The 115,343-nt window shown below is 59.4% G+C and carries 86 protein-coding genes and 2 pseudogenes (1 of these 88 cut by a window edge); 55 read left to right on the top strand and 33 right to left on the bottom strand.

Annotated elements, in window-relative coordinates; all coding sequences use genetic code 11:
* Window positions 1-293: 293 nt before the first annotated feature.
* Window positions 294-1,865 (bottom strand): acid phosphatase, encoded by a 1,572-nt coding sequence (locus NXC24_RS33750; RefSeq protein ID WP_104827593.1) that lies wholly within the window; start codon window positions 1,863-1,865, stop codon window positions 294-296.
* A gap of 224 nt (window positions 1,866-2,089) precedes the next feature.
* Here NXC24_RS33750 and NXC24_RS33745 point away from each other — a divergent pair, with 224 nt between their 5' ends.
* The gene (locus NXC24_RS33745; protein ID WP_245464212.1) at window positions 2,090-3,265 is read left to right on the top strand and encodes a cytochrome c peroxidase; all 1,176 of its coding nucleotides are present in this window, start codon (window positions 2,090-2,092) and stop codon (window positions 3,263-3,265) included.
* Here the strand turns inward: NXC24_RS33745 and NXC24_RS33740 are convergent.
* The 6 genes from NXC24_RS33740 to NXC24_RS33715 form a co-directional block, all read right to left on the bottom strand.
* On the bottom strand, window positions 3,247-3,495 hold the full coding sequence (locus NXC24_RS33740) for a hypothetical protein (RefSeq protein ID WP_104827983.1): 249 nt from the start codon (window positions 3,493-3,495) through the stop codon (window positions 3,247-3,249). The two genes, NXC24_RS33745 and NXC24_RS33740, sit on opposite strands and share 19 nt — an antisense overlap.
* 131 nt (window positions 3,496-3,626) lie before the next feature.
* Entirely contained in the window at window positions 3,627-3,962 is a 336-nt protein-coding gene (locus NXC24_RS33735; RefSeq protein ID WP_104827591.1) for a hypothetical protein, read from the bottom strand.
* Between the two features lie 115 nt (window positions 3,963-4,077).
* Window positions 4,078-5,127, bottom strand: a complete 1,050-nt coding sequence (locus tag NXC24_RS33730; RefSeq protein ID WP_104827590.1) for a 2-oxoglutarate and iron-dependent oxygenase domain-containing protein — start codon at window positions 5,125-5,127, stop codon at window positions 4,078-4,080.
* Between the two features lie 227 nt (window positions 5,128-5,354).
* Complete coding sequence (locus NXC24_RS33725) at window positions 5,355-6,359, bottom strand: hypothetical protein (protein ID WP_104827589.1); 1,005 nt, start codon at window positions 6,357-6,359, stop codon at window positions 5,355-5,357.
* Window positions 6,360-6,638: 279 nt separating this feature from the next.
* On the bottom strand, window positions 6,639-7,562 hold the full coding sequence (locus tag NXC24_RS33720) for a response regulator transcription factor (RefSeq protein ID WP_104827588.1): 924 nt from the start codon (window positions 7,560-7,562) through the stop codon (window positions 6,639-6,641).
* Window positions 7,555-10,944, bottom strand: coding sequence for an ATP-binding protein (locus NXC24_RS33715; RefSeq protein WP_104827587.1), 3,390 nt, complete (start codon window positions 10,942-10,944; stop codon window positions 7,555-7,557). Before NXC24_RS33715 ends, NXC24_RS33720 begins: the two co-directional genes overlap by 8 nt.
* A gap of 217 nt (window positions 10,945-11,161) precedes the next feature.
* On the opposite strand from NXC24_RS33715, the gene urtA reads away from it, so the two are divergent.
* From urtA to urtE, 5 genes and pseudogenes are all read left to right on the top strand, one after another.
* Entirely contained in the window at window positions 11,162-12,451 is a 1,290-nt protein-coding gene (gene urtA, locus NXC24_RS33710) for an urea ABC transporter substrate-binding protein (RefSeq protein WP_104827586.1), read from the top strand.
* Between the two features lie 150 nt (window positions 12,452-12,601).
* Complete coding sequence (urtB, locus tag NXC24_RS33705) at window positions 12,602-14,227, top strand: urea ABC transporter permease subunit UrtB (RefSeq protein WP_104827585.1); 1,626 nt, start codon at window positions 12,602-12,604, stop codon at window positions 14,225-14,227.
* Window positions 14,224-15,288 (top strand): annotated as a pseudogene (gene urtC / locus NXC24_RS33700) (urea ABC transporter permease subunit UrtC); the annotation flags it as partial. The gene urtB and the pseudogene urtC, both read left to right, overlap by 4 nt.
* 109 nt (window positions 15,289-15,397) lie before the next feature.
* Window positions 15,398-16,153, top strand: coding sequence for an urea ABC transporter ATP-binding protein UrtD (gene urtD, locus NXC24_RS33695; protein ID WP_104827583.1), 756 nt, complete (start codon window positions 15,398-15,400; stop codon window positions 16,151-16,153).
* A 1-nt stretch (window position 16,154) separates the two neighbouring features.
* A complete protein-coding gene (urtE, locus tag NXC24_RS33690; RefSeq protein WP_104827582.1) occupies window positions 16,155-16,850 on the top strand; it encodes an urea ABC transporter ATP-binding subunit UrtE in 696 nt (231 codons plus the stop codon).
* Window positions 16,851-16,899: 49 nt separating this feature from the next.
* Here urtE and NXC24_RS33685 read toward each other — a convergent pair whose 3' ends face one another.
* The 7 genes from NXC24_RS33685 to NXC24_RS33655 form a co-directional block, all read right to left on the bottom strand.
* Complete coding sequence (locus NXC24_RS33685) at window positions 16,900-17,727, bottom strand: shikimate dehydrogenase (RefSeq protein ID WP_104827982.1); 828 nt, start codon at window positions 17,725-17,727, stop codon at window positions 16,900-16,902.
* Entirely contained in the window at window positions 17,720-18,799 is a 1,080-nt protein-coding gene (locus tag NXC24_RS33680) for a Gfo/Idh/MocA family oxidoreductase (RefSeq protein ID WP_104827581.1), read from the bottom strand. The genes NXC24_RS33685 and NXC24_RS33680 overlap by 8 nt, the downstream gene beginning before the upstream one ends.
* A gap of 18 nt (window positions 18,800-18,817) precedes the next feature.
* Window positions 18,818-19,546: an amino acid ABC transporter ATP-binding protein gene (locus NXC24_RS33675; RefSeq protein WP_104827981.1), complete on the bottom strand. Its 729-nt coding sequence runs from the start codon at window positions 19,544-19,546 to the stop codon at window positions 18,818-18,820.
* A 79-nt stretch (window positions 19,547-19,625) separates the two neighbouring features.
* Window positions 19,626-20,270 (bottom strand): amino acid ABC transporter permease, encoded by a 645-nt coding sequence (locus tag NXC24_RS33670; protein ID WP_104827580.1) that lies wholly within the window; start codon window positions 20,268-20,270, stop codon window positions 19,626-19,628.
* Window positions 20,271-20,277: 7 nt separating this feature from the next.
* Window positions 20,278-20,946: an amino acid ABC transporter permease gene (locus NXC24_RS33665; RefSeq protein WP_104827579.1), complete on the bottom strand. Its 669-nt coding sequence runs from the start codon at window positions 20,944-20,946 to the stop codon at window positions 20,278-20,280.
* Window positions 20,943-21,392: a type II 3-dehydroquinate dehydratase gene (gene aroQ / locus NXC24_RS33660; protein WP_104827578.1), complete on the bottom strand. Its 450-nt coding sequence runs from the start codon at window positions 21,390-21,392 to the stop codon at window positions 20,943-20,945. The genes NXC24_RS33665 and aroQ overlap by 4 nt, the downstream gene beginning before the upstream one ends.
* Before the next feature lie 114 nt (window positions 21,393-21,506).
* Window positions 21,507-22,337, bottom strand: coding sequence for a transporter substrate-binding domain-containing protein (locus tag NXC24_RS33655; protein ID WP_104827577.1), 831 nt, complete (start codon window positions 22,335-22,337; stop codon window positions 21,507-21,509).
* Between the two features lie 232 nt (window positions 22,338-22,569).
* Here NXC24_RS33655 and NXC24_RS33650 point away from each other — a divergent pair, with 232 nt between their 5' ends.
* Window positions 22,570-24,459 carry a sugar phosphate isomerase/epimerase and 4-hydroxyphenylpyruvate domain-containing protein gene (locus tag NXC24_RS33650; protein ID WP_104827576.1) on the top strand — a complete coding sequence of 630 codons (1,890 nt, stop codon included), beginning with the start codon at window positions 22,570-22,572 and terminating at the stop codon, window positions 24,457-24,459.
* Window positions 24,460-24,461: 2 nt separating this feature from the next.
* Here NXC24_RS33650 and NXC24_RS33645 read toward each other — a convergent pair whose 3' ends face one another.
* Window positions 24,462-25,166, bottom strand: coding sequence for a GntR family transcriptional regulator (locus tag NXC24_RS33645; RefSeq protein WP_245464128.1), 705 nt, complete (start codon window positions 25,164-25,166; stop codon window positions 24,462-24,464).
* A gap of 2 nt (window positions 25,167-25,168) precedes the next feature.
* On the bottom strand, window positions 25,169-25,858 hold the full coding sequence (locus NXC24_RS33640) for a GntR family transcriptional regulator (protein WP_104827575.1): 690 nt from the start codon (window positions 25,856-25,858) through the stop codon (window positions 25,169-25,171).
* Window positions 25,859-26,123: 265 nt separating this feature from the next.
* On the opposite strand from NXC24_RS33640, the gene NXC24_RS36225 reads away from it, so the two are divergent.
* From NXC24_RS36225 to NXC24_RS33585, 11 genes and pseudogenes are all read left to right on the top strand, one after another.
* Window positions 26,124-26,258 (top strand): hypothetical protein, encoded by a 135-nt coding sequence (locus NXC24_RS36225; RefSeq protein WP_260304406.1) that lies wholly within the window; start codon window positions 26,124-26,126, stop codon window positions 26,256-26,258.
* A gap of 479 nt (window positions 26,259-26,737) precedes the next feature.
* On the top strand, window positions 26,738-29,200 hold the full coding sequence (locus NXC24_RS33630; RefSeq protein WP_104827573.1) for a phosphoketolase family protein: 2,463 nt from the start codon (window positions 26,738-26,740) through the stop codon (window positions 29,198-29,200).
* 123 nt (window positions 29,201-29,323) lie between these two features.
* Complete coding sequence (locus NXC24_RS33625) at window positions 29,324-30,643, top strand: glucoamylase family protein (protein WP_104827979.1); 1,320 nt, start codon at window positions 29,324-29,326, stop codon at window positions 30,641-30,643.
* Between the two features lie 228 nt (window positions 30,644-30,871).
* Complete coding sequence (locus NXC24_RS33620; protein ID WP_104827572.1) at window positions 30,872-31,531, top strand: CBS domain-containing protein; 660 nt, start codon at window positions 30,872-30,874, stop codon at window positions 31,529-31,531.
* Window positions 31,532-31,669: 138 nt separating this feature from the next.
* Window positions 31,670-34,180, top strand: a complete 2,511-nt coding sequence (locus NXC24_RS33615; RefSeq protein WP_104827571.1) for a glycogen/starch/alpha-glucan phosphorylase — start codon at window positions 31,670-31,672, stop codon at window positions 34,178-34,180.
* A gap of 49 nt (window positions 34,181-34,229) precedes the next feature.
* Window positions 34,230-35,402: an acetate/propionate family kinase gene (locus NXC24_RS33610; protein WP_104827570.1), complete on the top strand. Its 1,173-nt coding sequence runs from the start codon at window positions 34,230-34,232 to the stop codon at window positions 35,400-35,402.
* A gap of 149 nt (window positions 35,403-35,551) precedes the next feature.
* Window positions 35,552-37,240, top strand: coding sequence for an SbmA/BacA-like family transporter (locus NXC24_RS33605; protein WP_104827569.1), 1,689 nt, complete (start codon window positions 35,552-35,554; stop codon window positions 37,238-37,240).
* Window positions 37,241-37,860: 620 nt separating this feature from the next.
* Window positions 37,861-39,213, top strand: a complete 1,353-nt coding sequence (locus tag NXC24_RS33600; protein ID WP_245464127.1) for an MFS transporter — start codon at window positions 37,861-37,863, stop codon at window positions 39,211-39,213.
* Window positions 39,214-39,466: 253 nt separating this feature from the next.
* Window positions 39,467-40,447 carry a LysR substrate-binding domain-containing protein gene (locus tag NXC24_RS33595; protein ID WP_104827568.1) on the top strand — a complete coding sequence of 327 codons (981 nt, stop codon included), beginning with the start codon at window positions 39,467-39,469 and terminating at the stop codon, window positions 40,445-40,447.
* A gap of 14 nt (window positions 40,448-40,461) precedes the next feature.
* A pseudogene (locus tag NXC24_RS36090) lies at window positions 40,462-40,659 on the top strand (3-hydroxyacyl-CoA dehydrogenase family protein); the annotation flags it as partial.
* 55 nt (window positions 40,660-40,714) lie between these two features.
* The gene (locus tag NXC24_RS33585) at window positions 40,715-41,194 is read left to right on the top strand and encodes a LysR substrate-binding domain-containing protein (protein ID WP_104827567.1); all 480 of its coding nucleotides are present in this window, start codon (window positions 40,715-40,717) and stop codon (window positions 41,192-41,194) included.
* A gap of 22 nt (window positions 41,195-41,216) precedes the next feature.
* Here the strand turns inward: NXC24_RS33585 and NXC24_RS33580 are convergent, their stop codons facing one another.
* From NXC24_RS33580 to NXC24_RS33560, 5 genes are all read right to left on the bottom strand, one after another.
* Window positions 41,217-43,502, bottom strand: coding sequence for a transglycosylase domain-containing protein (locus NXC24_RS33580; RefSeq protein ID WP_245464126.1), 2,286 nt, complete (start codon window positions 43,500-43,502; stop codon window positions 41,217-41,219).
* A gap of 49 nt (window positions 43,503-43,551) precedes the next feature.
* A complete protein-coding gene (locus NXC24_RS33575) occupies window positions 43,552-49,530 on the bottom strand; it encodes an MG2 domain-containing protein (protein WP_104827566.1) in 5,979 nt (1,992 codons plus the stop codon).
* Between the two features lie 7 nt (window positions 49,531-49,537).
* Complete coding sequence (locus NXC24_RS33570; RefSeq protein ID WP_104827565.1) at window positions 49,538-55,183, bottom strand: lysozyme inhibitor LprI family protein; 5,646 nt, start codon at window positions 55,181-55,183, stop codon at window positions 49,538-49,540.
* 308 nt (window positions 55,184-55,491) lie between these two features.
* Window positions 55,492-56,382, bottom strand: coding sequence for a hypothetical protein (locus NXC24_RS33565; RefSeq protein WP_158704611.1), 891 nt, complete (start codon window positions 56,380-56,382; stop codon window positions 55,492-55,494).
* Window positions 56,379-58,058, bottom strand: coding sequence for a molecular chaperone HscC (locus NXC24_RS33560; protein WP_104827563.1), 1,680 nt, complete (start codon window positions 58,056-58,058; stop codon window positions 56,379-56,381). Before NXC24_RS33560 ends, NXC24_RS33565 begins: the two co-directional genes overlap by 4 nt.
* Window positions 58,059-58,580: 522 nt before the next feature.
* On the opposite strand from NXC24_RS33560, the gene NXC24_RS33555 reads away from it, so the two are divergent.
* Complete coding sequence (locus NXC24_RS33555; RefSeq protein WP_104827562.1) at window positions 58,581-60,743, top strand: adenylate/guanylate cyclase domain-containing protein; 2,163 nt, start codon at window positions 58,581-58,583, stop codon at window positions 60,741-60,743.
* Window positions 60,744-60,757: 14 nt separating this feature from the next.
* On the opposite strand, the gene NXC24_RS33550 is transcribed toward NXC24_RS33555, so the two are convergent.
* Window positions 60,758-61,216 carry a YHS domain-containing (seleno)protein gene (locus NXC24_RS33550; protein WP_199773670.1) on the bottom strand — a complete coding sequence of 153 codons (459 nt, stop codon included), beginning with the start codon at window positions 61,214-61,216 and terminating at the stop codon, window positions 60,758-60,760.
* Window positions 61,217-61,274: 58 nt separating this feature from the next.
* A complete protein-coding gene (locus tag NXC24_RS33545; protein WP_104827561.1) occupies window positions 61,275-61,868 on the bottom strand; it encodes an ankyrin repeat domain-containing protein in 594 nt (197 codons plus the stop codon).
* A gap of 411 nt (window positions 61,869-62,279) precedes the next feature.
* Between NXC24_RS33545 and NXC24_RS33540 the strand changes: the two genes are divergently transcribed.
* From NXC24_RS33540 to adh, 3 genes are all read left to right on the top strand, one after another.
* Window positions 62,280-64,451: a bifunctional diguanylate cyclase/phosphodiesterase gene (locus NXC24_RS33540; RefSeq protein WP_245464125.1), complete on the top strand. Its 2,172-nt coding sequence runs from the start codon at window positions 62,280-62,282 to the stop codon at window positions 64,449-64,451.
* 589 nt (window positions 64,452-65,040) lie between these two features.
* The gene (locus NXC24_RS33535) at window positions 65,041-65,994 is read left to right on the top strand and encodes a GAF domain-containing protein (RefSeq protein WP_104827559.1); all 954 of its coding nucleotides are present in this window, start codon (window positions 65,041-65,043) and stop codon (window positions 65,992-65,994) included.
* A gap of 135 nt (window positions 65,995-66,129) precedes the next feature.
* The gene (adh, locus tag NXC24_RS33530; protein ID WP_104827558.1) at window positions 66,130-67,638 is read left to right on the top strand and encodes an aldehyde dehydrogenase; all 1,509 of its coding nucleotides are present in this window, start codon (window positions 66,130-66,132) and stop codon (window positions 67,636-67,638) included.
* A gap of 115 nt (window positions 67,639-67,753) precedes the next feature.
* Here adh and NXC24_RS33525 read toward each other — a convergent pair whose 3' ends face one another.
* Window positions 67,754-68,500 (bottom strand): helix-turn-helix domain-containing protein, encoded by a 747-nt coding sequence (locus tag NXC24_RS33525; protein ID WP_245464124.1) that lies wholly within the window; start codon window positions 68,498-68,500, stop codon window positions 67,754-67,756.
* A gap of 220 nt (window positions 68,501-68,720) precedes the next feature.
* Between NXC24_RS33525 and NXC24_RS33520 the strand changes: the two genes are divergently transcribed.
* The 9 genes from NXC24_RS33520 to mog are packed head-to-tail and all read left to right on the top strand — an operon-like array spanning window position 68,721 to window position 80,947.
* Complete coding sequence (locus NXC24_RS33520; protein WP_158704610.1) at window positions 68,721-71,465, top strand: MFS transporter; 2,745 nt, start codon at window positions 68,721-68,723, stop codon at window positions 71,463-71,465.
* Window positions 71,466-71,478: 13 nt separating this feature from the next.
* On the top strand, window positions 71,479-75,225 hold the full coding sequence (locus NXC24_RS33515) for a nitrate reductase subunit alpha (protein WP_104827975.1): 3,747 nt from the start codon (window positions 71,479-71,481) through the stop codon (window positions 75,223-75,225).
* The gene (narH, locus tag NXC24_RS33510) at window positions 75,222-76,748 is read left to right on the top strand and encodes a nitrate reductase subunit beta (RefSeq protein ID WP_104827555.1); all 1,527 of its coding nucleotides are present in this window, start codon (window positions 75,222-75,224) and stop codon (window positions 76,746-76,748) included. The genes NXC24_RS33515 and narH overlap by 4 nt, the downstream gene beginning before the upstream one ends.
* Window positions 76,745-77,455 (top strand): nitrate reductase molybdenum cofactor assembly chaperone, encoded by a 711-nt coding sequence (gene narJ / locus NXC24_RS33505; protein WP_245464123.1) that lies wholly within the window; start codon window positions 76,745-76,747, stop codon window positions 77,453-77,455. The genes narH and narJ overlap by 4 nt, the downstream gene beginning before the upstream one ends.
* A gap of 13 nt (window positions 77,456-77,468) precedes the next feature.
* A complete protein-coding gene (narI, locus tag NXC24_RS33500; RefSeq protein ID WP_104827974.1) occupies window positions 77,469-78,200 on the top strand; it encodes a respiratory nitrate reductase subunit gamma in 732 nt (243 codons plus the stop codon).
* Between the two features lie 5 nt (window positions 78,201-78,205).
* Window positions 78,206-79,108, top strand: coding sequence for a peptidylprolyl isomerase (locus NXC24_RS33495; RefSeq protein WP_104827553.1), 903 nt, complete (start codon window positions 78,206-78,208; stop codon window positions 79,106-79,108).
* 9 nt (window positions 79,109-79,117) lie between these two features.
* Window positions 79,118-79,399, top strand: a complete 282-nt coding sequence (locus NXC24_RS33490; RefSeq protein WP_104827552.1) for a hypothetical protein — start codon at window positions 79,118-79,120, stop codon at window positions 79,397-79,399.
* On the top strand, window positions 79,396-80,421 hold the full coding sequence (gene moaA, locus NXC24_RS33485; RefSeq protein WP_104827551.1) for a GTP 3',8-cyclase MoaA: 1,026 nt from the start codon (window positions 79,396-79,398) through the stop codon (window positions 80,419-80,421). Before NXC24_RS33490 ends, moaA begins: the two co-directional genes overlap by 4 nt.
* A 4-nt stretch (window positions 80,422-80,425) precedes the next feature.
* Complete coding sequence (gene mog / locus NXC24_RS33480) at window positions 80,426-80,947, top strand: molybdopterin adenylyltransferase (protein WP_245464122.1); 522 nt, start codon at window positions 80,426-80,428, stop codon at window positions 80,945-80,947.
* A 26-nt stretch (window positions 80,948-80,973) separates the two neighbouring features.
* Here the strand turns inward: mog and NXC24_RS33475 are convergent, their stop codons facing one another.
* The gene (locus tag NXC24_RS33475; RefSeq protein WP_104827549.1) at window positions 80,974-81,651 is read right to left on the bottom strand and encodes an NnrU family protein; all 678 of its coding nucleotides are present in this window, start codon (window positions 81,649-81,651) and stop codon (window positions 80,974-80,976) included.
* Window positions 81,652-81,684: 33 nt separating this feature from the next.
* On the bottom strand, window positions 81,685-82,380 hold the full coding sequence (locus NXC24_RS33470) for a Crp/Fnr family transcriptional regulator (protein WP_199773632.1): 696 nt from the start codon (window positions 82,378-82,380) through the stop codon (window positions 81,685-81,687).
* A 330-nt stretch (window positions 82,381-82,710) separates the two neighbouring features.
* Here NXC24_RS33470 and NXC24_RS33465 point away from each other — a divergent pair, with 330 nt between their 5' ends.
* Window positions 82,711-83,919, top strand: coding sequence for an NnrS family protein (locus NXC24_RS33465; protein WP_104827548.1), 1,209 nt, complete (start codon window positions 82,711-82,713; stop codon window positions 83,917-83,919).
* A gap of 100 nt (window positions 83,920-84,019) precedes the next feature.
* On the opposite strand, the gene NXC24_RS33460 is transcribed toward NXC24_RS33465, so the two are convergent.
* Genes NXC24_RS33460 through NXC24_RS33445 form a run of 4 tightly spaced genes read right to left on the bottom strand, consistent with a single transcriptional unit; the run spans window position 84,020 to window position 86,533 of the window.
* Complete coding sequence (locus tag NXC24_RS33460; protein ID WP_104827547.1) at window positions 84,020-84,352, bottom strand: metal-sulfur cluster assembly factor; 333 nt, start codon at window positions 84,350-84,352, stop codon at window positions 84,020-84,022.
* Complete coding sequence (locus NXC24_RS33455) at window positions 84,349-84,873, bottom strand: DUF2249 domain-containing protein (protein ID WP_104827546.1); 525 nt, start codon at window positions 84,871-84,873, stop codon at window positions 84,349-84,351. The genes NXC24_RS33460 and NXC24_RS33455 overlap by 4 nt, the downstream gene beginning before the upstream one ends.
* Complete coding sequence (locus NXC24_RS33450) at window positions 84,857-86,197, bottom strand: hypothetical protein (RefSeq protein ID WP_245464121.1); 1,341 nt, start codon at window positions 86,195-86,197, stop codon at window positions 84,857-84,859. The genes NXC24_RS33455 and NXC24_RS33450 overlap by 17 nt, the downstream gene beginning before the upstream one ends.
* Window positions 86,198-86,248: 51 nt before the next feature.
* Entirely contained in the window at window positions 86,249-86,533 is a 285-nt protein-coding gene (locus NXC24_RS33445) for a DUF2249 domain-containing protein (protein ID WP_104827544.1), read from the bottom strand.
* 223 nt (window positions 86,534-86,756) lie between these two features.
* Between NXC24_RS33445 and hemN the strand changes: the two genes are divergently transcribed.
* Window positions 86,757-88,109, top strand: a complete 1,353-nt coding sequence (gene hemN, locus NXC24_RS33440; protein ID WP_104827543.1) for an oxygen-independent coproporphyrinogen III oxidase — start codon at window positions 86,757-86,759, stop codon at window positions 88,107-88,109.
* A 107-nt stretch (window positions 88,110-88,216) separates the two neighbouring features.
* On the opposite strand, the gene NXC24_RS33435 is transcribed toward hemN, so the two are convergent.
* Window positions 88,217-88,660: a pseudoazurin gene (locus tag NXC24_RS33435; protein WP_104827542.1), complete on the bottom strand. Its 444-nt coding sequence runs from the start codon at window positions 88,658-88,660 to the stop codon at window positions 88,217-88,219.
* A 285-nt stretch (window positions 88,661-88,945) separates the two neighbouring features.
* Between NXC24_RS33435 and ccoN the strand changes: the two genes are divergently transcribed.
* The 12 genes from ccoN (at window position 88,946) to NXC24_RS33370 (ending at window position 100,953) form a co-directional block, all read left to right on the top strand.
* The gene (gene ccoN, locus NXC24_RS33430) at window positions 88,946-90,562 is read left to right on the top strand and encodes a cytochrome-c oxidase, cbb3-type subunit I (protein WP_104827541.1); all 1,617 of its coding nucleotides are present in this window, start codon (window positions 88,946-88,948) and stop codon (window positions 90,560-90,562) included.
* A gap of 11 nt (window positions 90,563-90,573) precedes the next feature.
* The gene (gene ccoO / locus NXC24_RS33425) at window positions 90,574-91,305 is read left to right on the top strand and encodes a cytochrome-c oxidase, cbb3-type subunit II (protein ID WP_104827540.1); all 732 of its coding nucleotides are present in this window, start codon (window positions 90,574-90,576) and stop codon (window positions 91,303-91,305) included.
* Window positions 91,306-91,314: 9 nt separating this feature from the next.
* Window positions 91,315-91,467 carry a cbb3-type cytochrome c oxidase subunit 3 gene (locus tag NXC24_RS33420; protein ID WP_104827539.1) on the top strand — a complete coding sequence of 51 codons (153 nt, stop codon included), beginning with the start codon at window positions 91,315-91,317 and terminating at the stop codon, window positions 91,465-91,467.
* 1 nt (window position 91,468) lies between these two features.
* Window positions 91,469-92,332, top strand: coding sequence for a cytochrome-c oxidase, cbb3-type subunit III (ccoP, locus tag NXC24_RS33415; protein WP_104827538.1), 864 nt, complete (start codon window positions 91,469-91,471; stop codon window positions 92,330-92,332).
* Window positions 92,333-92,342: 10 nt separating this feature from the next.
* Window positions 92,343-92,528 carry a hypothetical protein gene (locus tag NXC24_RS33410; protein WP_104827537.1) on the top strand — a complete coding sequence of 62 codons (186 nt, stop codon included), beginning with the start codon at window positions 92,343-92,345 and terminating at the stop codon, window positions 92,526-92,528.
* 180 nt (window positions 92,529-92,708) lie between these two features.
* Window positions 92,709-94,283 (top strand): cytochrome c oxidase accessory protein CcoG, encoded by a 1,575-nt coding sequence (gene ccoG / locus NXC24_RS33405; protein ID WP_104827536.1) that lies wholly within the window; start codon window positions 92,709-92,711, stop codon window positions 94,281-94,283.
* Window positions 94,280-94,774: a FixH family protein gene (locus NXC24_RS33400; protein ID WP_104827535.1), complete on the top strand. Its 495-nt coding sequence runs from the start codon at window positions 94,280-94,282 to the stop codon at window positions 94,772-94,774. The genes ccoG and NXC24_RS33400 overlap by 4 nt, the downstream gene beginning before the upstream one ends.
* Entirely contained in the window at window positions 94,771-97,050 is a 2,280-nt protein-coding gene (locus NXC24_RS33395; RefSeq protein ID WP_104827534.1) for a cation-translocating P-type ATPase, read from the top strand. Before NXC24_RS33400 ends, NXC24_RS33395 begins: the two co-directional genes overlap by 4 nt.
* The gene (gene ccoS / locus NXC24_RS33390) at window positions 97,047-97,229 is read left to right on the top strand and encodes a cbb3-type cytochrome oxidase assembly protein CcoS (RefSeq protein WP_104827533.1); all 183 of its coding nucleotides are present in this window, start codon (window positions 97,047-97,049) and stop codon (window positions 97,227-97,229) included. Before NXC24_RS33395 ends, ccoS begins: the two co-directional genes overlap by 4 nt.
* Window positions 97,230-97,567: 338 nt before the next feature.
* On the top strand, window positions 97,568-98,092 hold the full coding sequence (locus NXC24_RS33380) for a hypothetical protein (RefSeq protein ID WP_245464120.1): 525 nt from the start codon (window positions 97,568-97,570) through the stop codon (window positions 98,090-98,092).
* Between the two features lie 164 nt (window positions 98,093-98,256).
* Window positions 98,257-99,009 (top strand): cyclic nucleotide-binding domain-containing protein, encoded by a 753-nt coding sequence (locus tag NXC24_RS33375; RefSeq protein WP_104827531.1) that lies wholly within the window; start codon window positions 98,257-98,259, stop codon window positions 99,007-99,009.
* A 21-nt stretch (window positions 99,010-99,030) separates the two neighbouring features.
* On the top strand, window positions 99,031-100,953 hold the full coding sequence (locus NXC24_RS33370) for a PAS domain-containing sensor histidine kinase (RefSeq protein ID WP_104827530.1): 1,923 nt from the start codon (window positions 99,031-99,033) through the stop codon (window positions 100,951-100,953).
* A gap of 90 nt (window positions 100,954-101,043) precedes the next feature.
* Here NXC24_RS33370 and NXC24_RS33365 read toward each other — a convergent pair whose 3' ends face one another.
* Entirely contained in the window at window positions 101,044-101,769 is a 726-nt protein-coding gene (locus NXC24_RS33365; RefSeq protein ID WP_104827529.1) for a response regulator, read from the bottom strand.
* A gap of 181 nt (window positions 101,770-101,950) precedes the next feature.
* Window positions 101,951-102,913 (bottom strand): class 1 fructose-bisphosphatase, encoded by a 963-nt coding sequence (locus NXC24_RS33360; RefSeq protein ID WP_104827528.1) that lies wholly within the window; start codon window positions 102,911-102,913, stop codon window positions 101,951-101,953.
* Window positions 102,914-103,591: 678 nt separating this feature from the next.
* Here NXC24_RS33360 and NXC24_RS33355 point away from each other — a divergent pair.
* From NXC24_RS33355 to NXC24_RS33310, 10 genes are all read left to right on the top strand, one after another.
* On the top strand, window positions 103,592-104,311 hold the full coding sequence (locus NXC24_RS33355; RefSeq protein WP_104827527.1) for a hypothetical protein: 720 nt from the start codon (window positions 103,592-103,594) through the stop codon (window positions 104,309-104,311).
* A gap of 747 nt (window positions 104,312-105,058) precedes the next feature.
* A complete protein-coding gene (locus NXC24_RS33350) occupies window positions 105,059-106,201 on the top strand; it encodes an ROK family transcriptional regulator (RefSeq protein ID WP_158704609.1) in 1,143 nt (380 codons plus the stop codon).
* Between the two features lie 31 nt (window positions 106,202-106,232).
* A complete protein-coding gene (locus tag NXC24_RS33345; protein ID WP_104827525.1) occupies window positions 106,233-107,798 on the top strand; it encodes an ABC transporter substrate-binding protein in 1,566 nt (521 codons plus the stop codon).
* Between the two features lie 136 nt (window positions 107,799-107,934).
* A complete protein-coding gene (locus NXC24_RS33340) occupies window positions 107,935-108,876 on the top strand; it encodes an ABC transporter permease (protein ID WP_104827524.1) in 942 nt (313 codons plus the stop codon).
* Complete coding sequence (locus NXC24_RS33335; protein WP_104827523.1) at window positions 108,876-109,769, top strand: ABC transporter permease; 894 nt, start codon at window positions 108,876-108,878, stop codon at window positions 109,767-109,769. The genes NXC24_RS33340 and NXC24_RS33335 overlap by 1 nt, the downstream gene beginning before the upstream one ends.
* Window positions 109,770-109,771: 2 nt before the next feature.
* Window positions 109,772-110,776 carry an ABC transporter ATP-binding protein gene (locus NXC24_RS33330; protein WP_104827522.1) on the top strand — a complete coding sequence of 335 codons (1,005 nt, stop codon included), beginning with the start codon at window positions 109,772-109,774 and terminating at the stop codon, window positions 110,774-110,776.
* Window positions 110,773-111,783, top strand: a complete 1,011-nt coding sequence (locus tag NXC24_RS33325; RefSeq protein WP_104827521.1) for a dipeptide ABC transporter ATP-binding protein — start codon at window positions 110,773-110,775, stop codon at window positions 111,781-111,783. The genes NXC24_RS33330 and NXC24_RS33325 overlap by 4 nt, the downstream gene beginning before the upstream one ends.
* Complete coding sequence (locus NXC24_RS33320; protein ID WP_104827520.1) at window positions 111,770-113,206, top strand: carboxylesterase family protein; 1,437 nt, start codon at window positions 111,770-111,772, stop codon at window positions 113,204-113,206. The genes NXC24_RS33325 and NXC24_RS33320 overlap by 14 nt, the downstream gene beginning before the upstream one ends.
* 56 nt (window positions 113,207-113,262) lie before the next feature.
* Window positions 113,263-114,684 (top strand): malonyl-CoA decarboxylase, encoded by a 1,422-nt coding sequence (locus NXC24_RS33315; protein WP_104827519.1) that lies wholly within the window; start codon window positions 113,263-113,265, stop codon window positions 114,682-114,684.
* Window positions 114,681-115,343 carry the 5' end (the start) of a malonyl-CoA synthase gene (locus NXC24_RS33310; protein ID WP_104827518.1) on the top strand. The gene runs 849 nt beyond the window's last position, so 663 of the gene's 1,512 nt are visible here — the first part of the coding sequence; it begins with the start codon at window positions 114,681-114,683; its stop codon lies off the right edge, out of view. Before NXC24_RS33315 ends, NXC24_RS33310 begins: the two co-directional genes overlap by 4 nt.

Raw genomic sequence — 115,343 nt, 5'->3', positions numbered from 1 at the left:
TAAAGGTAAAAAAGTGCCTTCAATCGGAGGTAATTCGGGCGCTTTTTCGTAAAATGGATAGTCATTGCGCGGATCAGACTGGTGATAGTCAAGTCGGGAGAAAACAGCGACTGACAAAGGCTGATGTCTCGCTTAAGGGAAGCGGGCCTTACCAGTGCATGAAGCTCGTCCAATGCCTCTTCAATATACAACGTCTGAGCCACGATCTTCACCGAAGAGGTACAGACAAACGTCGCACGAAAGCCACGGGCCGTCATTTCACTGAGCGATGGGACCAAAACTGCAGCTACATCTCACTTGTTCTTGAGCATGAGTGCGCTGGTCAAATCGCCGAGTGGCTTCTGCTTATGGGCGGCGATAGCAGCGTCGCGCACGGTGATGCCGTGCAGCGTCGGGAGCTCGAAGCGGCGCGTGACGAAACGCAGGATCGAGGTCGTGTCCATGGGCGTGTGATCAACATAGCCGTGCCGCGCGTAGGGCGAGACGATAATTGCTGGAATGCGCGAACCCGGTCCCCAACGGTCGCCCTTAGGCGGTGCCACGTGATCCCACAGGCCGCCATTTTCGTCATAGGTGACAACGACCAGCATATGCGGCCATTGCGGGCTCTTTTCAAGATGCCCAATCAGATCGGCGATATGGGCGTCGCCAGCCTCAATATCGGCATAGCCAGAATGCTCATTAAGGTTGCCTTGCGGCTTATAGAAAGAGACTTGCGGCAGCGTGCCGGCATCGATCGCTTTGATGAACTCAGCGCCGGCCAAGCCGCCATCCCTCAGATGCTCGGTCCTGGCTGCGGTGCCGGGAGCGAAATTGGCATAATAGTTGAAAGGTTGGTGGTGATATTGAAGATTCGGCACTGGCTCCTTGTTGCCGTGGTCGAGCACATCCTGCCAAGCCCCGCCATACCAAGCCCAGGTCACGTGCTTGAGACTGAGCATATCGCCGATGGTTGGCTCAGTCTGTGGCGGCAATGTCGTTGGCTTGTTCGGGTCTGCCAATGCTTTGTCGCCATCCGGCGCGGGACCGTTACCGCTCGGCTGATAGGGCGGCTGCATGGTGTTGACGGCGTAGAAATCGGGCGTGAGATTGCCGTCGCCGACGAATTTCGGAATGCCGTCGATCGCCGATTTTGGCGAATTGGCGGCGGCCTTAAGCGTCACCCCGTCCGGCTCGACCACTGCGATCGAAGGCTTGGCGGTACTGGTGTCGGCGTTGGCATAATAGGGTGCACAAGCGCAAATCAGCCATTGATGGTTGAAGAAGGAGCCGCCGAAAGCGCCCATGAAGAAATTATCGGCCAGCACATATTTCTGGGCCACCTTCCACATCGCCGTCTTCGAGCCGTCCCACGAGCTCATCGCCAGCGCGCCTGAATCGGCATAGGCGACGAATTTGTCGTTGCGTCCGCCGTCGATCTGCATCTGGTTCTGATAGTAACGGTGCCAGAGGTCGCGCGTGATCGTATTCGAGGTGAGGTTGAAGCCCTTGGGATCGTCCGCGCGGAATGGCCGATTGGGGAGATGCTCGGTCTCCGCTTGGGTCACTGGTGGTGTCACGCCTTTGGCGGTGAGACCCTCCCAGATCGGCGGCAGCTCACGGAAAGGCTTGCCGTTGCGATCGCGCTGGATGCGTGCGCTTGCCGGCGCCTTCGAAACCCCGTTAGCCCCTGGGAAGCTGCCATAGAGATTGTCGAAGCTGCGATTTTCCGCGTAGATCACGACCACGGTGTCGATCAGCTTCAGATCACTGGCGGAATTCCGCGCAGGTCCCGCCTTTGCGCCAGAGGCGCCGGCGACGGCAGGGGCAAAAGCCGTCACAGAAAGACTTAACGCGCAGACGGCCGCGGCAGTGATCGATTTCATTTGAACTGATCTCCCCTGGTTCGGGTGGGCGTGCCTCACCTGACGCGGCAGCTTATCCGGGGCAGAAGCTAACGCAAGTCCTAATTGAAATGATTCTAAAACCCAGCTATCGATTTTGAGGTGGAGACCTGAGATTGCAGTGAAGGGACGCGAGCACAGCGATGCAATCCAAACCGCGTACAAGACAGTGGGTGGGGATCTGTGCTGCCGCTTCATTGTTGCTCATGATGACCTCGGTCCACACAGGCCAAGCTTTGTCGCGGGCCGATGTGCGGCTGAAAACACAGGCCTTGTATGCACTCGGCAAAACCCTCTTCTTCGATCCCTCCCTGTCAGCGTCAAGCAAAATGGCCTGCTCCTCCTGCCACGACCCAAGCCACGCCTTTGGGCCGAATAATGACCTGGCGGTGCAGCTTGGCGGTGGCGACTTGCATCAGGCCGGGCTGCGGGCGGTGCCCTCGCTCAAATATCTGCAGGTGGTGCCGCCCTTCACCGAGCATTTTTTTGAATCCGAGGACGAAGCCGACGAAAGCATCGACAACGGGCCGACGGGTGGTCTGACCTGGGACGGCCGGGTCGATCGCGGCTGGGAGCAAGCCAGGATTCCCCTGCTTTCTGATTTCGAGATGGGCAATAAAGGCGAAGCGGAGGTCGCCGGCCGCGTGCTCGCGGCGGGCTACGCCAAGGCAATCACCGATATTGCCGGCTCAAAGGCCGTCGATGATCCGGCGATCGTCTTTCGCACCTCGGTTAAGGCACTGGAAGTCTTTCAGCAGGACTATCGGACCTTCTATCCCTATTCGAGCAAATATGACGCAGTACTGGCCGGCAAGGCTCAGCTCACGCCACAGGAGGCAAGGGGGCTGGACCTGTTCAATGCAGCCGAGAAGGGCAATTGTGCTTCCTGTCATGTCAGTCAGCGCGGAAATGATGGCACGCCGCCGCAGTTCACCGATTATGGGTTGATCGCCATCGGCGTGCCCCGTAATCGCGATATTCCTGCGAACAAGGATCCGGCGTTCTACGATCTTGGCCTATGCGGTCCCTTGCGCACCGATTTCATTGGACGCGAGGATTATTGCGGGCTCTTTCGCACACCAACGCTGCGCAACGTCGCTCTTCGCAAGACCTTCTTCCACAATGGCGACGTTCATTCTTTGCGGGACGCCGTACGCTTCTACGTGGAACGTGAGACCCATCCGGAGCGCTGGTATCCCCGCAAACCCGACGGGAGCGTCGATAAATACGATGATCTGCCGGAGGCGGCAAAAGCCAACATAAACACCGACCCACCTTTCGACCGCAAGGCAGGCGACGAGCCCGCGCTTTCGCCCGCCGAAATCGACGATGTCGTATCTTTCCTCGGAACACTCACCGACGGCTACGAACCGTTGGAGTGAGGACGTGAGCGGTCGTGTTTTGCTCGATGCCGCTTGCTGGGCAGATCGAGCAGACGGGCGACGGTCTCGGCGCCTTTGCCAGAAACCGCCATCTTGCCGGTATCGCTTATTTGGAGTTCAGTTCCGTTTGAGAAGCTGAGGGACCAGCCGTCATCGGTGGCTATGCGGCGCCTGTCCGTTAGTTCGATACCGGCCGCAGAGATCAGCGCGATCGCCTTTTCGACGTCCATGATCATCACTCACGCAAGAACATCCTGAACATTTGTACTAAGGGTCCTGACGGCTCGCAAGTGTCGAGCGCCGAACCCCACGACGATCGCAGGTAAGACCTGGAAGAACGACGGAATCTGAGGCGGGATCGCTAGTGAAAGGTTCCAGGAAGAGGGCGATCGTCTGCCAGCGTTTGCATTGCGCGGATCAGGCCAAAGGCACGGTCGATAATCTCGGCGCTTGACGGATTGTCGAACATCGCGAGTTCCTCGCGCATCACCGTGAGCATCCAGTTGATCTCAAGGAGCGTCAACACGGTGTTTGAATCGGTATCGGCCGCGACGGTGTAGATAAGATCCGTAATTGTCGTCGTCAGGAAGTCGATGCAATTCAGCCGCTCGGTCACATTCAACAGTGAAAATGGGATCGATGATGTCTTGTCGTCCGTCAGCATCAGCGGTTCCTCCAGAAGAAACACAAGGCGCATCACGCCTCATGGTCCTTCATGAGACGCAGTTCGGCTTCGCGCCAACCGAGCAATGACGTTAATAGATCAAACTGCGCTCCGTCGCGAGTGAAGCTTTTGTAAGATTACGATCAGCCTATTTGCCGGCAGCAAGCTGCTCCGTCGTCAGCAAATCGGCATGCTGGGCGAGGGCGACGTCGGGATGTGAACGCAAGCGGCTCTTCAACTGATTGATACCGACCTCCCGAAAAATGGGGTTGAGCGGATCGACCGAGACGCCTCGCTCGGCAAGCTTCAAATCATCTGGAAGATCGATGACCGGAATTGTCGCGTCGGGTCGCGAGCCGAGGAAGAATGCCACCGAGAAGCGTTCGACGCCCGCCGGCGGCGCAACGACGTCATGCACATCCGCGCGCACGAAACCGTTCGTCGCCAGTTCGAGCAGTTCCCCGGTGTTGATCACGAAGGTGCCGGGAACCGGTGGAGCATCGATCCAAAGATCGTCCTCCGTGCGCACGCGCAAGCCCGGAACCGTGTCCTGAAGCAATACGGTCACGAAGCCGCCGTCCTTGTGGGCGCCGACGCCCTGGTCCGTCTCGGCAGCGTCGCGACCGGGATAGCGGATGATTTTCAAAAGTTGTGAAGGCTGCGGTTGATAGATCTCCGCAAAGACGTTTTCAGATTGGCCGAGAGCCACCGCAATCGCCTTGAGAATATCGATACCGATCCGCGTGACCTCCGCCTGGTAGGCAAGCAACAACGGTTTGAGTTCCGGCAGCGCTTCCGGCCACTGGTTTGGCCCCTGCAAACGCCGCCAGGCTGGCGTGTCCGGACCGATCTCGAAGGGGCTGCTTTCAGTGTTGATGTCGAGCTGCTCTCGCCAATCCTGTTGGCCACGAGTGCGTTCCTGCCCAGCACGGTTATAGCCGCGGAAGTGCGGCGACTTCACCATTTCGATCTTGAGCTTTTCTTCCAGCGGCAGCGCGAAAAAACGTTTCGCGGTCGCCACCACATCGCGGATCAAGTCCGGATCGACGCCGTGGTTCTGCAGGTAGAAGAAGCCATGGTCGTGGAGGACGCCGCGCAGCTCCGCAACGAAAGCCTGGCGATCCTCCGAGGTGCCGTAGAAGCGGGAGAGATCGAGTGTCGGCAGTGCGGTCTCGTTTGGTAACTGTGCGACGGTCATGGTTTATCTTCACTATCCTCAAAGGCAGGGCAGGGCGGGCAAGCCAAAACGCGGCAAACTCAGCGGCCAGCACTAACGGGGACGCTAGAGGACGCAATCAGCCGCGGCAAACAAGATCATCTTAAAGATGGAACACTGCTTGGAACGATTTTGCTGTCCGCGTGCCAAGCCTCGGCAAACGCAAACTTCATCAATGGAGAGCCGTCCTGCCCGGAACGTGCGGCTTCTCAGTTGGACACAGCTTCGCAAAGGGGAATGGGGCGCGGTGGCGGCGCTGGATGATCTTGCTTGTATTGGGCGATGATTGGCTCGAGCTTCTCCTTCGGCCAGAACTGTGGCGCGCCGATCTCGCTGAGGCATGAGGCGTTCCAGTAAGAACCGTTTTTGGCCGGCGATTGGCCAGATGCTATGGCACGCGCAACGGCACTGATGTCACGGGCCTCCGGATAGATATAAAGGGTCGTCGGGTTATCCTTGACCATCGACAGCACTTGCGCGGCATCTTCCGGCGACCAACTGGTACAGCCATCGCTGCGGCCGCCCCCATAGGTGACCAGTTTGCCGAATGGGACGTACCCCTGACGATTTGCGTAGGGGCTTTCCGGCTTTTTCTGCATGCATATCCCCGAGACGAGCGCCGCGGCGTGTCCACCGATGGCACGCTGCCTGGCGTTTGCAGTGTCGCCGATGCCATCGAACTGCACGAACGAGCGCGTCAGAACTGCATCCTGATTGGGAGAGGCACGATAATAGCCTTTGAAGGTCGTCTTGATCTCATTTGTCAGATATGCGCCACCGGCCGTCAGATTGGAATCCATTGCGTTGCCGAAGTTTTTTGCACACTCCCGCCCATTGGAAAAGTTGGCGACCCCTTGCAGATTGCGGCCACCACCATGCCCTGACGATATCACGCGGAATGACCGGGATGCTTCGCAGATCATGTAGAACCGGCCGCCTGTCGTTCCGCCGGTACGATCGTTAGGACGCGTGGCGTCCATCGCGAAATAGCATGTGTTTCTCACACGTCCCTCTGCAACCTTTTCCAGATAAAGTGCCCGAGCCCGTTCCAGCACGACTGGTGCAATCTGCCCGCTCCCTTCGCCAACATATCCCGCCAGCCAGCCTGGAATGGCCGATGCATTGCTCGAGGCAAATGCCGGGCCCGCACCGCAGAGCGATGCCACCACGGCAGCGAAGCCGAGGCGCTTGAAAATGCTAAATCTTGGGAGCATGCGGGTGTCTCCCCGAGACGTCGAGACGATCATCTGTGTGATGTCGCTCGCGGTTTCGGAATCAAAGTGGCGAAAGGTTCTAATAGCTTACCATTGTGCTTGAGCAATCGTTAACACTGCATTTCCAATTTCGTCGCTGCTGCGGTGAGCGAAACCACTTGCCGGATAGCCGCGCAACTCGGGCGAATACTGTGGACGATGGACCTGGTATTCTGGCCGGCCCACCCGGCGGTGAGCACATGGGAGCACGAGCGTTCCATCAGCTCAAAAGTTGACATTTCAATTTTCGTGAAACGCGGATGCCGCCATCACCGCTGCTGAAGAGCGATTTTCCACGCCGAGCTTAATATAGATTTGTTCCAGATGCTTGTTCACGGTTCTGGCGGAAAGACCCAGTATCTCTCCGATATCCTTGTTGGCTTTTCCTTTGGCAATCCAAAGCAACACTTCAGATTCTCGTTGCGTGAGCTTGAAACGTTGCCGCAGGATCTCGTTGTCAGGCACTTGTTTCGTAGCGGTCAATCGAAATAGGTACTCGTCGGTTCCGATCGTGCCCAAAAACGAAAGTTGCAGCGCCGCTTCTCCTTTGATTTTCACGGCGAATGTCGTGTCGTAAACAGCTCCGGCATTTTCACGTGCCACGATGAAATCGGCAATCGGTGCGGCTAGGCTGTTCAAGCCTTCATCGGTGCCGGACGCGGCATTGACAAGACGAGTTGCCTGCGGGGTCGACCAAAGAACGGAGCCATCGCGGCGAACCGCCATCAAATGTCTTCCAGCGACGTCCAGTGCCACCCGAGAACTCTGGGCGGAGCGTGCATTGCGCAGGTGTACGCGGATGCGGGCGCGCAGTTCATCGACATTGATCGGCTTGGTGAGATAGTCGACACCGCCGGATTCCAGCGCATGCACAACATGCTCGGTTTCGGTCAATCCGGTCATGAAGACGACGGGAATCTGGGCGATGCCCGCATTGGCCTTCAGCCGGCGGCAGGTCTCGAAACCATCCATCGACGGCATGACGGCATCCAGAAGGATGAGATCGGGTGTGATGCGCTCGACGATATTGAGCGCCGCCGATCCGGAGGTGGCGATCAGCACGGAGAAGCCGGATTGCTCGAGCGCATCTGTCAGGAAACCGAGAGCTTCCGGCGAATCGTCCACCAGCAAGACTATGTCGCGGGGAAGTGCGGGCTCAGTCAATCTGTTCTACCTTTTCAGTGTCGAAGGTGCGCAGCACATTCAGGAAGCCGTCAAGATCGAAAGCCTGGACATGAATGCGCATGGCGTCGGTAAAGGGTTTGTTTTCATCAAGCTTGGCGAGATCGGCAAGCTTTGCCTCGATGCCCCTGATATAGCCTATTTCGCCGAGCCGCATCAGTTCGCGTACATGCTCCAGCCCCGGGCTTATCAAGGGCGCTGGCGGCCTCAGTGCGACCGGGGCGGAGGCGTCGGCATAAATCCATTTCAAGCCGAGATGGAGCGCCAGCTTGTCGCGAAGCTGGCGGATATCGACCGGCTTGCCGATGGCATCATTATGGCTGTCGTCGCTGTCCTTGGCAGCGGCGCGGTCGCCGATATTGGCCGACAGCATCAGGATCGGCGCCATCTGGCCGTTCTCCCTCAGCCGCGAGACCAGTTGCCAGCCGTTCATGCCGGGCATGGAGATGTCGACCAGGAAAAGATCCGGTTTGATGCCCTCGATCAAGGTCAGGCAGTCCGGCCCGCCGGTGGCCGTCAGCACGATGAAATCGAGCGGCGACAACACTTCGCGCATCAGCTCGCGATGATCCTCATTGTCGTCGACGACGACGATGGTACGGCGCGGCCCTTCGTAACTGACGATCCGCTGTTCCTGCGCCGGCGGCTTCATCGGCCGGATCACCGCCGACAGCATCAGGCGCACCTTGAAAGCCGAACCCTTGTCCTTTTCGCTGGAAACGGAGATTTCGCCGCCGAGCGTATTGGTGAGCAGCCGGGTAATGGTCAGTCCAAGGCCGAGGCCCGGCATGGGGCGGACGCTGTCGGCCTCGCCACGCTGGAAGGGCTCGTAAATGCGGGTGAGATCCTTCTCGGCGATGCCGCGCCCGGTGTCGGCGATCGTGAAACTCGCGACCTGGCTGCGATAGCCGACCTCGAAGCGCACACTGCCCGCATCGGTGAACTTGATGGCGTTGGAGAGCAGGTTGACGAGAATCTGCCGCAGCCGCTTTTCGTCGGTGCGGACATAATCGGGCAGGGCGGCGGAACGTTCATGGATGAAGACAAGACCCTTGGCCTGCGCCTGCGGGCGGAACATGTCGACGATCTGGTCGAGAAAGTCCTGGATGTTGATCTCGTTGGAATAAACCTGCAGCCGGCCGGCCTCGATCTTGGAAATGTCGAGTAGCCCGTCGATCAGACCGGAGAGATGCTCCGCGCTGCGGCGGATGACCTTCAACGAGGATTGCCGGGGCGCGGGAATGGTCTCGTCATGCTCGAGGATCTGGGCATAGCCCAGTACCGCGTTGAGCGGCGTGCGCAATTCGTGGCTCAAGCCGACGACGTAGCGGCTCTTGGCGCGGTTGGCGGCTTCGGCCGCCTCCTTGGCGCTCTGCAAAGCCGCATCCGTCTTCTTGTGCGCGGCGATTTCCTTGAGCAGCAACGTATTTTGGCGCGAGGATTCCTCCTCGGCGACGACGCGGCTGTCGTGGGCGAGCACATAGAACCAGCAGACGACGCCAGCAATGACGGCAAAGACGAAGAAGACGATCAGGATGGTGCGGTCGACCACTTGCGCCGTCTCGGGCGAGGCGGAGCCGACCTGATGCGCGATCATTGCCAGGATGGCGCCCACGGCCGTCAACGCCACCGCGACTGCAATGCCGTAGCGGCCGAGACGGGTGGCGAGCTTGGCGACGACGGTCTCCGGCAACAGGGTCTTGGCGACCGTGCCGATCTGCGTGTTAAGCCGCGCCTTCGGTTTGCACATGTCGTGGCAGCGGCTGTCCAGCGAGCAACAGAGCGAGCAGATCGGCGCGGCATAGGCCGGGCACCAGGCCATGTCCTCCGGCTCGAAAGGATGTTCGCAGACCGAGCAGGTGATGGTGGCGAGGTTCTTCCAGCTTTGGCGCGGCTTGCGGGCGAGATAGAATTTTCCCTTGGTCGCCCAGGCGAGTGTGGGCGAGGCGATGAGGGCAATGACCAAGGTGATATAGGGGGCGAGCGAGGCGGCGATAGTGCCAAGCGCGCCAAAATGGGCGATGAGGGCAATCGCCGCCGAGAGCGCCATGGCCCCCAGGCCGACGGGATTGATGTCGTAGAGATGGGCGCGCTTGAACTCGATGCCGGGAGGGGCAAGACCGAGCGGCTTGTTGATGAAGAGATCGGCGGAGATCGTGCAGAGCCACGCCATGGCGATGATGGAGAAGATGCCGAGGGTTTCCTCCAGCAGCCTGTAGATCCCAAGTTCCATCAGCAGCAGGGCAATGGCAACGTTGAAGACCAACCAGATGACGCGGCCGGGATGGCTATGGGTCAGCCGCGAAAAGAAATTCGACCAGGCAAGCGAGCCGGCATAGGCATTCATCACATTGATCTTGAGCTGCGAGACCACGACAAAAGCGGCCATCAACAGCAGTGCGGCGTTGTGCCAGGGAATCATGTAGCCGAAGGCGGTGAGATACATCTGCGCCGGATCGGCGGCGCGATCGGCCGGCACGCCGGAACTTAGCGTCAGCACGACGAGGAAGGAGCCGGCCAGCAGCTTCAGCGCGCCGATGAGTACCCAGCCGGGACCGGCGAGAAAGATCACCAGATGATGCCGCCATTTGCGGCGGCCTTCCGGCGGCAGGAAGCGCAGAAAGTCGGCCTGTTCGCCGATCTGTGACATCAGCGCCAGGATGACGGCGGAAGCAGCGCCGAATTCCACCAGATCGAAGGGAGCGGCCGTTCCCGATGCCTCGGACGCGTGATGTATACCGGCGAACGCCCGCCAGAGGTCGAATTTCCCCCAATCGGAGAAGGCGATGAAGACGAAGGGCAGGATGTTGAGGACGATCCAGAACGGCTGGGTCAGGAGCTGGAACCGGCTGATCAGACGGACGCCGTGCGTCACCAGCGGGATCACCATGACGGCGCTGACGATATAGCCGACCCACAGGGGTATGCCGAGTGTCAGCTCCAGCGCCCCCGACATGATGGATGCCTCGATGGCGAACAGCATGAAGGTGAAGCCGGCATAGATCAGCGAGGTGATCGTCGAGCCGATATAGCCGAAGCTCGCGCCGCGGGTCAGGAGATCGATATCGACCCCGTGTCGGATGGCATAGCGGCTGATCGGCAGGCCGATCGCCAGCATGACGATACTAGCGACGATGATGGCATAGAAGGCGTTGGTCGTGCCGTAGGAGAGTGTTGTGGCGCCGCCGATTGCCTCCAGCGCCAGGAAGGAGATGGCGCCGATTGCCGTCTGCGAAATGCGCTGCGAGGAAAATTGCCTGGCGCTTTTGGCGGTGAAGCGCAGCGCATAGTCTTCCAACGTCTGGTTTGCCACCCAGCGGTTATATTCGCGTCTCACCGGAATGATGCGTTGCCGCGCCGCCATGCCCACCCTTCAGCAGTCTTCAAATCTAACCGACGTCGTAACACGGAATGCAGCGGCCCTTAAGTGCGTGGACTGCGGATATACTGCACATTTCGCCCCGTCTCCTACGTCATATTACGTATGTGGAATCCCCTGGCGCTGCCGGATAGTCGCGGCAGGCAACGGTTAATCTTTGTTTACGAACTGTTGCGGGCAGACAAAAAGAGGGGAACTACGCATGAAACTGAAGACTCTTGTCTCCGGCGCGCTTCTGGGCGCCATCATGTCGACGACCGCATTCCACGGAGCTTTTGCCGCCGACGACACCATTAAGGTCGGCGTTCTCCATTCGCTTTCGGGCACCATGGCGATTTCGGAAACGACGCTGAAGGATGCCATGCTGATGCTCATCGACGAGCAGAACAAGAAGGGCGGCGTTCTCGGCAAGAAGCTGGAGCCGGTCGTCGTCGATCCGGCATCCGACTGGCCGCTGTTTGCCGAAAAGGCACGCGAGTTGATCCAGAAGGACAAGGTCTCGGCCGTGTTCGGCTGCTGGACCTCGGTGTCGCGCAAGTCGGTCCTGCCGGTCTTCAAGGAACTGGATTCGATCCTGTTCTACCCCGTGCAGTTCGAGGGTGAAGAGTCCGAGCGCAACGTGTTCTACACCGGCGCAGCGCCGAACCAGCAGGCGATCCCCGCTGTCGATTATCTGATGCAGAATGAAGGCGTGCAGCGCTGGGTTCTGGAAGGCACCGACTACGTCTATCCGCGCACGACCAACAAAATCCTTGAAGCCTATCTGAAGTCCAAGGGCGTCAACGCCGAAGACATCATCATCAACTACACGCCGTTCGGCTTCTCCGACTGGCAGACGGAAGTCTCCAAGATCAAGGCCTTCGGTTCGGCCGGCAAGAAGACCGCCGTCGTCTCCACCATCAATGGCGACGCCAATGTTCCCTTCTACAAGGAGCTCGGCAACCAGGGCGTCAAGGCGGAAGACATTCCGGTCGTCGCTTTCTCCGTCGGCGAAGAGGAACTTGCCGGCGTCGACACCAAGCCGCTGGTTGGCCATCTCGCCGCCTGGAACTATTTCCAGTCCGTCGACACGCCCGCCAATGCCGAATTCATCAAGGAATGGCATGCCTATACCAAGAACGACAAGCGCGTCACCAACGACCCGATGGAAGCCGCCTATATCGGCTTCAACATGTGGGTGAAGGCCGTCGAAAAGGCCGGTACGACCGATCCGGACAAGGTGATCGACGCACTCGTCGGCGTTTCCGTTCCAAACCTTACCGGCGGCTACGCCACCATGATGCCGAACCATTACATCACCAAGCCCGTGCTGATCGGCGAAGTGCAGGAAAACGGCCAGTTCGACGTCGTTTCGCAAACCCCCGCAGTGGTCGGCAAGGAATGGTCGGATTACCTGCCTGACAGCAAGGACCTGATCTCGGATTGGCGCATGCCGATGAACTGCGGCAACTTCAACGTTTCCACCGGCAAGTGCGGCGGCAAGGGTTCCTGAGTTCCGCCCGATATCGAGGCGGCGATAAGCCGCCTCGAATAATTCCTTGACGTCGCATGATCCCGAAAACCGCTTCGCACTTTTCGGGATCATGCGCGCAGATCGTCGCGGGCAGGCTCCTCTGCCCGCGACAGCATGAGGGGACGTGCGATGTTCGACAAATTCATTTACCGCAAGGCTTTGGCGTTTGCCGCCGGCTTTTGCCTGATGCTGGTGCTGGCGGCGACCGCGCTGCGCGCCGAGGAGGATGCGCATAGCCTCATCAATGCGCTAGGTCCGGCAAACTTCCAGCAGGCCGACGAGATCGTGAAGAACCTGGCCAAGACCGGCGATCCCAAGGTAGTCCCGGCGCTGCAAGCCTTTTCGGACGGCGATCTCTATGTCCGCAAATCCGACAATCAAGTCTTCATCGCCAAATCTTTCGGTGATGGCATGGCCTTGGTCGATCCGTTGACCGGGCAGGCGGCCGGCCAGGAAGCCAAGGGCAATCTCAGCAAGATCAAGATCAACAACAATCTTCGTCGCTCGGTCCGTGCGGCGCTCGGCGGCCTGACGCTGATGAGCCCGGATCGCGGCGTCAGATTGGAGGCGGCTCAATCTGTGCTGAAATCGCCGAGCGCGGATTCGCTGGACGCGTTGGAAGCAGCGTTGCAGGGCGAAAAGGATGGCGAAATCCGCGGCGTGCTCGAGAGGGCGCGCGCGGTTGCCGTGCTAAGCTCCGATCGTTCGCCGGAGCAGAAGAAGGCAGCGATCGAGACGATCAGGAACGAAGGCGGCCGCGATGCGATCGGGGTTCTCTCCTCGGTTTCCGTGGACGACAGCCTGAGGCCCGATATCGCGGCTGCTATAGCCAGCATCCAAAGCCAATTGGCGATCTGGGATGCGGTGCAGAACGTCTGGTACGGCCTGTCGCTCGGCTCGGTGCTTCTGCTTGCCGCCATCGGGCTTGCCATCACCTTCGGCGTCATGGGCATCATCAACATGGCACATGGCGAGATGGTGATGCTGGGCGCCTATTCCACCTTCATGGTGCAGAGCGTTATCCGCAGCTCTTATCCGGAACTCTTCGACTGGTCGCTGGCGATCGCCTTGCCGGTCGCGTTCCTGGTCACCGGCGCCGTCGGCCTCGTCATCGAGCGCGGCGTCATTCGTTTCCTCTATGGCCGGCCGCTGGAAACGCTGCTCGCCACCTGGGGCATCTCGCTGATCCTGCAACAGGCGGTGCGTTCGATCTTCGGGCCGACCAATCAGGAAGTCGGCAATCCCTCCTGGATGTCTGGTTCCTTCGATCTCGGTTATCTCTCGATCACCTGGAACCGCCTCTGGATCATCGTTTTCGCGCTTGGCGCCTTCGTCGCCCTGCTGTTGCTGCTGAAGCGCTCGGCCTTCGGCTTGCAGATGCGGGCGGTGACGCAGAATCGGCGCATGGCGTCCTCCATGGGCATTCGGACGCCCTGGGTCGATGCATTCACCTTTGCCCTGGGGTCGGGCATTGCGGGGATGGCAGGCGTTGCGCTCTCGCAGATCGACAACGTCTCGCCAAACCTTGGCCAGAGCTACATCATCGACAGTTTCATGGTTGTCGTTTTCGGCGGCGTCGGCAATCTCTGGGGAACGCTGGTCGGTGCCTTCTCGCTCGGCATCCTCAACAAATTCCTCGAACCCTATGCGGGGGCGGTGCTCGGCAAGATCCTGGTTCTTGTCCTCATCATTCTTTTTATCCAGAAACGTCCGCGCGGGCTCTTCGCCCTCAAGGGAAGGGCGGTGGAAGCATGATCACGGCCTTTATCCTTCGTTCGCTCGATCGGCGTATCAGCATCGCCATCGCGATCCTGCTGGCCGTCGCGGTGCTCGTGCCGCTGTCGAACCTGGCTCTGCCGGAAAGCAGTCCGCTGCATGTGCCGACCTACCTGATGTCGCTGTTCGGCAAATATCTGACCTACGCGCTGCTCGCCTTGGCGCTCGACCTCGTCTGGGGCTATTGCGGCATTCTCTCGCTCGGTCACGGCGCCTTCTTTGCGCTCGGCGGCTACGCGATGGGCATGTATCTGATGCGGCAGATCGGCTCGCGCGGCACCTATGGCAATCCCATCCTGCCGGATTTCATGGTTTTCCTGAATTGGAAGGAATTGCCCTGGTTCTGGTACGGCTTCGATCATTTCTGGTTTGCGATGATCATGGTGCTGGCGGCCCCTGGTCTGCTCGCCTTCGTCTTCGGCTGGTTCGCCTTCCGCTCCCGCGTCAACGGGGTCTATCTGTCGATCATCACGCAGGCGATGACCTATGCGCTGCTGCTCGCCTTCTTCCGAAACGACATGGGTTTCGGTGGCAATAACGGCCTGACCGATTTCAAGGATATTCTCGGTTTCAACATCCAGGCCGACGGCACCCGCGCCGTGCTCTTTGCCGCCACCGCGTTGTTTCTGGCGCTGGCGCTGATGCTGTCATCGGCCATCGTGCGCTCGAAGTTCGGCAAGGTACTGGTCGGCGTGCGCGATGCGGAAAGCCGGACGCGCTTCTTGGGTTACCGCGTTGAGCACATGAAGCTTTTCGTCTTTGTGGTATCGGCGATGATGGCCGGCGTTGCCGGCGCACTCTATGTGCCGCAGATCGGCATCATCAACCCCGGCGAATTCGCGCCTGCCAATTCGATCGAAGTGGTCATCTGGACGGCGGTCGGCGGCCGGGCGACGCTGATCGGCCCGATTATCGGCGCCATCCTCGTCAATGGCGGCAAGACGGTTTTCACCGGTCTGTTTCCCGATTTCTGGCTCTTTGCTCTCGGTGGCCTCTTCGTCGCGGTGACGCTGTTCCTGCCCAAGGGCATCGTCGGCACGATAGCGCAGCATATCGGTAGTGGTCGCAAACCGGTGAGCCCGAAGCCTGAAGCAGACGAAGATGAAGCCGAAGCCGGCAAGACGACGATCCAGGCGGCGGAGTGAGACCATGATCCCGGACATCAAGCCCAACAGCATGCTTTATCTCAACAACGTCTCGGTCGCCTTCGACGGCTTCAAGGCGCTTAATTCCCTGTCGATCGTCATCGAGCCAGGAGAGCTTCGCGCCATCATCGGCCCGAACGGCGCCGGCAAGACGACGATGATGGACATCATCACCGGCAAGACGCGGCCCGACCAGGGCGAGGTGTTCTTCAACGGCCAGATCGATCTGACCAAGAAGGACGAGGCCGATATCGCCCAGCTCGGCATCGGCCGCAAATTCCAGAAGCCGACCGTCTTCGAAAGCCATACCGTTTGGGACAATCTCGAACTGGCGCTCAACCGCAAGCGTGGCGTTTTCTCGACGCTCTTCTACCGCTTGACGCCTGAAGACCGCGCCCGCATCCACGAAATCCTCGACACGGTGCGCCTCTCCCACCGGCGCGACGAGTTGGCCGCCAATCTTTCGCATGGGCAGAAGCAGTGGCTGGAGATCGGCATGCTGCTCGCCCAGGACCCGAAGCTGCTTTTGGTCGACGAACCTGTGGCCGGCATGACCGACGCTGAGACGGCCGAGACGGCCGTGCTGCTAAAGGAGATCGCCAAGACACGTTCGGTCGTGGTGGTCGAGCATGACATGGGCTTCATCCGCGATCTTGGCGTCAAGGTGACGTGCCTGGCGGAAGGTTCGGTGCTGGCCGAAGGCTCGATCGATTTCGTCAGCAACGATCCGAAGGTGATCGAAAATTATTTGGGGCGATGAGATGCTGACAGTCGAAAACGCAAATCTGCATTATGGCGCCGCTCAGGCGCTGCGCGGCATCTCGATCAAGGCGGAGATGGGCAAGATCACCTGTGTGCTCGGGCGCAACGGCGTCGGCAAGAGTTCGCTGCTGCGCGCCGTCACAGGGCAACACTCCTTGAGCGGGGGCACGATTAATTTCAATGACATTACGCTGAACGGTATGGCCCCTTTCGCTCGCGCCAAGCTCGGTATCGGCTATGTGCCGCAGGGGCGGGAAATCTTTCCGCTACTGACGGTCAAGGAAAATCTGGAAACAGGTTATGCGCCGATCGCCCGCAAGGACCGCTTCGTTCCTGAAGAGATTTTTACGCTCTTTCCGGTGTTAAAATCGATGCTTTCCAGGCGCGGCGGCGATCTCTCCGGCGGCCAGCAACAGCAGCTAGCGATCGGCCGAGCGTTGGTGACGCGGCCTAAGATCCTCGTCCTTGACGAGCCGACGGAAGGAATCCAGCCCTCAATCATCAAGGATATTGGCCGAGCGATCAAATATCTGCGCGACTCGACCGGGATGGCAATTCTGCTAGTCGAGCAATATCTTGATTTCTGTCGGGAGCTTGCGGATTACGTTTATATCATGAACCGTGGCGAAATTGTCCACGAGGGGCAGGCGGAAACGCTTGAGACGCCGGAAGCCCGACGCCATCTGACCGTTTGACGAGCTGGAAGGAGCAACACGCTCCCAATTGGCATCATCGTCATGGCTCTCAAAGCCGAGCAATTCGTCTCAGTTCGTCTGCCGTCGTTGTAGGAAAGCCGAAGAATTCAAGATAGGCCGGTATCTGCTCAAACAACATGTCCGTCCCGACCTGATACCGGCATCCTTTCTCGCGTGCCGCGGCCAGAAACGGCGTGATCTCCTCCTTCATCACCACTTCGCCGACGAATGTGGAGGGGGCTAGCCGCGTCACATCCAGCGGCAGAGGGTCGTCCTTGCGCATCCCCAGCGGTGTGGCGTTGATGACGATATCGAAGCCATCAGGTTTGTTTGAGCCTGTCGTGACTTGGGTTGCCGGGTAGTAGGTGTTGAGGCGGGTTTTCAGGCCATCAAGGGACTCCTTGTTGTCGTCGTGGAGGGCGAGGTGGGCGAGGTCGGCGCTGGCGAGCGACGCCGCGATGGCAGAACCGACGCCGCCGGCGCCGATAATGAGGGCTTTGGCGCCTGATATCGTCTGGCCCTTGCGTTTTAGCCCGCGCACGAAGCCCTCGCCATCGAACATGTCGCCGATCAGTTTGCCGTTGGAGCCGAGTTTCACGGCGTTGCAGGAGCCGGCCACGCGGGCGTTGGTGGAGATTTCGTCCAGGAGCGCCATGGTAGCAATCTTATGGGGCATGGTGATGAGGGCGCCTTGGACGTTTGACAGGCGGAAGATCAGCTTCAGGAAATCGGGGTAATCCGCCGGCTTGCAGCCCATGGGCACGACGACGGCGTCGATGCCCTGTTCCTCGAAAAAGGGATTATAGATCAGCGGCGCCTTGAAGCTTTCCGTCGGGTAGCCGAGATGAGCGATCAGCCGCGTGGTTCCGCTAATCATGGGCATGACTTCTCGTTTGACCAGGGAACACAGTCTTTCCGGAGCGGGCGGATTGCTTGATAGCCTCGACGACGCGCAGTGTCGCAAGCCCCTCATGGCCGCTGACGAGCGGCGTGGCGCTGTCTTCAATGATATCGCAGAAATGCTGGAGCTGCAGGGTCAGGGGGTCGGCCGGCATCACGGCAAGACGCTCTTCGCCAAGCGGCTCGCGCCAGTCGGGACGCAGCGCGTTGCGCCAGAGTGCAAGCTGCGGGATCGAAAGCGAGGCCTCCGTGCCGCCGATTTGGTAGCAGAACTGGTCCTGCTGCGGAAAGCCGGAGTTTTCGCCCGCCGTCATCTCCCAGCTCCAGGGTGAGACGACGGCATCGGAGGCGGTAAGTGTTGCGAGAACGCCGCTCTCAAAACGCAGGAGCACGACGACGGTGTCTTCCACCGAATGACCCCTTGCGGCATTGGATTCCACCGCATGCACGCTTTCCACTTCGCCGAAGAGATAGCGGAAGAGATCGACGTCATGGATGAGGTTGATGAAGGTCGGCCCGGCGCCTAGCTCTCGGCGCCATTTCACATTGAAGTAATCGTCGGGTTTGGCGACCCAGAAGCTGCCGTGAACAGCGCGGATCTGCCCGAGTCGGCCACTGTCGATGATGCGTTTGGCTTGCCTAATCAAAGGGTTATGACGGCGGTGATGGCCGACGAGAATGGGTACGCCGGCCCGCTCGGCGAGGCTGACGAGGCCGGCGGCCGCCTCGCTATCGTCAGCGATTGGCTTTTCGATGAGAACAGGAATGCCCGAGGTAATCACCTCAGTGGCGTTTGCGACGTGAAGTTGGTTCGGCGTTGCGACGATGACGCCATCGGGGCGACGCCCTTTTTCCAGCGCTTCGGCAAGGCTTGCAAACCAGGTGATGCCGTTGGTCCGCGCCTCGTCACGGGCGGCGGGCGAGGGGTCGATGACGGCGGCGAGTGCCGTGCGCGGCTCTGACAACACGCCCTCGATATGGCGCCGGCCAATCAGCCCGGCGCCAACTACGGCAATTTCGAGCGGGCGTGTGCACGACGAATCTAGCATGAAAGCTTCCTTTCGACCCTAGTTGCGCAGGATTTCGCCGAGGAATTTGCGGGTGCGCTCATGGTGGGGATTGGTGAAGAATTCGGCGGGGGAGGCCTCCTCGACGATCGCGCCGCTCGCCATGAAGATCACCCGGTTGGCAACCTGGCGGGCAAAGCCCATTTCATGCGTCACGCAAATCATCGTCATGCCTTCTTCGGCGAGGCTGATCATCGTATCGAGCACTTCCTTGACCATCTCGGGATCGAGTGCCGAGGTCGGCTCGTCGAAGAGCATCACCTTGGGCCGCATGCAGAGCGCGCGCGCAATTGCCACGCGCTGCTGCTGTCCGCCTGACAGCTGCATGGGATATTTGGCTGCCTGTTCGGAGATTTTGACGCGGGCCAGCAGGCTGCGCGCCCGCTCTTCCGCCTCAGACTTCGAAACGCCAAGCGCGCGCATCGGCGCCAGCATGCAGTTTTGCAGAACCGTCAGATGCGGGAAGAGGTTGAACTGCTGGAAGACCATGCCGACCTCGCGCCTGATCGCATCGATCGCCTTCGCCTGATTGCCGAGCAGGATGCCGCCGACATGGATCTCGCCCTTCTCATAGGTCTCGAGATGGTTGATGCAGCGGATCAGGGTCGATTTTCCACTGCCGGAGGGGCCGCAGAGCACGATGCGCTCGCTCCTGCGCACCTCGATGTTGATATCGTGGAGAGCCTGGAAGGCGCCGTACCATTTTTCCACATGGCGCATGGTGATCATGGTTTCGCCGGTGATTGTGTTCGGGACGGGGGCTGTTGCTGTCGTCATGGTCTGGTTTCCATCGATCTCTGTGGCCGTGTCATCGCGCGTGGGCGGCGTTGAAGCGCCGCTCCAGGCGCGCGCCGAGGATCGTCAGCGGACAGCACATCAGGAAATAAAGGGCGCCGACGATGCCGAAGACGGTCAGCGGCTGGAAGATCTGGTTGGAGATGATGTTGCCGGCGCGCGTCAGTTCCGTGAAGCCGACGATGGAGGCGAGCGACGTGCCCTTGATGAGCTGCACCAGGAAGCCGATCGTCGCCGGCAGCGAGATGCGGATTGCCTGCGGCAGAATCACATCCTTCATGCGCGAGACATATTTCAGGCTGAGCGCCTTTGCCGCTTCCGTCTGGCCGCGCGGCACGGCCGCGATCGAGCCGCGCCAGATCTCACCGAGATAGGCACTGGCATGCAGCGTCAGGCCGATTGCCACCGCTTCCCAGGCATCGAGCTTGAGGCCGATGAGCGCCAGCCCGTAATAGGTGACGAAGAGTTGCATCAGGAGCGGAGTGCCCTGAAAGACAGCAATGTAGGTCGCCGTCGCCCGCTCCAAAAGCGGTATGCCCGAGGTGCGCGCCAGTGCCACGCCGAGGCCCGCGATGCAGCCGCAGACGAAGCCGACGGCCGAGAGAAGCACGGTCCATTTCAGGCCGATCAGAAGGAAGATGAATTCTTCGCTGCCCATGGTGCCCTCAATTGACCGGATAGGTGAAATAGCGGGCTGAGAAAAGCGCAAAGAGGCGCATCATCAGCCAGGAAATGACGAGGTAGAAGACCGTGATGGTGAAATAGACCTCGAAGCTGCGGAAGCTGTCGGATTCGATGCGCTGTGCCACCGAAGTGAGCTCATAAGCCGAGATCGCCGAGACGATGCTGGTCGATAGCGTCAGGAGCACGAACTGACTGGTCAGCGAGGGGTAGATCGCCCTCAGCGCCGGCTTCAGGATGACCAGTCGGAAGACCTGGACCTTGTGCAGGCCGAGCGCCAGGCCCGCTTCCATCTGCCCCTTGGGAATGGATTGCACGCCGCCTCTGATGATCTCGATTGCATAGGCGCCGCCATTGATGCCGAGCGCGATGATCGCCGTCGGCGTCGGGTCGAGGCGGATGCCGATCAGCGGCAGGGCGAAAAACAGGAAGAAGATCTGCACCAGGAAGGGCGTGTTGCGGATAAGCTCCACGAAGCCGATCACCAGCCAGCGCACCGGTTTGATCGGCGAATCCCTCAGCGCCACGCCGCCGATACCGATGATGACGGCGAGAATCATGCCGCAGATGGCAAGCAGGAATGTGCCGAGACAGCCGAGCAGCAGGCTCGGCAGGCCATCGATGACGGGCGTGAAATCCAGGTGATAGTTCATGTTTTCGCTGCCCCCACCATGCCGGCCATCGCCTCTATGGCAAGCTCGTAACCACGGGCGCCAAAGCCGATCATGATGGCGGTGGCGATGCGCGAGACGAGGGATTTATGGTAGATCTCCTCCCGGGCATGGACATTGGAAATATGCAGCTCGATCTTCGGCGGCTCGAAGGTTTTCAGCGCATCGAGCAGCGCGATCGAGGTGAACGTATAGGCAGCGGGATTGATGATGATGCCGCAGGCCTCTTTCCGGGCCTGATGCACGCTTTCTACCAGCTCGCCTTCGAAATTCGTTTGGCGGAAATCGATCGTAAAGCCGAGGCTGTCGGCTTTGGCGAGACACATCTGCTTGATGTCTGCGAGTGTCGTCGAGCCATAGATATGCGGCTCGCGCTCGCCCAGCAGGTTGAGGTTCGGTCCGTTGAGGACGAAGATGGTTCTGGTCATATGCACCTCACCCCGGGATAGGCTAGTTTCTTGGTCTTGGTCTTGGGCAAAAAGGTGGTGTGGACGGGCATAGCAATGCCCGCCTTGTTGCTTGGATTGCCAGGAGCGTGTTGCTCAGTTCGCCGCGAACGGAATACCGTCGAGGCTTTTCGGGAATTCCGGAACCGGCACCTTCATCCACTTGTCGTAGATCTTCTTCAATTCGCCATCGGCCTTGATCTTGTCGATGAATGTATTGAGCGCGGCGTTGATTTCCTTTTCGCCCAGACGCGTGCAGGCACCGTTATAGAGCTTCTGGAACTCCAGCTTGTTTTCGAATTCGCCAGGGCGGGCCTTTTCCACCCGGTCCATGTAGAAGATGTTGCCGCCGAGGGCATCGACTTGGCCGGAAACAAGTGCCTGGACGCTGGCCGCATCGCCGTCAAAGCGGCGGATGGTAGCGGAAGTCGGCGCATTCTTGGTGACCTGCGTGTCCTGCGCCGCACCCTTGGCAACGGATATGGTCAGGTTCGCCATGTCTTCGTTGGTCTTGATCGACTTGTTCTTCGGGCCGATCAGAACGATGGCATTGGCATTGTAAGGCTGGCTGAACTGGACGGCCTTGGCGCGGTCCGGCAGCATGGCCATGGTCGCAAACAGCACATCGACGCGGCCGCTTGTCAGCGCCGGGATGCGGTTATTGACTTCGAGCGGAACGAATTCGACTTCAACGCCGAGTTCCTTGGCGAAGAGCGCACCCATATCGGCATCAAACCCATCCTGCTTTCCGGCGCTGGTGACGAAGCCCCATGGCGGGTTATCGCCCTGGATGCCGACGATCAGCTTGCCACGGGCCTTGATTTCTTCGGGCGTGACGGCGGCAGCGGGGTTTGCAAGCCCGATGGCGGCCACGAGAGCGGCGGCGCCCAGCATGGCGCCACGCCGCGTCAGCAAAGACTTCAGCATAAAATCCTCCCTCTTAGACGGTCGTAGAAAGCGACCTCACAGTCATCCTCTCCCGACTGTTCCCAATAATGTTTGCCAGAGAAGAACTCATAAATCAACATAGTTTTTTAAAATCATATGAGACTTTTGATTTGGTCAATTGAATTGAAATCCTCACGACATTCACCATAATGCCCATCATAAGGGTCGATGATTTTGTCCGTTGCGGCCCAACGAGGAGGATTTGAGAGCCATGAAGACCTCGATTGCGACTGTCACGATCTCAGGCGAGTTGCCGGAAAAACTAGAAGCGATTGCACGCGCCGGCTTCGACGGCGTGGAGATTTTCGAAAATGATTTCCTGGCCTTTGACGGCAGTCCCGCCGATGTCGGCAGGATGGCGCGGGATCTCGGCCTGACGATTACGCTCTTTCAGCCCTTCCGCGATTTCGAGGGCATGCCGGATACCTTGCGCGGGCGCACGTTCGACCGTGCCGAGCGCAAGTTCGACATCATGCAGGAGCTCGGCACCGACATGGTGCTCGTCTGTTCCAATGTCTCGCAGGCAGCCCTTGGCGGCATCGACCGGGCCGCCGCCGACTTTCATGAGCTGGGAGAGCGGGCGGCAAAACGTGGGCTGAAAGTGGGCTACGAGGCGCTCGCCTGGGGGCGCTTTGTCAACGACCACCGCGATGCCTGGGAGATCGTGCGCCGCGCCAACCACCAGAATGTCGGGCTGATTCTCGACAGTTTCCACTCGCTGTCGCGCAGGATCGACATCAACTCCATCCGCTCGATCCCCAAGGAAAAGATCTTCATCGTGCAGCTTGCCGATGCACCGCTGATCGATATGGAACTGCTCTACTGGAGCAGGCATTTCCGCAACATGCCGGGCGAGGGTGATCTTCCCGTTACCGAATTCACCGAGGCGGTGGCCTCCACCGGCTATGACGGCTTCTTCTCGCTGGAGATCTTCAACGACCAGTTCCGCGGCGGCTCGACGCGGGCGATCGCCGCCGATGGCCATCGCTCACTGATCTACCTGGCCGACCAAATCCGCCGGAAGGTGGAGACGCCTGTCGGCATCGAGATGCCTGCGCGTGCGGCTGTCAAAGGCATCGGCTTCATCGAGTTTGCGACCGATGACGAGGAGGCCGTGGAGCTCGTCGGCATCCTCGAGGCGCTCGGCTTCCGCAAGGTGGCGGTGCATCGTTCCAAGAAGGTGACGCTCTTCCAGCAGGGCGAGATCCGTATCCTCGTCAATGTCGATCCCGCCGGATTTGCCAATGCCGCCTATGCCGTTCATGGCACGTTTGCCTACGCGATGGCGCTTATCGTCGATGATGCCGGGCAGGCCGATGCCCGCGCCTTGGCGCTCGATGCCGAACCCTTCGCCCAGGCCGTCGCAGAGGGCGAGCTGCAACTGCCGGCGATCCGCGGTGTCGGCGGTGGACTTATCTATCTCATCGATGAGAAGAGCCCGCTCGGGCGATTCTCGGAGATCGATTTTGAATCTGTGAATGAAGAAGGGACCACCACGGACGCCGGCCTGCGGCAGATCGATCATATCGCCCAGACCGTCGCCTATGACGAGATGCTGACCTGGCTGCTCTTCTACACCTCGATTTTCGAGACCCGCAAAACCCCCATGGTCGATATCATCGATCCCTCCGGCGTGGTGCGCAGCCAGGCAATCGAAAACCAGTCGGGCAGCTTGCGCATAACCATGAACGGCGCTGAAAACCGCCGCACACTCGCCGGCCACTTCATTGCCGAAAAATTCGGCTCCGGGATCCAGCATCTGGCTTTCTCGACGGATGATATCTTTTCAACCGCCGAACGCCTGCGCGCCAATGGCTTTAAGCCCCTGCCGATCTCGCCCAATTACTACGACGACGTCGAAGCCCGCTTCGGGCTGGAGCCGGAGCTCACCGAACGGCTAAAGGAAGAAAACATTCTCTATGACCGCGATGATGAGGGGGAGTATTTCCAGCTCTACAGCGGCACTTATGGCGAGGGATTCTTCTTCGAGGTCGTGCAGCGCCGTGCCTATCGCGGTTATGGGGCACCGAATGCGATTTTCAGGATTGCGGCGCTGAAGAAGCAGATGCGGCCCGAGGGGGTTCCGAAGGATGCGATGTGACCTCAGCCGATCCGGCCGCTGGTCAGCACGTGCTCTACACCACTCTGGATATGCCTGCGAATGACCGCTCTTGCGCCCTCGACATCACGCTTCAGTGCAAGCTCGAATAGCAGTTTGTGATCGTCGACCACCGCCTTGCCGCGAAAGCTCTGCGCCAGCATGTGATACCGCTGGAAGCGGTCGAAGACGGACGAAAGTGTGGCCATCAATGTTGCCGAATTGCAGGCCGAGACGATCGCCTGATGGAATTCCCAGTCGTAGCGCACCCAGTCGATGGTGCGCGAAGCGTCACCCGCCAGCAGCTTGCGTTCGGCCGCCGCGAGCTTGTGATGGGCGGCGACGATGCGACCTTCCCATTCCAATGTGCCGGACGCGAAGGATAGCCCGATCGCATGTGTCTCGAGCACGGTGCGGAGATCGGCAAGCTCCTCCAGCTCTTTGCGCGACGCCTGGCTCACCTCGAAGCCACGCTGGCCCTCGGCAAGTACGAGATTCTCCATGGCAAGGCGGCTGAGAATCTCGCGCAATGAGGAGACGCTGATCGAATAATGCTCCTTGGCTTGTTCCAGCTTGATCTTGGTCCCAGGCGCCAACGCCCCGGAAATGATGTCCTGCCGGATCTGCCGGAAGACAACATCGCTGATGGTCTCCCAGGCTTCGGCCGTGGCCTTGAGCATCGGTTTGTCTATGTTGCGCGGCGCAGCCATTGTTATTTCGTCAGTCTGGCAGATGAGGAGAGCAGGCCCTTGCCGAGCGCATGCTCGACGCCCGCTTGGATATGGCGCTGAAGGATCGTCTTGGCCGTCTTGCTGTCGCGCCTGAGTGCTGCGTCCAATAGCTGTTTGTGCTCCTCTTCGGCAACGCCGCCGCGATAGGAGAGCGCAACCATCTGATAGCGCAGATATTTGTCGAAGACGGAGGAATGCGTTTCCATCAACAGTCGCGAGCCGCAAGCGGCTATCAGCGCCTGGTGGAATTCCCAGTCATAACGTTTCCAGTCTTCGGCTCGGGCCGTATCGCCAGAGGCCATCATCGCTTCCATGCGTGCCAGCTTGTAGTGCGCTGACACGAGCTGCGCCTCCCATTCCACATCGCCCTGTTCGAAGGATTGCTCCAGCGCATGTTCCTCGAGCAAAAGCCGAAGTGCGGCAATCTCCCTGAGATCGGCAACGGAGACCCCCGCCACCTCGAAGCCCCGCTGACCCTCCGCGACGACGAGGCCCTCCGAGGTCAACCGGTTGAGGATTTCGCGGAGCGTGCTGACGCTGGTCCCATAAGCACCTCTGAGATTTTCTAGTTTCAGCTTCTGCCCCGGCGAAAGCCGTCCGAAGATGATATCGGCACGAATCTGCCTGTAACTGCTCTCGGCGACGGTTTCCTCGATATCTTCTTGCCGCATGAGTCTCTCCGAGATTTTAGAGTTCGTCCTATATAAGGAGAAGACTATGGCGAATTCAATCGCAAAAAGATTGCGGCGAGGGGTCGGCCGGCCGCTCTCGATCCATAGTGCGGGCCGGGCAGATCGGCCGGAAGCGGCCCCCAACACGAAAAAAGCCGGCATGGAAGCAGTTGCGGAATGGTTCCAGCAGGTTTACTTTAGATTTCACTAATGGCGCAACGTGGGGTATGTGTTGGCTTGGACTAGCATGCTCTCCTAAGATGTGATGACGATCGAGGTTTTCAAACCGCTTCCTGACATCGGCGTCAGACAGGCGGCCAAGCTCAAGTTCGATCATCACGAAGGCGGCGTTCCAGTCATTAACGCTGAAGAGCAGGGCTCGTCAGTGAGGGCGATCTGATCCGAAGGTGGAATTTTTTCAATCGAGCGTTGGGTTAACGGCCAGCATGGCACTTGGCTCCGACGATACAGGCGACGCCTTCATCTCATCCTCTGTAGCGCCCCGCTTACGCTTGGTAACTTGCAGAAATATCTCTGAAATCAAACGGGATGGGGGCAATCGAAATGGCATGGGTGATCGAGGCGATTGTCGTTCGGCAGTTCCCTGCCCATTCGCCAGGGAAGATCCAATTCCTTAAGCCGGCTAAGAGTCGTGGGAAATGAGGTGACGGGTATGCTCTAACGGCATGTACGCGGCGAACAATGATTGGCCGCTAAGCTGACACCGGCCGCTATTCCACGGAGAGGCTGGAGAGCATCAACGACATTTTCCACGTATGGGAAGCGGCGAGATCGATGATCGTAGAGTAGTGAGACTGCATTCGCTTGCGTGACAGTAACTGGAGAGAATCTGCATTGCCATTTTGATCGGAGGCTCAGATGACTTCACTTGAAACCGCAGTGAGAAACGAGAAACTTTCAGGCAAGTCCCACGCAGAAAGCGTGCTATCGGCCGAGGAACTCCGCCTGATGGACGCCTACTGGCGGGCGTCGAACTATCTGTCTGTCGGGCAGATTTATTTGCTCGACAATCCGTTGCTCAAAGAGCCGCTGAAGCGGGAGCATATCAAGCCGCGTCTGCTCGGCCATTGGGGCACGTCGCCCGGCCTGAACATGCTCTACGTGCATCTGAACCGTGTGATCAAGCGCGACGACCTCAATATGATCTATGTGATCGGGCCTGGCCATGGCGGACCGTCGCTCGTCGCACATGCCTATCTGGAAGGGACTTACAGCGAAGTCTATCCGAATATCGGGCAGGACGCGGAGGGCATGCAGCGGCTGTTCAAGCAGTTCAGTTTTCCTGGCGGCATTCCGAGCCACGTCGCTCCGGAAACGCCTGGAAGCATTCATGAAGGGGGTGAGCTGGGCTATGCCCTGAGCCACGCCTACGGCGCAGCCTTTGACAATCCGGATCTTATCGTCACTTGCGTCGTCGGGGATGGAGAGGCGGAGACAGGGCCGCTCGCCACGGGATGGCATGGCAACAAGTTCCTCAATCCCGCGCGTGACGGATGCGTGCTGCCGATCCTGCATCTCAACGGCTACAAAATCGCCAATCCGTGCTTCCTCGCCCGCATTCCAGAGCAGGAACTGCGGAAATTCTTCGAGGGGATGGGTTATGCCCCCCTCTTCGTTGAAGGGCATGAGCCCGACCAGGTCCAGCAGCAACTGGCCGCAGCCATGGACACGGCAGTCGCGGAGATCAAGAGGATCTGGGCGGACGCTAGAGGGAAAGGGAATGTCAGCCGTCCGGCTTGGCCCATGATCGTCTTCCGCACCCCCAAGGGGTGGACTTGCCCAAGCGAAATCGACGGCAAGAAATGCGAAGACTATTGGCGGTCGCACCAGGTTCCGATGGGCGACATGAACAAGCCGGAGCACATCCAGATCCTTCAACACTGGATGAAAACCTACAAGCCTGAAGAACTCTTCGATGAGAATGGCAAGTTGCGCACCGAATTTGCCTCCTTGGCACCATCGGGTCATCGCCGGATGAGCGACAACCCGCATGCAAACGGCGGTCTGCTGCTGCGCGATTTGAAGATGCCGGACTTCCGCAGCTACGCCGTCTCGGTGCCCAGCCCCGGATCGGTAACGACTGAATCCGCTCGCGTCATGGGTAAGTTTCTGCGGGATATCATGAAGCTGAATATGGACAGCAAGAACTTCCGGCTGTTCAGCCCTGACGAGAACAACTCCAACCGCTGGCAGGACGTGCTGGAGGTCACCGACCGCTGCTACATGGCGGAGATTTATCCGGAGGACGATCACCTGTCGCCCGATGGCCGTGTGATGGAGGTGTTGAGCGAACATCAGTGCCAAGGCTGGCTGGAAGGTTATCTGCTGACGGGACGCCACGGCTTCTTCTCTTGCTACGAGGCCTTCATCCACATCATCGACTCGATGTTCAATCAGCATGCCAAGTGGCTGAAGGTGTGCAACCACATTCCCTGGCGACGGCCAATCGGCTCGCTGAACTACTTCCTGAGTTCGCACGTCTGGCGGCAGGACCACAACGGCTTCAGCCACCAGGATCCCGGTTTCATCGATCACGTTGTCAACAAGAAGGCCGAGGTCATCCGCGTCTATCTGCCGCCGGATGCAAACACGCTGCTTTCCGTCACCGATCATTGCCTGCGCAGCCGCAACTACGTGAACGTCGTCGTGGCTGGCAAGCAACCGGCTCCGCAATGGCTGACAATGGATCAGGCGATCAAGCACTGCGCCGAAGGTGTCGGTATTTGGGAGTGGGCCAGCAACGATCGGGGATCGGAGCCCGACGTCGTGATGGCATGCTGCGGCGACGTGCCGACGCTGGAGACGCTTGCGGCAGTCCAACTCATCCGTGAGCATATCCCCGAATTGAAGGTGCGCGTCGTCAACGTTGTCAACCTCATGAAGCTGCAGCCTTCGAACGAGCACCCGCATGGGCTTCCCGATCGCGATTTCGATGCGCTTTTCACCAAGAATAAGCCGATCATTTTCGCGTTCCATGGATATCCCTGGCTGATTCATCGCCTGACCTACCGGCGCACCAACCACGACAATCTGCATGTTCGAGGATACAAAGAGGAGGGAACAACGACGACGCCGTTCGATATGGTCGTTCTTAACCAGCTCGATCGCTTCCACCTTGTCGAAGATGTCATCGATCGACTGCCGCAACTCGGCGCTCGCGCGGCCTACTTCAAGCAGGCGATCCGCGAGAAGCTGATTGAGCACCGGCAGTACATCGAGGAGCATGGCGATGACATGCCTCAGATCAGCGGCTGGAAATGGGGCGTCAAGAGTATGGAGCAGGTGAAGGGAACGACGTCCACGGAAGGCGACAATACTTAAATGGCGATAAGCCGATGACCGTTAAACAAGGAGGCGGACATATGTTGCGGTCGACCGCAATTGAAACATCTGGAGGCCAACCAGCCGTCCGCCTTCCGATTGCGTTTTGGTGATGGGTCGGTCATGTCGGAACTACAGTCGACCGATCCCGATCTGAACCGAATGCCAACCGAAGAGGATCTCGGTCGCCTTCAGTTCACGACGTTGCTTTACTATCTCCAATGCACCAACCCAGACAACGGGCTAGTGCGCGACAAGACACAAGCGGGCGCACCGGCAAGCATCGCCGCTGTCGGCATGGGGCTTGCCACTATCCCGGTCGTGGTTGAGCGCGGCGTCGTCATTCGCGAGTTTGCCGCCAAGATCGCTCGGCGGCGACTGGAATTTCTGATGCATTGCCACCAGGGGCCGGAACCTGATGCCTCGGGCTACAAGGGCTTCTTCTATCATTTCCTCGACATCGAGACAGGGCGGCGGGTGTGGCAATGCGAATTGTCGACGATCGACTCGACCTTTCTGTTTGCCGGTGCTTTGACCGTCGCCACCTATTTCGATGGGGACTCGGAAGATGAGGTGAAGGTCAGGCAACTCGCCACGGCGCTTTACGAGCGGGCGGATTGGAACTGGGCGTGCGACCACGGCGCGACGCTGACCCATGGCTGGCGACCGGAAAACGGTTTCATTCCCTATCGTTGGCGCGGCTATGACGAAGGCTTGCTTCTCTACATACTCGGACTTGGCTCGCCGACCCATCCGCTACCGCCGGAAAGTTATGCAGCTTACACGGAAAGCTACGAGTGGCGAAACATCTTCGGGCGCGAATTGCTTTATTCCGGTCCTCTCTTCACGCATCAGCTTTCGCATATGTGGATCGATTTCCGAGACATTCGCGATGAATTCATGCGGGAGCATGACAGCGATTATTTCCAAAACAGTCGGCAAGCCACCTTCGTACAGCAGGAATATGCGATCCGGAATCCCTTGGGGTTCGAGGGATATGGCGAGCACTGCTGGGGATTCACCGCAAGCGACGGCCCCGGCTGGCTGACCAGGGATATTGGCGGTCAGCGCCGCGAATTCTTCGACTATGTCGCGCGTGGCGCACCCTTCGGACCGGACGATGGTACCGTCTCGCCCTGGGTCGTCGTTGCGTCCCTGCCGTTTGCGCCTGAGATCGTCATTCCAACCGTCCGCAATTTCGCTGCCCTGAAGCTGGGGATGACGCGGCTCTATGGTTTCAAGCCATCTTTCAATCAGACGTTCAAGGATGAGAACAGCCCAACGGGGTGGTGGACCAGCCCTTACCATTTTGGGATCGATCAGGGTCCGGTGGCGCTGATGATCGAGAACTATAGAACCGGTTTCCTCTGGAAACTGACGCGCAATTGCGAGCCAGTCGTCCGCGGACTGAGGAGGGCGGGATTTGCCGGCGCGTGGCTGTGATGGAGAGCCTGCGAAGAGAGCACTGACGGTTACCGTTGCGGCGCCAAACCTGTTGCGGGGATGTACGGCCAGGCGACTATCTTAGACCCAATCATTGATAGTCGGAGCCCCATTTTTCGCTTCCGCGGGCCTTGCTCAGTACTGTCCCTGAGTTGTCTCAGCCTTTGTGCGGAGCTATATTAGAAACGGCGAATTTGTGGCTTGGATTTCTACGTCGGAGGCGGAGTGATGCTGGTCAGAGACGTGATGAAGGTAAGAATTATCAAGGTCTCGCCGGACAATAGCGTCAAGCAGGCCGCAGAGCTGATGCTCGCCAATCGTGTCAGCGGCATCCCGGTTATCGACGATGAGGGCCAATTGGTTGGCCTCATCACAGAGGGCGATCTGTTGCGGAGATCCGAGCTAGGTCATCGAACCATGGCCGACGAGTCGTTGTCCCCAGAGGAAAAGGCCAGGACATACATCAAGAGCAATGCCTGGAAAGTTGCCGATGTGATGAGCCGCAATCCGGTGTCCATCGGGGAGGACACGCCGCTTGCACGCGTCGCTAACTTGATGGAGGAGCACGGCATAAAGCGCCTTCCAGTGACGAGAGCGGGCGCCGTCGTCGGCATTGTGAGCCGCGCCGATCTTCTCCAGGCGATTATCTTCGCCAAGCCCGATGAAACGGCGCCTGGTGATGAAGCGATCCGTCGCAGCATCCTGATCCGCCTCAATGAGAATACCGGTCTCGAAGGACAGGATCTGACGGTGACCGTGGCAAACGGCGTGGTGCATTTGTGGGGAAATGTCTCGACGGAGGAATGCCGGAAGGCGGCGCGCGTCGCTGCCGAGAGTGTCCGCGGCGTCGCTGGCGTTGTGGATCATTTTCCGAAGCGCGAGACCTAGAGAACCAGAAGAGGGCCCTGGACCTTCGGAGACTTGGCAACCAGAGTGCCGGAGCCGCCCACACAAGCGGGCCCTCGTGAATGCGGGAACCAATTACAACTGTTGGAGTGTCTGCCAGGGCACGGCAAGGGGGGTAGCATGAGCAGCGAGAAGGCGGCTGTTCAGCCGCAGGATTTCAAGTCACTTTCCTCTCTGCATCTTCCAGAACAATATGGTTGCGGGCCGATCCAATTCAGGGGAAGCCATGACGGGCTCTATGAGCGTCATTTGTTGTTCGACAATGTTATCGCTCCCGAGAATGCGGGAAACCGTGAGCGATATGAGGCGATTGCCCGATCCGTCAGGGATGTGCTGTCGCAGCGCTGGCAACGGACGGAACAGACCTACAGCATGGAGAACCCGAAGCGGGTCTATTATCTGTCGATGGAGTTCCTGATCGGGCGATCTCTCAGCAACAATATCCTCAATCTCCGCCTTGATCCGCTCGCCAGACGTTTTTTCGATCACGAGCACATAGACGAACTGGCCATTCTTGCCGAGGAGCCCGATGCGGGGCTGGGCAACGGCGGGCTGGGGCGGCTCGCCGCCTGCTTCCTGGATTCGATGGCAACGATGCAACTGCCGGCGATGGGATATGGGCTGCGCTACGAGTACGGGATTTTCAAACAGACGATCGTCGATGGCTGGCAACGCGAGCAGCCGGACAACTGGTTGCGCCGGCCGGATCCCTGGGAGGTCGCTCGCCCGCAGGAAGCCGTGGAAATCAAACTCGGCTGCTCCTTCGAGGTCCGCGGCGGGAATTTGCGGGTCGCGGTCGGTAGACCGTCCCACCTGATCGGCATGCCCTACGACCGCCCGATCATCGGCTACGGCGGCAGGACCATAAATACGCTCCGGCTTTGGGCGGCTGCAACACCGGAAAGCTTCGATTTCCAGACCTTCGGCGCCGGTGAGTTCGTCAGCGCGCTGGCACAGCGACTAACGGCCGAGACAGTCACCCGGGTTCTTTACCCCGACGATTCGACGAGCATGGGACAGGGCCTGCGGTTCGTTCAGGAATATTTCCTGGTCGCATGTTCCCTTGCCGACCTCGTCCGGCGATTTCGCTCAAATAATACCGATTGGCATTTTCTGCCCGACAAGGTGGCGATCCAGCTCAACGACACGCATCCGAGCATGGCAGTTGCGGAACTGATGCGCATCCTGCTCGATGACGCGGATCTCAGTTGGGATGACGCATGGGATCTGACCAGGGCTTGCCTTGCCTACACCAATCACACGCTTCTGCCCGAGGCGCTGGAGAAATGGCCGCTGCGGTGGTTCGAATTGATGTTGCCGCGTCACCTTGAGATCATTCTGGAGATTGATCGTCGCTTCCGGGAGGAGATCCTCACCCTCTTTCGGGATGATCAGGGCCGGGTCGAGCGGGCGAGCCTGATCGAGCATGGTGGCGAGCGTCTGGTGCGCATGGCCCATCTTGCCATCGTCGGCTCGCACAGCACCAATGGGGTAGCCGAGATCCATTCAAGATTGCTGCGCGAAACCACCGTCAAGGACCTCGCGGAGATATTCCCGCGCCGGTTCAACAATAAGACGAATGGCGTGACACCCCGACGCTGGCTGCTCATGTCCAACCCGGAGCTTGCCGGTTGCATAAGCGATGCCATCGGCGAGGGATGGATCACCAACCTCAGCGAGCTGGAAAGGTTAAAACCGCTTGTCGCTGATGACAGCTTTGTCGATCAGGTCCGGGAAGCCAAGCGTATGGTAAAACACCGCTTTGCCGGATGGCTGAAGTCAAGCGCCGGCATCGTCGTCGATCCCAGCGCGATCTTTGACAGCCAGGTCAAACGCATTCACGAATACAAGCGGCAATTATTGAACGCATTGAGAATCGTCGCGCTCTACAACCGGATCCGCGAAGATCCCGGCCTGGATATGGCGCCGCGTACCTTCTTCTTTTCCGGCAAAGCCGCGCCCGCCTACAACGTGGCGAAGCTGATAATCAAATTTCTCAATAACCTCGCCGGCACGATAGATGTTGATCCTCAAGTGCGCGGGCGCCTTAAGGTCGTTTTCCTGCCCGACTACTGCGTCTCGGTGGCAGAGCGCCTCATCCCCGCCAGTGACGTCTCCAACCAGATCTCGACAGCCGGATACGAAGCGAGCGGTACCAGCAACATGAAGTTCATGATGAATGGCGCGCTGACGATCGGCACTCGTGATGGCGCCACGATCGAAATGGCCGAAGCAGCCGGCGAGGAAAACTTTTTCCTGTTCGGCCTGACGGCTGACGAAGTCGCGGGGAGCCGCGGCTGGTACAGCCCACATTGGCATTACGACAACGAACCCGAAACCCGTGCGGTGCTGGACCTGATCCTATCAGGTCATTTCTGCCGTCATGAACCTGGGGTCGTGGATGCGCTACGCAATATCCTCCTGACGAGCGGCGATGTCTTCAGACATCTGGCGGACCTCACCTCATATCTGGAAGCGGACCAGAGTTTGCAATCTCTCTACGGCGATCCTCGTGCATGGACTCGTAGAGCGCTGCTCAACATCGCAAGCTCCGGAAAGTTCTCAAGCGACCGCACGATCGCCGAGTATGCGGCCGAAATCTGGGACGCGAGACCCTGTCCCGTTCCTTGACTTGTGGTGGGTGGCGACTTCGAACAGCCTATGCGGAGCGGTTGATGCCATGGACACTATCCTCGTCGTGAATGCCGGTTCCTCCAGCCTGAAGTTCGAGGTCTTCGCCGCGGCGGATACGCTTGCACGGCGGATCAAGGGGAGGATGGAAGGGATCGGCACCGCGCCGCGCCTGACCATCAAGGGCGCCGGCGGCGATCGGCTGGCGGACGAAGATTACCCACGCGATACCGTTCCCGACTTGCCGGCGGCGATGCGTCTGGTGGGGGAATGGCTGCGGGAGCATCATGAGGGGCGGCTGATCACCGTCGGTCACCGTGTCGTCCATGGCGGTCCAGACCACATGCGTCCAGCGCGCATCGACGAAAACCTGTTGCGGGAACTGGAGCGGTACACGTCGCTTGCGCCGCTGCATCAGCCAAACAATCTTGCGCCCATCCGCATCCTGCTGGAGCACCAACCGCAGCTAGCTCAAGTCGCTTGTTTCGATACCGCCTTCCATCGCGGCCATGATCCGATGGCCGACCACTATGCCATTCCGGCGCATTATTTCGACGAGGGTGTCCGGCGCTACGGTTTTCACGGGCTGTCCTACGAATATGTGGCTGGAAGGCTGGCCGAAGTCGCGCCGGACATTAGCGGCAGACGGGTCATCGTTGCCCATCTCGGAAGCGGCGCCTCCATGTGCGCGCTCAACCGCGGGCGAAGCGTCGAGTGCACATTCGGGTTCACGGCCCTCGATGGATTGCCGATGGGTACGCGATGCGGGCAGATCGATCCCGGCGTACTCCTTTATCTGCTCCAGCAACACGGCATGACCGTAGAGCAATTGCAGGACCTTCTCTATAAGGAATCCGGCCTCAAGGGACTTTCCGGCATCAGCAACGACGTGCGCGATCTGCTTGCCAGCAGCGACGCCGGTGCGACGCTGGCACTCGACCATTTCGTGCATCGCATCGGCCTTAACGCCGGCTTGCTGGCGGCGGCGTTGGGTGGGCTGGACGCCTTCGTCTTCACGGCTGGCGTCGGGGAAAATTCGCCAGTGATGCGCGCGCGGATTGCCGAAAAGCTAGGCTGGCTTGGAGCGTTGCTCGACCCTGAGCGAAACGATGCCGGCGAGTTGCTGGTATCAAGTGAGGACAGCAAGGTCGCAGTCTATGTCGTGCCGACCGACGAGGAATTGATGATTGCACGGCACACGTTGGCGCTGATCAAGGCTTGATAGGCGGGCTGTTCGCCGAGACCTGTAATGCTTCCGGAAGTCTCAGCCACTGGCGGACTTCGCGCGTACTCCCCGGATCGCGAGCGCCGTTCTCCGTCAAGACGCTTTCGCAGGCCATAAATTCTCTCCAGCGCAAAACGGGGGCGAACATGAATAACCAGCATATTCCGCTCAAGGTGACGGCAACAAGGTTCGTCCGTGCGGTCAAAATCTTCATGACATCGGATGTGGGCGGAAGAGCCAAGTTTCTTCTTTTCGCTCTCGTCGCTCTCTTCGGCGGCATCAGTGCTTTGAACGTCGTCAATAGCTTCGTCGGTCGGCATTTCATGACCGCCATCGCCGAAAGGCAGACGGCCGAATTCATTCGCCAGGCCATCCTGTATACCATGGCTTTCGCGGCATCGACCATCGTCTCGGTGATCGCCAGGTTCTCGGAAGAGCGGCTGGCCTTGCTCTGGCGGGAATTCCTGACGCGCCGCGCTGTTGGTATTTATATGAGCGGAGGGACGTTTTACCGCGTCGGGATTCGGGGCAAGCTCGCCCATCCTGACCAGCGGATTGCCGATGACATCAACGCCTTCACGATCACGACCCTTTCTTTCGTATTGATGCTACTGAACAGCCTTTTGACCGTCCTGACCTTCTCAGGCGTACTTTGGCTCATCAGTCCGCTGCTATTCATCGCGGCTGTCGTATACGCAGCCACAGGATCTTACCTGACGATTCTACTAGGCCGCCCGCTGATCAGTCTGAGCTACGATCAGCTCGATCGCGAGGCTGCGTTCCGGTCCAGCTTAATCCGCGTGCGCGAAAACGCGGAATCGATCATGCTTGGCGGAGGAGAGCAAAGGCACGCCAATCTCTTGCTGAGGCGTTTCGATGAACTTGCCATGAACTTCAGGCGCATAATCGTCATCAACCGCAATGTCGGTTTCTTCACGACGGGCTACAACTGGATGACTCAGATCATTCCGATTCTCATCATAGCCCCGGTATTTATCCGCGGAGACATGGAGTTCGGCGTCATTACCCAGTCTGCCGCCGCCTTTGCGATGCTTGTCGGTGCGTTTTCATTTATCGTCAGCCAATTCAAATCGATTTCCAATTTCGCGGTAGTCGTGGCGCGCATCAGCTCCCTCATTGAGGCGATCGAAGATGCTAGTCAGCCAACGAAAACCAACCTGGAAATCGTTGAGCACGATGGTCATCTTGCCTATGACCACGTTACGCTCACCTCGGCGACGGGCCATGCGCTACTCAAGGATCTTTCGGCGACCTTCCCTGCGGACGCCCGTGTGGTCGTAGTGGGAGACGACAATGCGGCGGCCACCGCGCTGTTTCGCGCAACTGCCGGGATTGGCATATCCGGAGAGGGGCGCATCATTCGTCCCGCACGCGATCAGTTGCGTTTTCTCGCCCAACGCACTCATCTTGCTCTCGGAACTCTGCGGCAGATACTTGTGCCATCGGGGCGGTCGAGCGACGTGACGGATGAGCAGATCCTTTCTCTCCTCAAACGGTTGGGATTTGCACCCGTTCTGGAAACCGACGATCTCGATAAGGAGGACGACTGGTCGACCCGGTTGTCGCCACGCGACCAACAGATTGTGGCAATTGCGGGGGTCCTTATCGCAGCCCCCTCCCATGTCTTTTTTGAAAATGCAGACGTGATCTTCGGTCACGACCAGCTGCGCGACATCCTTGCACTCCTTGCCGAGCGAAAGATTGCCTGCGTAAACTTGGCGGAAGCGGATACCCAGCGGGAGGCATATGATGCTGTGCTAGAGTGTCATGCAGACGGATCCTGGAATTGGATCGACCAACGAGGACGCTCGTGACCGCAAAGCGGCTGTCGCTTGGCACGTAAACGGGTCTTCCTTAAACATTCCCACTAATATCAACATTGGCCCTGAGCCGACAGGATAACGCGCACCTTATGCTGCGCTCATGAAGATCCTCGTTTGCCATAACCGGTCCCAATACCCAAAATGCAACATTGTCGGACCGTCGCTCATCAGGAATTTTACCACTCGGAGGAGTGCCAATGATCAGGCATCACATTGCGACGGGCCTTGCCATCAACATCATACCCATGGCCGTAATCCGCAATTCCATTCTCATTGCCGAGATCTGAACGACATCGTCGTGTCCGGAGATTGACCGCATACCGTGCCGATCGGCGACGTTTCCTTGCCTGGACGAAGGGGCGGCACCGATGTCCAGCAGGCATCACGGACATATTCCTCGATTGTCGGGATATTGCCGCGGCAGCCATCGACCTATGCGCACCGATGGCTTCGACGTAGCCGCTGTCCACGAAGTTACCGCGGCCTTTGAGAAATCAGTGCATTTGGGAAGAGCCCCTCTGGCGATCACTGGATCGGCCGGTGTGGCATCCCCATCCCTGAGACAAGCCGCAGCAATAGGAAATGTTTATCGCTAGCCAAAGGAGGAGACAATGTTACTGGAGAGGGAAGCAGCCGTTGCAGGCGTGACCATCGGGGAGGACACATCCACCGCGTTCAAAAGACGCTTCATGATAAGGATGATAGCCGTTCTCACGGGCGGAATGCTGCTCGATGGTTACATCCTCGGGGTCATCGGCCCTGTAACCACCGTGATGAAGCAAGATATGGGTATGTCGACGGCCGACATGGGGCTGATCGCGTCCGCTGCGCTGTTCGGGATATTGATCGGCTCGCCGCTCGGCGGATGGGCTGGCGACAAGTTCGGCCGAAAGCCGCTCTTCATGATCGACATGGCGCTGTTCGTGATCGCATCGGCGATGCAGTTCTTCATCAATTCGGTTGAGATGTTGTTTGTGGTGCGGCTGCTGATGGGCGTTGCCATAGGTGCGGAGTACTCGGTCGGCTGGCCGCTGATGTCGGAGTTTGCGCCCGCCCGTTTGCGGGGGCGCCTGATGGGCGTCACGATCCTCGCCTGGTATGGCGGATTCATGATCGGGTACACGGCGGGTTACATTCTGAACCTGCCGACACCGCTGCCGTGGCGTTTCATCATCGGCACGAGCACGCTTATCGCGGTCGTCTTGTTCGTCGCCCGGCTCGGCCTGCCGGAGTCGCCGCGCTGGCTGTGGAGCAAGGGGCGCAAGAACGAGGCCCGCGCCATCGCACGCAAATATCTGGAGAGCGCCGGGGATATGGCGGACATGGAGAACGAAGAGGTTCGTCATGGCCAGTTCTCGGAACTCTTCTCTGCGAAGTACTGGCGAATGACTGCTTTCGTTTCGTGGTTCTGGTTCTGCAACGTCCTGCCGTATTTCGCGATCGCGACCTTCGCAGACAATGTGTTGGAGCACTACGGCCTCAATGGCGGGCTCGCCGGTGGCGTGGGACTGTCGATGGTTGCTGTGATCGGGGTCGCCGTCACGGTGGCGTTGATCGACAAGGCCGGTCGCCGGTTGTTCACGGTTCCGCCGCAGTGGATCACCATGGTCGTCTTCCTCGTCATTGGCTTGTGGTCGAGCGCGCCTCCAGCCGTGGTATTGGGTCTCTTCCTCGTCTTCTCGTTCTTGAATGCGATGAATGGGACGCTGACGAGTATCTATCCCGGCGAGGTGTTCCCCACCGAGGTTCGTGGCGTCGGCACCGGTTTTGCAGCCGCTGTCAGCCGGATCGGCGCGGGTATGGGCACCTTCCTGTTGCCGATAGGCGTGGAGAAATTCGGAGTTTCGGCGGCCATGCTGGTCGCGGCGGGTGTCGTCTTCAGCGGCGCGCTGGTGTCTCAATTGTGGGCGCCTGAGACAAGAGGGAAGAGCCTTAGTGAAACGGCCGCGGGGTATTCGCACTAGCTGGCAGATTGTTTTGGCAAGTGTCCAAAGCCGTTAGTGGCTATTGCGTGATAGGCTTCTGTGTGAGGTGGAGTGTCGCATCCCACTCTCACACAGAAAGTCTCAATAGCCCAAGATCGGTGCTGAATCGCAATTCGGATGCCTCGCGACATAGTTCTTCAGTCGCGACTATGAAATGTCGCAGCGGCCTTTGCGTGTCGGAAAAGACATGCGACTTTGTTATCGACGATCCCTCTGACGACGATGTTATTGGATGCTAATCAAACGCCGTTACCTTCCCTCCCTCGGTTCGTTCGCCACTTTCGAAGTTGCGGCGAAGCATCTCAGCTTTACCCTCGCCGGGAACGAGCTCAACGTGACCCAGGCCGCTATTAGCCAGCAGATCCGTGGCCTCGAAAAATCGCTGGGTGTTACCTTGTTCATCCGCAAGCACAACAGCCTCGAACTGACATTCGATGGCCAACGACTCTTGACTGCCGTCAGCGGCGGCCTGGACAAGATTTGCGATGCGATCAACGATATTAATGCTCCGTCTGATCTTCCCATGATCACCTGTTCGGGTACCAATGCGGCGATCGCCTTCTGGCTGAAATCCCTTGTGGACAGGTTCCGTTCCGAGCGGCCTGACGTGAGGTTCGTGCTTCTGGCCTCAGACGAGGACGACACATTGAGGAACTTCGACGAGGTCGATCTTTCCCTGATTTGTGGAAACGAACGCTGCGAGGTCGGGGAAAATCTCCGCTACCTCTTTCCGGATATTGTTCAACCGGTATGCAGTCCGGATTATCTCGAACGCCACGGGCCATTTCCGGACCCCCTAAGCCTGGGGCAAGCGGATTTGCTCGACCTGCATCGCAAGCACTGGACCTCCGACGCCATCGGATGGCACCCAGTCACTTGGGACGATTGGTTCCGGGCGAACGGTCTCGATGTGCCGCACTTATCGCCCATCATGATCAGCAACAATTATCCGCTTCTCGTGAACGCAGCGATCAAGGGCGAGGGAATCGTTCTGGGGTGGCATCATCTCGTACGATCGCTGCTGGACGCAGGCGCGCTCCGCACATTGTTCGATGCCCCTCTTCGCGTCGATCGGGGATATTATTTGAAGGTGAACCGAGCATCCCTGGACAAGCCGCATGTGCAGGAATTCATCGATTTCGTTCTGACGGATCTTGCTGCTTCGGAACAAGGACACCAGCCTCGCGGAGTGGCGATGGGAGATATCCTCTGAGCTGGTTTGTCAACGCGATCCACCTCATCAAGACGGGCGTCGCGTCCGTCGAGGATTTCGATAAGGCGATGTGGCTGGACCTGGATTGCGGTGGGTAGCGAAGGGGCCGACGATGTTGTTCCACCTTGGAGCCGGTGAAGGGGGCTATCTTTTGCGAAAGGTACACCGAACGCTTTAATCGCAGGTGGGACGATCTCGGCGTCCTTCATCTTGGCCCGCCGCAGCGGGCATTTAGGAATGGAAGCGACGATTTAGGCGGCCGCAGATATGGCCATCGAACGCTCTCTGAATGAATGGCCTGTTCCGCCGTCCCGCTGGTTTGTCTCTGACGAGGTGGTGTTCCCTGTATGCTCGCCCGCCTATCTGTCGAACCATGCTCCCGTTACCGCTGTGGCGGATTTGTCCGATCACCACCTCCTTCATTCCTTCGATCCGCATCGCAAGCGGCTCAGTTGGGGAGAATGGTTCAACCTCGTGGGGGCGGGATCGGTAGATGCAGCACCAAACATGGTGCTGAATGACTATCAATTGGTCATGCAGGGAGCCCTATCGGGGGAGGGGATTGCCCTTGGATGGAATTTCTCCGCCCAGCTCTTGCTTCAAAACAAGCTTCTGGTGAGGCCGTTAGACGTTTCGGTGAAGACGGGAGGCGCCTTCTTTCTGGTGGCCAACGAGCGTCGAACCGAACAGGATAAGCTCAACATCCTGGTGGAATGGTTTCTCTCGCAGACGGCGGACCTGCGCTAAGGCGATTGGTTTTCAACCGGTCTCATTGCACATATACCGGTACGACTGCAGAGGTTTCGTCGCGGTAGGGCAGGCGGATTTGGAAGCGGTGTTCGCCGCTCTGGATGGGCCAGAAGACAGGCCGGTCGGGGTCGGTGACGGCGAAGGGCTGGCCGTCGACATACCAGACGATTTGCGGCACATGCGGCTGGACATCGGCCTTCAGAGGCAGACGGTCGAAGGCGGCGGGCTGTTCCGGATTGCGCCAAATCTGACTGTTGCGCGCAGGTGTTGATATGGCGAGATGGATCTGCGGGTTGGAGGCATCGGCACCGGCGAGTGAATGGCTCCTCCCGGCTGCTGCACTGATCGGCAAAGATTTGAGGTTGGCGTCCGGACGAAACGATAGCGCAGCCACCTTTGGCATCTCATCAGGCTTAAGCCATTCCACCAGCGTCTGGCTGCAGGTGTTGTCATTTGACTGTCCATTGACGACGCAAACCTCCATCGGTTTGCGGTCCGGCGGCGTCGGAAAGCGCGCATCGGCGATGTCTCCGGGCTTGTTGCCATGAACCCGGTCGATGATCGCGTGCACGAGGCGGGCGGCACTTCCGGCGCCGGTCATCCTGCTCATGGTGCCGGCATCACCGCGGCCGATCCAGACGCCGACGATGACTTTTTCGGAATAGGCCATCGCCCAGGCATCCCGGTAGCCTTGGGAGGTGCCGGTCTTGATCGCGACGGGGAAAGGATATTCCAGCGTGCCATAGCGGTGGAAGCTCGGCAGCCGGGCCTGCGGATCGGAGAGGAAGGACGTGATCAACCGGGCCGTATCGAGCGAAATGATCCGCACGGATTGGGATTGCGGCTGCTCGCGCGCCCAGCGCAGATCCTGCAATTGGCCGTCATTGGCCAGCGCGCCATAGGCCCGCATCAGCCTGTCCAGGCGTGTCGGCAGCGAGCCGATCGCCATCGAGAGGCCGAAATGATCGGCTGGGGTTTCAAGGTCGTGCAGGCCGAGATCGCGCAAAAAGCGGAATGTCGTCTCAAGACCGATGCTGCGCAGCAGATTAGTGGCGGGCACGTTGCGCGAATTGGCCAGTGCCTGGCGCGGCAGCATTGGCCCAAGGAATTCGCGGTCTGCATCGCCGATGCCCGACGCGCCTTCCGGCAAATCGAGCAACATGTCGGTCGGCTTCAGCACGCCGCGTTCGAAGGCCAGCGCATAAATGAACGGCTTGAGTGTCGACCCGGGCGAGCGCTGTGTCCGGGTGTAGTCGAACGCGCCGGCATGCCTGCCGTAATAATTGCTCGAACCCACCTGGGCGAGGACCTCGCCCGTTTGACGCGACACCACCATGACGCCGACCTGCTGTGCGCCTGCGGAGCGCCAGCCATCGAGATATTGGCGTGCGAGAGCGGTAACGTCTGTCTGCAGCGCAAGGTCGATGGTCGTGTGGATCAGCGGCGTATTTGCGGAGGCTGGTGCTATCTGGCCGTTCTCGATGAGGTCGTGATAGCGCAATATGAGATGCAGAGCATCCGGGCGGCGCGGCAGGTCGGGCATGCGCATGTCGGCGAGCTGGCGATGGGCGATTTCTGCCTCGTCGGCATTGATGATCTTCTGCTGCGCCAGCGTGTTCAGCATTTGGTGGCCGCGCTGAATCGCCCGGCGCAAGCCTTCCGGCCGCAGCGGGTTCATCCGGGTCGGTGATTGCGGGATGGCTGATAGCAGTGCGATCTCAGCCCAGGAAAGATCGGCCACCGGCTTGTCGAAATAGAGCCGTGCCGCATGGGCGATGCCGTGGCTGCCATTGCCGTAGGGTGCCAGCCGTAAGTATTGCGCCAGCATCGCCTCGCGGCCGTAGCGCAGGGTCAGCAACACACCGGTGCCGGCCTCGAGGATCTTGTGCATGAAGGTGCGCGATTCCGGCCGCTGCATCCGCGCCACTTGCATGGCAATGGTCGAGGCGCCCGAGCGGCGTCCCATGCCCTCAAGATTTTGCCAGGCGGCGCGGCCGATGGCATAGGGATCGACGCCAGCATGCCCGTAGAACCGCCTGTCCTCGAGTGCAAGCGTTGCCTTCACGACGCGGTCAGGCAGTTGCTCCAACGGCCAATAGCCATAATCGATGCGCCCGCTCTCCTTGTCGGCATGGCCGATCTGGGCGAGGAACGCGCCGCCGCGATCATAAAGTATCGGTGTCGGGGCGGGTGCATCCAGGCGAGCGCGCTGATTGATGAGACAGGCAAAAACCAAGGCACCGGCTGCGAGGATCAGCAGGGGGAAAAGAACGAGCTTCGATCGGCGGCTTCCCAAAAATGTCATTGCCTGGTTGCCTGGCTCCTCGCTTGATATCCGTCCTACTTGGGGCGGCTTACTTCGCCACCACGATCTGCACGGCTGCGCTCATCCCCTGCACACCCTTCTGGTACATGGTTTCGGCGAAGGCCTGCGGCTGCGTATACGAGCCTGCGATCAAGGCGCGCGTCCGGTAGGCAAAGGTATAGTTGCCTTTTGGAAGCCTGTCGGAAGCGCAGAATACTTGGTCGTCGCCATAGGAAACCCAATCGGTCGGCAAGGTCGACGCTATTGCCGGCGTGGCTTCTGCCGGGGCGGTGGCGATATTGGGGTTCAGAGGATCGAGCCCCGCCGCTAGCGGCAGAGTGAGAGCCACATGGGTCCGATCTTCAGATACGACCAGTTCGACCCTCTCTTCCAGGACATCGCCGACCTTGAGCTGGATGGCACCGTTGGCATCGGGGGCCAGCTTTTCCAGCGGTGCGTTGCCTGCGGGGACGCGGTAGAGCGTGCGCGTAAGGGCAAAGCCCTGGCTCTGGGCCTGCGCCTTATAGCCGGCTTCGGCCGACAGATAACTGGTTTCCACCAGCGCGAGGGCAGATGTAGACCCGGTGTTGCTGATGGTGATTGCGCCCGGATCCAGCGTGACCTGACGCAGCACGGGTGTATTGGCGTCCAGCGTCAGCGTTTGGACGCTGCCGTTCTGACTAAGCGTCAACGGCAACGGCGTCGTCGGCCGTTGCCAAGCGGCTGAAAGTGCTCGGATTGCCGCCGAAGTGGCGTTGGTCGAGCCCCAGCCGTCACCTTCGCCCAATCGCAACAGGGCGGTTTTCAAGGCGGGATAGCGCGGATCCGTTTCCGAGGTCAAAGCCGCCGCGCGCACCATTTCGGCCAGGCTGCGGGTTTCCGAAGGCAGGATAATGGGATTGCCCCCATCCTGGGCCTGCCCATTGTAAACCAACTGGCCATCGCGAGAGAGGATGCGTACGCGCGACCACATGGCGTCGGCAAAACCGCCGACAAGGCGTGGGTCGGCATCCGGCGCGGCGGCGGCCGCCGCCGTCATTCGGGCAACGCTGACATTCGGCATCAGGGCAGCCGAACGGGCCAGTTCCGCCGTATAGGCAGGGTCGAGCTTGCCGCCTTCGGCGAGCGCCGTCAGAGCCTCGACCCGTTCGCGAATCTCGTCGCCGGTGAGCAGATGCGGATAATCCGAGCGCAGCGATAGCTTCAGCACGCTCGCGAGGCGGTCGGTCAGCGCCTTGTCGGTGGGCTCGCCTGCCTTCTCGGCTGCGACCAGGAACGAATAGGCCCAGGCTGTCAGCGAGACATTGCCCTTGCTGTGCGGCCAGAAGCCGACAAGGCCATCGGCATCGACCGCCTGGCTGATGGCCAGCACGGTGTTGTGCACGTCGCTGTCGATACGCTTGTCAAGCTTCGCCGCTGCCAGAATGGGTTCGAAACTTTTGAAGGCCACGCTGGAGGAGGCCAAGGATATCCGTTGTTCGGTGGAGCCGTAGGGAGATTCCACCAGAGTGTTGAGCCCGGCAACCAGCTTCACCAATGCCGGATCGGAAGCGAGCGTGATCACGCGCTGAAACGATCCGGGGCGGACGTTTTCCTGCGGCGTCGACAGCGTCTTCGAACCGCCGGCCGGGATTTCGACGATCTCGTAATGCTTGATCGGCACGCGGTCGAATTTCAACGGCAGCGCAATTTCGACTGAATCCCGGGCATGATCGGCCACGCGCTCGACTCCGAAACGCAGCCGCACGTCGTCCTTGCCGGGCTTTGGCTCCGGCACCGATGCGAGAACGCCGATATGAGCGGGCTTGTTCTGTTCCCAGTTAAATGAGAAATCCTTGTTGCCCTCAAATGTCAGTCCATCGGAAACGATGGATGCCGCGCCGGCGCCGCCACCGCCCTCGACGATACGGGCAATGACGCCTGCTTCGAATTGGTCTCCATACCGGAGGAAGCGGGGCAGTGCGGGTTGGGCCACTATTTCCTGCCGGATCAGCATTTCGCCCGTACCGTAGCCGAAGCGGTCGGGACCGCTGACGGCCTTGGCGCGCAGCTTGAAGACAGTCAGCGAGTCCGGCAGCTTCACCTTGATCTTGGCGGTGCCACCCGGACCGACTTTTACGTCGGGAAGATAGATCGGCACCGGCGTAAAATTCTTGCGGACGGAAATATTGTTGTCCGTGCCCCAGTCTTCGCGCTCGTCGCCGCCCGGCACCTCATCCAGGGGGATGATGCCAAAGGCCATATTGCGGGTATCGCGCAGCGCCATGGTGGATTGGCGCTTGACGATGAAATTCGGCAGCGGGTCCAGCGGTTGTTCGGTTGCAAGCGATAGCACGGCTTGGTCGACCATCCAGAAGGTGGCATCGCCCGCGATCGGCTGGCCGGTATCATCGGCCAGATGCAGCGTGACCTCCACTTCATCGCCGGGGCGGGCCTTCTTTGGATAATCCATGGTAACGGTTACGGTGTTCTTCACGGGCTTCACCGTCACCGTCTTCGTCGCGGCGATTGTCACAGGCTTGCCCTGGTCGAAGGGTGCGTTCGGCGAGGGGATGCTGGTCTCCAGCCGGCCCCGCATGATGAGAAAGTGCACGGGAATTTCCGGCATATATTCCTTGCGGACGGGCAGCGCATAATGGCCGTATCCATCGGCGATATCGACCCAGTCATAGCGGAACTTTCCCTCGGGCTCTTCAACGACGGCCAGGGCGCGCGCTGTCTGGAAAGGGGACTGGATCAGCAGGTTGGCGGTTTCCCCGGGAATGTAGCTGTCCTTGTCCGTAGTGACGACCGCGGTGCGGGCGGGCGCCTGTGCCCAGGTGACCGGCGTGGTGCCGCCGACGAAGAAGTCGACGCTGACCTGCTGGCGGCGGCCAATGCGGTCGCTGGCTTCGAGTTGGATGATATAGACGCCCGCATCATTCGCCTCGAGCGCCAGGGTCTGGATGTCCTTCGTGCTGGTGATCTTGCGCTCCAGGACGGTCTCGTCCATTTCCTGCGTGACGTATTTCGCCGAGCCCTGGCTGAAGTCGCTCGCCTGCAGCGTCGACGTCCAGTTGCGATGGATCAGGCGCGCCGTCATCTCCAGCCCGGCGACGGGATGGCCATTGCCATCGACGGCCAGGATCTCGGGCTCGATGGCACCGAGCTTTGGCACATAGCGCGGCACCTTGAGACCAAGCACGAAGGGCGGGACGGCATAGACGTTGGTGATGCTGCGGACCTGCAGATCGTCGTCGCCGGTAACGGTCGCCTCTATCATGTAGCGGCGGGGTTGCGCCGTAGGCTCGATCGTCGTGTCGAAGCTTATGCGCGAGGCACCGCCGGCATCCGTGCTGCCATCTCGCTCAAGCGCCGGCGAGGATTTGAATTCATCGCTGCCGGAATAGCGGGAATCCGTCGAAAACAGAAAGCCCTCATGACCCGGCGGCGTCCAATTGTAAGGATACTGCACGGCCCGCCAGCGAATGGGGCGATCTGCCAGCAGACCGCCGGCAAAATAGCGCGCGATCAGGTCAACGTTGAAGGAGGAATCGAGCGGCACCGTTTGCGGATTGTTGAGCACGACTTCAAACGTCGGCAGGCGATAGGCTTCCTTCTTGAAGGAGATGCTGCCGCATTGGGTCGTGTTGTCGGCCGCGTCATCGGTGCTATCGGCACTATCGGCGGTCTGCGCAGAATCGGCTTGAGCGTCGTCTGCCTGCCCATCATCTGCGTTGCTGTCGCTTGGTTGATCGTCTGCATTTTCGTCGTCATTACCGGATTTTTGCTCCGGTTGCGCCTGGTCCGTGGCCTGCGCCGTGTCACCCGGTTCGAAGTGCACTTTGTAGTCACCGGTCGCCGGCGTCTCGGCGTCGAATTTGTGGTAGAAGTCACCGAAGGCGTCCAGCTTTACGGGTACGCGCCATTCCTGCTTGTCGGGGCCGGTGATCACGATCTGCCCGCCTTGTGTCGGCAGCGTCAGGTGGCCGCCGAGATAGCTGCGGACATATCCCTTGATATGAACCGGTTCCTCTGGTCGGTAGATCGGCCGCTCTGTGAAGACGTGGCATAGGGTGCGGGCCTGCTCGGCGCGATTTTCCTCTGGATTGGTGGTCCAATCCAGCCAGGAGGTCGACGGCTTGGTCCAATTATCCTGGGCATATTGGGCTGGCGCGTTATCGGGGTCGATGACGAGAGTATCGAGCCCCTTCGTCACGATGACACGCCGGATCTTAGCCTCGGCGCGCTGCTGCAGCTCCCAGGAGAAGAAGCCTTGCGCGTCCGTCGTGCCGGTTGCGAGTGTGACGAACTTGCCGTCTCTCAAGCCGTCGAGCCGAATTTGTGCGCCGTCGATCGGATTGCCCTTGGCAAGAGAGGTGACGGCAAAGCGAACCCGGTCCTGCTCCTCGACCGCACTCAAGGTCAGGTCGGTGACCTGCACGCGAAGCCAATGGCGGGTCTGACTGTCTACCGCGCGCAGGCCGACGAGATAAGTCCCGGGTTGGTCCGCTCCGGCAATCCTGGCAAAAGAGGATTTCAGATCCAGGCCGAATTTGGTGTCGACGCCGCCTCTGTGAATCGGCAAGTCCATGAATTGGGAAATAGCGGGCGAACCCAGGGCCTTGACGCGTGCCTGGATCGCGTCGGCTGAGATCTCATCGCTTTCAGCCCATTTCTGCGGCTCCTTGCCAGGCAAGGGTGGTGCTTCGTCGTCGTTCGTATCGAGGCCGGCTTGCGGGAAAGGCCAAAAATCGCGGGATAGCGGATCAATCGCATGGATGCGCACATCGGCCCTGTCATAGCCGCGCCCGCGCAACGGCACGAGTTGCGGGCCAAAGCGCTCGACCACGCCCTGCGACGCGTCCCAGACAAGCGAGGCCTGTTCCGGCGCGAAGGCGAATTTCCGGCTGAAGCCGGTAGCCAGCGGTCTGCCACGGTCGTCGGTCAGGGCACCGGCGGCTACATCGAGGGTATAGATCTTGTCTGTAAGAAAGCGGCCATGGATATAAAGACGCCCGTTGCTTGCATCTGCCGTCAGATCGTCCACGGGCGGAGAAATGCGCAGCGAGTCCCGCACAGACAATTGTTCGCCAGCCACTGGATTGCTGGAAAATCGGAAGATCAACCCACGAGCTTCGCCCGATCGCGTGGCCGGTGCCGCATCGGCATCGTCGACGGGGTTGCCATTATCATCGACTGCACCGCCGGAATCGCTGACGGTGGCGTTGGACGTGCAGCGCATGATGCCATCGCTTGTGGTGGCGTCGAAGCCTCGCCCGCAATCGGAGCTGATCATGGTGAAGGGCACGGCGGTGCGCACACGCAGCTCAAAGGTCTGATCGCTGAAATCTGGCGTATCGGCAAGCTTCAGCCGCAGAATGGCGACGCGGCCATCGGGCACGCTCGCATGCAGCTTCACCATGTAGGATTGCTGGTCGCTGCGGCTGTTGCGTTCAAGCGGCTGGATATCGAAATCCTGCGCTCCCAGCATCAAACCGCCTTCGTCGCCAATGCCTGGCGCCGGCCGCAGTTCTATCGACAGAAGGCGGCTCAGCGCCGCCACATCGACGGGTTCGGCAAAGGTCAACGTGATCTGGTCAAGCTCGTTGACGGGATCACCGGCCGCGGCCGGGACAGTGGATACCGGTACCGGCAGCAGCGGTATCAATTCCGTCTCGGTACCAGCGTCCTTCTCGTGACCCAGCATTTTGATCTTGACGCGTGCGAGAGGCTGCCATTTGTCGGCGGGCCTGAATTGCAGGGCGCGCGGGCCGAGCCATTGCCAGGCACCGGCGGCCGCCGGTTCCATCGTCACAAAACGCTCGGGCGAGTCTTCCGGGCCACCGGTTGCGGGGCCGGTGTCCGTGGGAAAGAAGATCGTTACCGGATCATAGGCGCGAAGGAACTTCTCCGGCACAATCTTGACGCCGTCGGCGCGTTGCAGAACATCCAGCGTCGGCGAATTAGCGCTTTGCTGCGCGTGGCTGCTTGAGATCAGCGTTGAAGACGCAAGGGCAAGGGCAATGAGAAATACAATCTTTTTCATTGGTTTTTCACTTCAATCCCGTGGGCTTCAAACCGGCGCGCTGCAGATAATCATTGATAATTTCAGGCGGCGGACCTGCTGGCGGTGGTGACAATCCAACCACCGAGGGCCTGACGACGAGAGTCGGTGCGTCGGCCGGTGCACGCGCTTCCAGGAGGTAATAGCCTGCCGCTAGCTGCTTGAGCTGATTGACGCCTTCGCCGAGCACCTGGCCTTTGGCATCCAGCAGGTGGCCGATGGCAAGGTCCGGATCGGAACGCAGGCCGACGCCGATATTGCCGCTATTCTTGACCTCGAAGCCAAACAAGGCCGTCGCGCCCGGCGCTAACACCACCGGGGCTCCGACACCGTCATTCACCGGGACGACCGGTGTTGCCGTCATATCCAGACTGCCCGACAAGGGGCCTTCGTGCGTGGAATAGAGCGTCAGGACCGCCTCGCCCGCCGCGAGATAGCGGTGGAATTCGGCGCCCGTCGGAAAAAGCTGCAAGTCTCGGTGACCATTTTGCTCCAATCCGACAATGACAGGGGCGTCGGTGCTGACATCAAGCACGATCGGCGGATCCGGATCGAGGCGGAAGGCCATGGCCTCGCCTTCAAGCGTTACGCTCTGCGGCAGGGTCGTCGTTTTCGGCTCGGGCTTCGGCCAGGGCGACTCGCCGCCACGCTCCAGCCAAAGGGCCACAAGTCCGGCATTGTGATCGACGATCAACTGGCCGGGACCGGACACCGGGATGTGGTCGCCACGTAAGACCCGACCGTCGGCCCCGACGAAGGTGGCCGCGCCGCCGGAGACGTTCAGGACATCTCCCTTCATGGCATCAACCGCGATTTCTTCCGATCCGACCGTGCCGAAGAAGCGGCGCTTGATCTGATCGTTGCCGAGGGTAACGGCCTGTCCCGGCGACAGGCTGACGCGCGCGGAGGCTGCATCATTCGTCAGGTTGACCAGCCAGATTTCTTCGACTGACGTCGCGATGCTGCGCGACAGGGGCGCCGCACCGGACCAGACGTTCAACAACTGAGTGGTTGAAGGGGCAGAAACGACGGCGATCCCGGGCGCCAGGTCGAGCGTGAGCCGTTTCACCCCATTCGTCAGCTTCACCGGCCGCGCGCTAAGGGCTGGAATGGTCGCCGTATAGGTGCCATTTAGCTGCACCACCTCGAGTTCCGCCGCATCGATTGGCCTGAGCCGCATCTGCAGGCTTTCGTCGCTTGCCGCGTTCCAGACACGCAGATCCCTGTTATCGGCGAGGGCGACTGCGCTGTTGAGGCTGACACCCATGCCGCGTCCGGCCGTCAGTCCCGGCTGTCCAAAGGCCGAATCCGCGCGCCACAATCTTACTTTGCCTGGCAGCGGAGGTGTGGCGGGAACAACCGCCTGATCTCCCGGTGCAAGTGTCAGCGCGATCTCGGCATCGGTCTGTGCAGGGCTGACCTGCACATGTCCTGCTGCGCGCGAGACTAGCCACAGATGATCCGATTGCGGAGCAAAGAGTCCTGACGTGGCCGCCGTAAGCGGGCGATCGGCGCTTGCGCCCACAAGCAAATCCGCAGTGGCGCCGAGGTCTAGAAGGCCTGCCGATGGTGCATGCGCGAGTCCGACGTTCAGCGAAAGCCCAAGGCCGTCGATGGTGGTGGGCTCCAGAGAGACATCGCCGGGCTCATGCATATCGCGGGCGATACTGCGCGCGGCGATCTTGATGGGTGCGGTTCCGCCATCAAGGGTCCAGACCGATGCGCGCCATTGTGCTTCTTTCTCGGATCTAGGCCAGGCGATAACGGGCGAGCGGCCACGGGCAAAGGCTTGTGGCTTCCAATTGCCGTCGCCGTCCCGCTTTTCGACGGAGAGAACAAGGTCGCTGGTGGATTGCGCCGCCACCAGCGCCAGTTGGTCTTTTCCATTGGCCGGCAGGGGGAACATGAAGACAGAAGCGCCGTTGACTTCGGCTGTGCCATTCTCGGCAAGCGCCGGCTGCGGCTGCTCCTGCGGCAGGGCGAATTGAACCTCGATGTCCGAGGCATTGCCCTGATCGTCACCTGCTGCCTCTTGGCCGTCGCCATTGGAGTCTGCTTCCGAATTGTCGGAATTGTCATCCGATTGGCTGCTGCCCGTGCCCGAGGTTGCTGCTTGATCGAGGGCGAGTGTATAGGATCCGGCCGGTAGACGGGTTGACAGTGCGATGTTCCAGTCATCACTGCGCCCAGTCAGCCGCTCCAGGACGGTGCCATGTTCATCCTTCAGCACGCCCTTGATTTCGCTGCGGCCGAACGTACCGAGGCTGACGACACGGTCTGTCCCGACATTGAAGGAAAGCTCGGCGGGAAGGTTGACGAAGCGCGCCTCGCCGGGCTGGAGGTCCTTGGTGTTTAGGGTAATCTGGTAATCCAATCGGTCATCGTGAGCGAGGCTCATGAGATCGATCCGATAATGTCCGGCCTTCAACTTGCCGGTGAACCGCGGAGCGGCGACAAAGCGAGCGATCTGCTCCTTATCGTCGCGAAACAGGGTGCCGATCATGCCTTCGGTCAGATCGATGCTGATATCCGCGTCGGCAAGGAGATCGAAAGTCCAGCTATCGGGAACCCGCGCGTCGCTCTTGCCCTGGGGCTCGCGCCATTGAAGTGCCTGGGGCTGATTGAAGGCTAGCGGGTGTGGTCCGTGGCCCTGTAGCTGCGGCGGGTCGATCACGGGCCTCAGCCGCGCGACAAACCGCGTGTCGACGTCGCGCGGCAAGATCACGAGGCGGTAGTGCCCGGGCGTAAAATCCTGGCTAAGGCTGGAGAGCGGGCCTGGCGGGGTGAGTGGCCAGCCCTCCTCATCCTCCAGGCGAGCGGTAAGATCGCCGCCAAGGGAATAGAGATCAAGCTGATACGATCCCGCGTTCGCGATCTCGATCGGCACGATAGCGCCGCGCCCGCCGGAGAGGATTCCGCGGCTGGTGCCGTCGGCGACCAGGGTTGCGGCCGTCAAAAGCGAAGCCGGGGTAACGGCAATGCCAAGATGCCCGGAAGAATTCTGTGCGGAAACATCGACCTGATAGGTTCCTGCGCGCAGATAGGTTTGCAGTAGCGCGTTGTGGCCATCGCCATTATCGGACGCTTCCCCCAGCCCCGGCAGGAATGACGTGCCGAGACGCAGTGACGTCTGCAAACGGCCGAGGGTTTCGACGCGATAAAGTCCCCCTTCCGTAACATCCAGCCGGTAGGTTTTCTGCGCGTTTTCGGCGAGATCGAGAAACAGGCGTTGACCGGCAATCAGCGGAGATGCGGGTGCTGGCTGCACGCTCTTCCGCGCCGCAGAGGCATCAGCCTGCCAGGTGACGACTATGGACCGGGCAGCGGCCGGAGCAGGGAAGCGCAGCGTCAACGTCCGGCCTTTTGCATCTACCCGTTGGTTGCTGGTAGCAAAAGCGACCGGCGCATTGTGCATGTCGACGGCGGCGATAGTCCCCCCGGCGGGCACATGGACGTCGATGCGCAAATCTGCTGGTGATGCCGGTCGCGACAGGGCATTCGCATCATCGGAGGCGCTGCCTTTCACCTGCGGCACGGGCGCTGGGATATTCGAATTGGGCTGGTTCTGCAGGGGCTGCGGCTGAGCAGAAGCATCTGTGGGCTGCCAAAGCGCCAGTGGCCGCGCCTGCAGGTCTGCGGGCAGGGCAACGGCACGAGGCCCGGTCAGCAGGCCGGGCGCGGCATTGGTGATGATCTCATAGCGCGTGGCCTTTTCGGCTTCCCGGATGCCAAACGAAATAGTCGTGCGAGCCGGGGCGGCGGGTTGTGGCGGCGGCGCAAGGCCCGGTGTGCCGAAGGTGAGGTCGACGATGCCGATTGCATCATTGTCGGGCAGCAGGCGCAGCAGATAGTAGCCGGCGTTTAGATCGAAACGATCGGGATTGCGGCCATCGGCGCGCGGGGCATTGCCAACCAGAATCGGGCTGATGTCGGCATGCACGGCAACGCCCGAGGTGCGGATCCCGATCTGGCCTGCTTGTGTCATCTCGAATAGCAGCGAGGTCGGCCCGCGCAAATTGAAGCGCCGCCGCCAAGCCTGGCCTGGACCCAGATGAGGCGTGTCAGAGGCCACGATGGTGGCTTTGCCGCTGGCATCCTGGCGCAAGAGCAGAGCCGTGGCCGGAATTTCATCGCCGCCTTCGCCAGCAACGTCGAGACTAATGAGATTGGGCACCGAGCCGTCGAATTGTGTCTGGTTGCTGAACCGAAGTCCCCGGACCTGGAAATGCTGGCCTTCATAACCGGAGACTTCGACAATGCTCGGCTGGCCGTCCGTCGATAGCGAAAGCGTGGCGGTCGGTTCGCGATTCGATTTGCCGATTGCAGCACTTTGAAAGCTAGTCGCCGTGCTGGAAATCCGACCGGCCCGGAGCACCGCCGGCGCCGATTGCGGTAGCTCGAGACGGAAGGTATCGAGATCCGCCGGAGCGTCAAAGCGTATCGACCCAAAGGGCCCGATGTCGCCTTCGGCAATCCCTCCGGCCAGCGACCTCTGCGTGCCGGTGCGGATATGGAATGGCTCAGCCATGTCCGAGTTGGTCCAGACAAGCTTCTGGCCGCCATAGGCCGTCACGAGGTAATGGCCGGGCTCGACCGTTCCCGTCAGCGTTGCCCGGGTCATGGGGAGACCCGGCTTCAGTTCAAAGATCGACATTTTCGGCGAGAGATCGACAATGTCGGTGCCGTTTCGCCACAAGCGCAGATCCTGAAGCGAGCGTCCGACCGCTTCTATATCGACGCGCCCGGATTCGGGAATGTCGATCCAGTAGGATCTTTGTTGCAGGTCGCTTAGATCGGCATGGATGGGGGTGACGGAGGTCAAAGCGGCGTCAGGCTGTTCAAGCTCCTGGTAGGCTTGTGCGGTAAGCTTGGCTTCGCCAGCGGCTCCCTTGGCTCCGAACACACGAATCTTATAGATGCCTTTGTCGAGCAGCGCATCGATCCGGCCGTCGCTGACGCCAGGTGCGCCCATACGGTCCCCTGGTCCTGCGATCATATCGACAAGCTGGAGTGCCACACCGGAGGTGCTCTGTGTGCGGATGGTGATATGGCCGGGCGTGTCGACGGTCAGCAAGGTGCTGCCATCGTGATCGGCAGGCAATTGATCCAACGCCAAATGCGGCTGCGACACTGGCCGGGGCAGGGCTTTGGGGGACGCTGGTTGAGATGCCGCGGCAACCGATGGCGCGGGTGTATCTTGTGCCGCCGCCGACTGTGTCGCCGGTGCTGTTGATGCCGCAGGTTCGACGCCCTGGGCAGCTTCGGGAGGCTGCTGGCTTGGAGGAGCGCTCGTAGCTTTCAGCGCCGCAAGACGTGTCTGATAGCTTGTTGCCAAGCATGTCGACAGCCGGACCGGGTCGGTGTCCACACAGGATTTATTACGGTCCGCCAACCAGCGGCGTTGTTGCTGGCGCAGGTCGTTGAGTTTTGTCGGGTCTCCGCTTAGATCCGTCAACGCCTGACGATAGGCGGCCGCCAAGGCGGTATCCTGAGCAATTAGGGCTGGAGAAGTACAAATCGCTTTTTCGATAACGGTCTGTGCCTTGCTGCAATCAAAAGATTGCGCGTGGCAGACCGTCGAAAAAAGACCACAACCGAGACCAACAAGCACACGAAGGCGGGAGACGAAAGTCATGAACAACTCGTTTCTTAGGTGGCCAGCACGTTAGTCAATATGAACTATCGTTGATCAAGACAAGAGCGCCATAGCGGATGCATCAAGCTGAGAACCGCCAACGAACTAAATGTTTGATGGCGGGACTGCGATACCCTTTCCGGCTGCCCCGAAGGCGGATAATGCAAGTGGATCCGTGCGCGCTGCGGACCGGCATTCATGGCCAAAGTTGATCAATTCAACCTCTTGGCCCCTGACCGGTTTCCGGTCCCCCTGGCATCTCCGGAGTTACTGAGAAAGCGAGGGGCGCAAAGGCTTCCGGTCTCCATTCATCCAAGCTTTTGGATTAGGTACATCGCAAGGAGGGCGATGAACGGCATAAAGGGCCTGAAGTTAAATTCTCCCTTTGGCGGTGCGGCTTTCCTGATCGCCGCCGCCTGTTCAGCGCGCCGTGCCAGTTGTTCAGCCCGTCGTGCCAGACCTCGTTTACCGAGTTCATGCTGAGGACGCTGTTCCGCCCATATTTGCGAAAGACGCCATTTGAACCCATCCGCCCGCTCGCGCCCAATAACCGCATAGACCTTGCGATCGTTGGCACTCCAACCGAATTCTTCATCATATGCGAGGATCAATTCTCGATCCCGCCGATGGACGGGTACATGGGGGAACCATAAGGTGCGTTCGCAATACTGTGTAATGTTGCAAAAGCTCTCGATGATCGCTGGCTCCAATAGCTCGCGCATCTGCGTCGGAAGCTCGCCGATCCGCAAAAGGAAATTGTTCCAGCCATCGAGATCGACATAGACGCTGGACATATTGTGCAGTTTTCCCAATTGGGTCTTGAGCGCCGCAAGATCGACCGTAGATGACGGCCCGCCGGGGAGGGCTTGTTCCGCCTCGATGTCATCCGTACGCTCGTCGAGCGGGGGCGGCAAAATTTTGGCAGTAACCGGCGGTCTGTCAGGCGTCGAAGCCGCAAGTATTGCTGTCGGATATGGGAGCGGTTCGACAGGTGCGAACTCGTCATGCTTCGTTCGATGCTGAGCTGTTTCGGCAAGGACAAGCGCACGGTCTCGGGCTTCGACGAGAGTCTGGAACCCGGTGGGATCCTCATCTGGTCTGATTGTCTTCAGCTTCTTGGCGTAGGCTCGACGGATAGCGGACATGTCCGCCCCCGGTTCGAGCTCAAGAACTGACCAGGGATAGCCTGTCATGGTCATTGGAATCCGCGCCCTTCAAAAGCGTCCAAGCGTTGGGAAAAGCTTTTGCGCTCCGCGTCGCCTCGCGTCCGGCTCTGGTCGAGGTCGTGTACGAACTGCAGAAGAAGCTGACGGATGAGTTCACGCGTCTCTCCGAGATGCTCGGCATACAAGCGCTCCGCTCGTGAAATCAGTGCTTGATTTGGAAGTTGGTCGCGCGGGTGAAGCTTGATCTCGGCAAGAGCGGCAAAACGCCGATCGAGCTCTGCTTCCGAAAGGCCCACATCATTGTGGAAGACCGCTCTGGCGGTCGCGCCGGTGCTGATAACCTTTGCCTCTACCTCCAAAGCACCGTTAACGTCGTAGGTGAAACGAGTTTCAATTCCCTCTGCGCCGGCCTTGTTTGGGGGCACGGTGACCTCGACCTCGCCCAAGTAGACGTTTTCGTTTGGCCGGAGGTTTTCGCCCTGATAAACTTTCAGACTGACTTGGGTCTGGTTATCGTTGACGGTCGAAAAGAAGCCAGCGCGCGACACCGGAACGACCGAGTTTCGCTGAATCAAGGGCTGCATCATCCCACGGGATCTGTCGGACAGGTCGACAACCGCAACGCCCAGAGTGTGAGGCGACACATCGGTCATAACGACGTCTTCGAGCGCAGTCGCCCGGCTTACCAAGCCTGCCTGAATCGCGCTTCCCAGCGCGACTGTCTTGTCTGGATCGATATTGACGAGGGGAAGCCGCCCAAACAGGCGAGCCACAAGCGAACGCACCATCGGCATGCGTGTCGCCCCACCAACGAGAATGACGGCATCGAGCTCTGAAACCGAAACACGTGCGTCCGCGATTGCACGCTCCAATGGAGTGCGCAATCGCCGCAAAAGTGGGGCGGCCGACAGCTCGAATTCATCGCGGCCTATGCTGCCTTCGACTAGTTCGCCGTGGATCTTGAGAGAATAAGTGCCGGCAAGAGCGGATCCGAGGTCGATTTTTAGCTGCTCGCAGCTTCGTTTCAACGAGCTTCTTTCAATGGCGCTTAGCCGATCCATGTCCAAGGAATGAATACGAAGAATTTCTCTTTGGAGGACTTCCGTAAAGTCGTCACCGCCAAGTGCGGTATCGCCGGTTGTCGCCCGAACCTCCATCACCCCATCATATTTGTCGAGGACGGAGACGTCGAAGGTTCCGCCACCGAGATCGAAGACTAGAAACTTCCCTTCCGAAACCTCTGAGAAACCATAGGCAAGGGCTGCAGCCGTCGGTTCGTTGATGATCCGGCGCACCTTAAGACCGGCCAATCTGCCGGCAGCGATCGTCGCTTTGCGCTGATGTTCGTTGAAATAAGCTGGAACGGAAATGACCACCTCGGAAACTTCTTCTTTGAAGAAGGCTTCCGCATCCGCCTTCAATGACCTGAGCACGAAGGCGGACACTTCCTCTGGCCGCAAGGACAGATCGCCGAGCATGATGGCGTGGTTTGTGCCCATGAATCGCTTGAAGGAGGATATTGTCCGTTCTGGGTGGGTGATCAGGCGATCTTTCGCGGCCTTTCCGACCAACACAGCGCCATCTTCGCCCAAACCAACGACCGAAGGTGTCAGCATTTCCCCATGGATATTTGGAGCTAGTTTCGGTTCATCGCTGTCGAAGGCTGCGATAAGGGAGTTGGTCGTGCCGAGATCAATACCGTAGATCATGTGTGGTTCATTTCAAGGAAGGCGTGGTTTCGGGCCGCCGATTTTCCGACCACTTCGACCGTGGCAGCCGCATGGCACCTCTACTAAAGATCAGAAGAATATGCCAGAAATAGTTGCATTCGTGTTGAATGGTTTGTTAGTTGCTACAACTTTCGCTAAGCGGCGCGACTGCTCTCATCGCTGCCGGTTTTCATCCTGATCGCCATGACTGCAACAGCGCCCATGGATGTCCGAGTTCGGCTCTGGCAGGGGTGAAAGTCATTTCTTAATCTCCTGTCGGCCGCCACTCCTTTGTAGCGCCAAAACTTTTCTGCGAGCGCTTTCAGCTCTGCGGTCGCCAGGTCGCCGATTCATCGGCGGGAAATTGGAGCCTGGGTCATCTTCATCGCGAAGCATCGTGTCGTCTCGGAATAGAAGAAGCGGGGGGCCAAGTTATGCCGTAAACGACCGTGCTCCGGTGCCAGCGCGCCTAAGACCGTGGTAAGATGCTTAGCTCTCTGTATCGAAGGGGTGGGCAGAGAAATGGAGAGGCGTCTCGCCGCGATACTTTCCGCTGACGTCGTTGGCTATAGTCGCCTCATGGGAGTGGATGAGGGCGGTACGCTTGAGCGGTTGAAGGCATGCCGTCGGGACCTCATCGATTCCGCCATCAAAGAGCACCATGGCCGGATCATCAAGCTGATGGGCGACGGCGCGCTGGTCGAATTTGCTAGTGTTGTGGACGCGGTTCAATGCGCGGCCGTAATCCAGCGGAGTATGTCCAGCAGAGACCAGGGAGTTTCCGAGGAACAGCGCATTCGGTTTCGCATCGGGGTCAATCTCGGCGACATCATTGTTGAAGGCGATGACATCTATGGCGACGGCGTCAACATAGCCGCCCGCCTGCAAGGCATTGCCGAACCTGGCGGAATTTTCATATCCGGCGCCGCATTCGACCAAGTCGCACACAAGGTCGATGTCGGCTTTTCGGCGCTCGGCGAGCATCGGCTGAAGAACATAGCGGATCGGGTTCGCGTCTACCGCGTTCTGCTTGACCCAGTCCACACTGGCAAGGTCGTCTTTGCCCCTCGGGCAAAGTCGCGGGGTATGGCGCTGTTGGCGCTCGCAGCGCTATTGATCGCAACCACTGCGGCTGTCGTCGCATGGCAATGGCTTTACAAGCAACGCCCATCGATCGCAGTGCTACCTTTTGCCAACTTGAGTGACCAAACCCAGGATTATTTCGCCGATGGTATTACCGACAACCTGATTACCGATCTAACCAGGCTGTCGAAACTTGACGTCATCTCCCAGAATTCCGTCTTTGCCTACAAGGGTAAGCCCCACGTTCTGGCAGACATACGCCGTGATCTCGGCGTGCGCTTTGTCGTGGAGGGCAGCGTGCAGCGAATTGGCGACCTGATGCGCGTCAACGCACAACTGATCGATACTAACAGCGGCGACCATCTGTGGGCCAATCGGTTTGACCGCAGCGGGGCGGACGTGTTTGCCGTGCAGGACTCGATGAGCCGCCAGATCGCCAATGCACTCGGTCTGAAGCTGACGTCGTCCGAGGCAGAGCGAATTGCGCGTCCGCCGACCGCCAATCTCGAGGCATATGATTATTATCTGCGTGCCGAGCAGGCGGCCCGTACCGGACGTCGTTCCCTGATGCTGGAGGCATTGGCGCTGTTTGACAAGGCTGAGGCACTGGACAGCGGCTTTGCCGAAGCCTTCGCGTCCGATGCGCACGCGACGGCCTATGTCTGGCGAAGCGCGTATGATGACGTCCTCCAGAGCGCCCTGGCGCGAAAAAGGGCCTATGACAAGGCAAGTCGCGCTCTTGCCCTCGATCCTGAACTACCGTCGCCTTATGCGGTCCTCGCCATCATGCAGGTCGTGGACCGACGTTACGAGCAGGCTATCGCGTCGGCGCAGAAGGCCGTGTCGCTCGGCCCCGCCGATGCCGAAGCCCATATGGCGGTCGCATATGTTCAAATGATCTCGGGCAATCACGCCGACGCCGCTGCGGCCGTCGAGAAGGCGCTCAGGTTCGATCCGAACCTCTCCGCCATCGATCGATACACGGCTGGCATGATTTTTTATCTGCAGCGCGATTACGAGAGGGCGATAGACAATTTCAAACGCGCGGGCTACGGCTCTCAAGGCAACGGCGAGTTCGTTACCCCACTCGCCATGGCCTATGTCCGTGTCGGTCGCATTGATGAGGCTCGAGCGACTGTCGCCGAAGCCGAACGTCTTCTCGGGGGGCGCGACAGCATCGCGGCCTGGCGGCTCGGCAATGCCCATTTCAGGGAAGAGGATTTGGCATTTATCCTAGACGCGCTGCGCGAGGCCGGGCTGCCGGAATGGCCGTTCGGCTTCCAGGGCGACGAGCAATACCGGTTGAAGGGTCCCGAGATCGCGGCCGCCGTCATGGGCAAACTTCTGCGGGGAAAGACCGAGCCGTCCGAAAGCCCTGCGCTCATGCAAGTCCAACTGGACGGCAAGGCCGCATTCCGCTCCGCATCCCAGATGATGACCGAGAAGGTTTCTGTCAAAGGGGACCTGCTTTGCGAGCAAAGTGAAAACGCGTTTGGCCGACCCGATTGTGGCCCGGTCTATAGACACGCAAACCCGGCCGACGAAACCAGCTATGCTTACGTGAATTCGACCAAGGTCTTCTATTTTTCGCCTGCCCAATAGAGCCTTTTTAGTGGTCAGTGATACTGATCCAGTTCGAGATCGGCCGCGACCTTCGGCCATTTGGCATCGGCCTTGGTCACAGTGTCCGCCGGATGCGCGGCAAACTCCTCCGCATACGCCTGGTCATACATCAGGTAAAGCTTGCCTTCGACAATCTTGAAGGCTTCTGGATCGATGTTGACCGTGACGGACCCGCTGCTTACCTCGCCCGCGCAATAGCCGCCGTATTGAGGCGCGTATTTAAGCGGTTCGCTCATAAACATCTCGCGATGTTTGGCACTGGCGAAATGCCACGGCGTCCCCATCCATTCGTAGGAGATTTTTTCCGAGCCTTTCGTCGCTTTGCCTTCGGTAAAGTAGGCGACCGTGTCGTATCCCATGATGGCGACACCGCCGAAGTACCCCGTGTTTACCGAGTCGTCGGCCATGGCTGGCGATCCACCGACAATGTCTGCGACAGCCAGACCGATCATTGCCAAAGAGCGACCAATGCATTGTGCCCCGTTTCCAAAGTGCATCTGCGCCTCCTGTTTATTCATGGATTTCCATGCACTTAGCGTAATTCTCCTCGCCGAGAACGCTGGCCGGAGGACATGCCACGCCATGCCGCTTGAACAGACGGACGATATCGACATTGCCTTTCCACATGGCCCTCGTGATCGGCGCGTAGCCGTGAACCTCGGCGTGGGTGACGTCAGCCCCCTTCGCAAGCAAAAACTCCGCGAGGAGGACGTGGTTCTCTTCGCCCGCAACCATGAGCGGCGTAACACCCGCTTTGTTGGACGCATCGTCGAGAATTGCTCCGTGCTCCAGGAGCAGCTTGCTGATGGGTACGTTACCCGAAAATGCCGCGGCATGAAGGGGTGTAAAGCCGCCTGCATTCCTTGCCATGACATCGGCATTTCTGCCTATCAACAGCTCGGCTACGGCAAGCTGATTTTCGAGCGCGGCGTTGATGAGTGGTGTCGCCTGGTCGTGAGTGCGGCTGTTGACATCGGCGCCCGAAGCCAGAAACTGTTCCACGGCAACGGTGTTTCCCGCTGAAACGGCATCGAACAAGGGATCGCCCGCGGCCCCCATTGTCGCTGCAAAAAACAACGCTACCGATGTAAGAAACCGGCGCATAGCTTTCACCCTAAAGTTTCTGACAGAATAGCACGCCGTTGGGGCTTAGGCTACCTTGCAGCGCTGTCGGCTGTAGCAGCGAGCGCACAGACGACGTTTCTTCAGGGAGCAATAGAAGAAGGAATTTCCGCCAAGCGCGCACTTGTGCATGGTTGCGGTTGCCTGCGCAAGGCTGTCCATTTTACGATCTGCAGTCCAAATTGCGCAACAAGTTGTGTTTGCCGCAATCGGCGATGTACTTTGTTAAGGACTCTGTACTCAAACTGCATTGCGCCTATTCATCTTCTTTCTTGATCGATGAATTCGCTGAGCCTTCAACTCCGCTCGAATGAATTGTGCGGTTCTTCCCGATGAAAGTTCGACCGGATGTATGACACCTCCTGTCCCTTTGCCGGCAGGAGGATCCATGTGATGCTGCTATCTCTCTCCCATAACTGGCAGGCGGATGGTTCGTTTGCGGATAGCGCTTCAGTTGCTCAGCCCGGCGCGATTGCCCGCGTGGACGAGTCTAGCCGGCACGAGAAGCAGAGGCTTGAAGATGCGCTTGAATTCGCGGAAACGATCATCGCCGCCATCCCTGATATTCTGTTTGAGATGGACCGAAACGGACGGTATCTCCAGATATGGACAAAGCATCCGGAACTTCTGGCTGCGACCAAACAACAACTGCTGGGCAAAACGGTAAACGACGTCCTCCCGCCTGAAGACGCGGCGGCTGCGTTGCGCGCCATCCGCGAGGCCGACGAGAAAGGCGCCAGCGATTGTCACGTCATTCGCATCGTCCAACAGAACGGCGAGTCCCGATGGTTCGAGCATCATGTTGCAAAGAAAGCGGGCAGTGAAACATCCTCCCAAACGTTTCTTGTTCTGTCACGGGATGTTACCGAACGGAAGCTGGGAGAGCATATTCTAGATGAAGCGCGAACACGCCTCCTCACGGTACTTCAGACTATACCCGACATGGTATGGTTGAAGGATATCGAGGGCGCCTATCTCCTTTGCAATCACGCCTATGAGCGTCTGATCGGCAAGTCGGAGTCCGAAATTGTTGGCAAAACGGATCTAGACCTGTTTGACGCCGACGTCGCACGCCTTTTCCGCGAAAGGGAGCTGGAAGCGATCCGTGCCGGAGGCGTCGTGATCAATGAGAAATGGGTCACACACCACGACAGTGGACAACGCATACTTCTGGAAACACGAAAGGTCCCAATCGTTGGCGCCGAGGGAAAGACAACGGGTGTTCTCGGCGTGGCCCGCGACATTACCGAGTTGAACGCCTCCCGCGAAAAAATTCATCGGATGGCCTTCTACGATTCGCTTACGGACTTGCCCAACCGGGAACTGTTCTTTGGGCGGTTGCGGCAAGCGATGGCAGATGCTGAGTCCCATCGCCAAGTTGTAGGCGTCATGATGATGGACATCGACCATTTCAAAGCCGTAAACGACACGATGGGACATCCCGTCGGCGACGAACTGCTTTGTCAGGCGGCCAGACGCTTCCAGGCAAGCGTGCGCAGCGCCGACACCGTGGCCCGTCTCAGCGGCGATGAATTCGCCATCCTCTTGCCAGACATCCGGCACGCGGACGATTTGCGCGATATCGCCACCAAGATGCTCAAAACATTCGACGAACCCTTCCTGCTCGACGGCAGGGAAGTCTTCGTCTCATGCAGCATCGGGATCGCGCTCCATCCAGAGCATAGCACTGATGCAAACGATCTCGTCAAATATGCCGATTCCGCAATGTATTTGGCAAAGCGTCTTGGGCGGGGAGGCTTCCAATTTTATTCGAGGCAACTGACAGCAGACGCGCAACACCGCCTGATGCTGGAATCGGAATTGCGCCGGGCCATCGAGCGCTGCGAACTGGAAGTGTACTACCAACCCAAGGTACTCGTCGAAAACGGCAGGATAGTCGGCTCGGAGGCTCTCCTGCGATGGCATCACGGAAAGATGGGCATGGTTCCTCCGGCTGAGTTCATTCCGATTGCCGAGGACACTGGATTAATCGCGGATTTGGGCCGATGGGTATTTCGCGAAGCCTGTCGAACCGCGGCAGAATTGAACGCCGACACCCCAGCGTCTCACAAAATGGCGATCAATGTCTCATCCAGGCAGTTCCAGCGATCTGATCTGCTGGAGATGGTAACCCAGATTCTCGATGAAACCGCCTGCCGCCCTGAGTGGATCGAGATTGAGATCACGGAAAGCCTTCTGCTGGATCAACAATACGAGACACTGGCCACTCTTTGTGCCCTTCGGACGATGGGAATCTCAATTGCCATCGATGATTTCGGTACCGGCTATTCGGCGTTGAATTACTTGGCTCGCTTTCCCATCGACACCCTGAAAATCGATCGATCATTCATCAGCAGTGGCGACAAGCGCAGCGCAGAGCTAGTCAAGGCCATTCTCTCGATCGCCCGTTGCCTTGGGCAAAACGTCGTGGCGGAAGGTGTCGAGACGGTCGAACAGGCGGCGTTCCTAAGGGCTAACGGATGCGACGCGGCACAAGGGTTCTTGTACAGCAAGCCCGTGCCAAAAGCCGAATTCGTGAAGCTGCCGCAGTTCTTGAAGGTCTGATCGGGATTGATGCCAAATGGACGTCGTTCGGTCTGAAGGGCGCGTTTCATGCGCGCTATTGTTTAGTGCCGGCTTCGAAATTTCGTCATCGCGGCCATGGTAGGACGAGATGATGGAGCATCGCTGAGACGTCCCCATTTCAACGGCTTGAAGCTGATTGCCGTCGCCGTGGCCGCGTAGGATCCGGAGACGCGGCATCGATTCCCGCTCCTGACAGTCATTCCCAAATCGAACCGCCGCTTTCCCATTTGCCCCCAACGTGGTGAAAGCGGCGGCTCGACTGCCCCATTGGAACTATGCCTCTGGGGCTTCTCTACCAAATCAGATTTGATCAAGGGCACATTGATGAGGATCAAGGTATTCGCTATCGCCTGATCTACATTTTGGAAAATTGTGCATAAGCGGACGTGCCAAGGAATACGGCTGACATGACGTGCTCTGTGCTTGTCTGCCGCTCGAGATGTTTGGCGGATCTCTGGGACACAGCGATCCATTGGGCCGGAAACTGGTCTTGGCGGCAGCATGCTCAGGATTGCCACGTCGCCCTTTTTTAGCAAGAATTGATCTGACGTTCGGTGGGAGGAGCCCAATGTACGAGCATTCTGCGCATGCGGATCAGGTTTATGCATCCGCGCAGTCTGTTGCTGCAAGTTCTACGATCGTCGCCTCCTGGCGGCGCTGCATGACCATGCATCGATTGGCACCGGAGGAAAAGAGGTTGCCTGTTCGTCTGAGCGACCAGGAATTTCGAACGGCATGTCAACAGTCGGAAAGGCTGCTGGTGGAAGCGGCTGATGAACTCGGTCGGCTCTTCTCGACAGTCGGAAAGGCTGGCTGCTGCCTGCTTCTGACCGATCGTGACGGCATTGCGCTGGAGCGACGCGGCACGGCAGGCGACGATAAGGAGTTCCAGAATCTCGGCCTTTGGACCGGCTCGGTGTGGACCGAGGCGAGCATCGGCACGAACGGCATCGGCACCGCGCTTGCTGACGATCGGGCGGTGGCGATCGTTCGGGATCAGCACTTTTTCTGCTCCAATATCAATCTGAGCTGTACCACGGCGCCGATCCGCGACCATCGCGGCCAGATGGCCGGTGCGCTGGACGTTTCAACATGCCGCGAGGATGTCAACGAGGTGACGCTGGCGATCATCTCCCAAACGGTTCGCGAGGCGGCCATGCGTATCGAACTCGGTCTTTTCCGCAGCGCCTTTGCTGGAGCTCGTTTTGTTTTGGTTCCGACCGATAGTGGTTCGACCTCGGCGCTTCTCGCCGTCGATCGGAACGATATGGTGCTTGGTGCGACGAGAGCCGCACGCGTGGCGTTGAAACTCGACGACCAACGCATTTCCGCTGGCGTCCCAGCCACCGATGCATTGCGGGAAAAGCATCTGGACGATGGAAAAGCTCTTCAGGAGGCTGAACGTGCCGCTCTTCTCAGGGCACTGTCACGCGCCAATGGCAATGTGACGCAAGCCGCACTCTCCCTTGGCATGAACCGTGCCACTCTTCATCGCAAGATGAGGAAGCTGGATCTGCATTGACAGATCGAAAGTGTCGCAGAGTTGCGACACTGTGCACTGCGGTATGGACCACGCACCCTGTCGTCCGGCGATAAAGACGCGCAGATTTCTCCCATCGGGTTTGCAGCCCGGAATTGTCGACCAAGGGAGGATGACATGCTGCATCAGAAAATCGTCGAATCTCCGTTCAAGCTCAAATATGGGAATTACATCGGCGGCGAATGGCGAGAGCCGATCGGCGGCAGATATTTCGACAACATCACGCCGGTGACCGGCGGCAAGATCTGCGAGATTCCACGCTCGGACGAGAACGACATCAACGCGGCGCTGGATGCCGCCCATACGGCCAAGGACAATTGGGCCAAGACATCAGCCGCTGAGCGCTCGAACATTCTGATGAAGATCGCCCAGCGGATGGAAGACAAACTCGAAACGCTTGCCGAGGCGGAGACGTGGGACAACGGCAAGCCCATTCGCGAAACAATGGCCGCCGATATTCCACTCGCGATCGACCATTTCCGCTATTTCGCCTCTTGCATTCGCGCTCAGGAAGGCTCGATCGGCGAGATCGACCAAGATACCGTCGCCTATCATTTTCATGAGCCGCTCGGCGTCGTCGGCCAGATTATCCCGTGGAACTTCCCGATCCTCATGGCCGCATGGAAGCTGGCGCCTGCCCTTGCTGCCGGCAATTGCGTCGTTATCAAGCCCGCCGAACAGACGCCCGCTTCGCTGCTCGTCTGGGCGGAAATCGTCGGGGATTTGCTGCCGCCCGGCGTGCTTAATATCGTCAACGGCTTTGGCCTCGAGGCCGGCAAGCCGCTCGCGACCAGCCCGCGTATCGCCAAGATTGCTTTCACCGGCGAAACGTCGACCGGTCGGCTGATCATGCAATATGCCAGCCAGAACCTGATACCCGTCACGCTCGAGCTCGGTGGCAAGTCGCCGAACATCTTCTTTGCGGATGTGATGGCGGAAGACGACGACTTCCTGGACAAGGCGCTCGAAGGGTTCGCCATGTTCGCGTTGAACCAGGGTGAAGTTTGCACTTGCCCCAGCAGGGCGTTGGTCCAGGAATCCATCTACGATCGTTTCATGGAAAAGGCCGTGAAGCGGGTCGAGCAGATCAAGCAGGGCAACCCGCTCGATTCCGCTACGATGATCGGTGCCCAGGCTTCCAGCGAGCAGATGGAGAAGATCCTTTCCTATCTCGATATCGGGAGGCAGGAAGGAGCCGAAGTGCTGACGGGCGGCGGCCGCAATGATCTCGGTGGTGAGCTTTCAAGCGGCTACTACATCAAGCCGACGATCTTCAAGGGTCATAACAAGATGCGCATCTTCCAGGAGGAGATCTTCGGCCCAGTGGTGTCCGTGACCACCTTCAAGGACGAGAAGGAGGCGCTGGAAATCGCCAATGACACGCTCTACGGCCTCGGTGCCGGCGTGTGGACCCGCGATGGCAACCGCGCCTATCGCTTCGGGCGGGAGATCCGGGCCGGCCGCGTCTGGACGAATTGCTATCATGCCTATCCGGCCCATGCGGCCTTCGGCGGGTACAAGCAGTCCGGCATCGGTCGCGAGACACATAAGATGATGCTCGATCACTACCAGCAGACCAAGAACATGCTGGTGAGCTACAGCCCGAAGGCGCTTGGCTTCTTCTGATCTCCTCTCAAGCGCTATGCAAAGGCTTCCGGCTGTTGGCTGGAAGCCTTTAGCGCGCTTGAGGGAAAGTCTTGGGCGACGAGAAGGGTCAAGCCTCGGTCGCGTTTCCTACCGGCTAAAGTGGATAGGGAAGTTGGGTCAGGTCAAATTCGTCGCTGCCGTCGATATAGGAATCAAAGCCGCATTCGGCGGCAAGCCTGGCAGAATCAAGGATAGCGATCGTCTGACCATCGACCCTGATCCCCGCCTTTTCGAGACCGGACAGAGCACGGGAAAAGGATTCGCGGGTAACGCCGAGTTCGGAGGCGATCAGGGTCTTCTCATAAGGAAGGACGGCCTTGTCGGGCGTTCCCTGCCGTGCCGATAAGGCGAGTAGGTAGCAGCCAATGCGTTGGGTGGAAGACCTCAGCTTTAGATTCTTGATCTGCCGCACCATTCGGCGGAACTGATGAGCAAGGCTTCCGATCACGGCATGCGCAAGCAACGGTTCACGCGCCACGGCTATGCGGAATGTTCCTGCATGGATTAGCAGAAAACGCGAGAGTTCCGGCACACGCGCCTGCATGAGGTAGGGCGCGCCTGTCACGACGGCAGCGGGAATGAGGAGCCCCGGCTCGCGCACCGCTTCGATCAATACCTCGCGTCCCTCCCGCGACTGGCCAAACAACTGGACCGACCCCGAAAGAAGTGCGATCTGGAAGTTTGGTATGTCACCCTGCTCAAAAAGCACGGTGCCTGGCGCCACGCTATGCTGTACCGAATTGCCAAGCAGCTCCTTTCGTGTTGCGTCGGGCAGCGACTGAAACAATGGCAGTTCTTCCAGCATGTCCCGGATTGATGCGCCATACTCTCCTTTTCTCATCGATCTCCGTCCCACCGGCAACGGTCCGCGATTCTTAGAACAGAACGGGACCCGTGCGCTCACCTTCGGCGGCCGCCCAACGCGGCTCACATCAAAACAGTATGTGATAAAAATCACGCCGATGCTTGATGTGGATCAATGAGTGCATCTGACTGTGTTGCCATCCTGCTGTCGATAGCTCCCAACCGCGCCAGGCGCGAACTTTCATCGAGGGCAGCCCATGACACAGGAAACGGCACGACCCAAGGCCGGTCAAATTTTGGGAATGAGCACAGCGGCGTTCACGGCCTGCTTTGCGGTGTGGACGATCTTCTCGATCATCGGCATCCGCATCCGACAGGAACTCGGACTAAGCGAAACTGAATTCGGGCTTCTGGTCGGCACACCCATCCTCACCGGCGCGCTGATCCGCGTCCTGCTTGGCATTTGGACCGATCTTTACGGCGGGAGGCTCGTCTTCACCGCAACCATGCTCGCCGGTGCGGCCGCGACTTTCCTGCTATCTTACGCGCACACTTACCCGCAGATGCTGGTGGCAGCGCTTGGGATTGGCATCGCAGGCGGCTCCTTCGCCGTCGGTGTTGCCTATGTGTCGCGCTGGTATCCGCCCGAAAAACAGGGAACCGCACTCGGCATTTTCGGCGCCGGCAATGTCGGCGCGGCCGTCACCAAGTTCCTTGCTCCCTTCGTCCTCGTCGCCTTCGGTTGGCAGGCGGTCGCGCAGATTTGGGCCGCCGGACTTGCCGTCATGGCTATTCTGTTCTGGCTGACCACCAAGGATGATCCGGTAACCGTCGAGCGACGTCGCTCCGGCATCCGGCCGACGAGCGCCTGGCTCGAACTCGAACCGCTCAAGAATGTGCAGATCTGGCGCTTCGGACTTTACTATTTCTTTGTGTTCGGTGCGTTCGTCGCACTGGCACTCTGGCTGCCGCAATACCTGATCAAGGTCTATGGCCTTAATATCGAGACTGCAGGCATGATCGCCGCTTTCTTCTCGGTGCCGGCGAGCCTGTTGCGCGCCTATGGCGGTCATCTGTCGGACACCTATGGCGCGCGCCGCGTCCTCTATTGGACTTTCCTTGTCTGCACAGCGGCGACCTTCATACTGTCCTATCCGCCGACCGACTACGTGGTCCACGGCGCAAACGGTACGACCTCATTCCACCTTGAAATGGGCCTTGGCGGCTTCGTCGTCACGATCTTCGTGCTCGGCTTCTTCATGGCGCTCGGCAAGGCAGCCGTCTACAAGCACATTCCAGCCTACTATCCGAACCATGTTGGCTCGGTCGGTGGCCTCGTAGGTATGATCGGGGGCCTCGGCGGCTTTGTCCTGCCGATCCTCTTCGGCGTGCTGCTCGACTTAACGGGTCTGTGGACGAGTTGCTTTATGGCGCTCTTCGTGCTTGTCGGCGGTGCGCTCGTCTGGATGCATCTTGCGATCCGCCAGATGGAACGCGGGGCCGCCGGCGTGCCCCTTTCTCGGTTGCCGCCCTTCCCGGAAATGCAGGGATTGCCTGAACCAGTGGTTCAGACCCGTCCGAGCAAGGCGGTGCTGACCGACTGGCGCCCCGAAGATCCGGTGTTCTGGCAGAAGATCGGCCGGGCAGTCGCTCGCCGAAATCTCTTGCTGTCAATCCCGGCGCTGCTTCTCTCCTTTGCCGTCTGGCAGGTTTGGTCGGTCGTGGTCGCCAAGCTACCGCTCGCGGGTTTCACCTTCAGCGCCGACCAACTCTTCTGGCTCGCCGCATTGCCGGGCCTGTCGGGTGCTACGCTGCGGATCTTCTACTCGTTCATGGTGCCGATCTTCGGCGGCCGGCTCTGGACGACGCTCACCACCTGGTCACTCATCATCCCGGCGGTGGGCATCGGTTACGCCGTGCAGCATCCCGAAACGCCTTATGTCGTATTCCTGATCCTGGCCTTGCTTTGCGGTTTCGGCGGCGGCAATTTCGCCTCTTCCATGGCCAATATCTCCTTCTTCTTCCCGAAATCGGAGAAGGGCAACGCGCTTGCGCTCAATGCCGGACTTGGCAATCTTGGTGTCAGCGTCGTGCAGTTCGCCGTGCCGCTTGTCATTGCAGTAGGTCTCTTCGGGCCGCTCGGCGGTACACCTCAAATGGCAGCCAGCACAGCCGGAGTTGCGCCGCTCTGGCTGCAGAATGCCGGTTTCTTCTTTGTGCCCTTCATCGTGCTGTCGGCTTGCGCCTCCTGGTTCGGCATGAATGACATTGCCTCGGCCAAGGCCTCGTTCGCAGAGCAGGCAATCATCTTCCAGCGGAAACACAACTGGATCATGTGCTGGCTCTACACCGGTACGTTCGGCTCCTTCATCGGCTATTCCGCGGGCTTCCCGTTGTTGTCGAAGATGTTGTTTCCGGAGATCAATGCGTTGCAGTTCGCCTTTCTCGGACCGCTGGTCGGCGCGCTCTCGCGCTCAGCTACCGGGTGGCTTGCCGATCGCTATGGCGGCGCGCGCGTCACCTTCTGGGTCTTCGCGTTGATGATGGCCGGCGTTGCGGGCGTGCTGTGGTTCACGGGCATGAGGGAGCAGCCCGGTGCCTTCTGGGGCTTCTTTGCCAGCTTCCTCGTCCTTTTCTTCGCCACTGGCGTCGGCAATGCCTCCACCTTCCAGATGATACCGGCGATCAGCGCCAGGGAGATGGAGCGGCTGATGCCGGGTGCCGACGCCGAAATGCGTCGTCGTCAAGGGGAGAAGGAGGCGGCCGCCATCACCGGCTTCACCTCGGCGATTGCCGCTTTCGGAGCCTTCTTCATTCCGAAGAGCTTTGGTACCTCGATCGCGTTGACCGGCAGCGCCGAGACAGCGCTCTGGGCCTTTCTCGTCTTCTACGTGAGCTGCCTTGTCCTCACCTGGGTCGTCTACACCCGCAAGGGCGGCCTTCTTCATGACATCGAGCGGCGCAAGCGCCGCACCGCCGGCCAAGCCGCCGCGGCCGAATAACAGGGAGAAATATATGTCGCACTTCCTCGACCGTCTGACCTTCTTTCGCAAGAATGTTGGTCAGTTCTCAAACGGACATGGGATCGTCACCAGCGAGGACCGCTCCTGGGAGGACGGTTACCGCAAGCGTTGGCAGCACGACAAGATCGTCCGTTCTACCCATGGGGTGAATTGCACGGGTTCCTGTTCATGGAAGATCTATGTCAAGGGCGGGATCGTCACCTGGGAGACCCAGCAGACGGACTATCCGCGCACGCGACCCGACCTGCCGAACCACGAGCCGCGGGGCTGTGCCCGCGGCGCCTCCTATAGCTGGTATCTCTACTCCGGTGCGCGGGTGAAATATCCGATGATCCGCGGCCGGCTGCTGAAGCTCTGGCGCACGGCACGGAAAACCATGTCGCCGGTCGCTGCGTGGGCTTCGATCGCGGAAGACGCAGAAAAGCGAAAGTCCTACATCTCGATCCGCGGCCATGGCGGCTTTGTGCGAGCCACCTGGGATGAAGTCAACGAGATCATCGCCGCCGCCAATGCCTACACGATCAAGGCGCACGGCCCCGACCGCATCATCGGTTTCTCGCCGATTCCCGCCATGTCGATGGTTTCCTATGCAGCCGGGTCACGTTATCTGTCGCTGCTCGGCGGCGTCTGCATGTCCTTCTATGATTGGTATTGCGATCTGCCGCCAGCAAGCCCGCAGACCTGGGGCGAGCAAACGGATGTGCCGGAATCGGCCGACTGGTACAATGCCGGCTTCATCATCGTCTGGGGCTCGAACGTACCACAGACCCGTACCCCGGACGCCCATTTCTACACCGAGGTCCGTTACAAGGGTACCAAGAGCGCTGTCGTAAGCCCGGACTATGCCGAGGCGACCAAGTTTGGCGATATTTGGCTCAATCCAAAGCAGGGAACGGATGCCGCGCTGGCGCTTGCCATGGGCCATGTCATTCTGCGCGAATACCATCTCGATCGTTCGGTTCCCTATTTCGACGATTATACGCGGCGCTACACCGACATGCCGTTCCTGGTGCGTCTTGCCGAGCGGAACGGCAAGCTGGTGCCTGAGCGCCTGCTTCGCGCCTCGGAGCTCAAAGGCGCGCTCGGAGAGACCAACAATCCGGAATGGAAGACGGTTGCCATCGACGAGAATACCGGTGATCTGGTCGCCCCGCTCGGTTCGGTCGGCTACCGCTGGGGCGAACAGGCGAAATGGAACCTTGAGGAGAAGGATGGCCACGGTCGTGATATCCGCCTCAAGCTCACGCTTGCAGGGGACGGGGCGGAAATCAGGGCGGTCGATTTTCCCTATTTCGGCGGACGTGCCACCGAACATTTCGTTGCGACTGCACATGACGAAATCCTGACCCGCAACGTTCCGGTCCGTACCATCGCCGGTGTGGGTGGCGAGCCGGTGACGGTCGCGACCGCGTATGACCTCATGATGGCGAATTACGGTCTCGACCGCGGCTTCGGCGGCGCCAACGTTGCTCGCAGCTATGACGAGGACATGCCGTTTACGCCGGCCTGGGCGGAACGTGTCACCGGGGTGAAGCGTGATGCGATCATTACCGTTGCGCGCGAGTTTGCCACCAATGCCGAAAAGACCAACGGTCGCTCGATGGTGATCCTCGGCGCTGGCGTCAATCATTGGTACCATATGGACATGACCTACCGGGGGATCATCAATCTCCTGGTGTTCTGCGGCGCCATAGGCCAGTCGGGCGGCGGTTGGTCGCATTATGTGGGGCAGGAGAAGCTGCGCCCACAGACCGGCTGGACGCCACTGGCCTTCGCGCTCGACTGGAACCGGCCGCCCCGCCATATGAACTCTACCTCCTTCTTCTACGCGCACACGGATCAATGGCGTTACGAGACACTGACGGCGGAGGAGATCCTGTCGCCGACGGCACCGGAAGGCGACTGGAGCAGAAGCTTCATCGACTATAACGTCAAGGCTGAGCGTATGGGCTGGCTGCCGTCGGCGCCTCAGCTCAAGCAAAATCCGCTCGACATCGCCGCAAAGGCGAAAGCCGCGGGGCTGGCGCCAAAGGATTATGTCGCCGGCGCACTCAAGTCCGGCGAGCTGGAACTGTCCTGCCACGACCCCGACGACCCCGCGAACTGGCCGCGCAACATGTTCGTCTGGCGCTCGAACCTGCTTGGCTCCTCCGGTAAGGGGCACGAATATTTCCTGAAGCACCTGCTTGGAACCGAAAACGGCGTCATGGGCAAGGACCTCGGGACGGAAGGCGCGGTGCGCAACAAGGAGGTCGTTTGGCACGACGAGGCGCCGCGCGGCAAGCTCGACCTGTTGGTGACGCTCGATTTCCGCATGTCCACCACCTGCGTCTATTCGGATATCGTCTTGCCGACCGCCACATGGTACGAAAAGAACGATCTCAATACATCCGACATGCATCCCTTTATCCATCCGCTGTCGGCGGCGGTCGACCCGGCGTGGGAAGCTCGTTCCGACTGGGAAATTTACAGGGGCCTCGCCAAAACCTTCTCACGGGTTGCATCGGAGGTGCTCGGCATCGAACAGGACGTCGTCCTCACACCGATCCAGCATGACAGTGCCGGCGAGATGGCCCAGGCTTTCGATGTGAAGGACTGGAAGCATGGCGAGATCGAAGCCATTCCAGGCCGCACGATGCCGTCCGTCGCCGTCGTCGAGCGCGACTATCCCAATATCTATGCACGATACACGGCGCTCGGGCCGCTGATGACATCCGTCGGCAATGGCGGCAAGGGCATCAACTGGCAGACGCAACACGAGGTCGAAGCGCTTGGGGCACTCAACGGCGTGCATTCGGAGGGTGCGGCAAAGGGCCTGCCGAAAATCGAGAGCGACATTGATGCGGCTGAGGTCATCCTGATGCTCGCACCGGAGACCAACGGGGAGGTGGCGGTGAAGGCCTGGGATGCCCTGTCTGCGGCAACCGGCCGCGACCATGCCCATCTCGCCGTTCCCAAGGAAGACGAAAAGATCCGCTTCCGCGATATCCAGGCGCAGCCGCGCAAGATCATTTCATCGCCCACATGGTCGGGCATCGAGAGCGAGAAGGTCTGCTACAATGCCGGCTACACCAATGTTCATGAGCTGATCCCCTGGCGCACGCTTACCGGCCGTCAGCAGCTCTATCAGGATCACCTCTGGATGCGGGCCTTCGGCGAAGGTTTCGTCACCTGGAAGCCGCCGATCGACCTGAAGACGATCGCGGCCGTCAAGGACCGCCGACCGAACGGAAACAAGGAAATTGTCCTCAATTTCCTGACGCCGCATCAGAAATGGGGCATTCACTCCACCTATACCGACAACCTGCTGATGCTGACCCTCAATCGCGGCGGGCCGGTCGTGTGGATTTCCGAACTGGACGCGAAGTCTGCGGGTATCATCGACAACGACTGGGTGGAAGTGTTCAACACAAACGGGGCGCTGACTGCGCGCGCCGTTGTCTCCCAGCGCATCAAGCAGGGCATGATGCTGATGTATCATGCGCAGGAAAAGATCATAAACACGCCTGGCTCGCAGATGACCGGCAATCGCGGCGGCATCCATAATTCGGTGACACGCGCGGTGCTGAAGCCCACCCACATGATCGGCGGCTATGCCCAACTCGCCTACGGCTTCAACTATTATGGAACCGTAGGCGCCAACCGCGACGAATTCATCGTTGTGCGCAAAATGTCCAATATCGACTGGCTTGAGGGGCCGCTGCATTCAACCAAGGCGCCGAAGGAGGCCGCAGAATGAAGATCCGTGCACAAATCGCGATGGTGCTGAACCTCGACAAATGCATTGGTTGCCACACCTGTTCCGTCACCTGCAAGAACGTCTGGACCAGCCGTGAAGGCGTCGAATACGCCTGGTTCAACAATGTCGAGACCAAGCCCGGCGTCGGCTATCCCCGCGAATGGGAAAACCAGGAGAAGTGGAACGGCGGCTGGCGGCGCAAGCGGAACGGCAAGATCGAGCCGAAGATTGGCGCGAAATGGCGCATCTTGGCCAATATATTCGCCAATCCGGATCTGCCCGAAATCGACGACTACTACGAACCCTTCACCTTCGACTACGAACATCTGCACACGGCGAAGGAATCGAAGGCCTTTCCTACAGCCCGGCCACGGTCGCTCGTGTCCGGAGAGCGCATCGAGAAGATCGAATGGGGTCCGAACTGGGAAGAAATTCTTGGTGGCGAGTTCGAAAAACGTTCTAGGGACGTGAACTTCGAAGGGGTCCAGAAGGATATCTACGGGGAGTTCGAAAATACCTTCATGATGTATCTGCCGCGGCTTTGCGAGCACTGCCTCAACCCGGCTTGCGCGGCCGTTTGTCCGTCGGGTGCCATCTACAAGCGTGAAGAGGATGGCATCGTTCTGATCGATCAGGATAAGTGCCGCGGCTGGCGCATGTGCGTTTCCGGCTGCCCTTACAAGAAGATCTATTACAACTGGTCGTCCGGAAAATCGGAGAAGTGCATCTTTTGCTATCCACGCATCGAGGCAGGCCAGCCGACCGTTTGTTCGGAGACTTGCGTGGGCCGCATCCGCTATCTCGGCGTCCTTCTTTATGATGCCGACCGCATTGAGCAGGCGGCCAGCGTTCCCGACGAAAAGGACCTCTATCAGGCACAACTCGATCTCTTCCTGGATCCGAAGGACCCGAAGGTGATCGCGCAAGCGCGCGCCGACGGCGTGCCGGAGACCTGGATCGAGGCGGCCCGCACGTCGCCGATCTGGAAGATGGCGATGGACTGGAAAGTCGCGTTCCCGCTGCACCCGGAATACCGCACGCTGCCAATGGTATGGTACGTGCCGCCGCTTTCTCCGATCCAGTCGGCCGCTGCTTCCGGCAAGATGGGCCTCGACGGTGACATGCCGGATGTGCGGAGCCTCCGCATCCCGCTGCAATATCTCGCCAACCTCTTGACCGCAGGCAACGAGGAACCCGTGGCGCTGGCTCTCGAGCGCATGCTTGCCATGAGGGCCTATATGCGAGCCAAGTCCATCGACGGCCGCATCGATGAGCGCGTTGCCGAGAAGGTCGGGCTTACAGGGGCCGACATTGAGGACATGTACCGGATCATGGCGATTGCCAACTATGAGGATCGCTTTGTCATTCCGACCGCGCGCCGTGAATGGAGCGAAGACGCCTATGACCTGCGCGGTTCCTGCGGCTTCTCCTTCGGCAATGGCTGCTCCGGCGGCACGAGCGAAACCAATCTCTTTGGCACCAAGCAGACGAAGAAGGCATCGAACCCGATGGAGATCGCATGATGGCCGTAGAACAGGGGATTCTCACTTTTCGGGCGCTTTCCGCTCTTCTAACCTATCCGACGGAGGAGCTTTGCGCCGCGGTGTCAGAAATCGAAGGAGCGATCGTCTCCGAAGGGCTCCTGCCGGCTCCCGCCGCAAAGTCGCTTCGGCCGCTTCTCGACGATCTTGCCTCGCTCGATCTTTTTGAGTTGCAGGAGCGCTACGTCGAACTCTTCGACAGAACACGCCGCCTCTCGCTGCATCTTTTCGAGCATGTGCATGGCGAGAGCAGGGATCGGGGTCAGGCTATGGTCGATCTCGCCTCGCTTTATGAGAAAGGCGGGCTGGAACTCGCTGCCAACGAACTGCCGGACTATCTCCCGCTGTTCTTGGAATATCTGTCGACGAGACCACGCAAAGAGGCGCTGAATCTTCTTGCCGAGACCGCCAACATTCTGGGAGCGCTCGAAGAACGCCTTTTGTCCCGGAATTCTCCATATGCTGCCGTTCTGACCGCGATCCGTGTGATGGCGGGTGCATCTGCCGAAATCTCCAACGCCGATGCCGGCGAAGCATTGGTTGGTGATCTCGCCGCGCTCGACTCGGAATGGGAGGAGACGGCTGTCACCTTTGGCCCTGGAAGCGGTGGAATGGATAGCTGTTCCAGCGAACGGCTTCAGACCCGTCTCCGTGCAGCACGTCGCGACGTGCGCGCCAATGCCCGTTGAAGGAGGAACGATGATGTCCGAGACCATCAATTCCGTGTTTTTCGGCTGGTATCCGTACCTTTGCCTCACAGTGTTCCTGCTCGGTAGCCTGATCCGTTTCGACCGCGAACAATATAGCTGGAAGACAGGCTCCTCTCAGTTGCTTCGTCGCAGCCAGTTGCGGTGGGGCTCGAACCTCTTTCACGTCGGCATACTGGTGATCTTCTTCGGTCACGCCGGCGGATTGCTCACGCCGATTGCCGTCTTCGATGCGCTCGGTATCGCTCACAGCTTCAAGCAGGGGCTCGCGATCGTCGTCGGCGGCATCGCCGGCATCGCCTGCTTTGTCGGGATATCCCTTCTAGCCCATCGCCGGTTCTTCGATCCGCGCATCCGAGCCACTTCGAGCTTCGGCGACATGGCGATCCTGCTCATTCTGTGGCTGCAACTGACGCTCGGCCTCTCCACGATTTTTGTGTCCCTCGGCCATATGGACGGTCATGAAATGGTGAAGTTCATGAATTGGGTGCAAGGCATCCTGACGTTACAGCCGTCTTCGGCCGCTTACGTTGCGGACGTGCATCCGATCTTCAAGATGCATCTGTTGCTGGGCATGACGATCTTTCTGCTGTTTCCCTTTACCCGGCTGGTCCATGTCTGGAGCGCACCGATCTGGTATCTCGGCCGCCCGGGGTATCAGGTCGTGCGCAGCCGTTTCACGCGGGAGCGGCATCCGGCCCGTTCCTATAGGCATCCGGCGGAGTGATAAACATGGTTTCTATCGTCATCGATCGCACGGCAGCGCGCGCCCATGAGGGCCATAACCATCGGCATGAGCATGTGTCTGCATCGGCCCGCAATGGATCGTCCGAACCTCTCACCATGCCGCCGGTGAGCGTCAACGGAGTTTCGATTTCCCGTAAGGACATCGCCGCGGAGACGCAGAATTTTCCTGCCGTCAATCCTGGTGCGGCTTGGTATGCGGCAACGCGGGCGCTCGTCATCCGTCAGTTGCTGATGCAGGAAGCAAGTCGCCTCGGCCTGACCGCCGAACCGCAAAGAGACGCGGACGGACGGGTGGAGACCGAAGAGGATGCGTTACTGCGCGCGCTCGTCGAACGCGAAGTGGAAACTCCGAAGGCGGACGATGAAATGCTGGTTCGTTTCTACGAGAACAACCGCAAACGCTTTGTCACGCCGCCGCTCTACGAGGCGGATCATATCCTGATTGCCGCAAGAAGAGAGGATGGCGCCGCTTTTGGTGAAGCCCGTGAGAGAGTTGCCTCGCTTGCTGCCGTTCTGGCGGAGCAGCCGGAGCGCTTTGCTGCCCTCGCCAGGGATTGTTCCGACTGCTCATCCAGGGAAGTCGGCGGCAGCCTCGGCCAGATCAGCCCCGGGGAAACGACACCGGAATTCGAGGCAGCGCTAGCCGGGCTTACCCCAGGGGAGATATCGGCCCCGGTTGAGACGCGCTACGGTGTCCATCTCATCCGACTGGTGAGGAGGATCGAGGGCAGGCGTCTGCCATTCGAGGCGGTCAGGGATCGGATTGCCCGCTATCTGGAGGAGCATGTACTCCGACAGGCGACCGCGCAGTATATTTCGCTGCTCATCGGGCGCGCCGATATCCGCGGGATTGCTCTTGAAGGTGCCACAACACCCTTGGTGCAGTGAGGAAAAAGCATGTTCGGAACACTTATTGCCTCGCTCGACAATCCTCAAACCGCGGCGACGGTCATTGAGACGCTCGGGATGGAGGGCCTCGCAGATCGGCTCAAAGAGGCGGCCAGTTTGGAAGCAGTGGAACCGGCGGCCTATCTCGCCATGGTCGTCCGTTCTTTCATGGAGACGGCGTCCGACGATCATTTCGTTCAATTGATCGGCATCATGAACCGCGCCGAGGATCCGGGTCTTTCAGCCCTTCGCGCCATTCTCGAAAAGGCTTTGTCCTGGGCGGCGGCATGACTGCATCTTTTGTCACCAATGCCTCGTCCTGCCCACTGACCGATCTTTTCGGTCGCCGGATCACCTATCTCAGGCTGTCTGCAACCGACCGCTGCGACCTGCGCTGCGTCTATTGCATGGCCGAGAACATGACCTTCCTGCCGCGTAGGGATCTGCTGACGCTGGAGGAAATGGATCGTTTGGCTTCGGCCTTTGTCGCGCGCGGTGTTTCGAAGATCCGCATCACCGGCGGCGAACCCTTAGTGCGTAAGGATATCCTGACATTGTTCGAAGCGTTGTCGCGACATCTGACGAGAGGAGCGCTCAAGGAACTGACACTTACGACGAACGGAACGCTGCTTGCCAAGTATGCCGAAGCTTTGGCGCGCGCGGGTGTTCGGCGTGTGAATGTCTCCCTGGACACACTTGACGCGACGCGCTTTCGGGAGATCACGCGGCGAGGAAGCCTTGGTGTGGTGATGGACGGATTGCAGGCGGCACAGGACGCGGGCCTTGCCGTCAAGCTGAATGCCGTTGCGCTCAAAGGCGTCACGGAAGACGAGATCCATGACCTGATCGCCTTCGCTCATGGCCGCGGCATGGACCTGACGCTGATCGAGACCATGCCGCTTGGGGATGTTGGCGCGGACCGGACCGATCAATATTTGCCGCTGACCGATCTTAGGCGGCTGATCGAGACGCGCTGGACGCTCACCGACATACGCGAACGTACCGGCGGGCCGGCGCGTTACGTCCGTGTGGCCGAGACTGGCGGACGGATCGGCTTCATTACGCCGATGAGTCATTCCTTCTGCGAGACCTGCAATCGCGTACGCGTCAGCGCGACCGGCGTGCTCTATACCTGCCTCGGCCAGGAGGACAAGATTGATCTGCGTCCAGCGTTGCGCGGGTTCGAATCTGACCAAGCGCTGCACACGGCCATCGACGCGGCCATCAAGGCGAAGCCGCGCGGCCATGATTTCAGAATCGACCGGCGCGGAACGCCGACGCTTGCCCGTCATATGTCCGTGCTTGGAGGCTGATCCCTTGGTCCGCATTGGCATCCTCACCATATCCGACCGAGCAAGCCGCGGCGAATATGACGATCTCGGAGGCCCGGCGATCCGGCATTGGCTGAATCGGGCGATCACATCGCCGTGGATAGCCATTTCGAAGATAATCCCCGACGGTTTCGAAAGCGTCCGCGAGGCGCTGATCGAATTCTGCGATCAAGAGCGGACCGATCTTATCCTGACGACCGGCGGAACCGGTCCGTCTGCACGGGATGAGACGCCGGAAGCCTTTCGCGCCGTGATCACAAAGGAGTTGCCGGGCTTCGGCGAGGTCATGCGACGGGCGAGTTTCCAGAGCGTGCCTACGGCAATTCTCTCTCGACAGTCGGCCGGCATACGCGGCAGCACCCTGATCATCAATCTGCCGGGAAAACCGTCATCGATCGGCCTTTGCCTGGACACAGTGTTTCCGGCGGTGCCCTATTGTCTTGATTTGATCGGCGCCGGCCGCATCGAAACTGACCCGGCAATCGTTGCGACCTTTCGTCCTTCGTAAGCGCCCAGTTTACGAAGGCCAGCGCCTTACATGAAAATCGACAGCGGGTCGGCGCCAAAAAGGAAGCGATGGCCCCAGAGAAGCAGCCAAATGGTGAGGGCGGCCGCCGCTATCGCGCCAATCAGCATCGGCGCGTCGACACTCAACCTATTCCCGCGGGCAAGACCGCCGAAGGGCACGATAGAAGTCTGAGCCGCAAAATTGTTCCATGTCGTTCCCAAGCGACGCCTGGCACGCATCTCCGCCATCGGAATGCTGCCGAGCGAAAAGAACGCGAATCCTCCAAAAAGCAGGAGGGAGCGCAAGTCGCCATTCGCGGCCAGATGACCGACTGCCCAAAGCGCGAATCCCCAAAGGACCGGGTGGCGTGTTATGCGAACGATCGCTCCGGGTTGTCCCGCTGTGCGCATGGATACCGACAATGGGTTACGGCTCAGAAGCCCGCCGAGGACCAGGAACAACCCGACTGGAGCCAGAACAAATGTCACTCCGGCATGCCAGGGTTGAAAGTCCCAGAGCGGGATATAGTCCAAAGCCAGTGCGGCACGGAATACCCATATCAGTGCCGCGATCGATGCCGCGGAATAAACAAGCAAATAGGCCGGCCGGCCTATTTGCTGGACAATGCTCCCGCGGATGGCCGGGATGGCGGGGATCGAGTGAAAGGTGACGAAAGCCACGAAGGCGGTTATGAATTCATGCATTTTTCGGTCCAGAAACTGGCGTTCAATCGCGGTTCAACTGCGCGCCCGATCGGCAAGATTGAGCAACTTTTGGGGATCGCAGATCGTCAACTTCTGTCGGCCGCCTTCCACGATGCCTCTCGCCTCCCATGCGCTCAAGATTCTAGAGACCGTGTGCAATGTGGTGCCGGTCATTTCCGCAATGTCCTGGCGCGAGATTGGAAAATCGATTCGGATACCCGTGTCCACCTGCTTGCCTGCCTGCCTTGATAGTCTCAGGACCGCATGCGCAACGCGCCTCTCGACTTCTTCCGTCGACATTTCCCGGATACGGGTGTGAGCTTCCTCCAGCCGCTGCCCGATGGTCTGCATCGCGGTAACGGCGAGACGGGGATTCTGCTCCACGAACCGTGACCACATCTCCGTGGGCCACGCCAGAGTGAGGCTTTCGGCCGCCGCTATGGCGGTGCCGGGATAGTCGGCGCGCTGGAGCGCCATCGCAAAACCGAACAAATCGCCCGGATGGACCATCCGAACGATAATCTGCTGGCCGTCGGGAGTGACCTGGGTCACTTTGAGCCGCCCATGGAGAAGGAGAAAGAACGACTTGGCCGGGGCGCCTTGTTCAAATACAGCGTCGCCCGGCATGACGCGACGCGAAACGGCATGCTCCAGCATTGCGTTCAGGTCGCTGTCCAACATCCGATCGAACAAGGGTAGAGACTTCAGTACTGTCGGGTCGATTTTCAAAAGGAATGGGCCTCTGTTATCGGCGGCTCCGGATGCATAATGAAGCAGGCCGCAAAGCGAGAACATCCAGTCCCGCATGCATTCATCGGGCTCGGGTTGGCGGACGAGTAGGAGAGGCGGTTGGCCGGATTATTCGTCATGCTTGATCCCTTGACGTCGACGGCCCCCGGCCGCCGACGATACAATAAAAGATCCGTGCCGATCCTCTTTGACATGGCGCAAATTCAGCATTGGGACAGCCAAAGTCCTGGGACACGATCCTTGCGTATTCGCAACGACGGTCGCTGTGAGCTCCCTTATGGCTGAATGGCCAATTCGGAGATATCGCTTATGCAACAGCATCCTCACGCAACATCCGGGGAACATATTGTTCGCGGATTGTCGCGCTCGCGGCCCGTTCTCTTTTCCTATGGTTTCCGCCCGTTCTTTCTTGCGGCGGCCGTCTGGGCGATCATCAGCATCGATTTGTGGGTCCTGTTTCTTTCGAGGGGCCTGCCTATCGCCGAAGCATATGGAGCAATCTACTGGCATGCGCACGAAATGCTCTTCGGCTTCGCGTCTGCAATTCTCGCAGGCTTCCTCCTCACTGCGATCCCGAACTGGACCGGCCGCTTACCCATTTCGGGCCGGCCGCTCATGGCTTTGTTCGCAATATGGCTCGCGGGCCGCGCAGCGTTGCTGCTTATCGACTGGATTGGCGCAATTCCCGCCGTGTCTGCCGACAGCATATTCTTGCCGGTCCTGCTCATGCTTTGCGCGCGGGAGGTCATAGCCGGCAGGAAATGGAAAGATCTGAAGGTTATCGCAGGCCTGGCGGCTCTTTCCGTCGCCAACATTTGCTTTCACCTTCAAGTCTTGAAGGGCGTCACACCTGACATTGCCATTCGGTTTGGCCTAGCTGCCTATGTTTTGCTAGTGACGATCATTGGCGGGCGCATTCTTCCGAGCTTCACGCGCAACTGGCTGAACCGGTTCGGCCGCACGGATTTTCCCGCGCCCTACGATCGCTTCGATGCGATCTCGATCGCCGCAGGCATGCTGGCCTTGGTGTCTTGGACGCTCGCACCGACGACGGTGGCGACGGGCCTGCTCGCTGCCAGTACGGCAATCCTGAATACGGTACGCCTCGCGCGCTGGCGGGGATGGACGACGTGGCGCGATCCAATCCTTGTGGTCCTGCATATTGCTTATCTGTTCGTTCCGATTGGGTTTGCCGCAATTGCCGCTGGTGCCGTAGGCCTGGAGCAGATCGCGATTCTCCATATCCTGGCGATCGGCATCGTCAGCCTCATGATGCTGGCGGTTATGACCCGTGCCAGTCGCGGCCACACCGGAAGGAAGCTGAAGGCCAGTTTGACCACCACCGTGTCCTACGCAATCCTTGTGACGGTTGCGGTCGTGCGGCCGCTCGCGGAATTGATGCCGCCCTATACCGACGTAATATTGATGCTTGCGGCGGCGGGATGGACCGCTGCATTCGGGCTGTTCGCGGTCGAACATGCCCCGTTTCTTTGCAAGGAAAGAAAACCCCTCCGGTGAAAAAGGCGAGCCGGGCCAAGCGCCCGGCTCCAGTCTGGCGAAGGCGATCAAGTTCACGAACCCGGTCGCCGGCACTGTTCCTCGCGACAAAAATGCCCGTTCAGATTTCCGCGCAGCTTGATGCCGGTAAGCGGTCGATGACTGCTTTGCCGATCATGTCAGGCGACCATGGCGGTTCGTGGACAAGGTCTATCTCCACTTTGCCGATGCTTTCGATCGCCTGCAGTCGCTCCCTCACGGCGTCGATGATGAAGGCGGAGGCGGGGCAGGCCTTTGTCGTCGTCGTCATGACGATCCGCACGGTGCCAATCGGCAGGATCTCGATGAGGTATATCAATCCCAACTCGACGATGTCGATGCCGATCTCCGGATCTTCTATGCCGCGAAGGCACTGCACAACAGCCGGAATGGTGATCGTTCCCGCCTGGCTCATGCGGCCGCCTCCGAAGGATTGAAGCGGATCATGATGCGAAAAACGCTTCCGGTCGAATCGAAATTCCCAACCCATTCATGGCCGCGCAATTTCAATTCGTTGAAGAGAAAAACCGGCTCACGGCTGAGAAGCGCAAATAGCACCTCGCCCGCCTTCATCGTCTCTAGCCGTGCGAGTATCCGCTCCATCGGCTCCGGCGGCGTGAGATCGGTAAGATCCATGTTCCAGACCGGGTCCGGCCAGATATCGGCCGAGGACGGCGATGCGTCCGCTTGCGTTTCGCTGGACGATGCCGTTTCCGGAGTGAAAACGATTTCCCAATCGTCGTCATCAATCTGTCTGCTCGTGTGGATGTAGCCTCGCTGCTTGAGCTGTCTGATGAGGGGCAGCGGCTCGAAAATTGCGAGCAGACGAAGGCCTTCGTCCGGCTCAAGCGATGCGATGGTGTCCATTATGAGCTGGAACGGCAACCCTCCTTCCCTCAGGATTTGGCGGACATCGAGTTCACGAAGCGGCATCATTCGCGTTACCTCTCTGGATTTGTTTTGCGACCAAAAACGCTGGTTGACGAAAGGGTGCAGTCTTTGCGGAGCCATCGATATTCAAGAGGGCACGCGTACGGAACAGCTCAAACGCCAGGGCTGCTGTGCAGAAAGCCTGCAAGGCAGCCGCGGCACGGAAGCCGCTATTGGACTTTCCTGCGATCGCGACTCCAGCCAGGATCACTCCGAGATAGAAGAGGGCGAGCCAGACAGCCGCGTGGCGTTCTCTGACCAGCTCGCTCAAGCGCGGTGTCGGCCGACGGCCGAGCAGCGGCCCGAAGGCTTCGATCCAAGTCAGGAAGGGGACGATCTTGAGCAATTGCGCCAGACCGAGCCCTGTCAGCCAACCGAACGCAAAAACGTAGATCAGCGCGATACGCACGTTTGGGCCGAGGCCAAGCGGGATCGAGACGACGAAGGCCAGAGCCGATGCGGCCAATAGCGCAAATGCCGGAATCGACCCCAGTGTGTTCAGTTCCGGAATTTTGCGTCGCCGGCGCCGGTACATTGCAGTCACGTCGACGAGATATGCCGTAAGGGTTATGGCGAAGGTGATCGCGGCTGCGAGCATAAGCGGCTGAACCAACCCGGAGCCTGCGGTCGAAAGGACCAGGGCAAGGCAGAGGATGGCGAGGGCCGATGCGCCGCTGTTTCGCACGAGGCCGGATTTTCCAGTATCGGGCGACAGCAGGAACATCGGAAGAAGCTTGTAGCTCACTCCGATAGCGGCGAAAGTCATCCAACCTGCCAGGCCGAAGCTCATATGCAGCGGAACCGCATCCAGAACCAATTCGACCAAGTAGCGGGTCTGCGTCGCGCCGGAGATCACCAGCGCGAAGATCGCGCCCAGCGTAACGGTCGCGGCGAGACAGACAATCGCCATCATGACAAACGGGGATGCCGTATGAACGCTTCGGCCCCGCCAGAGTCCTATGAACAGTACCATGGCGATGGCGAGGAACGCGCTCGCCAGCATGGACACGGCGGCCACCATCAATGTCCCCGCGAACGGCCATTCGCGTTCTATCGCTTCAAAGCCGAAAGAAAGGGTTGCTAAGCCGATAATCAGCGCCAAGAGGCATACGAGGTTCAATCTTTCGGTCGGCAGGCAAAATCCTGTGAGAACCGGTGAAAACTGCAGCAAAGCTCCGATCATCAAAAGACCGAACCAACCGATGGTCACGAAATGGACGATGATGAGCACCCGGGGCTCGCCAATATCGACGGACGGCTGCCACCAGCCCGCTGCAAGCATCATTTGCGCCAGCAGTAAACACAGGAGCGCAGCGGCGAAATACGACATCGTCCATCGAGACAGAGTTGCACCGGGGACCAGCATCGCAGACGCCCGCCTTCAATGCTCACCGCAGCAGCAATCGCATCCGGTATCCAGGCGTGATATCTCAATACGCCAATTTTTCGGGCCCTGTTCGAGATACTCCCAAGCGAACTTTCCAGGGTAGCCCGCCTCAAGCTGATAGTGGAGCGGGCGAGGATCGTGATCGCTCTTAATACGCAGCAAGCCGCCGGGGGGAAGGCTTCGAAGGACACGGAAAATGCGTGCATGTCCTTCACCGGATGTGAGGATGCGCACGTCACCGGCAGGCGTTTCTGCGAACTCAATTGCTCCTTCATTCATGGAATCAATCCTTCGGCTGCGTGACTTCGAGGTCCTGGGATGACTGCAGCCTTGGCCACCAGATGCTCGGAACTTAAAGCCGGTGCGTTCAGAACACTTTGACTAGGAGCAAATAATTCCCCCGTTTCTCTGGATGGTCGCGCGCTCCGTCATTGACATAGGACAAGGACAAGACCGTTTGCCGCCGCCAGAACCTCTCAAGGATTCAATGAGGGCATTATTCATGTTCAATCGTCTGGTCGCGAAATATGGTGAGGCGCGATTGCCCCGCTACACAAGCTATCCGACAGCGCCTGCTTTCTCCTCAACGGTCGGGCCTGATGCATATGCGGAAGCATTGGCAAAGCTTGCCGAGGACGATCCTGTTTCGCTCTATTTGCATGTGCCATTCTGCCGCGCGATGTGCTGGTATTGCGGCTGTCATACGACCATCACGAGGCAGGATCGTCCCATCGTCGATTATCTCGACGTGATGGACCAGGAGATAGAGCTTGTTGGCTTTGCCGCGCGTCATCCGACGCAGGTCAAGAACGTGCATTTTGGTGGTGGGACGCCGACAATTATGAAGCCGGACGAGTTCCGGGCCCTCATGAAGAAACTCAGAAGCGTGTTTGATTTCCGGGATGATAGCAGCGTTGCGCTCGAGATCGATCCTCGGACGCTTTCGGCGGCGATGGTGGAGGCGTTGGGCGAGAGTGGTGTCGACCGTGCCAGCCTCGGTGTCCAAAGCTTCGATCCCGTTGTGCAGGCGGCTATCAATCGCAGGCAAACCCCGGAACAAACAGAGGAGGCGGTCCTTTTGTTGCGGGGCGCGGGGGTCGGCAGTATCAATTTCGACCTGATCTATGGACTACCGCATCAGACGGTCAAATCCTGCGTCGAAACCGTCCGGACGGCGATCCGGATGCGGCCAGAACGTTTCGCGGTGTTCGGCTATGCTCATGTTCCAGCCTTTAAGAAGCATCAGCGGCTGATCGATGACGCAGCGCTTCCCCGCGCCGAAGAAAGAAATGCCCAGGCGGAAGCAATCGCATCGGAACTCGTGGCGGCAGGCTATGTCCGCATCGGGCTTGATCACTTTGCGCTGCCGGATGACGATCTTTCGATTGCCGCATCGCAAGGCAGCATGCGGAGAAATTTCCAAGGCTACACCACCGATACCTGCGATACGTTGATAGGCCTCGGGGCGTCCGCCATCGGAAAATTGCCGATGGGATATGTCCAGAACCAGGTTCCTATTGGCAGCTATGCCGATCGCATCAGTGCGGGTGTTCTGGCAACGGTCAAAGGCTATCGGCTAACCGACGAGGACAGGCTGCGCGCGCGCGTAATCGAACGGCTCATGTGCGATTTTGCCGTTGATTTGGTCCGCGTTGCGGAGGGGTCGGGCTTCGATGCCGCTCTTCTGTTGGATGGCAATGAGAGACTGCTGGAACTTGCGGCGGACGGCGTTGTCACCATTGATGGCGGCAAAGTTACGGTTTGCCAGGAGTCGCGATTCATGGTCAGGGCTGTTGCCGCGGCCTTCGACGCTTATCTCGGCGCATCTGGACGCACGCATAGCAAGGCTGCTTGAGGAACAAGGGAGAGCCTGCGTCTGACCATGGCTATCAAGTAACGCCAAACAAACGAAAAGCGGCCGAATTCGGCCGCTTTCGTTTGCGAGTTTGCACCAGCCGAGCGCTATTGGGTGATTTGCCCCAGGTCGGCATCGAGGCGCTTGCGCACCAGGTTCGGAACCTTCGCGGTCTTGATGACGTCAAGATTGGTCGGGTTATCGCCGACCTGAACGAGCGCCACCATGCCCATGCCGGCATGAGGCGTGCATTTCACCACATAGAAGCCTGGAATGTCGAATTTTGCCTGATATTCCTCGCTCGCCTTGGATTTGAATTCGGCGGCGCCGTCTGGGATCAGGCCCTTGAATGTTTCGACATTGTGACTCTTGTCGGTGGGAATGAAGGTGATGGTGTCGCCGGGCGCGATTTTCACAAAGCCCGGCTCGAACACCATGGCACCATCAGCACCTTTGTTGAGCATTTGAATTTGGTGGTCCGCCGCCAAGAGTGGCACCGACGAAGTGGCTAGCGCCACCGCTGCGACGATCAGACCGATTTTGAAACGCATTCCATATCTCCTTTACCGAGAGCCTCATTAGCCGTCGGTTCGGTTTTATGGGCTGGCGGGGCGGCCCTTCTTTGAGGTTGATCAAATTGTCGCGAGCATTCTCTGAATGGCAGGGAGTGGTCTTGCCGAGCGGTGTTTTTGCAACAACGCGCCCGGCAATGAGGAATCCGCGGTGTTTGTTGACCTAGATCAAGGATCGGTCGCCGCGCACGTGGGACCTGTCGCTCAAAGTGCGAGAAAGATGACCTTCCTAAGTGCGGTCATCTGCGCTCTGGGGACGACGACATGAATTACACCGCTGAAACCATGCTGGTCGCGGTCGGCGCTTTTCTGGCATTGGTGGGTGCCGGCGCCGCTCATGATCAGCTTTTTGCCGCCCATATGTGGGTGTTATTCTTCTGTCTTCTGGCCGGTACGATCCTGCTGGTTCGCCGCGTCGACTTTTCGCCGGAGGCGTCTCGTATCAGAAGCGAGCCAACGCCCTATTTCGACGAAGTCATTCGATATGGGCTTATCGCCACCGTCTTCTGGGGCGTTGTTGGTTTTCTGGTGGGCGTGGTCATCGCTCTCCAGCTTGCCTACCCGGATCTGAACTTTTCGCCATACCTGAACTTCGGTCGTCTGCGCCCGGTGCACACCTCTGCCGTCATCTTCGCCTTCGGCGGCAATGGGTTGATAATGACCTCCTTCTACGTCGTCCAGCGCACCTGCCGAGCCCGGCTCTTCGGCGGCAATCTCGGTTGGTTCGTGTTCTGGGGATATCAACTCTTCATCGTCATGGCCGCGACCGGCTATGTTCTCGGGATCACACAGGCCCGCGAATATGCCGAGCCCGAATGGTATGTCGACATCTGGCTCACCATTGTCTGGGTCGCCTATCTTGTCACCTTTTTGGGGACGATCCTGAAGCGCAAGGAGCCGCACATCTATGTGGCGAACTGGTTCTATCTGGGCTTCATCGTCACCATCGCCATGCTGCACGTCGTCAACAATCTGGCGATGCCGGTCTCTTTCCTTGGCTCGAAGAGCTATTCCCTATTTTCAGGCGTGCAGGATGCTCTGACGCAATGGTGGTACGGCCATAACGCCGTCGGCTTTTTCCTGACGGCAGGCTTCCTTGGCATGATGTACTATTTCGTGCCGAAGCAAGCGAACCGCCCGGTTTATTCCTACCGCCTGTCGATCATCCATTTCTGGGCGCTGATCTTCATGTACATCTGGGCTGGTCCACATCACCTGCATTACACGGCATTGCCCGACTGGGCGCAGACGCTGGGCATGGTCTTCTCGGTGATGCTGTGGATGCCTTCCTGGGGCGGCATGATCAACGGTCTGATGACGCTTTCGGGAGCCTGGGACAAGATCCGCACCGACCCGATCATCCGCATGATGATCGTCGCGATCGCCTTCTACGGCATGTCGACCTTCGAAGGCCCGATGATGTCGGTCAAGACGGTCAACTCGCTCAGTCACTATACCGAATGGACCATCGGTCACGTTCATTCCGGCGCGCTCGGCTGGGTCGGCATGATCACGTTCGGCGCCATCTACTACCTGACGCCAAAGCTCTGGGGACGTGAGCGGCTTTACAGCCTCCGCATGGTCAACTGGCATTTCTGGCTCGCCACGCTGGGCATCGTTATCTACGCGGCGGTGCTGTGGGTCGCCGGCATCCAACAAGGCCTGATGTGGCGCGAATACAATAGCCAGGGCTTCCTCGTCTATTCCTTCGCAGAGACCGTGGCTGCGATGTTCCCCTACTACCTCCTGCGCGCCGTCGGCGGTGCTCTCTATCTGGCAGGGGGAGTGATCATGGCCTGGAACGTCGCAATGACCATCCGGGGGCGCCAGCGCGACGAAGCCGCGATCCCGAGCGCTTTCATTGCCCAGGCTGCCGAGTGAGGTAAAGCAAGATGTCTATCCTAGAGAAACACCAGATCCTCGAGAAAAATGCCACCCTGCTGCTCGTCGGATCGCTGTTGGTGGTCAGCATTGGCGGCATCGTCGAAATCGCGCCGCTGTTCTATCTCCAGAACACGATCGAGAAGGTGGAAGGCATGCGCCCATATACGCCTCTCGAGCTGGCAGGGCGCAATATCTACATCCGCGAAGGCTGCTACCTCTGCCATAGCCAGATGATCCGCCCGTTCCGGGACGAAGTGGAGCGTTACGGCCATTATTCGCTCGCCGCAGAGTCCATGTATGACCATCCGTTCCAGTGGGGCTCGAAGCGCACGGGACCGGACCTGGCGCGTGTCGGCGGTCGCTATTCCAACGAATGGCACGTCCAGCATCTGTCCAATCCGCGCGAGGTCGTGCCGGAGTCGATCATGCCCACTTATGCCTTCCTCAAGGAGAGGGACGTCACGGTTAAGGATATTGGCATGGATCTCAAGGCTAACGAGGATGTCGGCGTGCCCTATAGCAAAGATATGCTGGCGAATGCGGAAGCCGACATGCGGGCGCAAGCCGATCCGAACGCAAATACGACCGATCTGCTGGCGCGATATCCAAAAGCGAAGGTCGGCGATTTCGACGGCGACCCCACTAGGCTGACGGAGATGGACGCGCTCGTCGCGTATCTGCAGATGCTCGGAACACTGGTCGATTTCTCGACCTATGACGATGCCACCGGTTATCGCTGAGGTGCCTCCATGGAAACATATACTGCAATGCGTCACTTCGCCGACAGTTGGGGGCTCCTCGCAATGGCCTTGTTTTTCGTAGGGGCTATCGCCTTCACGCTCCGGCCAGGTAGCAAAAAGATCGCCAACGAAGCCGCTGACATACCTCTGAAGGATGATTGAGATGTCGGACAAACATATAGACGAACTCAGCGGCGTCGAAACAACGGGCCATGAATGGGACGGCATCCGTGAACTCAACAATCCCATGCCGCGATGGTGGGTGTGGACATTCTACGTCACGATCCTCTGGGCCATCGGCTATGCCATCGCCTATCCCTCCATACCCCTGATCAGGGATACCACCAAAGGACTGCTCGGCTTTTCGAGCCGCGCGGAACTGCAGCAGCAAGTGGAAGAGGCCAAGGTCGGACAAACTCGGTTTCACGATCTCATCGCCGCGAAAACCGTCAGAGAAATCGATGCCGATCCGACGCTGCGCGAGTTTGCCATCGCTGGCGGCGCCTCTGCCTTCAAGGTCAACTGCGCGCCGTGTCATGGCTCCGGTGCCACCGGCGCTCCGGGATTTCCCAATCTGAACGATGACGACTGGCTCTGGGGTGGCGACCTCGAAGCGATCCAACAGACCGTCTCGCATGGCATCCGCTTCGATGCCGACCCCGAGACGCATTCGTCGGAAATGCCTGCCTTCGGCGATATGCTCGATCATACGCAAATTCGGCAGGTTGCCGCCTACGTCTGGGGACTGACGAACACGCCTTCCGATCTGGCGCTGGCGAAGGCTGGAATGCAGGTATTCCTCGACAATTGCGCTGCCTGCCACGGCGAGGATGCCAAGGGCAAGCAAGAGATGGGAGCGCCGGATCTCGCCGATGCGATCTGGTTAAAGGGGCGGGGGGAGGATGCGATCATCCGCCAGGTGACCGCGCCGAAACATGGCGTGATGCCGGCTTGGTCGGCCCGGTTGGGCGAAACCACCGTGAAGGAGCTGACCGTGTTTGTTCATTCCTTGGGCGGTGGAAAATAGGAGGAATGAAATGACTGGCCACGACCAAAATCCCCTTCTCCGCTTGTACGGCAACCCCCGAGCCATCGTTCATACGCGGGTTGCCGCGCGGGCACATCCGCTCCCTTCCACGCGGGAGGAAGACAGCCTGGAGAAGCTCGGCAATTCCATGGCCAGTTTGATTTCGCTCAAAGATCACAATACCGCGAGCCGTTAGCATTCAAAGGTAGAGGACGTTCCCTACGGGCTCCCCCTTAGTTCCTCTGAGCCACGTCCCTCCGGGGCGTGGCTCTCATTTTTTGACCGAGCCGAAGACCGGGCGGCCGTTCCTTGACCTACGTCAAGGACGTTTGGTCGGCCGAATGCGAGATGAGGATCATCAACAGGACGCCGAGCGATGAACCTCTACACAGCTCCAGACCCGCGGGACGCTCATGTCGAACGGCTCGATGCCGAAGCGGTCAATGCCCGGCGCAACCGTCAGCCGCTCTATGCTGCGCGAAAGAAGGTGTTTCCAAAGCGGGCGCAGGGTCGGTTCCGGCGATTCAAATGGATCGTGATGCTGATCACGCTCGGCATCTACTATCTTTCTCCCTGGATTCGCTGGGACCGAGGCCCATATGCGCCCGATCAAGCGATTCTCATCGACCTGGCCTCTCGTCGCTTCTTCTTCTTTTTCATCGAGATATGGCCCCAGGAGTTCTTCTATGTGGCCGGTCTGCTGGTCATGGCCGGCTTTGGCCTGTTTCTGGTAACCTCGGCGGTGGGACGGGCATGGTGTGGTTATGCCTGTCCACAGACGGTATGGGTCGATCTCTTCCTTGTCGTGGAACGCGCGATCGAAGGTGATCGCAACGCGCGCATGAAACTCGATGCTGGTCCCTGGACGCCGGACAAGCTTGCAAAGCGGGTCGCCAAACACAGCATATGGGTCCTCATCGGCGTCCTCACCGGTGGCGTATGGATATTCTATTTCGCGGATGCGCCATCCCTGGCCGTTGCCTTAATCAAGGGCCAAGCGCCGGCGGTCGCCTATGCCACGGTCGCCATTCTCACCTCGACCACTTACGTTCTTGGTGGGCTGATGAGGGAACAGGTCTGCACCTACATGTGTCCGTGGCCCCGCATCCAGGGCGCTATGCTGGACGAAAATTCCCTGGTCGTCACCTATAATGACTGGCGCGGTGAGCCTCGCTCCCGCCATGCTAAAAAAGCTCAGGCAGCAGGCCAGCCGGTCGGCGATTGCGTCGATTGCAATGCCTGTGTGGCGGTCTGTCCGATGGGCATAGACATCCGCGATGGTCAGCAGATGGAGTGCATCACCTGCGCCTTATGCATCGACGCCTGCGACGGCGTGATGGACAAGCTCGATAAGCCGCGCGGCCTGATCTCCTATGCGACGCTGAGCGAGTATGCCGCCAACATGAGCCTCGCGACCAACGGCGGCACGGTCGCCGTACAGCCGAACCTCGTGCGAAACCCTGGCGGCAGCTTCATGGAGGGCATTCGGCATTTCAATTGGCGGGTGATCTTCAGGCCGCGCGTTCTTTTTTATGCCGCTGTATGGGCAGCGGTCGGGGTGGCGATGCTCGTGCATCTGGCGCTCAGGGAGCGGCTGGAGCTGAACGTGCTCCACGATCGCAATCCGCAATATGTGCTGGAGTCGGATGGATCGATCCGCAACGGTTATACGCTGCGCGTCCTCAACATGGTCCCGGCGCCGAGGAAAATCGATATCCGACTAGAGGGCGCAGTAGGAGCGACGATGAAGATCCCCGAACTCTCGAAGGAGGAAGGCCGGCACTTCACTGTCGATGCCGATCCGGACGCGGCCACCTCGCTCAAGGTGTTCGTAACGCAACAGGCCAAGGCGGAGACGATCAAGGAATTCCTGTTCGTCATAGAGGACGAAAATCACGCGGATCGGGCGACGTACCGGGCCGCCTTCAACGCACCGGGAGCGCCGAAATGAGAAGCCAAGTTACCACCGGACGTCCCTTCACCGGCCGCCATATGCTGGTCGTCATTGTTGCGTTCTTCACCGTCGTGATCGGAGTGAATGTGACGATGGCGGTTCTCGCGTCCACGAGTTGGAGCGGCCTTGTGGTGGAGAATACCTATGTCGCAAGCCAGGAATTCAACAGCAAGGCCGCCGCAATGCGCGCTATGGCTAGCAGCGGCATTTCCGGCGATCTGTCCTTGCGCCGCGATGTCATTCATTACGATATTCGCAATCGGGATGGGTCGCCGGCGGTGGTCGACGACGTGACGCTGACGTTCAGAAGACCCGTGGGCGACCGAGAGGACTTCGTGCTTGCACTGACCAAGACGAGCGAAGGCCATTTCGAAGCCAAACATCGCATTGAGGGAGGCGACTGGATCGTGGAAACCATCTCGCGCAGAGGGGGTGTCACGGTAATGCATGAGGCCAGGCGCATCGACACGGCGGAGTTTGGACAATGACCTGCTGCACCATGGACGCGGAAAGCGTCATGACAATGAGCAAGTGCTGCGCCAGTACCGAGGAGATCGTCCTGGCCAGCCATCCGCTGGGGGAGGGGCTTCGCCAACTGGACCTCAGCGTTCCCGATATGCACTGTGGCGCTTGCATCTCGACCATCGAACGGTCTTTGCGCAGCTTACCCTATGTGAAGGGCGCGCGAGTCAACCTGACTGCTCGGCGGGTCAGTTGCACCTATGTCGAGCGCATTGATAATGCTGTCATCGATCCGTCGGGTATTCTTTCCGCGATCACCGAAGCCGGCTATCGGGCGCATATTTTCACTCCCGCCGCGTCCCAGACGGATAGCCTGCGCAATCAATTGCTCCTGGCCGTTGGTGTCTGCGGCTTTGCCGCAGCGAATATCATGCTGCTCTCGGTATCAGTCTGGTCCGGCGCAGATGCGGCGACGCGAGACCTGTTTCACTGGATTTCCGCGATGATTGCTGCGCCGGCCCTTATCTACGGCGGCCGTTTCTTTTTTCGCTCGGCATGGAATGCCTTGAAACATGGGCGGACCAACATGGACGTGCCCATTTCTCTCGCTGTCACGCTCTCCTATGCCGTATCATTATGGGAGACGATCCATCACGGAGAGCACGCCTGGTTCGATGCCTCCGTTTCGCTGCTATTCTTCTTGCTGATCGGTCGCGCGCTCGACCATATCATGCGCGAGAAAGCGCGAGCCGCGGTCAATGGCCTTGCGAGGCTCGCACCCCGCGGTGCCTTGTTGATAACGGCCGACGGCAGCAGGCGATATGTTTCGGTAGAGGACATAGGCATTGGCGACCATATCTTTATCGCCGCCGGCGAGCGCGTCCCCGCCGATGGCGTCGTGATCGCCGGCACGAGCGAACTCGATCTCTCCATCGTCACAGGCGAGAGCGTGCCGGTCGCAGTCGGGAATGGCACGGAGGTTCGGTCGGGTTCGATGAACCTCATGGCTTCGTTGACCATTCGCGTCACGAAGACCGCAGAGAACTCTCTGCTCGCCGAGATTATCAGCCTCATGGAAGCTGCCGAAGGGGGCAGGGCGCGCTATCGCAGGATCGCGGACCGAGCTGCAAGCCTTTACTCACCGGCAGTCCACCTGCTTGCGCTGGTTTCGTTTCTTGCCTGGGGTTTCATCGGTGGGGATTGGAAGCATGCGATGCTGGTGGCGGTTGCTGTGCTCATCATCACCTGCCCGTGCGCGCTTGGTCTTGCCGTACCGGTTGTCCAGGTCGTCGCCGCCGGGAAACTGTTTCGCAGCGGCATTATGATCAAGGATGGTTCTGCTTTGGAACGTCTCGCCGAGGTCGATGCCGTCGTGTTCGATAAGACCGGCACTTTGACGATGGGCCAGCCATGTCTCATCGAGATGGTGGGCGCGGGGCCGGAGGAAAGGGCGATTGCGGCCGGTCTTGCCGCGCATTCCCGGCATCCACTCTCCCAGGCGTTGTTGCGTAGTGCTGGCAACAATGTCCGCCGGTTCGACAGCGTCGCGGAGATTCCGGGAGCGGGCCTCGAGGCCGAGGCCGCCGACGGGCTTTATCGGCTCGGCAACATGCAGTTCGCTTGCGCCGCCCCGTTTCGTGAAAAAGGACCAAATGAGTCCCTTTCCGAGGTTATACTGTCGAGGAACAGGGTAGAGCTGGCGCGCTTCTACTTTGAGGACACTCTTCGTCCCGGAGCCGCCGCTGCCATTCGCCAGCTCAGTCTTGCGGGGCTGCATACAATGATCCTGTCTGGCGACCGGCGAGCAGTCGTCGAATCGACAGCGCGGCTATTGCATATGGATCGCTGGATTGCGGAATTGGATCCGAAGCAGAAAGTCGAAGAGTGCGCACGCTTAAACGAGGCGGGCAACAAGGTCATGATGGTTGGCGACGGTATCAATGATGCGCCGGCACTTACGGCGGCGCATGTGTCGATGGCTCCCGCAACCGCCTCCGACATTGGCCGACAGGCGGCAGATCTCGTTTTCCTGAAGGACCGCCTCGACGCGGTTCCGGAGGCGATCTGCGTCGCGCGGCGTACGGCTGCTCTGATCCGCCAGAACTTCGCCCTTGCCATCGGTTACAATGTGCTGGCTGTTCCGATCGCCATCGCGGGCTATGCGACGCCGCTTATCGCCGCTGTCGCCATGTCCACGTCTTCGCTGATCGTCGTGACGAATGCATTGCGCCTGAATGGCTGGAATTGGCAGACAGAGCGTACCGGCAAATTCACCACCCCTGCGGGAGCTTCCATATCATGAATATGCTGATCTACCTGATCCCGCTGGCATTGTTCATGGGGACGCTCGGCCTGGGAGGCTTTCTGTGGTCGCTGAAGACCGGGCAGTATGATGATCTGGAGGGGGCACCGTGGCGCATTCTGTTTGATGACGACGATGCACGTCCAAGCGGTGGCAAGGAAAACGTAGATCAAGGTTGATCACGGCCGAAGTCGGCGGGCCGAGAAGCTGCCTTATGGTCCAAGATCTTTATCCCTTCATCGAATTGTCGTTTCAGCGGATGATTTTCTGCGCATTGATCCATCACAGAAGCGGTTTCGGCTCGATCCGCCCAAATCTTGACACCGATCAAAGCACGTCTCCCGCGTCGGCTTAAGCTTGCTCAATTCGACAACGAAATGAGGTGGGGGACATGACCTTCAACATCATACAGCGCATCGCTGGCGCGTCTTCAACGGCGTCAGGCGCTCGATGCGGGGAGGGACGCAAAGCTGGCCTTTTGCTGCGCATTGACGGCAGGAGCCGCCAGCAATCGCGAATGAGCTGTGAAACCAGCGGTTCCACCGTGAAGTCGAAACAGGCGTCCCGTCTGAAGGAAGTCTTGGAGATGAACACGCGCTATGAGATTGGTCCTCTTCAGGCAAACCAAATCGAACGCGCTTATCTCGTCGTGCAGGCGGTTATGCCGGGTCTTGCATGGGACCGCTGGCGCGCGGCGGTCGGAACCGTCTTTGAGCGTCAGCGCTTCACAGTGGCGACTGGTCCGAACGATTGTGTCCGCGCCGTTTGCCTTGCCCGCGTATTCGAGCATCCGATTGCCGGCCGACTGTTCGATATTCCAATCTTTGTCGTCATCAGTCCACTGGACGAGGAAAGGATCGCGCGGGAGCTTTTCTCCCTGATGAAAGGGCGGGCGATTGGCGCCGGCTGCAGTCACATGCGGTTTTGGGCGCTCAACGATGAAGTCTGGGAGCGGCTTGCCGACGAGGGCTTCCGCAACCGCTGGGATCACGGGCTCGTCTATCGGCTTGAATCAGAGTCCATCAATCCGGCCTGGCGGTGAGGAAGGCAGCCTTGGGCCACGTATGGCTGAGAAACAGTCCAGCAAATGCTTCTGCTGTTGCTTGTTACAGACTGTTACTTAAGTGCACCGTATTTCACACCCATGGCATTCTGGCGTCACCTGCGGTGATCAATTGTTCTCCCCGACAACACGGAGGGACGATCATGTTGCGGGCAGACAATATTCATTACGCTAAGGAATTCACCAACCCGGCTCTGCCGGACGCCGAACCGAACTGTCTGCAGGCTCTGTTTAGGAAGCAGCCAACCGAACATCTCGCCGCCGGTCAGTCGCTGTTCTTCGAGGGGGATGTCGCCAAGCACTTGTTCGAAGTCGTCGAGGGTAGCCTGCGCATCTTCAAGATCATCTCTGACGGTCGTCGCGTCATCACCGGTTTCCTGCATGCCGGCGACATCGTCGGCGTGTCGTTGCGGAACCACTATCTCTACAGCGCCGAAGCCATTGGCGATACGAAGGTGCGCCGCTTCTCACGCAAGGCCTTCGAAGCCGAGGTCAGCAATTCGCAGGATCTGAGGCCCGAAGTTTTTGCCCGCCTGTGCGACGAGATGGCGGCTGCCCAGGATCAGATGGTTCTGCTGTCGTGCAAGAATGCCGAGGAGCGGGTGTGCACATTCGTGCTGAAGCAGCTCCGCCGCAAACCGGATCACAATCGATCCAATGCGATCGTCGAATTACCAATGACGCGGCTCGACATCGCAGACTATCTCGGCCTGACGATCGAGACCGTTTCACGGACGATGACCAAGCTGGCGAACAAGGGAATACTGGTCTCCGCGGGTCGGCATTGCGTGCGTATCATGAAATATGGGATGCTCGTTCAGCTCTCCGGGGATGACGACGGGTGTGATGGCGACGAACGCGGTCTGATCGCTTACGCCGGAGGCCAACGCCACTGAATTTCGAATGATGAAAGCGCAATGAACGACAAATCGAAGACCCGAGTGACAACTGAACTGGAGCTCGACGAGATTGCTCGCCTGCTCGACGGAGCCAACCTCATCATTCACGGCTTTGACGGCGTTGTCAGCCGTTGGACCGGCGGTTGCGAAACGCTCTATGGGTGGTCAAGGGACGAGGCACTTGGTCAGGTCGTTCACACGCTTTTGGCAACACAGTTTCCAAAGCCTTTGGATGAGATCCGCGAGGAAGTCCGAAGGCAGGGGGCATGGCAGGGCGAGGTGGTGCATCGTCACCGGGATGGACGAATCATTTTCGTCGCCACGCGCTGGACGCTCATCACCCCTGCTTTCGATACCAGGCCGGTCATCATCCAGACCAACAACGATGTTACCGAGATGAAACAAATTCAGGACGATCTTGCAGAAAGGGAAGCGCATCTGCGCTCGATCCTCGACACCGTGCCTGAATCGATGATCGTCATCGATGACGTCGGCACGATCTCCTCGTTTAGTGCCGCCTCTGAAAGATTGTTCGGCTACACGGCTGATGAAGTTTGCGGCAGGAATGTCAAAATCTTGATGCCGCAGCCCGATCGTGACGCACATGATAGTTACCTTTCCCGCTACATGACGACTGGAGAGCGGCGCATCATTGGCTATGGCCGCGTCGTGACGGGGCAGCGCAAGGACGGCTCCCTTTTCCCAATGGAGCTCTCCGTCGGCGAGGCCACCGCAAAGGGCAAGCGCATTTTCACCGGCTTCATCCGCGACCTGACGAGCCGCCATAAGATCGAGGATGAGCTGCGCCAGTCGCAGAAGATGGAGGCGATCGGCCAGTTGACCGGCGGACTGGCGCATGACTTCAACAATCTGCTGACCGTCATCAGTGGCAATCTCGAAATGATCGAGGGCAAGCTTAAGGACGAGAAGCTGCGGCCGCTGCTGCGTGAAGCGCAGGACGCGGCGGATGACGGCGCCAAGCTGACGGGCCAATTGCTCGCCTTTGGCCGGCGCCAGCCGCTCAATCCGAAGCTCGTCGATGTCGGCCAACTAGTGTCGAGCTTTTCCGATCTGCTGCGCAGGACGCTTGGCGAGGCTATCGAATTCCGCACCATCGTCAGCGGTGCGGCGAACGAAGCGCTGGTCGACGGATCGCAGTTGCAGAATGCATTGCTCAATCTGGTCCTGAACGCCAGGGACGCCATGTCGCGTGGCGGCAAGCTCTCGATCGAAATCTCGCGCATCAAGCTGGATGCCGATTACGCACAGATGTATCCGCAGGTACGCACCGGTGAGTATGTCCTGATTTCCGTGACCGATACGGGCCTTGGCATGACATCCGAGGTCAAGCAACGGGCCTTTGAGCCCTTCTTTACCACGAAGAGCGTCGGCTCCGGCACCGGTCTGGGCCTGAGCATGGTCTATGGTTTCGCCAAGCAGTCCGGTGGCCATGTCCAGCTTTATAGCGAGATCGGACAAGGCACGAGTGTGCGTGTCTTTCTTCCCGCGGCACACAAGACGGCCGATAACGCCAGCGAGAAGGGTGTGGAGGAGCGGCTCCAGTCTGACATTCCCGGTGGCTTCGAGAAGATTTTGGTGGTGGAGGATGATCCGCGGGTGAGGCGCGTTGCCGTCTCTAGGCTCAACGATGCTGGCTACCAGGTGGTTGAAGCATCCAACGGGAACGAGGCATTGACCAGGCTCGAGGAAAATCCCGATGTCGCGCTGCTTTTCACCGATATCGTCATGCCAGGCGGCATGACCGGCGATGAGCTGGCTAACCATGTGCGGACATTGAAACCAGGCATAAGGATTCTCTTCACATCCGGTTATGCCGAGCCGACGATCGCTGGCCGCGAGCTCGCGCAATCGGGGAGCTGGCTGAAAAAGCCCTATACTGCACGTGAGCTGGCAACGCGCCTGCGAGAGCTTCTGGATTAAGTCTGGCTATCGACGGCAAGCGTCACTTTATGCGGGGAGCGCCGGCGAGTGTTTCATGCACATTCCGGCCGTATTGAGGTGTTGCACTGATCACAGCCGCGCGGTGAAGATGTAACCAACGCCCCGGATCGATTTGATCAATTTTGGATGTTTGGGGTCGTCCTCGATCTTTTTCCGTAATCTGACAATTTGTGCATCGATCGTGCGGTCGAAGGCTTCGAGATTTCTGCCGCGAGTGAGATCCATGAGAAGCTCCCGGCGAAGAACGCGGCCGGCATGGCGCACAAGAACGGCCAGCATGTCGAACTCGCCTGTCGTCAACTCGACTTCGCCACCGTCGGCGGCAAGAAGCTGGCGACGGTCGAAATTGAGCTGCCAACCATCGAAGCGAATGATCTCCTCCTGCCTCGCCTCCGCCGGCGTAGCCGCTGGCTGGCGTCTGCGAAGGATGGACTTCATGCGAGCATGCACTTCGCGCAAATGAAACGGCTTGGCGATATAGTCATCCGCACCCATTTCCAGACCGACAATCCGATCGACGACATCGTCGCGGCCCGTCAGCATGATGATCGGCACATCGGACTGCATGCGGATTTCTCTGGCAAGCAACAGACCATCTTCGCCTCCTGGCAGTATCAGGTCCAGCAGTATGATATCGAAGCTCGCCTGCTTCATCTGGAGACGCATTTCACCGCCGTCCGAGACGGCGGTGACCTGGTATCCCTCATCTTCGAAATAACGCGTCAACATCTGGCGGATTCTTGTGTCGTCGTCGACGATCAGAACATGTTCGCGCCGCGGTTGATCGGAAGCCATTCAAAATGCCCTGGGAAATGCGGGTGGTGCCTGTGACAATTCGCGAAGAAAATCATCCATGTTTAGCACGCGCAGCATCCGTGTGTCACTCGCTGACTGCGTCTATTCCTCAATGAAGAACAATTGCGATGGATCAAGATATTGCCGGCTGGAGTGTCGCCAACCGGCTTGCGCGCCGTTGCTACACTGTCTCGATTGCCCGTTCGACGCAGTACGCTCGACTGATCTTTGCGACCTCGTGGCGTGACCCAAAAATCACCGGAACCCGCTGATGCAGCGAGGTTGGTTCAATGTCGAGGATGGCGGTCTTTCCGGCAATGGCAGAGCCGCCTGCCGCTTCGACCAGAAAGCCAATTGGATTGGCTTCATAAAGTAGACGCAGACGGCCGCCGGAGGCTGGCTTGTTTCGATCGGCGGGATAGAGGAAGATTCCGCCGCGGTTGAAGATGCGATGGGTATCGGCGACCATCGAACCGATCCAGCGCATATTATAGCCGGGGGTTTCGATCGACCCGTCGACATATTCGGTAATGACGTCATCCCAAGACGGACGACGTGCAGCGTTGATCGCAAACTCCTTGGTTTCCGGGGCGATCTTGGCATCCGCGGTTGTCATCACATACACGCCGCGTTCGTCGAGCGTGAAGATCTGTACGCCATCTCCAATCGCAAGGACCAGATTGGTTTGCGGTCCGTACGCGGCATATCCTGCAGCGAGCTGACTGCGGCCATTTTTCAGGATCTCAGCCGGAGAGCTTGCCTCGATGATGGAAAAGATCGTTCCGACCGTTACGTTGACATCGAGGTTGGACGATCCATCGAGCGGGTCGAAGATCATCGCATATCCGCCATTGGGATGAATGAGCACTTCGGCGTCGAGTTCTTCCGATACCGCGAAAGCAACTGCCGGCGATTTACGGCATGCATCGAGCATGATCTCGTTGGAAAGTATATCGAGCGGCTTCTGCGTCTCGCCCTGGACGTTGATTGCGTCGGTTGCGCCCGTTAGACCTGATAATGACGAGCTTCTGAGCTTGTCCGAAATCTGCCGGGTAGCCTCGGCAATGTTGCGCAGGACGACGACCATGCCCTCGTTCAACAATGTTCCCCTATGACCATCGAGATAGGCTTCGAATGTCGTCATCAATGTCTTTCTCCTGCGGGATTGGTATCGGAATTCACACGATTCTCAGCGGGCACTCTCAGGCTTACGGACGCTCCAAAAGGCCTGCACGGATGTGCTAAGCCTTCGAGGACGTTCGAACGCTGACTTGAGATGCTCAACTCGTTACGGAAATGGTTTCAACTGAATAGCAGTGCGCCTACCAGGCAGTGCGAGCGGTGCTAAGCGCATACGAAAGGCACGACGAAACGTGTGCGGCGAGGGGATTGATCGTGATGACGCAATTTCCAGGAGAGAACAGTTTATGCGCGTTAAGGTGCTTCAGCAGCTCATCGACAGTGCGTTTGTCAGTAAGCGGAAATGAAATCGTCATTGCGCGTTTCCTACGACGGATAGAATGGCGTGAGGCAGTTAGAAGTGATTTTCTTCGCGCTGCAACAAAAAATTTTGAATGCACAAATTAAAATCGATTAGCTTTGTATGTTGATTTTTTAAAATCGATTTAAAGGCGTGCGATCGAATTTCGGTCTCGAGGCGCGCCCATGGCCCGTGCAGCAAACCTATGTCGTTCCCCATGTCCTTCATAGCTTCGCCACCTTGTACGCAAGGCACGCTAAAGCTTGATGATGGATCAATATCCCCACTGCCTGGAGCATAATCCGGCCGGAGTGAAACACGCTCAAGAACGATGGAGGTATGATGACCACTGCATCACCGATTATCTGTAACGGCACGCCGAAATCGGGCACGCATGCGCTTTTGCAGGCGGTCGAGGCCATCGGGTTTGAAAAATATGCGTTCGTGCGCGCCCTGCGTAAGGACCAGCCCTGTTATGCCCGTCGGATAAATTACAACGAGGAATCGATCTTCCTGTCGCCGCAGGCGAAGAGAAACTTCGACGATTACGTCAAGAATGCCCCCAAGATTCACGGATATAACGATGTCTCCAGGCTCCTGCATGGCGCTCCATCCCGTATCGTTGTCCATGGCCATGTGTGCTGGAACAAACGTGTGCTGCTCCGCGGTATGACGACAGTGACGATCATCCGCAATCCGCGCGACAATTTCCTGAGTTGGGTGCGCTGGTTTGGCCCCAATGCCTCCCGCGAATTCTTCTCGACCTATGCCTCGTTCATTTCCTGGCGAAAAGATAACCTGTTCATCTACGAACGCCTGTGGGAGCCGGATCATATCATCGCGCTAGGAAAGACTCTCGGCCGCGCCGTCACGTCGCATCAGGTGGAAGAGATCGTTCTCAAATCGCACGGCAAGTCGCTGACATGGACTAACAAACCCAGCGATCACCAGTCTGCCTGGAGCAGCGATCTGGCCAGTTTCTGGCGCGCGAATCGCGGCGAGCGGCTCGATGCCGCCTACGAACAGATCGCATCCGAATGGAACGCCAACCGCTTCCATTGAGGAAGTGTCTTTCGGCACTTAGTCCCGTTCTTCCTCAGCTTGTGTGGTGATCGAGGATCGCGGACCGACAGCCGCTCGCGTTCTGAGCAGTTCAGCTCAGCAACGTGGGCACCGCGAATATCAGCGTTGCGCGGGCGATCAGGGCCGATATTCTTCCCTGCCGCCCGGCATTCTTAGGTCATGAGCTGACGCGCAATGCTGCGGCATTCCTGCCCGAGGACTTGATGTCGATTGTGCTGGACCAAAGCCCGAAACTGCAGGTTCGTTTGGCCGTGAACCTCATCCTGCGGCATTTCGAGCTGCACCATACGAGTAGCCTTCATCTCCGCTGGATACGGACGTTCCCATCCATTTCGATGGGCCGGAGAACATCTCAAGTTCTCTTCCATTCTGATCGATCCATCGAGGCTGATTGCGCCGGACGATGAGAGACTGGATCGCTTTTCCAGTGCGGGTCCGAATGACACCCGATGGAAAGCAGCGCGTCAAATCCCTTCTACGCGGGCTAACTTTCTGCACATTCATTGATTTGCCGCCTCACTTGCCGACACGATCAGCGGCCAAAGGTCAAGCAACGGTTCCCCGCCTAATTCAAACCGAAACTCATCCGAGCGCGTGATGAGGCTGGTTTATTGACATGCGATCTACCCTCAGCTATCAATTCTTACATAAAGTAAGAATTGCATTGCCGGGGAGGATGGAATTGTGAGGCTTGCGAGGAGTCGGCAGGAGACGCGCGCTGCGGTCTTGAATTATATCTGGAGGAAAAAAGGTAGCTTCCGCACCGATATTGCCGACAAAACCGGGCTGACAGAAGCTAGCGTATCCCGCATTGTGTCCGAACTGCGCGCGGAGGGCGTGCTCACCGAAAAGCGGCAGCCCGCAGAATATCCGGGCGGGCCAAGCGCTATCCTTACATTAAGCAAGGATCGCTATCTCGGCGCGCTCGAGGTGTCGAGCAACCGGGTCCATGCTGGTATAGCCACCCTTGACGGAGATCTTGTCTTCTCGGAACGCTTCGATCTGAAGGACGGCGCCTCGGCGGGGGCGGTGTCTCAGGCTATCGCGGCGGCAGTCGGCGCCTTGGCCGACTCTGCCGAACGTTCCCGGCTGCAACTGGACTTCGTCGGTGTTTCCGTTCCCGGTTACGACGCGCGCCGGGCCATAAATCCCATCGTAATGCTCGATCCTTCCGAGACGCTTGCGCGGCTCAACGCAAGTTTTCTCAACGTGCCTGTCGAGATTGCCAATTCGATTGTCGCGCGAGCGATAAACCAACGGCTGACGCTCGGAACCAACGCTTCGAGCGACGACTACCTCTATGTGTTCGTCGGCCATGGCGTGGCGGCCGCCATTGTCAGCGAGTTCTGGGGCAATGGCGACGTCACGACCTGCGAGATCGGGCACATGGTCATGGACCCCAAGGGGCCGCAATGTCGCTGCGGTCACTTCGGATGTCTCGAGGCCTACTTGTCGACGAGCGCGATCGCGCCGCGGCTGAAGATCGACGAAGTGGAGCTCTTGGCGCTGGGTGACGCCTGGCCACAGAGGGTTCCCATCAGTGAGAAGACCAGCACGGATGTCCATTCCCGGCTTTTCAGGCTCGGCATGGCCATCGGCAACGCTCTCAACATGGTCGGAACACAACGCGTCTTCCTGGGAGGATGGCCCGCAAATCTCGGCGACGCCGGAAGGGCATCGATCTTGGCTGGCATTGATTGCTGTCTTCTTGGCGGTGCCGGTTCCATCGAGCTCAATTTCGTCCAATCCGAGCTCGGACAAGAGCCTGCGGCGGCGCTGTCGCTCGCCACATTCGGTTACCTGAAGCGCGGAGCCCAACCTACTCAGGAAGAAAATGTCCTGATGCACGCGCCCGAGGCGCAAGCCTGAAAGTTTAGTCTTACCTGTGGGAGGAACCACCATGAAATGCCTGAAACTGACCGGAGCGCTTCTGGCTCTGGCGATGACCCTTGCCTGCGGAACGGCGCTCGCCGCCGATGTCCTGCGCATCAAGCCGTCCGGCGACGTCAAAGCGCTCGATCCGCATCTCGGTTCGGACTCCATGGCGCGAAACTATGGCTACATGGTCTACGACACGCTGTTCGCCATGGATGCATCGCTCGCCATCAAGCCGCAGATGGTCGATACCTGGTCGAAATCCGACGACGGAAAGACCTATAAATTCACGCTTCGGGACGGTCTCAAGTTCAGCGACGGAACGCCGGTGACCTCCAAAGATGTCATTGCCTCCCTCAAGCGCTGGAGCGTGAACGACAGCCTCGGCCAGCAGCTCAACGCCAAGGGCGCCAGTTGGGCCGCTCAGGACGATCGCACCTTCACGCTCACCCTATCGGAAAGCTGGGGTCTCGTGCTCGATGCGTTGGGCAAGGCCGGGGCGCCCGTGCCCTTCATCATGCCCGCGCGCATTGCCGATGCCACGCCTCCGAACGAAGCGGTCAAGGATCATACTGGTTCTGGACCGTTCGTTTTCCTCGGCGATGAATGGGTTCCGGGTGCAAAGCTGGCATTCGCGAAGAACCCCTTCTACAAGCCGCGCAGCGAAGAGGCGAGCGGTCTCGCCGGCGGCAAAGTCGCCAAGGTCGACCGTATCGAATGGACGATTATCCCTGATCAGCAGACCGCACTCGATGCCCTGCGCAAGGGCGAGATAGATATCGACGAGGATCTGTCCGCCGATCTCATCCCGCTTGCCAAGGAAGCCGAAGGTGTAGCCGTGGCAAACCAGGACGATATCGGCGTCGCCCAGCAAATCCGCCTGAACACGATCCAGCCGCCGTTCAACAATCCTCTCCTGCGCAAGGCCTTGCTGACGGCGGTCAACGGCGACGATTTCCTTGCAGCGGTCATCACGGATCCCTCGCTCGGCAAATCGTGCCAATCCTTCTACTCTTGCTCCTCACCCTATGCCACCAAAGCCGGCTTCCCGACGCCGGACATCGAAAAGGCCCGCGCGCTGGTGGCGCAAAGCGGTTACGACGGCACGCCCGCCGTGCTTCTGGACGCGACCGAAAACGCCAACATCCATGCCTTCGTCACCGTCACCGATCAGCTCCTGAAGGACATCGGCATCAAAACGCGCGTCGACGCCATGGATTGGGCGACCGTAACCAGCCGCCGGCAGAGCAAGGAACCGGTCGACAAGGGCGGTTGGTCGATCTTCATTTCCGGCCCGGGTGGTCTCGACTTCTTGGAGCCTGTGGGGCACCTGGGTCTGCGCTCGAACTGCGAGAAGGCCTGGTTCGGCTGGCCCTGCGATGAGCAGATCGAAACCATGCGCACCCAGTTTGCGGGCCTGACCGACCTGGCGCAACGCAAGGCGCTGGCCGAGAAGATCCAGCTCCGCGCTGTCGAGACCGTGCCCTACGTTCCGATCGGCACGCAATACCAGATCCGCGCCTATCGCAGCAACCTGACCGGCATCCTGACGCCGCCGGCTCCGGTCTATTGGAATATCGCACGCAAGTAGTCCGAAGCGGCGGGTGCCCAAACGGGCGCCCGCCGATCGCGGGGACGATTATCGCGTCTGGCTGCGGCCGATTGCGATGTGCGGTGAACAGGACCGATGCAAAACCGGTTCCCCGTCATGGCTGTGAGGAAAGTCAATGTTCAGTTTTGCCATCAAGCGCGTGCTGTCGACCATACCGGTCATGCTGTTCGTCGCCTTCTTCGTCTTCAGCCTGCTTTACCTGGCGCCGGGCGATCCTGCCGCGTTGATTGCCGGCGACCAGGCATCGCCAGCAGAGATCGCGCGTATCCGCGACAGTCTCGGGCTGGACGAACCGATGCTGTGGCGGTTTTTGGAATGGATCGGGCATGTTCTTAGGGGAAACCTGGGAGTCTCGATCTTCTCGCAACTGCCCGTCTCGACGCTCATTGCTCAGCGGTTGGAACCGACCTTGTCGCTGATGGGGCTCACGCTCATCATCTCGGTCACGATCGCGGTGCCGCTCGGCGTGCTTGCGGCGGCATGGCAGGGGACTTGGGTCGATCGCCTGGTCATGGCCATTGCTGTGTTCGGCTTTTCCGTGCCGGTTTTTGTCATCGGCTATCTGCTGAGCTATGTCTTTGCGATCCGCCTCGATCTGCTGCCAGTGCAGGGCTATTCGCCCCTTGCCGACGGCGTCCTGTCTTTCCTTCGAAATCTTATCCTGCCGGCGATGGCGCTGTCCTGCGTCTATATCGCCCTGATCGCGCGCATCACGCGGACGTCGATGATCGATGTGCTCTCGCAGGACTATATCCGCACGGCGCGCGCCAAGGGTCTTGGCGCCGCCCCGGTCCTCTTCCTGCACGCCCTCAAGAATGCGTCTGTGCCCGTCGTAACCGTAATCGGTCTCGGCATTGCCATGCTGATCGGCGGGGCCGTGGTGACCGAGACAGTCTTCGCCATCCCTGGGGTCGGTCGCTTGGTGGTCGATGCGATCCTGCGGCGCGACTATCCGGTCATCCAAGGCGTCGTGCTGCTGTTCAGCATGGGCTACGTGCTGATCAATCTCGGGATCGATCTTCTCTACACGCTGCTTGATCCGAGGGTGCGCTACTGATGAGCACGAATATCCAACACACCGAGCATCTGCCGGATCTATTTCCGACGCCGAAGCAATATGGGCGCTGGCGCACGCTGCTGCACAAGCATCCGACGATCGTCATCGGCGGCGGGCTCCTTCTGCTTCTTGTCGCCATCGCTGTCCTGGCGCCGCTGCTCGGAACCATCGATCCCGGATTTGTCTCACCGATCAAGCGCAACCGCGAGCCGTCGCTGATCTACTGGTTCGGTACCGACACGCTGGGCCGCGATCTCTATTCCCGCGTTCTCTACGGAGCGAGAGTCTCGTTGCTGGTCGGATTCTGCGTTGCCATTTGCGCATCATTCCTTGGGCTTGCGACCGGTCTTGTTGCCGGCGCTTATCGGCAGCTCGATTCCGTTCTGATGCGGATCATGGACGGACTGATGTCGATCCCGCCCATCCTGCTCGCCATCGCACTGATGGCGGCGCTCGGCGGTTCGGTCGTCAACGTCGTCATCGCGATCACGATTGCGGAATTTCCGCGTATGAGTCGGCTGGTGCGCGGCCTGGTGCTTTCCATACGCGAACAGCCTTTTGTCGATGGCGCAATTGCGTCGGGCTGTTCGATGCCGCGGATCGTCCTCTGGCACATTCTTCCCAACACGCTCGGACCGGTCATGGTTCAGGCCACCTATATCTGCTCTGCCGCCATGATCACGGAGGCGGCCCTGTCCTTCATCGGCGCCGGCACGCCGCCTTCGGTTCCGAGCTGGGGCGGCATCATGAACGAAGGCCGGATGCTCTGGCAGCTCAAGCCCTACATCATTTTGTTTCCGGCGGCATTTCTGTCGATCACGGTGCTCGCGGTGAACCTGCTCGGTGACGGCCTTCGCGATGCTCTCGATCCGCGTGCGGCCAATAGGACGTGACCATGGATAGTCAAACGCCAATTCTCGAAGTTCGAAATCTCAGAACGCATTTTCGCGGCGATGACGGCGGCGCTGTTCGAGCCGTCGAAGACGTCTCCTTTTCGCTTAATTCCGGCGAGACCCTGGCGATCGTCGGGGAATCCGGATCGGGCAAATCGGTGACGTCGCTCTCCATCATGCGGCTGCTTCCCGCCCGAAACGCCAGAAATGCCGGCCATATCGATTTCATGGGCCGCGACCTGCTGTCGCTCGATGAAAAGGAGATGCGCCGCATACGCGGCAACGATATCGGCATGATCTTTCAGGAGCCGATGACCTCGCTCAATCCGGTACTGACGATCGGCCGGCAGATCACGGAAACGCTCATCCTGCACCAGGGCCTGTCAAAACGGGCGGCGCGGGAACGTGCTGTCGAAATGTTGAAACTGGTGGATATTCCGGCGCCTGAACGCCGGATCGACGAATATCCGCACCAGCTTTCCGGCGGCATGCGCCAGCGCGTGATGATCGCCATGGCCCTCGCATGCCAGCCTGGCCTTCTGATCGCCGACGAACCGACAACGGCGCTGGACGTGACGATCCAGGCTCAGGTTCTCGATCTGATGCGCGGGCTGCAGAAGAAGACAGGAACGGCCATCATTCTGATCACCCACGATCTCGGCGTGGTAGCGGAAATGGCCGACCGGATCATCGTTATGTATGCGGGACGAACCGTCGAAGAGGCGGCTACTTCCGAGTTGTTCCAGAACCCGCTGCATCCCTATACGCAAGGGCTCCTCGCCACCATACCGCAATTGGGTTCGTCGCTTCGTGACGACGCCCCGCAGCGCCTGCAGGAGATACCCGGCCAGGTGCCGAGCCTGCGCAAGCGTCTCGCCGGCTGCGCCTTTGCCGAGCGTTGTCCGCTGGCTGCGGAGCACTGTCGAACGGAGGTGCCGGTGTTCGAGGCCAAACGGCCGGCCCATAAGGTGGCGTGTCACAAGGTAAAAGGAGGAAACTGGACATGACCGGCGGACCGCCTCTTCTGGAACTGCGCTCGCTGCGTAAGCATTATCCGATCGCGCCCAATTTTTGGGGCCGGCCTACCTCGACCGTCCATGCCATGGACGATGTCAGCCTGATGCTTAGGGCCGGCGAAACACTCTCTGTCGTCGGTGAGAGCGGGTGCGGCAAATCCACGCTCGGCAAGACCGTGGTGCGGCTGCATGAGCCGACGAGCGGTGAGATCCTGCTGAACGGGGAAAGGGTCGATGCGATTTCCGGCCAGGCTCTGAAAACATTCCGCTCGAAGGTGCAGATCATCTTTCAGGACCCGTTTTCAAGCCTGAACCCGCGCCATACCGTCGGGGCGACACTTGCCGAACCGATCATGAATTTCGCGGTCGCGACAACCAAGGCGGAGATCGACGAACGGATTGCCACGTTGCTGGATATGGTCGGCTTGCCCAAGGATGCCGCGCAGCGCTATCCGCACCAGTTCTCGGGCGGGCAACGTCAGCGTATCGCCATCGCCCGCGCTCTCGCCGCAAACCCTCAACTGATCGTCTGCGATGAAGCGGTCTCCGCGCTCGACGTGTCGGTGAAGGCGCAGATCGTCAACTTGCTCCAGGATATCCAGCGCAAGACCGGGCTGTCGCTGCTTTTCATCAGTCACGATCTCGCCATCGTGGAGCATCTGACGCATCGGGTTGCCGTGATGTACCTGGGCAAGGTGGTGGAAGAAGGGGAGCGCAAGGCGATCTTCGGTTCTCCGCAGCATCCCTACACCCAAGCCCTCCTGTCGGCCGTTCCAGTCGTCGCCGCTGCGGACAAACGACAGCGCATCTTACTGCGCGGCGACATTCCAAGCCCGGTCAAGCCGCCCTCGGGATGCCGTTTCCACACCCGCTGCCCCTTTGCGACGGAGCGTTGCAGCAGCGAGGTCCCCGAACTCCGGTCGGTCGGAAGGGATCACCGGGTCGCCTGTCATTTCGATTTTCCAGCGAGCCCGGCAAGCCAGCATGCCACAGTCTGATCTTCATACTTCCACTGCGAGCGACGCAGCAGATATCGCGTTGCCCCAAGGCAAGCTGCGGGGGCGCACCGATGGGCACGTCAATCGATTTTTGGCAATACCCTATGCGTCGCCTCCGATTGGAGCCCGTCGCTGGCGTCCGCCGGAGGCACCGGAGCACTGGGACGGTATACGTGATGCCGCCGCATTCGCGCCAGTGGCGCCGCAATCCCGGGATAAGGGTTTCTTTCCAGGTGATCCGGCCGCCATGCCGGCGCGGCCCATGGACGAGGATTGCCTATACCTCAACGTTTTCGCGCCAAGTGGACCCGGCCCGTTCCCGGTTCTCGTCTGGCTGCACGGCGGGTCGCAGCTCATCGGCGGAACCTCCCGGCCGATCTATGACGGCACGAGCTTCGCACGCAACGGCATCGTCTGCGTCACTGTAGGTCACCGATTGGGCCTGCTGGGCCTGCTGGACGCGGAATCCCTATTCGGCGGAGATTATGCCGATACCGTCAATCCCATGCTGCGGGATCAGTTGGCAGCCCTGCGCTGGGTGCAGTCCAATATCGCATTCTTCGGCGGCGATCCTCAGCACGTGACGCTCGGCGGAGAATCTGCCGGTGCGAAAAACGTCTGCGTGCTGACCGCTACGCCAGCCGCGAAGGGGCTGTTTCATGCGGCGATCTCGATGTCGGGGGGCGCAGATACCGTGTTTACCCGTGAGGAAGCCGCCAGCTTTGTCAAGGAAATGGCGCACACGGACAGTCCATGGATCGATGCTCCCGGGGAGAGAATTCTGACGATGCAGGAGGCGGTGCTGGCGCAAGCTGCGAGGCGTTTTCCGCTGAGGCCGGTTTATGGCAATTCGCTTCTTCCCTCGGCTCCTATCGAGGCGGTCGAAGGCGGACAGGCGATATCCGTCCCAATGCTGTTGGGAACTTGCCGGGACGAGTGCTATCCGATGGTTGCGGATCAGGAGCCCAACCAGCCATGGGCGGGTAGCATGCTTGCCCATCTTTCCAAGGAGCGGATGGCAAAGATAGATGCGGATCTCGCGCGGCTTATGCCGAGTCTCGACTGGCGTCGAAGACGGTTGGTTCTGCTGACGGCTGAAGAATATGAATTGCCTTCGTTGCGCCTGGCGCGGCGTCGCGCCGCGCGCGGCGCACCAACCTGGGTCTATCGATATGAGCGCCCTGATCGTCAAGGCCCCTTCGCCGGTTATGTCCCGCATCTCTCCGACCTGGCGGCCGCCTGGGGCATCCCGACAGAAGCGGACGGGGATTTCCATCGGATCGTCTGCGACTTCATTACGAAGCATGAAGTTCCCTGGGAGGCCTTCAACGAGCGCAATTGTCTCGCTTTCATCGGCGATGGAATAGAATGCGATAGCCACCCGGATCGCGTCATCCACGCTCTGTTCGAAGATTGGAACTGAAGCCGGCTCACTGCGGAGCCATTTAATGGCAAAGCATGGTCAGACAGGAGAAACAGATGAATTCGACATCTCTGCTCGGTGATTTGTTTGCGGCAATTGCCGATCGCGGCCGGCGCTTGTTGTCCCTTGGCGGCTATGACGAGCAAGCCGATCCAATGGCAGCTCTCGGCGATCTCTGCGATATCCTGCTTTCAGGCAGGGGCGAAGCCTCCGGCATGGCACTGGCGAGAGACATACTCGATCGCTGGCGCGCTCTGGATGAGCCGTCAAGGCTTGCCTTCTCCCTGCTGCTTCTGTCGCGCTTCGGCCCCGATGCCGATCGGCTTGATCGCGCCATCGAGGCCTACCGGTCGAACCCCAGCGCCCAATCGGTCGTCGAACTGAACGCAGCTTCCGAGCCGCGAAGGCAGGAGCTGATACGGCGGCTCAATCTCTCGCCGGATGGCACCGCGACGCTGGTCGACATGCGCCGGCAACTGCTGGCCCAGAAGGTGCAATATCCTGAGCTGGAGGCGCTGGACGCAGATTTCGCGCATTTGCTCGGCTCATGGTTCAATCGCGGGTTTCTGGAACTTCGCGCCATCAACTGGTCGACGCCGGCCGATATCCTTGAGAAGATCATCCGCTATGAGGCCGTTCATGAAATTCGGGGATGGGATGATCTGCGCCGGCGGCTTGCGCCCACGGACCGGCGTTGCTTCGCCTTCTTCCATCCGCGCCTGCCGGATGAGCCGCTGATCTTCGTCGAGGTTGCGCTGACGCGCGCCATTCCGAACGCAATTGATGATCTCCTGCGCGAGGATCGTCTCCATATCCCGGCCGCGGAGGCGACGACGGCGGTGTTTTATTCGATCTCGAATTGCCAGGAAGGCCTTCGCGGCATCTCCTTCGGCAATTTCCTGATCAAACAGGTGGTGGAGGATCTCCGCCATGAGTTTCCGAAGCTCGATACCTTCGTCACCCTCTCTCCCGTTCCAGGCTTTGCCGCATGGCTGGACGCCGAACGGCGGTCCGACCGGCTCGCGGTCCTCGACGCTGGCGATCGCGCTGCCCTCACCGCGCTCGATACGCTCGGTGAGGGGGATCGCTTAGAGCTTCTGAAGACGCTGCAGCCGATCCTCGGTCGGGCCGCCGCATTCTATTTCCTCAGGGCCCGCGATCGGAGCGGGCGGGTCATCGATCCTGTTGCACGCTTTCATCTTGGCAACGGCGCCCGGCTGGAACGGATCAATTTTCTGGCGGACCGCTCTCCCCAGGCCCTCAAGCGCGGGCTGGGACTGATGGTGAACTATTTTTACAAACAGGACGATATCGAAGCGAACCACGAGAATTTCGTCAATCTGGGCGAGGTTGCCGCAAATCCGGCCGTCAAGCGCCTGCTGACGGCGGAACCCACCCGCCGTCCTATCTTTCCGGCCGGCGAGCCCGCCCGTTCGCCCGCTCATGGCCAATCCCGTCCAAAGGAGACTTCCAAGTGACCAACCATCTTTTTGACGTCATTGCCAGGAATGCGAAGCCGGACGCAGCCTTCATCGAGACATCAGATGGGAAGGTCTGGCGCTACCGCGATGTGATCGAGCAGTCGGGGCGCCTCGCTGCAACCCTGGTGGCGATGGGCGTCAAGCCGGATGACCGGGTTGCCGTGCAGGTCGAAAAGAGCCCGGAGGCCTTGCTTCTTTATCTCGCCTGCCTCAGGGCCGGTGCCGTCTATCTTCCTCTCAACACCGCCTATACGTTTGCCGAGCTCGATTATTTCATTGGCGATGCCGAACCCCGGCTGGTCGTCGTGTCTCCGAAAACCCGGCAGGGCCTGGAACCCGTTGCTGCCCGATACGGCGCCCGTCTCGAAACGCTCGACGAGTCGGGAGGCGGATCGCTGATGGCGGCGCTGGCGGACGGTCCGGCCGAATTCATCGACGTTGCACGCGGCCCCGACGACCTCGCGGCGATCCTCTACACATCGGGCACGACTGGCCGCTCGAAGGGTGCGATGCTGACCCATGACAATCTTTTGTCGAATGCGGTGACGCTGCGCGATCACTGGCGTTTCGAGAGCGGCGACAGGCTGATCCATGCGCTGCCGATCTTCCATACCCATGGCCTCTTCGTCGCATCGAATGTCACCCTGCTTGCTGGT

This window comes from Rhizobium sp. NXC24, from assembly GCF_002944315.1.
In the GTDB taxonomy this organism is placed as follows: domain Bacteria; phylum Pseudomonadota; class Alphaproteobacteria; order Rhizobiales; family Rhizobiaceae; genus Rhizobium.
This window is presented reverse-complemented; position numbering and strand designations above follow the sequence as displayed.

Excerpts from the sequence above, each read along its gene's own strand:
- NXC24_RS33750 (WP_104827593.1), bottom strand. The coding sequence starts at position 1,865 with ATGAAATCGATCACTGCCGCGGCCGTCTGCGCGTTAAGTCTTTCTGTG.
- NXC24_RS33745 (WP_245464212.1), top strand. The coding sequence starts at position 2,090 with ATGATGACCTCGGTCCACACAGGCCAAGCTTTGTCGCGGGCCGATGTG.
- NXC24_RS33740 (WP_104827983.1), bottom strand. The coding sequence starts at position 3,495 with ATGGACGTCGAAAAGGCGATCGCGCTGATCTCTGCGGCCGGTATCGAA.
- NXC24_RS33735 (WP_104827591.1), bottom strand. The coding sequence starts at position 3,962 with ATGCGCCTTGTGTTTCTTCTGGAGGAACCGCTGATGCTGACGGACGAC.
- NXC24_RS33730 (WP_104827590.1), bottom strand. The coding sequence starts at position 5,127 with ATGACCGTCGCACAGTTACCAAACGAGACCGCACTGCCGACACTCGAT.
- NXC24_RS33725 (WP_104827589.1), bottom strand. The coding sequence starts at position 6,359 with ATGCTCCCAAGATTTAGCATTTTCAAGCGCCTCGGCTTCGCTGCCGTG.
- NXC24_RS33715 (WP_104827587.1), bottom strand. The coding sequence starts at position 10,944 with ATGGCGGCGCGGCAACGCATCATTCCGGTGAGACGCGAATATAACCGC.
- urtA (WP_104827586.1), top strand. The coding sequence starts at position 11,162 with ATGAAACTGAAGACTCTTGTCTCCGGCGCGCTTCTGGGCGCCATCATG.
- urtB (WP_104827585.1), top strand. The coding sequence starts at position 12,602 with ATGTTCGACAAATTCATTTACCGCAAGGCTTTGGCGTTTGCCGCCGGC.
- urtD (WP_104827583.1), top strand. The coding sequence starts at position 15,398 with ATGATCCCGGACATCAAGCCCAACAGCATGCTTTATCTCAACAACGTC.
- urtE (WP_104827582.1), top strand. The coding sequence starts at position 16,155 with ATGCTGACAGTCGAAAACGCAAATCTGCATTATGGCGCCGCTCAGGCG.
- NXC24_RS33685 (WP_104827982.1), bottom strand. The coding sequence starts at position 17,727 with ATGATTAGCGGAACCACGCGGCTGATCGCTCATCTCGGCTACCCGACG.
- NXC24_RS33680 (WP_104827581.1), bottom strand. The coding sequence starts at position 18,799 with ATGCTAGATTCGTCGTGCACACGCCCGCTCGAAATTGCCGTAGTTGGC.
- NXC24_RS33675 (WP_104827981.1), bottom strand. The coding sequence starts at position 19,546 with ATGATCACCATGCGCCATGTGGAAAAATGGTACGGCGCCTTCCAGGCT.
- NXC24_RS33670 (WP_104827580.1), bottom strand. The coding sequence starts at position 20,270 with ATGGGCAGCGAAGAATTCATCTTCCTTCTGATCGGCCTGAAATGGACC.
- NXC24_RS33665 (WP_104827579.1), bottom strand. The coding sequence starts at position 20,946 with ATGAACTATCACCTGGATTTCACGCCCGTCATCGATGGCCTGCCGAGC.
- aroQ (WP_104827578.1), bottom strand. The coding sequence starts at position 21,392 with ATGACCAGAACCATCTTCGTCCTCAACGGACCGAACCTCAACCTGCTG.
- NXC24_RS33655 (WP_104827577.1), bottom strand. The coding sequence starts at position 22,337 with ATGCTGAAGTCTTTGCTGACGCGGCGTGGCGCCATGCTGGGCGCCGCC.
- NXC24_RS33650 (WP_104827576.1), top strand. The coding sequence starts at position 22,570 with ATGAAGACCTCGATTGCGACTGTCACGATCTCAGGCGAGTTGCCGGAA.
- NXC24_RS33645 (WP_245464128.1), bottom strand. The coding sequence starts at position 25,166 with ATGGCTGCGCCGCGCAACATAGACAAACCGATGCTCAAGGCCACGGCC.
- NXC24_RS33640 (WP_104827575.1), bottom strand. The coding sequence starts at position 25,858 with ATGCGGCAAGAAGATATCGAGGAAACCGTCGCCGAGAGCAGTTACAGG.
- NXC24_RS36225 (WP_260304406.1), top strand. The coding sequence starts at position 26,124 with ATGACGATCGAGGTTTTCAAACCGCTTCCTGACATCGGCGTCAGACAG.
- NXC24_RS33630 (WP_104827573.1), top strand. The coding sequence starts at position 26,738 with ATGACTTCACTTGAAACCGCAGTGAGAAACGAGAAACTTTCAGGCAAG.
- NXC24_RS33625 (WP_104827979.1), top strand. The coding sequence starts at position 29,324 with ATGTCGGAACTACAGTCGACCGATCCCGATCTGAACCGAATGCCAACC.
- NXC24_RS33620 (WP_104827572.1), top strand. The coding sequence starts at position 30,872 with ATGCTGGTCAGAGACGTGATGAAGGTAAGAATTATCAAGGTCTCGCCG.
- NXC24_RS33615 (WP_104827571.1), top strand. The coding sequence starts at position 31,670 with ATGAGCAGCGAGAAGGCGGCTGTTCAGCCGCAGGATTTCAAGTCACTT.
- NXC24_RS33610 (WP_104827570.1), top strand. The coding sequence starts at position 34,230 with ATGGACACTATCCTCGTCGTGAATGCCGGTTCCTCCAGCCTGAAGTTC.
- NXC24_RS33605 (WP_104827569.1), top strand. The coding sequence starts at position 35,552 with ATGAATAACCAGCATATTCCGCTCAAGGTGACGGCAACAAGGTTCGTC.
- NXC24_RS33600 (WP_245464127.1), top strand. The coding sequence starts at position 37,861 with ATGTTACTGGAGAGGGAAGCAGCCGTTGCAGGCGTGACCATCGGGGAG.
- NXC24_RS33595 (WP_104827568.1), top strand. The coding sequence starts at position 39,467 with ATGCTAATCAAACGCCGTTACCTTCCCTCCCTCGGTTCGTTCGCCACT.
- NXC24_RS33585 (WP_104827567.1), top strand. The coding sequence starts at position 40,715 with ATGGCCATCGAACGCTCTCTGAATGAATGGCCTGTTCCGCCGTCCCGC.
- NXC24_RS33580 (WP_245464126.1), bottom strand. The coding sequence starts at position 43,502 with ATGACATTTTTGGGAAGCCGCCGATCGAAGCTCGTTCTTTTCCCCCTG.
- NXC24_RS33575 (WP_104827566.1), bottom strand. The coding sequence starts at position 49,530 with ATGAAAAAGATTGTATTTCTCATTGCCCTTGCCCTTGCGTCTTCAACG.
- NXC24_RS33570 (WP_104827565.1), bottom strand. The coding sequence starts at position 55,183 with ATGACTTTCGTCTCCCGCCTTCGTGTGCTTGTTGGTCTCGGTTGTGGT.
- NXC24_RS33565 (WP_158704611.1), bottom strand. The coding sequence starts at position 56,382 with ATGACCATGACAGGCTATCCCTGGTCAGTTCTTGAGCTCGAACCGGGG.
- NXC24_RS33560 (WP_104827563.1), bottom strand. The coding sequence starts at position 58,058 with ATGATCTACGGTATTGATCTCGGCACGACCAACTCCCTTATCGCAGCC.
- NXC24_RS33555 (WP_104827562.1), top strand. The coding sequence starts at position 58,581 with ATGGAGAGGCGTCTCGCCGCGATACTTTCCGCTGACGTCGTTGGCTAT.
- NXC24_RS33550 (WP_199773670.1), bottom strand. The coding sequence starts at position 61,216 with ATGATCGGTCTGGCTGTCGCAGACATTGTCGGTGGATCGCCAGCCATG.
- NXC24_RS33545 (WP_104827561.1), bottom strand. The coding sequence starts at position 61,868 with ATGCGCCGGTTTCTTACATCGGTAGCGTTGTTTTTTGCAGCGACAATG.
- NXC24_RS33540 (WP_245464125.1), top strand. The coding sequence starts at position 62,280 with ATGCTGCTATCTCTCTCCCATAACTGGCAGGCGGATGGTTCGTTTGCG.
- NXC24_RS33535 (WP_104827559.1), top strand. The coding sequence starts at position 65,041 with ATGTACGAGCATTCTGCGCATGCGGATCAGGTTTATGCATCCGCGCAG.
- adh (WP_104827558.1), top strand. The coding sequence starts at position 66,130 with ATGCTGCATCAGAAAATCGTCGAATCTCCGTTCAAGCTCAAATATGGG.
- NXC24_RS33525 (WP_245464124.1), bottom strand. The coding sequence starts at position 68,500 with ATGAGAAAAGGAGAGTATGGCGCATCAATCCGGGACATGCTGGAAGAA.
- NXC24_RS33520 (WP_158704610.1), top strand. The coding sequence starts at position 68,721 with ATGACACAGGAAACGGCACGACCCAAGGCCGGTCAAATTTTGGGAATG.
- NXC24_RS33515 (WP_104827975.1), top strand. The coding sequence starts at position 71,479 with ATGTCGCACTTCCTCGACCGTCTGACCTTCTTTCGCAAGAATGTTGGT.
- narH (WP_104827555.1), top strand. The coding sequence starts at position 75,222 with ATGAAGATCCGTGCACAAATCGCGATGGTGCTGAACCTCGACAAATGC.
- narJ (WP_245464123.1), top strand. The coding sequence starts at position 76,745 with ATGATGGCCGTAGAACAGGGGATTCTCACTTTTCGGGCGCTTTCCGCT.
- narI (WP_104827974.1), top strand. The coding sequence starts at position 77,469 with ATGTCCGAGACCATCAATTCCGTGTTTTTCGGCTGGTATCCGTACCTT.
- NXC24_RS33495 (WP_104827553.1), top strand. The coding sequence starts at position 78,206 with ATGGTTTCTATCGTCATCGATCGCACGGCAGCGCGCGCCCATGAGGGC.
- NXC24_RS33490 (WP_104827552.1), top strand. The coding sequence starts at position 79,118 with ATGTTCGGAACACTTATTGCCTCGCTCGACAATCCTCAAACCGCGGCG.
- moaA (WP_104827551.1), top strand. The coding sequence starts at position 79,396 with ATGACTGCATCTTTTGTCACCAATGCCTCGTCCTGCCCACTGACCGAT.
- NXC24_RS33475 (WP_104827549.1), bottom strand. The coding sequence starts at position 81,651 with ATGCATGAATTCATAACCGCCTTCGTGGCTTTCGTCACCTTTCACTCG.
- NXC24_RS33465 (WP_104827548.1), top strand. The coding sequence starts at position 82,711 with ATGCAACAGCATCCTCACGCAACATCCGGGGAACATATTGTTCGCGGA.
- NXC24_RS33460 (WP_104827547.1), bottom strand. The coding sequence starts at position 84,352 with ATGAGCCAGGCGGGAACGATCACCATTCCGGCTGTTGTGCAGTGCCTT.
- NXC24_RS33455 (WP_104827546.1), bottom strand. The coding sequence starts at position 84,873 with ATGATGCCGCTTCGTGAACTCGATGTCCGCCAAATCCTGAGGGAAGGA.
- NXC24_RS33450 (WP_245464121.1), bottom strand. The coding sequence starts at position 86,197 with ATGTCGTATTTCGCCGCTGCGCTCCTGTGTTTACTGCTGGCGCAAATG.
- NXC24_RS33445 (WP_104827544.1), bottom strand. The coding sequence starts at position 86,533 with ATGAATGAAGGAGCAATTGAGTTCGCAGAAACGCCTGCCGGTGACGTG.
- hemN (WP_104827543.1), top strand. The coding sequence starts at position 86,757 with ATGTTCAATCGTCTGGTCGCGAAATATGGTGAGGCGCGATTGCCCCGC.
- NXC24_RS33435 (WP_104827542.1), bottom strand. The coding sequence starts at position 88,660 with ATGCGTTTCAAAATCGGTCTGATCGTCGCAGCGGTGGCGCTAGCCACT.
- ccoN (WP_104827541.1), top strand. The coding sequence starts at position 88,946 with ATGAATTACACCGCTGAAACCATGCTGGTCGCGGTCGGCGCTTTTCTG.
- ccoO (WP_104827540.1), top strand. The coding sequence starts at position 90,574 with ATGTCTATCCTAGAGAAACACCAGATCCTCGAGAAAAATGCCACCCTG.
- NXC24_RS33420 (WP_104827539.1), top strand. The coding sequence starts at position 91,315 with ATGGAAACATATACTGCAATGCGTCACTTCGCCGACAGTTGGGGGCTC.
- ccoP (WP_104827538.1), top strand. The coding sequence starts at position 91,469 with ATGTCGGACAAACATATAGACGAACTCAGCGGCGTCGAAACAACGGGC.
- NXC24_RS33410 (WP_104827537.1), top strand. The coding sequence starts at position 92,343 with ATGACTGGCCACGACCAAAATCCCCTTCTCCGCTTGTACGGCAACCCC.
- ccoG (WP_104827536.1), top strand. The coding sequence starts at position 92,709 with ATGAACCTCTACACAGCTCCAGACCCGCGGGACGCTCATGTCGAACGG.
- NXC24_RS33400 (WP_104827535.1), top strand. The coding sequence starts at position 94,280 with ATGAGAAGCCAAGTTACCACCGGACGTCCCTTCACCGGCCGCCATATG.
- NXC24_RS33395 (WP_104827534.1), top strand. The coding sequence starts at position 94,771 with ATGACCTGCTGCACCATGGACGCGGAAAGCGTCATGACAATGAGCAAG.
- ccoS (WP_104827533.1), top strand. The coding sequence starts at position 97,047 with ATGAATATGCTGATCTACCTGATCCCGCTGGCATTGTTCATGGGGACG.
- NXC24_RS33380 (WP_245464120.1), top strand. The coding sequence starts at position 97,568 with ATGAGCTGTGAAACCAGCGGTTCCACCGTGAAGTCGAAACAGGCGTCC.
- NXC24_RS33375 (WP_104827531.1), top strand. The coding sequence starts at position 98,257 with ATGTTGCGGGCAGACAATATTCATTACGCTAAGGAATTCACCAACCCG.
- NXC24_RS33370 (WP_104827530.1), top strand. The coding sequence starts at position 99,031 with ATGAACGACAAATCGAAGACCCGAGTGACAACTGAACTGGAGCTCGAC.
- NXC24_RS33365 (WP_104827529.1), bottom strand. The coding sequence starts at position 101,769 with ATGGCTTCCGATCAACCGCGGCGCGAACATGTTCTGATCGTCGACGAC.
- NXC24_RS33360 (WP_104827528.1), bottom strand. The coding sequence starts at position 102,913 with ATGACGACATTCGAAGCCTATCTCGATGGTCATAGGGGAACATTGTTG.
- NXC24_RS33355 (WP_104827527.1), top strand. The coding sequence starts at position 103,592 with ATGACCACTGCATCACCGATTATCTGTAACGGCACGCCGAAATCGGGC.
- NXC24_RS33345 (WP_104827525.1), top strand. The coding sequence starts at position 106,233 with ATGAAATGCCTGAAACTGACCGGAGCGCTTCTGGCTCTGGCGATGACC.
- NXC24_RS33340 (WP_104827524.1), top strand. The coding sequence starts at position 107,935 with ATGTTCAGTTTTGCCATCAAGCGCGTGCTGTCGACCATACCGGTCATG.
- NXC24_RS33335 (WP_104827523.1), top strand. The coding sequence starts at position 108,876 with ATGAGCACGAATATCCAACACACCGAGCATCTGCCGGATCTATTTCCG.
- NXC24_RS33330 (WP_104827522.1), top strand. The coding sequence starts at position 109,772 with ATGGATAGTCAAACGCCAATTCTCGAAGTTCGAAATCTCAGAACGCAT.
- NXC24_RS33325 (WP_104827521.1), top strand. The coding sequence starts at position 110,773 with ATGACCGGCGGACCGCCTCTTCTGGAACTGCGCTCGCTGCGTAAGCAT.
- NXC24_RS33320 (WP_104827520.1), top strand. The coding sequence starts at position 111,770 with ATGCCACAGTCTGATCTTCATACTTCCACTGCGAGCGACGCAGCAGAT.
- NXC24_RS33315 (WP_104827519.1), top strand. The coding sequence starts at position 113,263 with ATGAATTCGACATCTCTGCTCGGTGATTTGTTTGCGGCAATTGCCGAT.